Below are 109,823 nucleotides of genomic sequence, written 5' to 3'. Positions count from 1 at the left end.
CATCGAACACGTCCAGGTCCTGGTTCAGGCGTGCGCTGAACGCCTTCGGGTCCGCGCAGCTGTCCGCATAGCGCTGCTGGGCGGACCAGCCGCGCACCACCTCGGCAATGCGCGCGCCTTCGGCCACGTCCAGGTACTGCGCCTGTATCGCCTTGGCCGCCGCCTGCAGCACCGCGTCCTGGGCCGGGCAGGACGCCGCCAGCAGCGCGCCCAGCATCCACGAAACCACCATGACCGCACTCCACGTTGATGATATGTAAGTGCTTATATATCATCGCGACCATGGATCTCCAACATGCCTCCTTGGGAACGCTGCTGCGGGCCCTGCTCGACCAGCTCGACCCGGCCGTCGAGCAGGCCTACCGCGACCTGAAGCTGGACTACCGGCCGCGCTACACCCCGGTGCTGCGCACGCTGATGGCGCAGGGCCCCTGCCGCATCAAGGACCTCGCACTGGCCTGCGGGCTCAGCCATTCGGCACTCAGCCAGACGGTTTCAGCAATGGTGCGCGACGGCTGGCTGCACGCTGCGGTCGGTGAAGACAGCCGTGAGCGCATCCTGCAGTTGAGCCCGCGCGCACTGCAGGCGCTGCCGGCGCTGCAGGCGCAGTGGCAGGCCACGGCTCGCGCGGCGCGCAGCCTCGATGCCGATCTTGGACAGTCGTTGGAGCAGGTGCTGCGCGACGCACTGCAGGCGCTTGAGCAGCGGCCGTTCGCGCAGCGACTGCGCGACACACCCCAGCGCTGAGGCACCTACTGTTCGGCTGCCATCTCGATTTCACTGAGGAAGGTCCAGCTGCCATTGGCCAACCGCAGCTCGAGCGTGCGGCACTGCGCGGCCAGCGGCGCGGCATTGCCCAGCACGTATTCCTCTTCGGTCGAACCGCTCAGCCCGGCCTGGGTGAATGGCGCCGACAGCACGCCGATGCGGGTTGCGGCAGAGCCCGGCTCAGCGGACATCACCTCCACCGACGTCGGCGTGACGATGCCCCAGGCCGGGCGGGTCATCGTGTGCAGGCCGATCCAGTCCACCCGCCGGCGCTGGCCGAGGTCGATGGTGATGCTGACATTGCCGTGCACACCCACCCAGCCGGCATCCATCGGGTTGCGCGGATCCCCCACCCGGCGATCGAACAGTTCATGCCCGGTGCTGTCGGGATAGTTTGCGTCCGGCGCCGTGCTGTAGCTGTAGGTGGTCTGCACCGGATCGACACTGTAGGACGCACCGAGGCCATACAATCCGCGATAGGTGTTCATCATCCGCGGCGATTCGCCATAGCCCTGGCCGGGGCCGACCACCTCGGACATGTGGTACTGGTTGAGCCAGGCAACGCGCTTGCCGGCCGAACGCGCACTCCACAACTGCTGGTTGATGCGCTGCACCGACGCGGAGCGATAGGCACCGGACAGCCCGTTGCCGGTCTCCAGGAACAAGGGGCTGCCATGGTTGAACAGTTCGATGTCGGCCCACAGGCCGCTGGCACCCAGCGCCGCCGACAGCGCCTCGTAGTACGCCTCGTTGGAATGACCCGCGCGATCCCACTGGAACAATCGGGCATGCGAGGCAGCACCGATGCCGTCCTGCCAGATCTGCACGTCCACGCCGGTGGCTGTACGGAACTGTGCAGCAGCCCGGCCCACGCTGGCCGGATCCACGCTGGATGACGCCTGGTAGGGTGCCACCATCACCGGCCGCGAGGGTGTACTGCCTTTGAGCGCCGTCACGATCGCGCGATAGAACGGCGCGCGATCAATCGGCACCTGTGCCGGCTCGTCGGTGATGTACCAGCCGGCGAACGCCGGATGCGATCCGTACTGCTGGCCAAGCTGCGCCAGCGACTGCGCCGCATCCTGTGCCACGGCCGTTGCATTCTGGCCCTGCCAGAAGGTGGCGCACTGCCCCGAACTGTAGGTGGTGCCCACCACGACCTTCATGCCGCGCGCGGCTGCCGCATCGAGCACGGTGCCGAGCTTGCCGGGAAGCCGGCAATCCATTCGAAATCCTGCACACCGCTGGCGCATCCCACGCCGGCACGGGTGGCACGCACCTGACCGAGGATGATCGTGTCGTTGCCGAGGTCCTGCAGTTCATCCAGGAACAGCGGCAATTGCGCGGCTGGCAGCTGTTCGTCGGTGGCCGAATAGCCGACGTGAACAAAGCTGCCGGACAACAGGGGGCTGGCTGCATGGACGGGGGCGATACAGGCCAGCAATGCGATCACTCCAATCCTGTTCATGTTCTACGTCCCTGTGGTGGCCGGGCAAGTGGCGTTGTCGCGCATGCTATCAACAGCGGCGGTGGCCCCATCACCATCATCGGCAACGCTGCGCGACCGCCGACATCAGCTGCCGCTGCAGCAGCGCACATGCAAAGTCGATTCAAGCGGTTGATTCATTCATCTGCGTGATCGAGCCTGCGCGCTCCTTCCCCTGGAGTACCTCTCATGCGCACGCCGCCCGCACCGCTCAGCCTGATGGAACGCGACCGCCGCTGGGCGCTGGCCCGCGACATCATGGCCGGTGAGTGCCTCGATGCCCTGGTTGTACATGGCGACCGGGAAGCCGCCGCGCCCGCCGGCTTCTCGCCAGACTGCTACTTCACCAATGACCGGCCCGGCTCGATCGTGGTGTTCGTCGGCGACCAGCCCCCCCGGGTGTTCACCTTTGCCTCGCTGATGATTGCCGACCACCTGCAGGCCGGCCTGCGCGGCGATCTGCAATGGATCGCACCCGAACAGCTGTGGGTGGGCAAATCCGGGCAGGAGGTGGGCCGCTGGCTGCAGCAGTGTGGCCTGCACTCGGCACGTATCGGCGTGCTGGGGCTGGAGCCGTATCCGCCGTTCTACTTCGACGGCGCGATGCCTGCGCGCACCCTGCAGGGCATGCAGGCGGCAGTGCCGGGCGCGGAATTCGTACCGGTGTATCGTGCGTTCTTCCAGCGCGCCTCGGTCAAGAGTCAGGAGGAACTGGCGCTGATCGCGCATGCCGCCTGGATCGGTGAATCCATGAGCGAGGCGCTGCGTGCCACCGCTCGCCCCGGTGTTTCCGAAGCCGAACTGGTTGCCGCAGTGACCGCCACTTGTTTCTCGCTGGGAGGCTATACCGCCGAGGTGCTGCTCGGCTCGGGTCCCGAGTATGTAGGCTGGGGACCGCCCGCCTGGCAGTACCGTGCACAGCCGCCGCGCATTCTGCGCGATGGTGACCTGGTGTTGTCGGAGATCTTCGCACTGTACGGGCTGATGGAAACACAGCATCAGGCCGCGGTTGCCATCGGCGAGGTACACGACGACATCCATCGCGCCGCCGCTGTCGCCCGCAGCAGCTACGAAGCGGGCCTGTCTGCACTGCGCGTGGGCAATACCTTCGGCGACGTCGTCGACGCGATGGAAGCGCCCCTGCTGGAGGCGGGGGGTTGGCACGTGCATCCGTTGGTCCACAGCCTCAACCCCTATGGACCGGTTGGCTTTGGCCGTGCGCCGGGCATCGAAGCGCTGCCGGAGGCCGCGCGCTATGCGCACATCGCGCCGCTGCCGACTGTCGGGCGCGAACTGCCCCTGCAGGCCGGCATGTGCTTCGCCTTCGAACCGAACTGTGCATTCGGCCGGCACATGGCCAACATCGGCGGTACGGTCATCGTCGGCACGGATGCGGGTACCGCGCTGAATGAAAACTCGACACGGTTGATGCAGGCCGATGCCTGAGTTCATCGCCCACCTGCAGACACCGGCACGGCGGCGCGCGGCCGAGACGCGCAGCGGGCAGACCCGAGCCCGACTGCTGCACGCGGGGCTGCAGCTGTTCAGCGCGTTCGGCGTGGAGGGCGTGCGTACCCGCCAGCTGGTGGACATGGCTGGCTGCAGCCAATCGGCCATCCCATATCACTTCGGCGGCAAGCAGGAACTGTATGCCGCAGTGCTGCAGCGCTGTGCCCAATCCATTGCCGAACGACTGCCGCTGCCGGCAGCACCGCCGACTGGCGTGCGGCAGGCCGCGCAGCAGCTGCAGCAATTGATGCAGGTATTTGTCCATGCCTTGCTGTCGGCACCGGATGCGGGGCCACGCACGCTGCTGTTGGCGCGCGAACAGATCCAACCGACGGCCGCGTTCGCCAGCGCCCACCGTACGCTGTTCGAACCCCTGCACACCACGTTGGCCGCGTGCGTGGCGTGCCTGCGTGGCAGCGAACCAACCAGCGTCGAGACGCTGCTGCGTACCCACGCCCTGCTCGGGCAGGCGATCGTCTTCGCCGTCTCCCATGGGGCTCTGCAGGCCAGATTGAACCAGGGAGCACCCTTGGCAGACGTGGAGACGATCGCGGCGGTGGTCAGTGGCATGGCATTGGCTGCAGCGAAGGCAGCGCCCACCTGAATGGCTACGTGATCGGTCCCGTGCGCAGGGCGCGTGAAAACCGTGGCGAAGATGGCGACCTGGACTTAGCGTGCGATGGCCAAGCATGGAGGCCGTCGTCTACGAAGGCGACGCCCACACCGCAGGAGATTTCACATGACTGAGCAGAACCCGCGCAGCTCCAACCGGGGCTTCGCATCAATGGACCAGGCCAAGCAGCGCGCGATCGCTGCCAAGGGCGGGCGTGCAGCACATGCGTCCGGCAATGCGCATGAGTTCAGTCCGGCCGAAGCACGTGTCGCAGGCCGCAAGGGCGGCGAGGCGATCAGCCGCAACCGCCAGCACATGGCCGCGATCGGTCGTGAAGGTGGGCACGCTCGCCACGCCAATGCGCGCCAGCAGCAACAGCAGCAACAGCAGCCACACGAGATCGAACGCACGGCAGAGGGCCCGCAACGCCAGCAGGGCTGAACGCTGCGCGTCAGGCCGGTGCGCGCTGGCGATACAGACCCAGCGCAGCAAGCAGGACCAGCGCACCGGCCACAGCCATCGCCCAGCCGAAACCACTGGTCATCGCACTGCGATACCACGCCAGTGTCTGCGGCGTGGCGTGCATCGAGCTTGGTTGCAGGATGAGTTCGCGCGCCTGTGCCACCAGCCCCCGCTGCCCGGCCGCCTGCGCGGAAACGGCGAAGTGCTGCACGGCGCGCTGGCCCATCAAGCTGCCCAGCAGCGCGATGCCCAGGCTCATGCCTGCCTGGCGTAACGCGTTCATCGTGGCTGAGGCGATACCCGCGCGCTCGACCGGCGCGCTGGCCATGACCGCCATGCCGGTCGCCGGCACTGCCAGCCCCATGCCAATGCCAAGCAGCACCAGCACAGCGCTGGCAAAAGCACGCGACGTAGCCGGTTCGAACGTGGCCATCGCGCACAGCGCTATCCCGGCCAGGGCGTAGCCCAGCACCAGCGCGGCATGCAGCCCGAGGTGGGCGACCAGACGACCGAACAACAGCGAGACGACCCCCATCAACAGGAACTGCGGAGCCAGCTGGGAGCCGGCCTGCGCAGCGCTGTAGCCCTGCGCCTGCTGGAAGAACAGCGACAGGAAGAACAGGCTGGCATAGGCAGTGAAGCCCAGCACGAACGATGCCAGGTTGAACATGCCGAAGCGGCGGTCGGCAAACAGGTCCAGCGGCAGCAATGGGCGTACAACCCGGCGTTCAACGATGCCGAACAGGATCAGTCCGGCGGCTGCGACGCCCAGCGCCAGCAGGGTCACCGGCGCCAGCAGGCCGTGCTCGCCGATCGCGATCAGGCCATAGCTCAGCGCACCCAGCGCGACGATGCTGAGCAGCTGCCCGGCGGGGTCCAGTGCGGCGTGCTGCGGATGCCGCCGCTCCGGAATTCCCCAGACGCCCAGCGCCAGCGCGAGCAGGCCCAACGGCAGGTTGATCAGGAAGATGCTGGGCCATCCGGCGCGCTGCACCAGCACGCCGCCCAGCAGCGGGCCCAGCACCAGGGCCAGCGCACTGAACGCGGACCAGCCACCGATCGCACGTGCACGTTGGCGCGCATCGGGGAAGGCGTGGCTGAGGATCGGCATGGCGCTGGGAATCAACAATGCGCCCGCGATGCCCTGCACTGCGCGTCCAGCCACCAGGGTCGCAAGAGTGTTGGCACAGGCGCACAGCAGGGACCCCAGCGTGAAGGTGGCGACGCTGAGCAGCCACATCCGCCGATGACCGTAACGATCCCCAAGCGGCCCCGCCGACAGCATCAACGCCGACAACGCGATCGCGTAGGCGTTGATCACCCATTGCAGGCCGGCCATGTCGGTGTGCAACGCCTGCTGCAGGGCCGGCAGGGCGACGTTGACGATGCTGATGTCCAGCGAGGCGAGGAATGTGCCGAGGTAGGCGGCCAACACCAGGGCCGGACGTTGGAAACGCTGCATGTGTGGATCCCGGGGGAGGACGTGCTCGCATCGTAGCCACTGACTGACCGTCGGTCAATGACCGACGGTCAGTCAATGCCGAAGGACAGCTAGAATGGCCACCGTCGCACCCGGACCTTGCCCACCATGCAGACCCCAGCTGTCGCCAGGCCTCGCACCAAGCCTGCGGAAACCCGCCAGGAAGAACTGATGGACGCCGCGCAGGCACTGTTCCTGTCAAAGGGAGTGGACGCCACCACCATCAGCGACATCGTCGCCGCGGCTGATGTGGCCAAGGGCACCTTCTATACCTACTTCGCCTCGCGCACCGAGATCCTGCAGGCGCTGGCGCAGCGCTACACGCGGCAGTTCATGGAAGCGGTTGACCAGGCCGTGCAGCAGCACCCCGTCGGCGATGGCGTAGCACGCTTGCGCGCCTGGATCCGCGCCAACATCGAACTTTACGTGCGCACCCATGTACTGCACGACGTGGTCTACGCCAACCATCATCACCACCAGCGCGGCAACGCCGAACGCAATGCAATCCAGCAGCAGCTGCTGGGCATCCTCGAAGCGGGCAACGCCGCCGGTCTGTGGCAGCTTTCGGCGCCGCAGGTTACCGCCTCGTTGATCTACGCCGGCGTGCACGGCGCTACCGACGACCTGATCGCCACACCGGCACAGGATGCCGATGCGTTCAACGAAGCCGTGCAGGCCGATTGCCTGCGCATGGTCGGCGTGCCACCGGCCGGTGCCAAGCGGCGCTGACGAACCGTCTGTCGCTCAGGTATGGGCGAGGATGTTCAACAACCGCCCGAACGGGTCACGGACGAAGAAGCGACGCACGCCCCAGGGCTCATCGGCCGGGCCATATTCCAGCGGGATGCCGGCCGCGCGCATGCGCTCCAGTACCTGCTGCAGATTGTCCACTTCGATCGACAGATCCGGCACTGCGGTGCCGGCCCCCCCTTCACTGGCAAAGCTGACCTGCGCCAGCGCGCTGCCCTCGCCGCCGTGGGTGACGATCCAGCCGTGGTCCATCACCACCGGCATGCCCAGCAGCTCGCCATAGAACACTGCGGCACGCGCAGGATCAGGCGTGGCGATGTTGGCGACGACACGTTTGACGGCCATGTGCAGCGGCTCCGATGCGATTCCCCATCCTCGCCGCTGCGTGCATGGCCTGCAAGCGGGCTGCGCTGAAACAGAAGAGCCCCGTCGGTGACGGGGCTCGTCATCAGTCCTGCATTGCCACTGCTTACACAGCGCCGCAGCGATCCATGACGCAACGATCGTATTCGTACTGGCATTCCATCGCATCACCGCCACCGGACAAACAGGCCTGGTAAGCCTTCCAACAGGGAAGATCGCATGGCGGAATCGGCCCGGCCACAGCAACCGAACCGCTGCAAGCCAAGGCGAACACGGCACCTACGATCATTTTCCTGAAAGTACGCATCGACATCACTCCTTGATAAGCCTGGTGAGCCCAGGCCGGGCCACGGTAGCGGGGTTTCCCGGAGATGGAGTGAACACGCGCGTCACGAAACATTAACCTGTTCATTAAATTTTCTTCACACCACTGGGGGTGATCGGCGCGCTGCGGGGTTAACGGCCTTGTTGTCCGTCAATCAAGGAAGTTGTCCGATGAATCACCCGCTGCACGGCCGTTCGTCCCGCTCCCGTTCTCCGATGCACAGCCGCCTCGCACTGGCGGTCACCAGCACATTGCTGCTTGCCAGCACGTTGCCCGCCATGGCCAACGACTCATTCGAGGTCTGGCAACAACAGCGCCAGTTGCAGGCGGCGTGGGCGCAACCAGGCGTCGGCGCGTCCGCAGCACCGACGGCCACCACGCCAGCGGCGGCCAACACGTCCGTTCTCGGCAACCCCGGCGATGCAGCCAGTTGGCGCAGCGATGAATTCAACGCTGACTGGGGGCTGGGTGCGATGGGGGCCGATTACGCCTATGCACGTGGACTGACCGGCCAGGGCGTACGTCTTGCCCTGTTCGATTCGGGCTCGGCACTGGCCCATCAGGAATTTGCGGGGCGCAATACGTCCAGCATCACCATCGGCGCGGACTGCGCCACGCCAGGCGTGGTGGCCGGTACCGGTGCCTGCGAACAAACCCGTGGCGAGCAGCCAGGCTACAACTACTACGGCCTTGGCCCCGGCGTTCCCGCCGCACTGGCCGCACGCCTGATCGCGGCAGGCCAGCCCTATGGCTTCAGCTACGCCGACCACGGCACCCACGTGCTGGGTACCATCGGTGCCAACCGCGATGGCAAAGGCATGCATGGCGTAGCATTCGGTTCGAACCTGACCGCAGCCCGTGTGTTTGGTGATACCTACTATGAGTGGCGCCTGGATCCGGACAACTTCTATCGTCCGCGCGCGCTATATCGCACCGATCCCGATGACACCGCTACCTTGGATATGTATGCGCAGATCCAGGCGCAGGGCGTGCGCGCCATCAACCACAGCTGGGGTATCTCTACCCGCAACATGACTGCTGCCGCGCTGGATGCACAGTATGCAGCGATCGGTGACGGCTACGGCGTGTATGGCAGCATCTACGCCAACGATGGCGATGCCCCCTCCTCCACCCTCATCCAGGTGTGGTCGGCTGGTAACGGCAGTGGCGCCGTCGCCGGAATCACGGCCGCCATGCCGCGCTGGAAGCCGGAACTTGAACCGTACTGGCTGGCCGTGGCCAACGTCCGCCGGCCCAACGCTGCTGCGGGCGAAACCGACTACGTGATCGATGGCAGTTCCAGCATCTGCGGCGTTGCCGCCAACTGGTGCATCTCGGCACCCGGCACCGACATCCTGAGCACCATTGTGTCCGGTGATATCCAGGGTCGCGTCGAGAACACTTCCGCCTATGTCCGCCTGATCATCGACAGCGAGAACACCCAGTACGTCTATGGCACCAAGACGGGCACGTCGATGGCGGCGCCACACATCACCGGCGCGCTCGGCCTGCTGATGGAGCGCTTCCCCTATCTGGACAACGCCCAGGTCCGCGACGTGTTGCTGACCACCGCACGCGACCTGGGTGCAGCAGGCATCGATCCGATCTACGGCTGGGGCATGGTCGACCTGCGCAAGGCCATCGAAGGCTACGGCTCGCTGCGCGTGGATACCAACGTGGTGATGAACCAGAAGGCCGGTGGCCTGAAGGTCTGGGAAGGCGATGCCTGGGACGACTGGACCAACGACATCGGTGGCCCCGGCAAGCTGACCAAGTCCGGCATTGGCTGGCTGCGCCTGAGCGGTGACAACACTTTCAACGGCGCGGTACTGCAGGACGGTACGCTGGAATTGAATGGCGCCAACACGCTCACGTCTGCGGTCGAGGTCCAGGGTGGCCAGTTCCTGCTCAATGGCAGCCTGGTCTCCACCGCGCTGAACACCACCGGGGGCGTGAGCACGGTCAGCAGCAGCGGCCTGCTGAAGGACAGCAACCTGACCGTCAACGGTGGCGTGGTGTCCTTCAACGGCACGCAGACCGGCGGCACCACCACGGTCGGTGCCAACGGCCTGCTGAAGGGTGTCGGTGCGCTCGGCAGCACCCACGTCGACGGCATCATCGCGCCCGGCAATTCGATCGGCACGCTGACCATCAACGGCAACTACGTACAGGGTGCAACCGGCGTCTATGCTGCCGAACTTGCTCCGGGCGGGCGCAGTGACCAGCTGCACGTGACCGGCACCGCCACCCTCGGCGGCACCCTGATCGCACTGCCGGAGCCGGGTACCTACTACCTCGGCGAGCAGTTCAATTTCATCCGCGCCGACGGCGGTGTCAGCGGCCAGTTCGCGAAAACCGACTTCAGCGCGTTCTCGCCGTTCCTGCAGTTCAGCCTGGCTTACGGTGCCAATGGCACCCGCATCGACGTGGCCCGTGGTGCGTCGCTCGCCAGTGCCGCCGCCACGCCGAACCAGCGTGCGGCCGCGGCGGCGGCCGATGGACTGGCAATCAACCAGGGCCTGCCCAAGCCGCTGACCCAACTGTTCCCGCAACAGGTCGGTGGCGTGCTCGATGGCCTCAGCGGCGAGCTGCATCCGGCCACGGCACTGGCCCTGGTCGAGGGCAGCCGCCATGTGCGCGATGCCGCACTGTCACGCCGTGCCGGTGCAGGCGCACCGGGATCCGATACGGGTGATGCCACCGGTGCCTGGGTGCAGGCGCTGGGCGGCAACAGCAAGCTGGACGGCAACAGCAACACCGCGCGCACTGACGCCAACAGCAATGGCCTGCTGGTCGGCATCGACCGCGAGTTCGGTGGCTGGCAGATCGGCGTGCTGGCCGGTACCGGCCGCACCGACGTGAAGCAGCAGGAGCGTCGTGCCAAGTCGAAGATCGACAACACGCACTTCGGCGCCTACGCCAGCCACACCTGGGGCGGGTTCGGCCTGCGCGGTGGCGTGGCATGGAGCCGCAATGAAGTGAAGAGCACGCGTGATGTTGCCTTCGCAGGCTTCAGCGACAGCCTGAGCGCGCGCTACAACGCACATACACGCCAGGCCTTCATCGAAGCGGGCTACCGTTTCGGCAATGCGGAAGGTGGGCTGGAGCCGTACCTGCAGGTCGCCCGCGTGGAAGTGGACCTGAAGCAGATCAACGAGCGTGGCGGCGCGGCGGCACTGCACGGCAAGGTGGACGACACCGGCACCACCATCGCCACCGCTGGTCTCCGCTTCGACAAGGGTCTGAAGGCATCGTTCCAGCAGGACAGCTGGTTGCACCTGCGTGGCGGTGTCGGCTACCGCCGTGCCTCCGGCGACCGCAGCCAGGTGGCCAACCTCGCCTTCGCCAACAGCAGCACCACGTTCGCGGTCGAGGGTGCTCCGATTGCCGACAACGCCGTCGTGGCCGAGCTGGGCCTGGCGGCGTGGCTGACCCCGCGGCAGCAGCTGGAGCTGGGCTACAGCGGTCAGTTCGGCAGTGAAAGCCGCGACCATGGCGCCACTGCACGCTGGTCCGTCCGCTTCTAAACACGTGTTCTCTTGACGGGTTGGGGCGGCCTCGCGGCCGCCCCTTTTTTGCCCGCCATCCAGCGCTATGTGCGGTGCCGCAGCGCGGCGGTACCTGCCAGGCTGGCAAGTGGCAGCAGCAACCCGTAGGCCACCAGCGGCCACACGGTATCGCCGGGCAGCACCAGGGTAACCAGCGTGCCGATGCCTGCCACGATCAGGCTCTGCACCGCGTAGTACAGAGCCACCGCCGTACCCGACGCATCGGCGAAATCACGCAGCGCGCCGCTTGCGGCCACCGAAACCACCATCACCAGCCCCACCGCGATGCCCCACATGGGCAGCACCACCGCGATGAACGAGGGAGGCCACGCTGCGGCCAACGCCATCAGCAGCACCCCGGCCACCATCACCCACAGGCCGCGCAGGAAGGTACCGCGCACGTTCCAGCGGGCAATGCACACGTGCGCCATCCGCGCCGTGACGATCATCACCAGCGCCACCGTGGCGAAGGCAAGGCTGAACGACAGGGGCGAGTACTGCATGCGCCCGACCAGCAGCCGGGGCGCGACCGAGAAGAACACGAAGAACGTGCCCATGCCCGCACTGAAGCCCAGCGTGTAGACCCAGAACGCGCCGCTGCCGAGGATGCGTCGTACCGCCGGTCGCGACGCGTCATGGCACCGCGGGCGGGTTTCCTGCCAATGCCGTACCGCGCGCATGCCGGCGATCATGCCCAGTGCGCCGAGCAGAACGAAGATCGCGCGCCAGCCAACCGCGCCTGCCAGCAGTGCGCCGAGGATCGGTCCCAGTGCCGGCACGAAGGCCAGCATCGAGGCGAACAGCCCATACAGCGACGCACCTTCGGGTGTATCGGCATACACGTCACGGACCGTGGCAAAGGTCGCCACCAATGCCGCCGACGCCCCCACCGCCTGTACGGTTCGCCAGGCCAGGAATGCTGCGCCGCTGCTGGACATGGCCAGCGCAAACGACGAAAGCGCGAACAGCAACGCCCCCAGCAACAGGACCGGCCGCCGCCCGATGCGGTCGGACAACGGGCCGAACAGCAACTGGCCCAGGCCGAGCACCAGCAGGTAGATGCTCAACGTCAGCTGCACCACCGTCGGTGATGTCTGCAGTGCCCGCGGCATCACCGGCACCACAGGAAGATAGATATCCATGGCCAGCGAGGCCAGGAGGTCGAACGGCGCCATCAGCACAATGGCCGATGGCAGCGGGTCGGCCCAACGCGGGGCCTGTCGATTGAACATGGGGAGTCTCCGCCCAGAGTGAATCCGGCGGTGATCCATCCACTTCGCGTGCATCGCAGGGATGATCACCGCAACAACGTCTGCATCGTTGTTGCGGCTCAGCGAACTGTCTGCGGACCGTTCCCGTTGTTCATGATGTCCATCGAATGCGAATGCAGGTGGCGCAAGTGTAGCAATCGTCCACCTGCCGCGCGGCGCTCAGGCCAGGGGCAACATGTCGATGCGCCGGCACGGCGTCTCCTTCACCTGCTCGATCAGCCGTCGCACCACAGGCGAGGTCTCCGCCCGCCGGTACTGCACAGCGATGGTCGAGACGATGGTGGGGCCGGCCAGTGGCAGATAGATCATTCCGGGCAGCACCAGCGTGCGTTGCAGTACCGATGGCACGATCGCCACTGAACCAACGCCGACCGACACCTCGGCCAACACCGCCGCCAGATGCCCGGGCTGGGAACGGATACGTGGAATGAACCCGCCGCGGCGCCCGACTTCCATTGCGCCCACCGGCTGCTCCGGCATGACGAAGCTTTCCCGGGCCAATGACGCCGGCTGTACCGGCGCGCGGGCCTGCGCCAGCGGATGGGTTTCCGGCAGGGCCACGCAGAACTGGTCTTCGACCAGGGTGTGTTCGCCGAAACTGTCGGGTACATCCATCGGAGGCCGGCAGAACACCACATCCACCCGGCCTTCCTGCAGCAGCTGCGGGAGCTCGCCCATCGGCCATTCGCTCACCTGCAGTTCCACGCCCGGGTAGCGGCTGCGGAACCGGCTGAGCTGATCCTGCAACGCACCGGCATACAGCGCCGAGCCGACGTAGCCGATCTCGATCTTGCCGATCTCACCCCGCCCGGCGCGCCGGCCCAGGGTTTCGGCCTGTTCGAACCGGCGCAGCACATCGCGGGCTTCCGCCAGGAACACCTCGCCTGCGGAGGTCAGCAGCACTTCGCGCCGGCCGCGGTCGAACAGGCGCGTGCCGAGGCGACGCTCGATGTCCTGGATCTGCACGCTCAGCGTGGGAGTGGCGATCCCCAGCCGCAGGGCCGCGCGACCGAAGTGCAGTTCCTCGGCCAAGGTGACGAAGTACTCCAGGTGACGGCGTTCCATGGGCGGCATTTCGTTAGGTTCAAGCTAACGTAACCAGAAAACACCGAGAATGAAACAAACACCGATCATTGCTGGAATGGCGGTCCTCCCTTCGTGCGAGTGACCGGTGTCGCCCTCCCCTCCCTCTTCGCCTGCACGGCACACGCTGCCTGACGCGACCCTGCTGGTGGCCTCGCTGGGCTGCACGATGACCGTGCTGGAGACCAATGCCGTCGCGGTCGCACTGCCCAGCATCGCGCGTGACCTTCACGCCGGATTCGCCGATATCGAGTGGGTGATCAGTGCCTACATCCTGTCCTTCACCTCACTGCTGCTGCCCGCCGGTGTTGTCGCCGACCGCTACGGCCGCCGCCGGGTGCTGCTGATCGGCATCAGCCTGTTCGCCCTCACTTCTCTGCTCTGTGCACTGGCGCCCGGTGCCACCCTGCTCTACCTCGCGCGGGCACTGCAGGGCATCGGTGCTGCTTTCCTGCTGGCGCCCTCGCTGTCGATCATCGGCCACACCTACCACCAGGGGGCCGCCAAAGACACCGCATGGGCGTTCTGGGGCACAGCCATGGGCGTGATGATGGTGCTCTCGCCACTGATCGGCGGCCTGCTGTCCGCGCTCTGGGGCTGGCGCGCGGTGTTCATTGCGATCCTGCCGTTCCTGGGCCTGCTCGGCTACGGCACGCTGCGCTGGATACCCGAGTCGTCCGACAGCGCGGTCCGCCCGCTCGACCCGCCCGGCATCATCACCTTCAGCGTTGCCATCTTCGGCATCGTGTTCTTCCTGGTCGAAGGACTGGCAATAGGATGGTCATCGGCGCCGGCGCTGGGCGGGCTGCGCCTGGCCATCATCATGGCCGCCGCCTTCGTCCTCGTTGAACGGGCACGGTCACATCCCATGGTCGATCCCGGGCTGCTGGCCAGTCCACGTTTCGTCGGCGCACTCATTGCCATGGTCGGCTATTCGGTCAGCGCACAGGTGATGGCGTCGATGCTGCCGCAGTACCTGCAGAACGGCATCGGCCTGGGCGTACTGGCTGCGGGTGCCGGCATGCTCCCGTTCGCTGCGGCGATGCTGCTGTTTCCCAGCGTGGGCCGCCGGCTCGGTCGCCATCTGAACAGTCCGGCGGTGCTGGCGATCGGGCTGTCGACCACGGCCGCGGGCAATGCCGTGGCCGGACTGGCTGCGTGGCAGCATCTGCCGTGGCTGGCATTCGTCACAATGGTGGTGATCGGTGCCGGCGGCGGCATCCTCAATGGCGAGACATCCAAAGCCATCATCGGCGCGGCACCGCGCGAGCGGGCCGGCATGGCCTCCGGCATCAGCGCGACCACGCGCTTTGTCGGCATCCTGCTCGGATTCACCGTGCTGTCCAGCGCCTTGACCTTGGGCGTCCGCAACGCACTGTCAGCTGTGGTTCCCGCGCGCGATGTACTGTCGATGGCCGATGCGATCGCTACCGGCACCTTCACCGGTGCGCGCAACATGGCCTTCGCACAGGCGATCTACAGCCACGGATTTGCCAGTGCACTGTGGACATCGGCCATTGCCGCGCTGCTGGCCAGCCTTGCGGTGTTGCTGCTGGGCCGTAGTCCCGCACAGCGATGACGCTGGAGCGCGGATTACGAAGTTGGCCGGGGCAGCCACGCTGCCCCGACCGTGGCGGCCCCGGGGAGAAGGCCGCCGATGATCGTCAGGCCGCCTTCATGGCGTGCTTGCGCGCCCGCATCACGTTGTGGCATTCCTGCACTTCGGGCAGCAGCTAGGTGACTTCCTGGCGCACGGCCGGCGGCAGTTCGTTGTCCTTCAGCACGTCCTTGAACGCGCCAAGCAGCCGGTCTTCCGACTCTTCCAGCTCGGCCACGTAACCATAGTTGGTGTCGCCGAATGCAGCGCGCACCTTGCCGTAGAACTGCTGCATCGACCCGACCATGGTGCCGTGCTCGGCGGGCTTGCCGCCGCTGGCGGCGACCGAACTGCTCAACGCGGCGACGATGCGGCCCTTGACGCCGGCAATGCGGGTGAACAGGGCCGACAGTTCGGCATCCTTCACCTTGGTCGCAGCTTCTTCGTAGAACGACTTTCCGTCCCGGGCAATCTCGATCAGGTCGTTGAGGCGATGTTCGATGGTGGACTGGGTGCTCATGGAATCGCTCCTGTGTGCTCGATGGTCTATGGGGAATGACAGCGCGAGTGCGTTGCCTTCGGGATCACTGTGGAGGTTTGAATGTGCCGGTTGGGTGAGTACGAATTGATGCATGCATCACCACCCTCAACGCGTCCTGACTCCTTCATCCCATCGCATTTCCGCGTTCACGGCGTCTGAGCAGAACGCCCACGATTCACCAGGGCGCAATGACGATGATCAGCGCCACCAGCAGTGCGATGGCAAGCACCAGCAACAGCACATGCCACTGCTTCCACGTGGGTTTTGGTTTACCGGGGGTATTCATCGGATGTCTCCTGGAGTCTGTCATCGGCCCGCAGCCAGACTGAAGCAGGGCACCCCCGGTGCGCGTCGCGGTTTCGTGCATGGCTTGTGCATGAACGCTGTATCCAGCGCGCGACGATAACGCGTCCATAACGTAATCGAGTTGTAAACGGAATGTTAGGTTCCTTCCGATTCCGCACAGCGGAGTTTCAGATCGGTTTCCACGCAGCTATGCGGAAACCCATTCAACTGGATTTGGAGAGAGCCAAATGCATTACAAGTACACCCTGCTTTCCCTGGCAGTGGGCACGGCCCTGGCCGCCGCCTGGTCACCGGCCGCGCATGCGCAGGACGACGGCGACAAGACGCCGAAGAACCTCGATCGCATCCAGGTTACCGGCTCTGCCATCCGCAGCGTGGATATCGAAACGCAGCAGCCGATCATCGCCATCACCCGCACGATGATCGAGCAGCAGGGCTTCACCACGATCGCCGACCTGCTGCAGAACCTGACGTCTACGGGCGCGCCGGCGATCTCCCGCGCACGCGCATTGTCGTCCGGTGAAAATGTCGGCGGTTACTACGTCGACATCCGTAATCTGGGCGCCACGCGCACGCTGGTGCTGGTCAATGGCAAGCGCCTCGGTGCGACCACCAGCGGCCTGCAGGATCTCAGCCAGATTCCGATGAGCGCGGTGGAACGCATCGATGTCCTGAAGGACGGCGCCTCCTCGCTGTACGGTTCGGATGCGATCGCTGGCGTGGTCAACATCATCACCCGCAAGAACTACGAAGGGCTGGAAGTGTCCATGCAGCACGGGCAGTTCAGCCAGGGCGATGGCAAGGACAGCACGTTCTCGCTGGTGACCGGCGCCCGTGGAGAACGTGGCGGATACACCCTCGCACTGGAATACCAGAAGTCGGATCCGGTATTTGCCCGCGACCGCGAGTTCTCCCGGTACGGCGGCGCCGGCCCCAATTACCCGGGCGCGGACTGGAGCAACATCAGCCAGAACGGTTCGTGGTGCGACCCGGCGCTCTACAAGTGCAACACCGGTGACGCGGTGTTCAAGACGCTCAACCGTGGCGGCGACCCGAAGAATCCGAACGACTACCACCCGATCACGCCGGCCGAGTTCGCCAACGGCAACGACCAGATGCACCTGCAGACCGGCATCGAGCGTCGCTCGCTGTTCCTCAGCACGGACTACGCGCTGAGCGACCAGATCAAGTTCGCCGCCGACATCGGCTACAACGAGCGCACCACCGACCAGCAGATCGCGGGCTACCCGTACCAGTCGACCAAGTTCGGCACGCCCCTGGACGCAGCCAGCGTATTCAATCCGCTCGACCACGGCATCGCGTTCAATCGCCGCCTGTGGGAAGTGCCGCGCACGACCGAAAGCAAGCTGAAGTCGCTGCGCATTGCACCAAGCCTGTCCGGCTACTTCGAACTGGGCGCCAAGACGTACGACTGGGAAGTCGGTGCGCTGTTCAACCGCAATGAAGTCACAAAAACAGGCCGTGGCGACATGAGCCTGATCGCTTCCCGGCAGGCATTGGGGCCCTCCTACCTCGATGCCAACGGTGTGGCCCGGTGTGGCACGGCGGCATCGCCGGTCACGGGCTGCCTGGCCTGGAATCCTTTGCTGCCATACGGTGTCGCGGGGGCTGGCTCTCTCTCCGATCCCGAACTGCAGCGCTTCTTGTTCCCGACGTTCAACGATACCGGCATCACCAAGACCCGCAGCTATTTCGCCAATATCTCCGGGCCAGTGATCGAACTGCCTGCCGGTGACCTGTCCGTCGCTCTGGGTTACCAATACCGCAAGGAAGAAGGCCGCTTCGTGCCCGACGCCTTTGCCCAGTCGCGCCAGAGCACGGCGCTGGGCGCGTCCACCACCTCGGGTGAGTACAGCCTCAATGAGTTCTTCGCCGAAGTGAACGTGCCGGTGCTGCGTGACCTGCCGTTCGCCAAGGAACTGACCGTGAACCTGGCCACGCGCTATTCCGACTACAGCAATTTCGGCAATACCACCAATTCCAAGGCCAGCTTCGCCTGGCGCCCGATCGAGGAATTGATGATCCGCGGCACCTTCGCCGAAGGCTTCCGCGCGCCGAGCATCTCCGACCTGTATGGTGGAATGGGGACCAGCTTCGAAACCTATGTCGATCCCTGCGGCACCGGCGCCACCAACAGCGTCAACGGCAACGCTGCCTGCAACGCTGCCGGCGTCCCGCTGGGCTACCAGCAGCTGAACCAGAGCCTGAAGCCCTGTGCCAGCTATCCGTGTGCCACGCCCGACGAATTCACCACCGGCTCCAACGCGAAGCTGCGACCGGAAGAGTCCAAGAGCAAGACCGTGGGCGTGGTCTGGAGCCCGCGCTGGGTCGATGGCCTGGACATCAACCTCGACTGGTACAGCTACAAGATCACCAACATGATCATCGAGGACAGCGTCGACCGCATCCTGCGTGACTGCTACGTGCTGGGCAATTCCTCGCGCTGTGGCAGCATCAAGCGCGCTGGCGATGGCCACATCACCAGCATGTTCTACGGCCTGGCCAACCTGGGCTCGATGGAAACCGAAGGCTGGGACCTGGGCATCCACTACCGCCTGCCCGAGTTCTCGTTCGGCCGCTTCACCATCGACCTGCAGAACAGCTATGTCTCCAAGTACGACGAGGAGAACCAGAACTCGGCCGGCGACACCATCATGATGGGCCGGATCGGCCGGCCGGGCATCTTCCGCCTGCGCTCGAACCTGGGTGTGAACTGGCAGCTTGGCAACTTCAGCACGCAGTACACGGTGCGCTACTACTCCGGCATGGCCGAAAGCTGCGTGCCGAACCGACCGTGCTCGCTGCCCGATCGCTACGCCTACGGAGAACCGGATGCCCTGCGCAAGGTGGGCTCCAATGCCTTCCATGACATCCAGGTCAGCTACAAGCTGCCGTGGGACGGTACCGTGGCGCTGGGTTCGAACAACGTGTTCAACCACCAGGGCCCGATCATGTTCTCCAAGCCGTCCAGCTCCTTCCCCTACTACGGCGGCTTCGATATCGGCCGCACCGTGTACGTGAAGTACTCCCAGCGCTTCTGACGGGCATGTCCGTGCTCGTGGCCGGCGGAAGGGGAGTCCGCCGGCCACGATGCACACCACCTCCACCCAATCTCCATCGTTTTTCGACGGAATCTCCAAGGTTCCCGGCAACACTTGATGTCATGACGGCTAAGGAGCAGGACCGCATGGATCGCCACGCGCCCCGACGCTGCACACCCGTCTCCAGGTTCACCACTGAATGTGGCGATGTGGCCGGGTTCCGACCCTCCGGACGTGCCGCCGCAAGGGAAGTACGAGATGACGACGGCAGTTCGCACCGGCCTGACCGACCTGGTCGCTGACGCGCAGCGGTACCTGCGCAGGATTCTCCCCGGGCTGGCCTCGGCAGTGCATCCACTTGCTTCATTGCACGCCATTCCCCACGCAATGGCATCGCGCTACCACCTCGCCGGACTGATGCTGTACGGGGAAACCCCCGCCATGCTCGCCGTGGCCCGCGAGCCCGGCGAATCCAGCACCCGTGTGATCCAGGATGTACGCTGCCTGCGCTCTGCTGCGAATGCACTGGTGCTGTACGTCTCGCCCTATCTCACGCCGACCCAGCGCCGCTTCCTGGTCGAGAACCACATCGACTTCGTCGTCCCACACACCCAGTTGTTCGCGCCCAGCCTGGCCATTGAGTTCCGCGACGACCCTGATCATGAGAAGAAGGCCATCTCGCTGCTGCCTTCGGCGCAGGCCGTGCTGATCCACGTGCTGCTGAGCGGCCAGTCGCGCTGGTGGTCGCCGCGCGAGATCAGTGCTGCCGCCGGCTACACCTCGATGACGGCGTCGCGCCTGTCTGCCGAACTGGTTGGTCGCGGCCTGGTTGAACGCTCCACCGGTGGCCGCGAGCGCTTCCTGAAGCTGGCCGGCAACCGCGACGAGGTCTGGGCCAGGGCGCAGCCGTTCCTGCGTTCCCCCATCCTGAAGGAAGTGGATGTCTGCTGGGGCCCGACCGCCGAGGCGCTCCGCGATGCCGGGCACCCGGCGCCGACGGCGGGCCTCGATGCGCTTGCTGACACGTCACCGCCCGCGATCGGCGGCACCCGCGCGCTGCACATCGATGCGTGGCGGTTGCTGGGTGCACTTCCCATGCCCGGCCCGGACTGCGTCCAGAGCGCACGGCTGCAGATCTGGGCCTATCCGCCGGCATTCACCAGCATCGGCGATGTGGTTGACCCGCTTTCGCTGTATCTCAGCCTGCAGGGCAAACGCGGCCATGATGCAGACGCGCTGGAACAGCGGGTGGAACAGGCGCTGAGCGGGAACACATACCCCGCATGACCGAAGCCCTAGGCGGGCTGCTCGCTCGGCACCGCAGCAGCGCGCCTGGCGCTGTACTCGGCGAATACCACGCCGGACACCGCCAGCAGGCCACCGCCCAGTACCCAGCCACTGAGCGATTCGCCCAACAGCAGCACGGCCAGCGCGGCGGTCACGATCGGCACCAGGTTGAAGAAGCCAGAGACGCGCGCAGCGCCCAGACGTGAAAGTCCGGTCATCCAGGTCAGCGGCGCCAGGATCGAGGCACAGACCGCCGCGAAGCCGATGCAACCGACGGCGGTCAGATTGCTCACCCCGGTACCGACCAGCAACTGCAGTGGCAGCAGGATCAGCGAGGCCGCCGTGGCCTGCAGGAACAGCGACTCCAGCACCGACAGCGGAATCTTCCAGCGCTGCATCAGCACGTTGTAGGCGGCGAAGGCCAATGCGCCGATCAGCATGATCGCGTCTCCGCGGTTCAGGCCCTGCGCCGCCAACCGTGCCAGGTCGCCCTGCGATACCACCGCCACTACGCCGGCGGTGGAGATCACCGCGCCAAGAATGGAAGTACCACGCACCGGATGGCCCATGAACACGCGTGACAGCGCCAGCGCGATCAACGGAATCAGCGCCTGGATCACCCCCATGTTGATGGCCGAGGTGAAGTGCGCCGCATGGTAGGCCAGGCACTGGTACATCACCCCACCCAGGCAGCCCAGCACCAGGAAGCGCCCGAGGTTGGCGCGCACGGTCGGCAGATTGCCGCGCAGCCGCGGCAGCGCGAATGGCAGCAGGACCACCGCCGCGACCAGCCAGCGGAAGAAGCCGATATCGATGGGACCGACCGAGCCCGAAGCAAGCTTGGTCACGACGGTGTTCGCGCCCCACAGCAGGCAGGCGAGGATCGGAAAGAGATAGTTCACGCGTGCAGGTGTACGTGGGGGAATGGCCAGCGTACGCTTGGCGTATATTGAGGACATCCCGAAAATGCGCCACCCCGACCCCGGCTTGCGGCAATCGATGGAGCCGATCCCCACCTTCCGCCAGCTGCCCGGCCCGATCTACTTCCGGCAGGGCGCGATGGAGCCCACGGACTGGGGCACGCACAGCCATCCGTGGGGTCAGTTCAACTTCGTCGCGCAGGGGGTGATGGAGATGAAGATCGACGGCGAGTGGATGGTGTCGCCGCCGCACTACGCGATCTGGATTCCACCAGGAATGGCGCACTATTCACGCAACCGCTCGCAGCTGGCCTACCGCTCGGCCTATCTGTCGGCGGCGCTTTCACGCCGGCTGCCCACGCGTTGCAGTGCGCTGGAAGTCAGCCCGCTGCTGCGCGAACTGCTGCATGAACTGGCACGACAGGGCGTGACCGATCCGCAGACACCGGTCCAGCGGCGCATGGCCGCCGTGGTGATCGACCAGATCGTCAATGCCGCTGTGCTGCCCAGTTTCCTTCCGATCGCCAGCAGCGATGCCTTGAAGCAGGTGATGGCGTACATGGAGGAACACCTGTCGGCGGCCGAATCGGTTGCCGAGATCGCGCGGCGGCACCACATGAGCGTGCGCAAGCTGGAGCGCCTGGCACGCAGCGAACTGGGCATGTCGCTGGGCGACTGGCGTGGGCGGGTGAAGTTCGTGCGCGCCACCGAGGCGCTGTGTACACGCCGGCCGATCAGCCGGATCGCCGAAGAGCTGGGCTATTCCGGCGTCAGCGCCTTCGCCGAAATGTTCAAGCGGCACGCGCAGTGCACGCCGGATCAGTACAGGAAGCTGCATCGGGCGGGGTGAGCGCGGCCTAGAGAGCGACCAGCAGGTCCACAAGCAGCCCCGGCAGGAACAAGGCGGCCAGAACGCTGGCCAACAGGATCAGCAGGACCTTCGCCGTCAAGGGGCGACGGCGCGGATTGCTGAAGTACAGGTGCAGATCGCGCAGTTCATCTTCCAGCTCCTTCCGCACGCCTGCGCTCTGTGCACCGGGTTCGAGCAGCTGTCGCTCAAGCGCCTTCAGGCGCTTCATCAGTTCACGCGGCGGTGTAGCCCGCAGGATCAGCTGATTGAGCTCCTGGAGCCGGTGCGCCTGCGGCATCAGCGCTGCCACGAGATCATCCGGCGGAAGCCGTGAGACCCGTCGCTGGGCGTCCGCATCCATCTCAGCCTGCAGCACATCGCGTTGCCGCTGCAGTTCGGCCAGGGAGGTGCGGCGCTGCCACATGAGGAGGCACAGGATTGATGGGTGGCGGGCAGTGTATCGCCCGGCGCCCCGGGAAGGTTGTCGATTTCCCGCCCCATCGTTCGTCGGAGAAGGAAAGGCGGGTCTTTCAGCCTGCAGGAGTGCCCCGATGTGCCCGATCCTCACCGCCTTCGCCACCTCTCCCGACCGCGGCCAGGGCCTGGCCCGTGACATGCGCGTACGCTGGGCGCTGGAGGAACTGGCCGTGCCCTATGACGTGCAGCTGCTCAGCTTTGCCGAGCTGAAGCAGCCCGTCCACCTGGCGCGCAACCCCTTCGGGCAGATCCCCACCTGGCAGAACGGCGACCAGGTCCTGTTCGAATCCGGCGCAATCGTCCTGCACCTGGCCGAACAGCATGCCGGCCTGCTCCCCGCTGATCCGGACGCACGCATGCGCGCGATCATGTGGGTTTTCGCTGCGTTGAACACGGTGGAACCGCCCATCGTCGAACGCTCGATGGCCTGGGTGCTGGAACGCGAACTGCCTTGGTATTCACAGCGGCTGGTGATGCTGGACGAGCGCGTGCGGATGCGTCTCTCGCAGCTGTCTGCGTGGTTGGGCACGGCGGCGTGGCTGGATGGCGACTTCAGCGTGGGCGACCTGATGATGGTCTCGGTGCTGCTGCGCCTGAAGAGCAGCGGCCTCCTCGACGAATACCCGAAGGTGGCTGCCTATGTGGGCCGTGCAACGCAACGCCCCGCCTACCAGCGTGCGTTTGCCGCGCAGCTGCAGGTGTTCCGGCAAAGCACAGACGCACCATCACCAAAGGATGACTGAGGCAGCCTCCTTCGGCATTCGAAGGTCCCCCGGCCGCGCGGGAAACCGGAAGGCAGCCGTGTCGTGTATACACGGGCTTCACTGCCTGTGGGCTCCGATCGCGGGGGTCGGACACCCTCAAGGACTTCACTGTGAGCACTTCCTCGCACTCGCTTGCTTTCCTGCTTGCGCGCATCCTGCTGATGGCACTGTTCCTCGTCTCCGGCCTGGGCAAGCTTGGCGACCTCAGTGGTACCCAGGGCTACATGGAAGCAATGGGAGTGCCCGGCATCCTGCTGTGGCCGACCATCGCCTTCGAGATCGGCAGCGGCCTGTGCATCCTGCTCGGCTTCCAGACCCGGCTGGTATCGATCGTCCTGGTGGGCTTCAGCCTGGTCACCGCCTTCATCTTCCACCACAACTTCGGCGACCAGACCCAGCAGATCATGTTCCTGAAGAATCTGGGCCTGGCCGGTGGCTTCCTGTTGCTGGCCTGCACTGGAGCCGGGCGCTACAGCATCGACGGCCGGGGACGCGGCGCATAGGTACCGGCCAGCAGGCTCGCCACGCTAGCGACGGAGCTCCGCCTCCGGCGCCAGCGTGTGGACCACCTTGCCCTGCGCATCGAGGAACTCGATTGCCCCGTAGCCCTCCGGCGTGACGGTCAACCGCAGTCGCGGCCGATCCGCCTTGTCATTCAGTGCAATGGCCGGCGTTCCATCGGCGCCGACCACCAGGCCGATGCGGGTCGGCGCCTGCACACCGGGAATCAACGCATTCCCGAGCGCGGGTTCGCGTATCAGCTTCGGTGCCTGGTTGATCGAGAAGCTCACTTGGCCATCGGGAGACACCCGCCATCCGATCGCATCCATCGCCGGATGATCCAGCGCCAGCACCGCCATGCCGCCGTCGACATCAGCGGTGCCGAAACCACCGCGCTCGCTGCCCTTGTCGTCGTACAGCACCATGCCGGCCACGTTGAAGGCGCGCTTGTACTGGATGCCATCGATGATCGGCGCCGGCGTCTTCCCGGACAGCGTCATGCGGATCACGCCCTGGTCATCGACGATATCGATGCGACGCGCGGTGATGCGCTCGTTGTCGGGCGTCCCGATCCGCGTCTGCGGAGCCTTGTCCACGATCAGGCGCTGCAGGGTTTCCACCGAAGGCCGCTTGGGCGCTCCGGCATCTTCGGCCGCACGCGCCGGAATGCTGTGGAATGCAATCAGCAGGACCAGCGCGCAGGCAGGGCGCATCATGCGGCCTCCAGAGCGGCGTGCACCGGGCGCCGGCAGGCGGCCTGCACCAGCATCAGCTGTGCCACCAGGATCAGCATCGCGCAGCCGGACAGCAGCCATGGGTCGATGTACCACTGGGCATTGAAGCTGAATTCGCCGGCGGAGATTCGCTTCCAGCCGTTGAAGTGCTGCATCGCCGCGACCACGAACGCGAAACCACCCATCGCGTTCGAAAGCCACGGCACGACGACGCCACCCGGCCGTGCAGACATCATCAGTAGACCCAGCACGCCGATGACGGTGCGCTGCACGCGGCAGTAAGGGCAGACATAGGCCAGCCCACTCCATTCCACCGACCAGGCCAACAGGCTGATCAGCACCGCTGCCGCCCCCGCGACGTACAGGACCCTCGGCGCGATCGCCGTGCTGCCGTTATGTGCCATTGCGTGCCTCCCTCCAGTGCGGACCCCTGCAGGGTAGCGTGAAGCGGACACGGGCGCGGCAGGCGTCGCCCTGCGGGCCTCAGTCCTTCTTGAACACGGTGCGCTGGCCGATCGGGCTTCCCTTGCGCGCGGTTGGACGGGCCAGGCCGGGAATCAGGAAATCCGTCACCTTGTGGCCCTTCTGGACCTTGGCGGCCAGCCAGCGCGGCATGCGCCCGCGGCCGGACCAGGTCAGGCGCTTGTATTCCGGGTCGCGGTATTTGGCAGCGACCTTGCCGGCTTTGCGGCGGCTGGATTTCCGCGGCGTCGCGGGTTCTTCGACGGACGCATCGCCAAAGAGTTCTTCGAGCGTATAGCCCGCTTCGGCGGCCGCCGCCTTCAGCATGCGGCGCACCGCACTGGCCGGACGACGGCTGGAAATGAGCTGCCTGCGCTGTTCAGCGGCAACCACCAAGGCGCCCAGCTCCCGCAGGCTGAGCGATTCGATATCGATAGTCATGCCGGGAAAGGTCCACTCCGGCAGGGTGGTCTGTCAAGAGCAATGAGCGCGCGGGTGGCGAGCCGCCATTATCGTGTCAGGTCCTTCAGCAGCTGATTCATGTGTGTTGACCAGTGCGTTGCAGACGTAACTTCATCGAGCAGTTTGTTGCGCAACTCAATCAGGTGCATTGGAAGATCCATTACTGGAATCCTGAGATCCTCCTGTAGGAGTTCTTCCGAAAATGCGCCAGCCTGTTCATTCCACAACAGGATGGTCTCGCGCGCCTGCTCGATTTTCTCATCATACGTGTGAGATGCCTTCATCCAGATTCGCGCTATCAGCACACCCTCTGGCCCATGTTCCCGAAAGAAATCTGAAAATGCTTCCATCTCGTCGCGAGCAGCCTTGTTCGCACGCTTGGCTTCATCAATCCAGCTCGCAATATCTTTTTCCAGACACTTTCCAAGTGCGAAACGTGTAGTGGCAGTTGAAATGCCAAGCGCCACCTCCTGAAAGTGCCGGGAACTGACAAGAGACACATTGCATCAACACTGGCGTGACTCAGCGTTGCCCGCCCCGCCTGATCCGGAAGTGATCGCGATACGCGGACGGTGACATGCCGACAACGCTCTGGAATGCCTTGCGGAATGAAGCTGCGTCGTCATAACCCAGGCGCGAGGCCACCTGTGCGATGGGAAGATCGCCGAGCTGCAGCGCATCCTTGGCCTTGGCCATCCTGGCCTGACGGATGTAGTCGGCGGGATTGCGTTCCGTGGCCTTCTGGAAGCGCCGGATGAATGTTCGTTCGGTCAAATGGGCACGTTGGGCAAGCCCGGCCACGGTGTGGCGCAGCCCAGGTTCTGCAAGGATCAGATGCTGGGTCGCCAGGATGGCGGCATCATCGTGATCGAGCCGGGGCTGGAATCCCTGCAAGGGACGCTGGTCCTGCCGGATGCCGTCACTGAGCATGAAGCGGGCCGTGGCCAGCATGACACTGGGGCCCATGACGCGATCGACGATCAGCAGGCCGAGATCATTCCACGCGAGGATCGCCCCGGAGGTAATGACGTCACCGTCATCGATGACGACATTCTCGGTCGTCACCTGGACATCGGGATGCGCGCTGGCGAGCAGCCCTGCAAAGGCCCAGTGGGTGGTAACCCGCCGTCGCGCAAGCAGGCCGGTCTGGGCGAGCACGAACGCCCCTGCGCAGACCGAGCACATGATTGCGCCACCGGCATGGAGTTCCTTGAGCCACTGCGCCTCACGCGGCATCGCCGACATCCGCTCGGGCATCGCGACGCTGGGCGGCGAGATCACGAACGCGGGGGCGTTCACCTCGCCTGGATCGCTGTCCCAGCAACATTCCATTTGCGCCGACACCGGGTCCAGCTGCCAATGCGTTACCCGCAGGGAACACCGCCGATCATCTTCGTGGGGATACGCCGCCCACTCATTTGCAATCCGGAACAGATCCGTCAGGCCATGGATCGCCGCCATCTGGCAATCCGGATAGATCAGCAGGGCCACTTCGATCCGCTTGTCAGTTTCGATACCCATGAATGTCACCTCCGCCAATTTCAATTGATGCAGCGCTTCCTAGAATGGATTCGGACGGAGTGATGGCCGCCTCAGGATAGAAGGAAATGCCGCCCTGGGGCCACTTCTGCAACACGCACTGACAGCGTCCTTGCTCCTGCACCGATGCAAGGTTGCCGGTAGGCAGGACGCCCCCAACCCCAACTGCGAGGAACCCGGAAATGGCTACGGTTACTACGAAAGACGGCGTCGAAATCTTCTACAAGGATTGGGGCCCGCGCGACGCCAAGGTCATTCATTTCCATCATGGCTGGCCCCTCAGCGCCGACGACTGGGACGCGCAGATGCTGTTCTTCGTCAACAAGGGATATCGCGTGGTTGCCCACGACCGCCGCGGGCATGGCCGCTCCAGCCAGGTGTGGGACGGCCACGACATGGACCACTACGCGGACGATGTTGCGGCGGTAGTCGAGCAGCTGGGTACCCACGGCGCGATGCATGTGGGCCATTCCACCGGCGGTGGACAGGTGGTCCGCTACATCGCTCGCCACGGCGAGAAGAACGTGTCCAAAGCGGTGCTGATCAGCTCGGTGCCGCCGCTGATGGTCAAGACCGCGGCAAACCCGCAGGGCACGCCCAAGGAGGTCTTCGACGATTTCCAGGCGCAGCTGGCGGCCAACCGCGCGCAGTTCTACCACAACGTGCCCGCAGGTCCCTTCTACGGTTACAACCGGCCCGGCGCGCAGCCTTCAGATGCGGTCATCTGGAACTGGTGGCGGCAGGGCATGCAGGGTTCGGCCAAGGCGCACTACGATGGCATCGTGGCGTTCTCCCAGACCGACTTCACCGAAGACCTGAAGGGCATTTCCATTCCTGTGCTGGTGATCCATGGCGATGACGACCAGGTGGTCCCGTATGCCGACTCGGGCGTCCTTTCCGCGAAGCTGGTAAAGAACGGCACGCTGATCACCTACGAAGGTGCGCCGCACGGCATTCCGACCACGCATGCCGACCGGATCAACGCCGACCTTCTGGCGTTCCTGGAAAGCTGATCGTGAAGGATCCGGGAAGTGCCTCAGGCACTTCCCGGACCACCCGGCAGGCGAATTCCATTTGCGGCAACGAATGCACGCGACGCATGCCAATAGGCCTGTGGTGGCGTATGCAGCTCCGGCTGCGACCAGTAGTCATCGAGGTGCAGCGCACCCATCACGCCGCCCCATGCAGCACGCGCATCGTGGACGCGCATCCGCCAACGATGATGCGGCGGAAAGTAGGCGTAGTGTTCGAGCGCCTGCTGCTGCGCCTGCTCTTCAGCAATGCCTGCCTGATGGATCAGCGTCCACGCATGCATATGGCGGGCGTGGGCAAGCGCACCGAGATACTCATTCTCATCCAGCAAGGGAACCGACTCACCGCGAGCCAGGCACAACGCATCCGACTCGGTGTCGTATGCCAGCGACGGCTGCGCCAGTTCCGGGTTCTGGTGCCAGTACCCTTCACCCAACACGTGCAGCATCGCCCAGTGCCAAGGCTCGTCGTGGAAGATCAGTGCATGCTCGTACTCGCAGCCGGGGGCCTGGTCGGGATAGCGTTGGCGTGCCTGTTCGATTGCCAGCGCTTCAGGAACCTGGCCGTAGCGCACCAGGCACCAGGCGAACAGATGCCGGCTGTCTTCGATTTCAGGGGCGTGGGTGCCGGGCATGTTTGATCCTTGCGTTCGGACCAGATGTTGCCCTAAAGGGCAAACGCGCGGGGAGGAGGAGACCGGCAGTCGATCATGCGAACTGGGTTGGCCCACCATCAACAACATACCCAACCCATCTCGTTGTTTTAAATCACATTATTGATGCGAAGGCCACTCATATACCGCCAAAGTTACCGTCAAGAGCATCTTGCTCAGAGGGGCTTATGACAGTGGGTGCAAGCGGCAGCATCAAGTTTGGCTGGGCCAAAGACGCAAAGAGTGAGCACGTTGCGCTTAGCCCCCATACAAGCAAGCCGCCGACGACAATGAGAGACGTAAGCAACACGCAGACAAGAATGAGGATGATCACGACGACTCGAACCTCTATCGGTGATGTGGGAGATGGCTTTGCAAGCAGGGCTCGGGTGCCCCTTCAGCACCAGCGGTAGGCCACTCGACGTGGTAAAGCTATCGCAACGCCCGTCCGGATACCACATGAAGATTCCTAACCACCTGATAAGTGCACTCAAGGCCCCTTCCGCGAACCTAGCGAAAGACGTGATCTCAGCAGTATGGGAAGCCGCGCTAGACGAACACATCTTGGGGAAAGTACCTGTGGTTTCCGTCGTGCTGGCCGTGAGGGACGGGGCTGCGGCGATCAGTGACCGCTTACTAGCCGCGAAGGTCGCCCGCTTCTTAAACGGAGTCGACGACCTGTCGGCCAGCGAACGCGCTCGTACTGTCGACGAGCTCGCGGGAACAGAAGCGAAGCGGGAGCGGCTAGGAGAATTGCTGCTAGACAAGCTTGATCGGGCGGACCCTCTCCACAAGCCACAGATGCTTGCGAAGCTGTTCGTGGCGGTTTGTAGACGGCAGATCGCGGCTTCAGACTTTGATCGGCTCTCAGACATGGTGATCAATGTCTTCCTGGGTGACCTACGAGACCTCGCGTACAGGGGGGACATTGAGGATGTGGGTGAAAGTAGACGCTTTGCCCTTCAGGCTTCCGGCTTCCTGGCGTGGGAGGTCGACGAGGTGTATGCCGGTAGCGGAGCAACACTGAAGTGGTCCATCACCAAAGATGGCAACACCATTCTCTCTCACTGCCCGCCAGGCGACGGTTAGGCCTCCGAACGCCCGCACGCGGGTGAACCGCCCAGCGCCCGCGCCCCCCCCGCCGCGCGCACTCGTCTCCCCACCACGCCTGCGCACTTCATAGGGTGCTTTTCTGCACTACCTGCACACGGGCCAGAAACAGGCCCAGCAAGACTATCAGGACCATTGAAAGGTCATGCCAATACCTGCGAATCCCTGCGCCAAAGGGGGTTTCTGGCAGGGCATTGAGCGGTCAGATAGACGCTAAATGTGCAGTGACCAGGGAAGGGGGAAAAGAGGGCATCCGATAGCGTCCAAGAAGAAAAAACCCACTACTTACAGTGTTTCAGGAAGGCTATGAATTAAGGGTCTGGAACGCTTTTTTGGTTACACGCCCTGTGCAGGCACTACTGTCCCTCTCCCCCTACCGCTTCCATTGCCTCCCAAGGGTTTCGCCGGTTTACCTGCTGTCTTGCCGCCTGCCATTTCCTGTTTGAGATTTCTGACTCACTATTTTTACTGGTTACATTGGTACAATGGTTACAGACTCGGCGGATCCTATACATATCAATGGCTTGCAGATAACTTGAGCGCGTACCAATGCTTGGGTACTACTGGTTACATTGGTTACACCGAGTGCCGCCAGGGCGGCATGATTGATGACCGGTTGAGGGAGGTGCGTAGCTCGATCCCTGAAGGGATTGCTCGCGTCATGTTCACCCCAGTGGAGCAGGACACGGTACTGCACGGGTTCATGAAGAAGTCGGAGAAGATGCCCAAGACCGATCTGGCACTCGCGAAGAAGCGCAGAAATGGGCTGATCAAACGAGCAGGAACCAGCACATCGGGTCGAGCTTTGACGACTTTCTGGAGCCGGAAGGACTGTCCGCGTCTATCGCCCTCAAGCACGTGATCGCCTGTCAGGTCGCCAAGCGATAAAGGTGGCCAATGTCATCAAATCTGCCTTGGCCAAGTGTATGAACGCCAGCCGTTCGCAGTTGGTTCGTGTGCTGGTTGAGGCGGATACCGGCTCACCCTCGATACGCTCAGCCGTATAGCAACCGCCTTGGCTATGGGGTTCACGTTGACCTGGTGCCACCGAAGCAAAAAAGAGGTTTTGGGTCAGTAGTGAGTTTACTAACCCAAAACCATGTTTTGCCAATTTTGTTAACTAGTTGATGCTACTTTTGTTCAGAAAGGCACTGCTTTATTAGATCGGAATCGGTATTGAGAACACGAAAAAGGCTGACACCAAAGACGCAGTCACTGCACACATCAGGTATCGGTATGTCTGCTTTGCGCGCAACTGCAGTACCGCACCCAAAAGGAGGGCAGCAAAGCCAACGTACCAGTATGAATACTTGGACTGATCATTGAGGTTAAACATCGAGATCACATAAAGCGCGATGCTCAAAATGAATGCAAGCCTGGCTGTGCCGCGCCAGAGGGTCAGTTGGTGTTGCTGCATAGGACCTGCTCCCGATGCTCCTGTCCATCGACTTCTTTCATTACGGACGTGCATACAACGCCACTCTGAGTACTGTTGTTTCCTGTGAAGGTTGCTCCCAGCCGAGTTGCCTGCTGAACGAACTTGATGTAGTCATTATAATTTGCAAACTGATATTCGCGGTACGTACCGGGGCCTCCGGAAAGATCACCGGCACTTGCGGGAATGAGGTTATTCCCTGAATCCCTCGTTTCAGACTTTACTCGAACCCAGCGCTTTATAACGGGGTCGAAGTTAAGGGTCGCCTTGGAGCCATCGGCAGCGATAACTTCTATTGTCACGGTCACCTTGCTAAAGTCGATAGGGATGAATTTAACCGAGGAAAGAAAGTTCAGAAGCATGTTTTTATTCGCTGGATCGGTCTCCCCTGCATAATCTGAAAGTGCTTTATCAAGTGCAGGATTATTGACTACGTCATACATCGAGTTCGGCACGTTGCCGGTGGCCACGATAGTTCCGTTGATGGCAATCGCTGCACGCAGATAGCCTGCCACTTCTGTCGGAACGGTGACCTCACTCGCGTTGCCGTAGCTTGTTGAACCATCGGGAATCTGATCCGGTATGTCCTGTCCCCAGTTGTCGATCGATACAGAGTACCTTTTGACAAATCCATCAGTCTGATTGATCACAAAAACATCAGAATACGAATAGCCACCTTGGGCCGTTTCCAATATTGCCCATTCCTTCATCTCCTGCGATGAGCACCCGTCGCAACGAAGAGTGATTGCTTCAGCGGAACTGGCAAAGCCACCAGCAACGCACATTGCAGTTGCAATAACCCAAATCGAATTCAACTTCATGTTCAATCCTCCTTGTTTTGAAGCGCCTAGCAATCCTTGGGCGCTTTGTGAATGTTTCATGAATTTCGAGGCATGTAAAGCGCAGCAGAACTGAAGGCAGCGCCTTTGCGGAACTGTCCGAGCACATCTACCGCGAAAGGTAGCCGTCGCTGAGCAACCACTGGGGTCATACAAGAACCCAACGATGCCCGCGTCATAGCTGCGAGCCGGGGCGTTGTTGTAGCCATTGGAGACTCACAAATGGCACATGCCGGGCCGTCAGTCAGTCGCAGTTGGATCGCACGCCGGATAAGGCAAATGCCAGGCTCAGGCCCGAGACGTTTAGCCGTGCAGCCACCGCTCTGGGCTATGGGATTCACGTTGACTTAGTGCCGTCCAAGCAACATGGCAGCAAGCGGCGAAAGAACGTGGCCGAGCCCACCATCTGCGCGGCATGAAACGAGAATGGGCCGCGCAAAGGCGGCCCATGGATTCAGTGCGAGCCGTAGCCACCGCACGTTCTGCGGCCAGGATCGGCGCAACGATAAGGCGTCAGGTTGCTACAGGCGCCAGGTCAAACGGGGCGAAGGTAATGACCTCCTCGCCGATCCATTCGTTAACCATGGCCATCCGCGATTGCAGGGGTGCCAGTTCCATCGACGCCCACACCGTTGCCGCATCCCGTATCGAGCCGAATCCGCCCGCATTCTGCGGGACGATACCCAGCAGCTGCGGGGGGATACGTAGCGCGGCCAGAATGTCATCACGAGTCACACGCTTGATGGCGGTGAACTCATCCTTGGCCGCCACTTCGCTGATCGGGATCAGCTGCAATCCATCCTTCTTGCCATTGGGCGAATGCACGAACAGGTTGCGGAAATTGCCCGGCCCACGCGAGTCCCGCAGCGCTTCACGCAAGGCGTCCACGTCCATGCCCTCCGGCTGCGGATCGGTCATGTAGAGGATAAACCCGGCATGCGAGCCGTTGGTGTAGTACCTGCGGCGGAACAACGTGGCCGATTCGTTGAGCAGCGCCGACTGCACAACGGCCAACCACTCCGGCAAGCCGTAGATTTCCTGATCGGTATCGGCCTCCCGCAACTGGTGCACCGAGCCAGGTACAAATTCATGCTCGGCCCGCCCGGCTCGCACCTGGAAGAACTCACCGGGTAGCACACCACGACGCATGTACTGCGCCATCAGCGGGCGCAGCTGCAACAGCCGCCCGGAGTGCGAGGTTTGCCGCCCAAGGTAAGACATGCCGAACACCATGTAATCCAACGCCAGCTGCGAAAACGCCGTGCGGTCCAGCAATCGATGCGGGACGAAGGTACGCACCAGCATGTTGCGCTTGAAGATCAGGCCACTGTGCAGGAACGGATTGGAGCGCGTGGTGCGCGACAGACCGCTGAGGGTAATCGGCGGTTCGTAATAGCGACCGTTGCGCCAGCATTCCAGGTAGTCGAACAACCCGCGCGAGTCCAGCACGGGCGTTGGATCGCCAAAGGAGAATGCGGTGACGGCTCCAGCAGTGCCCGCGCTTTGCGCGGACACGACTTCATCGACAGCGGCATCAGCGTACGGGTCCATCACGCCGCGTCCGCGGCACTGATCTGCGCCCTCAACTTAAGACGAAGTATCGTGCTATGCACCAGCTGCATGTCCACCTCACTAAGTTCCATCGTCGGCAGCGCCAACACGCCTTCTATCTGAGCCGTGACTGCGGCATCGTCCAGGCGACGGCGTACCGCATCGCCAAGGCGACCAAAGAATCGGCTGGCCATTTCATCGGCATCGGCGGAGTTTGTCGCTCTCGAGAACAACGCGAATGCGAAGGCCAGGCTGTCCCCAGCCTGTGCCAGCAACTGCTCGTAGGCCTGATCGGCCACTTCCCAGGTAACCGTGTTCCTAGCGCCGAGGCAACGCTCCGCCACCTCGGCCAATTCCAGCTCCAGGCGCGGCAGCTCGACCGCAATCTCACCCTCCATCGCCTCGTATTCCTCAGCCAGCGACAGCGCCGAGCGCTCATTCGCGCGAAGCTTCTGAATGTCGCGGGTCAGCGTGCCATCGCTCTCGCGCAGCTTGGCACCCCACTGCTGGCGGGCAGCAGCGGCATCGCCCTGTGCAGCCTGCTTGGCGCGCCGCATCGTATCGACCTTACCCACCAAGGCGCGCTTGCGCTGCACCGCGCTGGCCAGCTGCTGCGCCAGCTCGTTCAGCCGTTGCCTGTTCTCCGATACCGGCGCAGCCTCGCTCCCTTCGCAGGATTGAATAGCCAGGTCGGCGGTGTTGGTGTTGATGCTCTGGTTGTCGCTCATGTTGAATCTCCATTGAAAATAATTGGCGGGGGTAGGCTCACCCGACACTGTGTCGGCGAGCTGTATGAAAGGCAGCGCTGCTCACAGGCCGCTGTCGTGAACCTTGCGGGGGTCAAAAACGAAGACGCGGATAGCGCCCAAGCCTGGGACACGCACGGTTTGGGAGGGCCTGCCGTCAGCGCTGCGCTTAAGCCAACCGGCCTCAGCCAGCGTGCGTGCGGCCAAGCGCACATCGAAGCCCGCACATAGCTCCCGTCTGAACGCTTCCTGCAGCACCAGGTATTCCGTCAATCCAACTTCATCGAAGCGCCGGAAACCTACGCGATCGCGCACCGGCACAGTGCCTTCAGGGCTGCGCAGCGGCTCAAGACGGCTTTCGCCGTGGGCCTCAAAGAACGCACGCACTCGCGAGAGCAGTTCGTCGGTGTCGGCGCTACCCGAGCCGCCTCGGCGATGCAGCCATGCCTGGAAGCACGCCGCCACGCCCCGTGTCGCCTCGCCCTTGGGCCAGCCGGTGATGCGGTGGCGGCAGCTGCTGGCCAACTCCCCGGCAAAGGCGACAACAGCGAAGCGCTCGGCCACGCGGCGCACCTCACCGGAGGCATCCTCAGGTACATAGGTGGCCAGGAATCGGTCGGTCGATTCGCGCAGTTGGGCGGTCAGGGTGGGGCTGTCCTGCTGGGTCAGGTAACCCATCCACAGCGGCCACGGTGCACCGTACGTGCGTGCGGCCGCGTCCTTAAGCAGGGCCGACAGTGCCGCGCCGTCGCTGGCATCGTGCAGGCGCTCAAACACACCGTGCCCACCCTCCGCCTCGGCCGGTACGTCAGCCAGGCGCACCGACTGACCCGCCCGTGCCTGCTTGCCCACCTCGGCCATGTGCTGGGCCAACCCGACCTCACCGGCTGACAGGATCAGCACCCGCCAGCGTGCCGCCGCACGTGCCTCACCGGCGCGGTTGGCGCGGCTCTTGCCGTTGCCGTTGCCGTTGGCCAGCAGGTAGGCGGCATCACCGGCCTGCTTGGGATCGATCTGAGCCAGTTCATCCAGAATAAGCGTGGCATCGTTGTGCAACACCGCCACGCCCTCCAGACCGTTGGCCGTGCTGCGCCACTCGCGGGCATATTCCGGGGGACCGACCACGCTGGCCGCCACGCGTAGCGCGGTGCTCTTGCCGCTGCTGCTGCCGCCGACCAGGTGGAACCCACCGCCCGTAGCACCGGTAAAGTGCAGCAGCGGCCCGGCGAACATGGCTGACACCGCAAGCACCAGACGCGAATTGTCCTGGCAACGTCGGGCCACGTCGCGTCGCCAGTCATCCAGCGAGCCAACGGCCGCATAGTGATGCTGCAATCCACCGCTGTGCTGATAGACCAGCCGCTCCGCGCCATTGCCGTAGCTTTCGCCATTGGGCAGTACGTAGCGGCCCTCATGCCAGCCCGGCACGGCGACGTTCCGCGCGCGGGTGTCGATGCGCTCCTGAATGATGTAGGCCAGCAGCCGCTGCATCGTGTTGCGGTGGGCTGACATTTCCACACCGCCTGCGGCCAGCTGGCGCACGAACTCGCGCGGATCGCCCACCAACATTTCCGCAGGTGCCGCCCACTGGTGAGGATGGCCATCGGCATCGGTCCAGGTCAGCAACCTCCCCCATTCCTCGCTCTGGCTGTTGCGAGTCTTGGCCTCGACCTTCAACGGCGAGCAGACAAACATCGGCTCGGCCAGGTCACCGTCCTCGGTGACACCGACGTAGTACACGCCGCTCTCGTTGAGCTGGTAGTGCGCTCGCGCCGCACCGCCACTCGCGCAGTCAGCGGCGTCCTTGTTGCTCTTGGTCTTGCCCTTGGCGCCCTTGCGCACGGCGCGCTGAATCGAGCCGCGTATGGCACCGGTACCGGCGTCCTTCGCGGCATCATTGAAATCGACAGACGTGACGTTGTTCATGCACGGGGCTCCAGTGCCGCGTCGGCGCGCTGCGCCTTCGGGTTAAAGAGAGGGATCATCAGGAAGTAGCCTCATGGCGTTGCCGCGGCGGCATGGCCACGACCCCGCCCACGGCATCGGCGGCGCGCTGGGCGTTGGCTACGCCCGGATTGATGCCCAGCCGCGCGGCGGTGGCCGCGTCGTCATCGGCGCACATCACGATTACTGCCGTGGGGAATTTGGCGCGTAGCGCACAGGCCACCGGCTCCAGATTCCCTGCATCGAAGGCCACGGCGGTGGGATGGCCAGTGGCCTCATGGATGCTGGCGGCAGTGGCATAGCCTTCGGCGATACACACCACGTCGCTGATCGTGCGGCCCACGGCGTAGTACAAGCCACGCTTACGGCCACCGGCCAGGAAGCGCTTGCTGCCATCGGCGGCGATGGTTTGCAGGCTCCACAGCCGTCCCTGTGCATCGCGCAAGGGCACCAAGAGCAGGCCATCCAGCTGCCGCAGTCCGTGAACGCCCACGCCCTTGGCCATCAGGTAGGGATGATCGGAGGAAGCGGCGCTGGCGCGCTGCCAGCGCTCTCGCGCCTGCTGCCGGACCAAAGCCTGGCGCTGGGCACGCTCGGCCTGCTGCTGCCGCTGTGCGCGCATTGCGGCCTCGCGCAGCATCGCGCGATCTGCCTCGCTTAGCGACTCGCTTCCAACTTCGCACCAGGACTCATTGAGTCCGGTCTTCCAGTTGCCGTAAGCACCGGCCTGCGGCGGGCCTGCGTGCAACACATACCAGCCGCTGCGCTGACCGCTTCCATCGCCCTCGGCGCGTACGCGCCGCAGACGGCCATCTGCCACCGCCGTATCTAGCATCAGCCCTGCCGCGCGCAGGGTCGCCAGGAAGCCATCAGGCCGCATCATCGTCGGCCTCCAGCTGGCTGCGGTGCTTGGCGCTGGCCACCACAGTGGCCAGATCCTCATGCACATAGGCGGCGCTGAACGCTACAGCGTCAAACGGCACCGCCATGCGCTCATCAACGCTTGCCAGCAGCAGCGCGGCCGAACATGCGCGCTCTAGGCGATTGAAACTGTCCTCGCTGATCCAGTAGCCAAAGGGCATGCGTGCGGACCTGGGCGCGGGCGCTCGCGGCGGCTCGGCAGCAGCCGGCTTTGCTTGCAGATCTTCCAGCTGCAAGGCCATGCCTCGATCAAACTGCACCTGCGACTGCGCAGGTGCAAACAACGAGAGGCGCACGCGCACCCGCGCCGCAACGGTGGCCAGCTCCACGCAATCGCGCTCCAGCGGCCTCAGCAGACGCTCGCGCAGGCGGTCCTCCAACGGATGGCCTTCTAGCGCTTGATCCAATTCGTCACTGAGAGCGACAAGACGACGCGACGCCTTGCTGTGGAGCCGCTCAATGCGACGGGCTGCCTCCACAATAGTGGCGGTACGCTCGGCATCGAACCAGGTATCGGTGATGGTGGCGCTGAGCACCCCATCGGCCAAACCCGGCACGCCGGACACACTCACGGTATCGAGGTTCATGCAGCCACCTCCGCATCACGGACCATGGCCAACAGCTGACCTACGGACAGGGATTCCAGTGCACCAGGGCGGCACTCAAGTGCGCCTACCAGCTGCGACAACGCGGCCATCGGCATCGTATGGATGCGCTGCAACTGGCGCGCGGCGCTGAACAGGTCATGCGTGGCCGCATCGTCATTGACGGCGGCGATGTTCAGGGAGAGAGCGCTCATCGCGCAGCCTCCTGAACGGTTGCCGCAATGGCGTGCTGCACCTCGCCCAGCGTTAGCGCATCAGGCGCTTTGCCGGTGGCCTCCAAGCGCGCTGTCAGCGTCAGCCAGCGGCAATGGTCCCAATCGAGGGTGTCGGCGATTTCGCCGAGGTGGTGAGCAATACGGGCGGCAAAGCGCGACGGCGCGGCCAGGGTGTCATGAGACATGGCAGGGTCCTCAGGTAAGTTGAGGTCCACCACCGCGCTGCTAAACGAGGTGACGGACGGTACGCGGTTAGCAGACCGGCCTGAGGACCGGCAGACCTTTCGGTCTCCGCGCACCGCCCGCCATAGAACTGGCAAGCAATCGCCCGCGACGACACAGCAGGCAATAAAAAAGCGCCGTGCATCGGTCGATGGGCGCTGGTGCGCCTCAGGGTTCGGGCTGCTAAACCCGGTCGCCGATTGTGCGGCGACGGGGCAATGCTGCATCGGATGAGCCGGTGCTGTCAACACGCGCGTCATCGCCGCGTGCTGCGCTTGGAGCGCGGTGCTTCAGTGGCGTTCTCACTGAGCGCGCGGCGTTCTGCCGAATCGCTGAGGGGCAGGCAAATCTCGGCACTCGGGCAGACGCTTGGCACATGCGTGCGCACGATCTCGGTGTAGGCCGAGAACGTGTGACCGCACAGCGCATTGCGGCACTGGAGCACGGATTCGCGCAGCAGTTTGGAATGCAGCACGCTGGTGCGCACGATGGCAGGCGTATCGCAATGCGGGCAGCGCAGGAAGGCTCTTGAACTGGTCATCGCAATGCCTCAGCAGTCAGTGGTGGAACGGCTACCCGCGACACCGCGCGAGAGTGCAATGCGGCCGCCTTGCGCAGTCCGGCTCTGGGAGAAGTTCAGCGCGAGATTCGGCTGTGCCACAGCCGTTCGCAGATGCTCAGCCAGGAACTTGGCTTCTGCCGGGCTCAGGGTGAACTTCTGATCGGAGATGGTCAGGACGATGGTGTCTTTCATGGCTGCGCTCGCAGGTGGGTATCGGGAATGTGGGTGGCAATCCACGCGTCCACGTCCGACTCCAACCAGACAGTTACGCGCGGGGAAAGGGGGATCGATGCGGGGAACCGGCCGCGCTTCATCAGCCAGTACAGGTGCGAGCGGGAAATGCCGGTACGACTGAGCACCTCGCGCTTGCGCAGGAAGCGTTCACCGCGTGCGGCATCGGGCCGAGAATGATCGGCAGGCTGACCGGGTGCGGTCGCCTGAGGGGCTGGGGAACCAAGCATGTGAGAGGTCGCGGGGCTGACGTTTAGTCAACCGCCGCCCTGTGTTGTGGGCTTGGTTAGAAGGCTAGAGACAGCTGCCGCTCAACTCACGCAGCACGATGTGTAGGGAAAATTTTTACAGTATTTTGTAAAATTACACATGACGAATTCCCCTTGACGGCGCACGTTTTCGATGCGCCGGCCAACTGGCGGGAGATGACAATCGAGCGCAGCAGTCAAGCCGCCCGACTGGTTGCGCAGGACAAACGGACGCGCCTGGCAACCTGCTGCTCCAAGCCGACGGCGCAAAATGTGCGGCGAGCGAACTATCGATTACCCGCGGGTTCGGTCTGGTCATCGGCCGTCATGACGACAACTCGGCGGCCTACAAAGCCACCCGCTGGCCGGAAAGAGGCTGCGGCAGAGCGATTCAATCGGCGCGCGCCATCGATCCGGATACGTCCAATGTGGGTTGATAGGGCGCAGCTGTAACCAGCGTAACCAGCTGTAACCAGTGAATGCGGCGCTCCGAAAATGGACGCAACCGACTGATTTTTAATACGTTTCTCAGCGGTGTAACCAGTGTTACCACTGTAACCAGCAAAAACAGTAAGTTAGAAATGAAAGATGGAAGAACGGGAGGTCAGCTGGAGGCTCTCAAGCCGTCCAGATAGTCCGCCCACGCCTGCATCATTTTTACCCGCTCAACCAGGTGAGCCGTACGGTTGTATGCCCTTCCGTTGGGGTCACGCACAGCGTGTGCAAGCTGGTGCTCGATGTAGTCCGGACGGAAGCCCAGCACCTCATCCAGCACAGTGCGCGCCATCGCGCGGAAGCCATGCCCGGTCATTGTGTCGGAGTCGTAGCCGAGGCGACGTAGCGCCGCGTTGATCGTGTTCTCGCTCATCGGCCGCCCCTTGCCACGCACACTGGGGAACACGAACTCTTTCCGCCCAGTCAGCGGGTGCACAGACCTAAGAATCGCCACAGACTGCGAAGCCAATGGAACAACGTGCGATTGGCCGGTCTTGCTTGCCGTGAACCGCCATTCGCCATTGTCCAGGTCGATGTCCGACCATCGTGCACGACGAAGCTCACCAGGGCGAACGAATACCAGCGGCGCTAGGCACAGGGCCGCCATGACAATCGGTGATCCTGGATAGCCGTGTATTGAGCGCAGCAGTTCTGCGATCTGCTTGGGCTCAGTCATGCTGGCGAAGTGACGCCCTTCGGGCGAAGTGAGCGCTCCTTTCAGATCCTCTGCCACGTTCCTGTCTGCACGTCCTGTCGCTATCGCGTATCGAAGAACCTGGCTGACCAGCATCCGCGCCCGATGTGCAGTTTCGACCGCGCCGCGCCCCTCGATCTTGCGCAGCGTCTCCAACAGTTCACGTGCTGTGATCGCTGCAATGGGTCGTTGCCCGATGTACGGCGTCAGATCTTTCTCGATCAAGCGCGTCTCTCGTTTCACCGACCCGGCAGACAGCTTCTTGGCTCTCATCGCCAAGTGTTCGCGCGCCAGCGCCCCGAATGTGTTGGTGGCCAGTTCCAAGCTGGCCACTTTCTGCGCCTTGCGCTGCTCGCCCGGATCAACACCTTCGGCCAACAGCTTTCGCGCAGCAGCATGGCGCTCGCGCACGGACGCCAGGCTCACCTCTGGATAGGTGCCAAGCGACAGCGTGTTGCGCTTGCCGGTCACAGGACGCCGATAGTCCCAGCGCCACCATCTGGCGCCATCAGGTTTCAGCAGCAGGTACAGGCCTCCGCCGTCTCGCAGCTTCTGCACGGCAGCGGTGGGCTTGGTCCTGCGAATGGCGGTATCGGTCAATGACATGGTGGCGGCAACTGATTTGGCGGTAACAGGTGTAGAGCGGGTGGAGGTTACCGCCAAAGATACCGCCAGAGAAGTCTGGATTCTGCTGGATCACATAGGACGCAATCAGATGCAAAAAAGGCTGAAATCCCTGTTTTTTCAGGATATTTCAGCCTTCATAGGACGACATAGGATCATCAATTGGTGGGCCCACCAGGATTCGAACCTGGAACCAAGGGATTATGAGGCCTCTATAGGGCTTCCACGCGCTTCCACAGGTGTCCCAGCTTTAAGCTAAGTCATTGATTTTCTCAGGCTGTGCGACCACCTGCGCCCATCATCGTCCACCTCTTTCCACGGACAAACGGTCACCGAGCGGTCACCAATGGGCGCATCAAAGGGAATGCTTACAGCGAAGGGACTGGCCGCACTGCCGGCCGGCGAATGGGCCTCAGATCCGGCGCCGCGCGGCGCGGGCTGCCTGGACGTGCGCAAGTTGGCCGGCGGGCAACTGCGGTTCTACTACAGGTACACGAAGTCCAACGGGCAGCGCGACCGTCTGCTTATCGGCACCGGCCTGGCACTGACCGCAGCGCGCGAAGCGGCGGCGGCGTTGTCACGGCGGTATCAAGCCGGCGAACGTGATTTGCGCGACGCGATCGCGGCCGAGGCAGCGGCGGTGGACCGTGCGAAAGCCGAGGCCCTGGCCGAATCGACGCGGCGATCAGGCGCCACGTTGGGTGCTCTGATGACAGCCTATGCCCAAAGCTTGGAGGACGGCGGCAAGGTCTCTGCCGCTGCGACGCGCGCTTCCATCACGCGCCACATCGAGGATCCGTGGCCTGCCCTCTGGGGGCGCCCGGCATCCGAGCTTGAGCTGGATGACCTGCTTCCGATCCTGTCGCGGCTTGTGCGCGCCAAGAAGCTCCGCGAAGGCGGCAAGATCCGGTCATACCTGCGTGCAGCGTATGCGGCGGCGATCGCAGCCAAGCAGGACGCGGCCGCCCCCGACGCTCTGCGCGTGCTCAACGTATCCAGAAACCCGGCGCGCGACCTGGCCACGCTCGACAGCGGTCAGCCGCGAGACCGGGTTCTTACGGTGGCCGAGCTTCGTGCCTACTGGCGCAGGATCGAGAAGCTGCCAGGACGACAGGGCGCCCTGCTGCGCTTCCACCTGCTGACCGGCGGGCAGCGCATTGCACAGCTGATGCGGCTGAAATGGTCAGATCACGATCACGACACGGATACCGGCACCGGATCCGTCCGCTTGCTCGACATCAAGGGGCGTCGCCGCGTGCCCCGCGTGCACTTGGTGCCGCTGCTCCCGCTGATGGCTGCGGATCTCGCCGTCTTGCGCGGCGATGATGACAGTGACGGCGACGGCGCCAGGCCGCACCTGTTCTCGCTCACCGGCGGAAAGGCGCCGGCGACCTATGACGAGTTCCGGGGAATCATGGATCCGGTGGTGGCCAACATGGTGGCCGCCGGCGAGCTGACATCGCCGTTCACGCCTGGCGATCTAAGACGCACGGTGGAGACTCGGCTCGCTGCGCTGGGCCTGTCGGAAGAAGTCCGTGGTCACCTGCAATCCCACGGCCTGAGTGGCGTTCAGAAGCGGCATTACAACTTCTTCGAGTACGACGCGGAGAAACGCGCTGCGGTGGAGGCCCTGTACGAACTGCTTACCGGCGCCGGTGCGACGGTGGTTCCGATGCGCAAGGGCCTGAACCGCTAGAACGGCAGGTCCTCCGGCAGATCTAGACCTACCAGGCGGCCTGCGGCGCGTTGATGACTACTGGCGGTAGCGCGCAGACGTTGCGCGCTCTGCCGGCGGCGCGCGCGGCAGCGCCAACTTCCAGAGGTATCTCGTTCGAGGTCCAACGCCTGCTGCAGCTTGGCCGCAGCCTTGGCCTCCAATGAGGCCGGGTCCTTTTGCCAGTTCGCCATTGCTGCAGGATGCGCTACCGCAGTCGCAAGGGAAGCGACCTCCAATTCATCAAAGCCATCGCGTCAGAGCGACATTTATGAACATGTCGTAAACTTAAGGTTCACAACCGGCTACTGACGACGACATGACCACGGACTGGAATACTGCTCTCCCTAAGTCTGGCTTGGGCTATACGGACAACAAAAAAATTCCAATTACGCGTATCGCCGGGCTAAAGATTGATACCTTCAGAACTTTGGCGGACCAGATGGTCGTACTAGGTGATCACCTAACGATTATTTCTGGACGCAATGGAACGATGAAGACTTCGATCCTGGGACTGATCGCCCATCCATTCGACAGCAATGCCAAGGACGCGTTCGGCGCAGCTCTTAAGACACCACTTTCAAATGTATTTAAGCTTTCGACTACCCACGACACCAAAGACTACGGATACACGGTCTATCTCGATACGCCTAAAGGCCTGCTCGCCGAAAAAGTAAGTATCTATTGGGTAGCAAAGACGACCAACCGTCACCGGATCGTCGTTTCTGGTGCAGAAAAAGGCGACGGCAATTTCTCATACAACACCACCTTCCTTAACCTAAAGCGACTGTATCCACTGGTGGACACCAAAGCTAAGCCATCCACTAGCGCGGTCCTTGGTGCCAGCGAAGCGGCAGATCTGATCGATTTCTACGAATCAGTATTTCCAAGCACTGAATATAGTTCTTTTACCCCGGTGCAAGAGCGTGCATTGAAGACGACCTTCGGTCCGTCTGGTGCTGCTGCCACGTATGACTGGAGTTCGATATCCTCAGGTGAGGACAACCTAGGCGCGATTTTCAACAGACTTCTAGGATTTTCCCGACAAAAGAAGACTGCCGGACTGGGCAACGGAATTCTTTGCATTGACGAGATGGAGTGCAGCCTTCATCCCGTCGCTCAAACCCGCCTCATGGATTACCTTTATAGATGGTCTAAGCGCAATTCCGTCCAGGTTGTCATTACCACCCACTCCCTCCATCTAATCCAGCACGCCTACGCCACTCACGCCAAAGATCTAGCAGCCAATCGCATCTGCATAAACTTCATCAGCAAATCCAAAGCAACGGCAAAGAATACCCCAATCCTACACAATCCACCGCAAGAAATTGCATTCAAGGAACTGACATTTACGGATCCGGAAGACGCCGCCAAGGCCAGGAAGGTTGACATCTTCTGTGAGGATGATCACGCAATTCACTTCGCCAAAAGGCTTATAAAGAAGCGCAAACTTCTTGACTTGGTTCAATTCCATAGCTCTCTGGCGCCGGAAAGCAATCGGCCCGGAACTTCGTACTCCGATCTAGCGGCACTCTGCATAAGATTCCCGCTACTAATAAAGGACTCGTTAGTCCTGTTTGATGCCGACGTTCCAGCAACGCAAACAGATGCCATTGCGGATAAGTCCATGTACTTCCAGCTCCCCGACAAGGATGCCCTTGCAATCGAAAGAAGGATAATAATATTCATTATCTCTCTTTTGGACGATGACGAGTTCTTTTCCAAATTTAAGAAGGAAAAGGAAGTCTTCCTTGCAGAATTCAAGGATGTAGGAATTAGGGCCCTCGCAGTCGACAAGGTCGCTGACGAGAAGCAGGTCGACATAAAGACTTGCAAAAAATGGGCTGACTCAGACCCAGCGAAGTTCAGAATGTATGTTACGCATTATGCCAACACACTGGACGGAACCCAATTCAGGAAGACTTTTATTGATCGCGTAAATAATATAAACTTGCGACTCGGCCTTCCCCCTGTATCGGAGTGACCCATGTACTCCAATAAACTTTTTACTCCCTTGCGCTATCCGGGCGGGAAGGCAGCTTTTGCGCCATTTATCGCAGCTGTTCTTAGTGAGAACGGGCTTCTCGGCGGCTCATACTTGGAACCCTATGCAGGCGGTGCTGGCGTTGCGCTTGATCTGCTTTTCAGCGGCGCCGCTCGGCATATCCATATCAATGACGCCGATCCAGCCGTCTACCACTTCTGGCTGGCCGTCAAGGAAGATCCTGAGGGCATGCTACGGCTTGTGAGAGACACACCAATCACCATCGAAGCTTGGCTGCAGTGGCGGGACGTCCTACGCGGCAATGTCGACGCCTCTCCTTTGGAGCTCGGCTTTGCGACCCTGTTCATGAATCGAACCAATAGATCTGGAATTCTGAAGGGCGGAGTAATTGGTGGTTTAAAGCAGGATGGCACATACAAGCTTGATGCACGATTCAAAAAGGATGTGATTTCAGGCCGGATCAGTCGAATCGCCTCGCACGCCGAAGCTATCACCGTCTCTTGTGAAGACGCTCTGGCAATCCTCGCCAGAGCAGAGGAAATTGTAGGCCCGAAGGGCTTTATATATTTGGACCCCCCCTACTACATTAAGGGCAAAGGGCTATACCGAAACTACTATTCCGACCAGGACCATCGGGGCATTGCTGAGTATATTCAGTCGGATACCTTCAGGATTCCATGGGTAGTCTCTTACGATAACGTAGAACCTATCCATCGCATGTACAGCAGGTCCGCGGGCCTGGTGTATGACCTCAATTACACCGCTCATCGGAAGTATCGAGCAAGCGAGTGCGTGTTTCTCTCCAAAGGTCTTAAGCCTCCTACCGCCAAAACGAAGGCGGCATAGAACCGTGGACGTACACCTTCGGTAGACGGGCACCGTCGAGCCTTCGCTCAGAGGGCTGGGGCCAGCCGCTCCTGGCGGAAGATCTTCAACTGATTCATGGTCGCCATTAGTAATTGTACTAAGATGCGCTCCGTCTCGGCCCGTGAGACATGCCGCTACCAGAGTACGCCCATGCAGTCCCTTCCCCACTCCCATACGCTGGCCCGCCCAATCGGCCCGGCCATGATCGATGGCCCGGCGCAGTTCGTGCCCCTTGCCGCAGCGCGCGCGCGGCTTGGCTTCCCTTCGCCGGCCGACGACTTCATGGACGATGCGATCGACCTGCATCGCTTGCTGGTTCGCAACCCCGCCGCCACGTTCCTGTACCGCGCCGATGGCTGGTCCATGAGCGGCGCCGGCGTCAGCGACGGGGACATCCTGGTGGTCGACCGGTCGGTAACCCCCCAGGCGGGGGACCTGGTCATTGCCATCTGGGACGGGAACCAGCCCACCTGCAAGGTGCTGCAGCTCTTTGAAAGCCACATGGAGCTGCACTCGGCCAATCCGGACTTCCCCCCCATCGTGCTGGAGCAATCCACTGAGGTGGAAGTGTTCGCTGTCGTTGGAGTCGTCCGCCAGATCAAACGCCGGAGCGGCCGTGTTCGGGCTCGTTGACGGCAACGACTTCTACGCCAGCTGCGAGCGCGTGTTCCAGCCGGGCCTTCGCGGCGTTCCGCTGGTGGTGCTGAGCAACAACGACGGGTGCGCGATCGCGCGCTCGGCTGAGGCCAAGGCGCTCGGCATCAAGATGGGCCAGCCCGCTCACGAACTGAAGCACCTGGTACGCCGGCATGGCCTGCAGATGCGCTCGGCAAACTTCGGGCTCTATGGAGACATGAGTGCCCGGGTCGTGAGCGTTCTACGGGATGCCGCGCCGCGGGTGGAGGTCTACAGCATCGATGAGAGCTTCATCGACCTGGACGGAATTCGGGATCGCGAGCGGTTCGCGCGGGATCTGCGCCAACGTGTGCACCGGTGGACCGGCATACCGAATTGCATCGGCATCGGCCCCACGAAGACCCTGGCCAAGTTGGCCAACAAGGCGGCCAAGGGTGCTGACGGCGTGATCGACCTCGGCAATGCGGCTTACCGGGACACGGTGCTGCGGACATTCCCCGTCGGTGATCTGTGGGGCGTTGGCCGCCGGCTGGCGCCGCGGCTGGAAGCCATGGGCATCAGCACCGCAGCTGCGCTGCGCGACGCGCCGGCGGACGATATCCTGGCCACCTTCGGTGTCACGTTGGCACGCACCCAACGTGAGCTGCAGGGACATCCGTGCATGGAGCTGGAGGAAGTTGAGCCGGATCGGCAGCAGATCATGGTGAGCCGGTCCTTTGCGGATCGGGTGGAAGACCATGAAGCGGTTACCCAAGCGCTCGCTACGTTCGCCGTCAGGGCCTGCGAGAAGCTACGCGCACGCGGCCTTGTCACCGCGGGGGTATGGGTGTTCGCACATTCCGACACGTTCCGTCCGGAGCTGCGGCAGCACAACGCCACCAGATCGGTAACCCTGCCGACGGCCACCGCCGACACCATGGTTGTGCTGGGCGTGGTGCGCCGGCTGCTGCGCGGCTTGCTGCGCGATGGCATAGGGTACAAGAAGGCAGGCGTAGCGCTTCTAGACCTGGCCCGGCCAGATGAGCTGCAGGCGGACCTGTTCGCTCCCACAGTGGTCGGCAATGAAAAGCTGATGGAGACTATGGACCGGATCAACCAGAAGTTCGGACGCGGCACAGCCGGCCTCGGCGCATCTGGTTGGCAAGCGCGGCCAGCGTGGGGCATGCGGCAACAGATGCTCTCGCCGAATTACACGACCTCTGTGCACGAGATCCCGCCGGCGCGATGCTGATGCACCAACTATAGGCCGCCTCGTGGGGTGAAGGCTGCGGCCGCCGGGTGGCGGCCGCAGGTGTGCACATCAGGTCAGATGGTCAAGCTGAGACAGAACGCTCTCCTTCCACTTCAGCTGCTGCACGTCGGTGCCGGACAGCTGCTTCTTGTGGACCTGCAGCAGAACGCCGAAGGCTTCGCCAGCCGGAGTCAGGCACCACTGGCCATCACGCTTCGTCTGCAGACCACGTCCTTCCAGCAGCTTGTTGAACTTCTGGGCAGAGATGCCACGCCGGCGGCCAAGTTCGGTCGGCGTGAAGCAACGGACACCGTCAACGACAATCGCAACCGGGGCCGCATTGCGCCATGCTTCGGGGAACGATGCGTCAGGCAAATTCGCTGCATCAAGCAGCTTAGCGCCGGGGAATACAAAGGAAATGCCGTCTACATTCAGCATCTTGCCGAGTGCGGGGCGGGGGAGATCGGGTACAACGTGCTTACCATGTTTCATGGTTGTGATTACTCGCTCAAGGCAGAGCATGAACCACAGCAAGTTGACGTTCGCTAGCAAGACGCTATGATCGCCGACAGCCGTTAGGGAATCCTAACTGCCTTGCATACACCGCTAGTAACGGTGAATGTAAGTTGCCGTAGTACACGTACTGCGGTTAGTGACGTAGGTGGCCTGAGGATCTCTTCGCCGGGACCTCGGGCCATCTTTTTTTGCCGGATCAGTACCTTGTAAACCGCGCCAAGGCGTGCTGGCTTCCGACAGCCCGCAAGATAGTGGGGGTAATGGGGTCCGTCAACGCCAAATGTAGTGAAATTCGGCAATCCCTTGTGCCGCAAGGGTTTTGCGATCGGCCCCCGGTACCCCTCCGATAGGACGCTTCAGACCTGCCGGAACGGCTTGCGCAGTCAAGACCAAATCATGTATGGGCGGTGGTACAACGCTCCGCGAAAACGGAACGATGACAGCTTCGGCTGACAGTGGCTTCGCGTCTTCGGATACCTGGAACCTAGGCCAGATCAGGCAGCGATTCTGTGCTCGTAGAACGGGTGCCGCTTGTCGTCAAAGATCCGGTACAGCGCGGCCAGGTCGGCGGGATCCGGGTTCAGCCAGGCCTCGACGTGCTCAGGCTTGATGTTGATGATGGTCCGGTCGTGGCCGGCGGCCGCCACCTCGGGTTCCGGGTCGTCGGTGATGGCCGCGAACGACAGTAGATCCGGTTCCTTGCCGGCCGGGTCCACCCAATGCGACCACAGGCAGGCGACCAGCTTCGGCTCGCCCGTGCGCGGGGTGAACTGCACCACCTGGTTCTTGCCGTCCGGCCCCTCCACGTTCTCGTAGAACGTGTCGACTACCATCAGGCCATGGGTATGGCCGAAGGCGGGCGCCCAGAACTTCTCCAGGCTGTCGCGGCGGGCGTTGTAGGTGCCGGGGAAGCGCTGGTCGTAATTGACCGGCTTCCCGGCCAGACGGCACTGATAGCGCATCGGCTTGATCGTAAGCTTGCCGCCCTCGGAGACGATCACCGGGGCATACACGCCGGGGAAGATCCGGCTATCTCGGTCCTTCGGCTCGGTGCGCTTCAGATCGGCCAGCTTGGCCAGGGCGCGATCGATCTTGTTGCCGGCGATCCGCACATCTTCCCGGGCCTTCTTGGTTTCCTTCACCTGCAGCGCGCGCTCGGCATCGGCCAGGCGCTGGCGGTTGGCGAACAGCTCCTGCTCCAGTACCGCGGCCTCGGCTCGGTTCCACTGCTTCACCTCAGCCCACACCGCCAGCTCCGCCGGGCTCGTCCCGGCCCGGAAGGCGTCGTCCATGGCCTTCGGGGTCTTGGGCCGCTTCTTGCCGGGGTCATGGGCGTACAGCGCTGCGAACTCCTGCAGCGACAGGGTGGCGCCGGTCATCCGGACCAGCTTCTGATAGGCGGCGGTGATCTGGGCGGAATAGCACATGGCTGCCATCTCGCCCGAGCCAGCGTTGCGGCGGCGTGACGGCCCGCGATTACCCGAACCCCAGCGGCACTTCGGTCAGGTCCACGATAAAGATCGTGGCGTTCTGCGGCCCCATCGTCACCCCACCTACTGGGAAGGTGTTGGTGATCAGGGTCTGCGAGAACGTCTCATGCTTCGACATGAAGATCCTATTGTCGCTGGTCATGTGGAAAGCGTCCGCGTAGGCGGTACACCGGTCTTGGGACACCGATGCGTAGTAGAACCTGGGAGACGGGATAGCGATGCCGATCTTCGTGCCCGGGAAAAACTGGCCGACCTCAACGACCGGTGTATTCACCGGCGGCGGTGGGAGCGGCACAACCTGCAGAACCCGCACCCCCTTCCGCCTCGAGTCATAGAAGACAGATCCGTCCTCTCCGCGCATGCGCAGCCCAACCGGTCCGGAAGCAGCGCGCTCGGTGGCGTCGAAAGTGTAGTACTCCAACGTCTTGTTCGGGGCATTATTCGCTGCAAACACGTAGCAGCTAACACCCGACTGGACAATAGAGAACCCGGTCGTGAACGCGACACTGTCGTTGATGTACCTGATTACGTGCAGTTTCGTTGTTCCGGCAGTGCTCGCCAGCAACCCATAGTTGGACGAAGATGCAAACGGTGGTGAGCCCCCGGTTGAACTGCCCTGAAAGGAACCCGTATCGAGCGTTCCCGACTTGGCCAGCTGCAGATTCCGATAGCCGGCCCCGATCTGGATCTGCCCGGTCCCTTGGTTCCGCACGCGCAGTCCGACGGCCATCAGCTGTAGATCCCATAGTGAAGGGTGATGCCGCCGACGGTTCCCGATGTGGGTTTGCTTGGGAACATTTCCATCCTGACGTGGTAGTTCACCACGTCTGGATCCCACGTCCAGGTGATGCCGTTTCCCGAGATGGTCACCGATGGCACCAGCATGCCGTACACAGATCGCTGGTCCTCGCATGTGAAGTAGTAGAAGGGCTCGCCGCCAGAAAAATCGTTGACGACAAGCCCTCCGTTCGCTTCAGGCGGCGCCACCCATTTGTTGTTGGAGTTCACCGGGTTGTAGAGAGGAAACCTGTATGACCCGATCATCTTCGACAGCTTGGTGGTGATCGAGGTCTCCACGTAACCGTTCTCGTTCCTCACGCGAAGGCCGACGTCCGTCATTACAGCAACACTCCAAGTTCGACCGCAGGGACCCCGTTCGGGTAGTACACGTAAACGCCCTGGTTGGTGATGTTCAGGCGGTAGCCGCCGGCCACGGTCCCGTTGAATTCGAACCCACCACCTGCTGCCTTGTTGATGCGCCAGCCGGTTTGTCCCTGCACGTAGTCATCCGACTGGATCACCCCGCTGATCTTCGCGTTGGTGATCGCGGCATCTTCGATGTTGGCGCTCTTGATCCACGCCGTGCCGATCAGCGCCTGGCTGATGAAAGTCTGCCCACCTTGGATCACGAATGGCGTTGTCACCAGGCCGTTCACCAGGTTGATCAGGGCCAAGCGATCGGCCTGGAACAGGATCTGGCTCTGGTAGCTGCCGTCGGACTGGTTCTCGATACCGATACCCATACCGGCCACGTAGTACTGGCCATTGGCCGCGATCTGCAGCTTGAGGCTCCAGGACGCACTGATCCGGCCGTCCATGTCCACCACGGCCTGCGAGGCCTGCTGCACCATTGCCTGCGTTTCGCCCACCGATGCCTCGGTGTTCTCCACCCGCTCCGACAACGCGTAGTCGCCGGTGGCTATGACCGACAGCGTGGTGATGGTGCCGGCGTAAGAGGTCTCATCACCGGCGTTCCAGTCCTGATCGCCAGCATGCTCCGCGCTGTACTGCGCCACCAGGCCGTTGACCTGCTGGCCCACCGCAGTCACTTTGCCGTCCACCTCCTGCACGTCCAACTGCAGCTGGTTCACCTGACCGACCAGCGCACCCGCCTCGGCCACGGCCTTGCCGACATCCATCCACTTCGTGCCCGGCGGCGTTTCGTTGCCGTTGCCCGGCCCCTTCCATTGCCAGATCCGGCCGTTGTGGACAACTGTCTGCCCGGGCTCGTAGGTAGCACCGGCCTTCCAGATCAGCGGCACCAGCCCGCTGGTGCTCTCGATCTTCGCCAGCAGGTCCTGGCCCAGCGAGCTCTCCACGATCTTGCCGCGGAAGTACTCCTCGTACTTGCTGACGTCGGTGCTGGCCTGCCCCATGACGCCGGCACCGGCCGGATACCACGGGCCGATATTGCCGCTCTTGTCCACCAGCCGGCCCCAGAAGTAGAACTTGGCACCGGCGGCCAGGCCGTCGAGCTGGTAGCGGTTCTGCGGGTAGGCGAAGTCGGCGAACTTCGTGGCGCTGGCACGGTCCGGCCCGGTGCTGCGCCAGATCTCGGTCCGTTCGGTGTCGGTGGCACCGGGCGGGAAGCCCCACGCCAGCTGGATGCCGAACACCACCGGGGTGGCCGTCAGCGAGGTCAGCGCCGGCGGCGGCTCCGTCTTGCCCTTGATGTCGGTCAGCATGCTCAGCGTCGGCTGCGAGACCGCGTTGAGCGCGTTGACCGCGCGCACTCTGGCCAGGTACTTGCCGGCGTAGATGCCCCGGACCTCACAGCTGGTGGTCCCTACCCGGCCCGCACGCACCCAGTTCAGATCGTCCCGGCGCCATTCCACGTCGTAGGCAATCGCATTGTCGGCAGCATCCCACTCGATGGTCAGCACCGGCGTCGCGATGCCTTGGTCGATCACCACATGGGATGACATGCGCACGTTGGCCGGCGGCGGCTGCACGCTGGGCGGAATGACGCTGATCGGCGGCGGCTCCAGGCGGGTGCCGTCATCGATGGCAGCGAACTTGTCCGGGCGGTGCTGCAGCGCCGTGATGCGGTAGGTGAGCCCCTCCTCCTCGGCGATGCTCAGTACGCGGAACTGCTGCAGCACCAGGTCGGTCGACTCGGTCGCCCAGATCGACTGCGCCACCGGCACCGCGCTCCAGGGCGCCGAGACGGTCACCACGCGCGTGGCGGGGTTGACCCCGTTGATGGTCCGCGCCTCGGTCTTGCCGCTCGGCAGCGTGGCGCGCAGGCGGTCACCCACGGCCATTGTCGGCGGCACCACGTCCAGGGTCAGGCTGTTGGCGGTTGCCGCGCTGATGCGGCCGGAATTCCGACGGCCGGCGCGGTTGGCGTCGGCCACCTGGATCACGTCGCCCGGCATGCAGTTCAGCGCATCCAGACCGACCGCGAAGGTGACCGTTTCCGTCTCCAGGTTCTCGCTGTACAGGATGTGGTTGCCCACCCGCTGCGCCTGCGACTTCGAATGACAGCCCAGCGCGGTGACCTCGATCTGGTTCACGCCATAGCGGGCGATGCCGTCGTGCAGCTGCACCGGCTCAACCTTCTGCCGGCCGAAGTCGTCAGGGTCCGTCCAGGACACCAATGCGACGGTGTGGCGCGCCTTCCGGCTGCTGCCCTCGTAGCTGAAGCGCCCCTCGACCACATTGGCCTGGCTGTAGGTGTAGACCGGGTCCTTGGGCATGTCCGCCGAGGCCATGACCTGACCGGCGGCATAGAAACTGATGCCCCGGAACATGCTGGCCATGTCCTGCAGAACCTTGTATGCATCGGCCCGGGTCTGCAGGTACAGGCTGCAGGTGAAGCGCGGTTCCATCCCGCCCACGCCATCGCTGACCAGCTGATCGCAGTACTGCGCGATCTCGTACAGCCGCCACTTGTCGACCCAATCCAGCGGCAGGCGATTGCCCAGGCCGAACCGGTCGTTGGTGACAATGTCGAAGAACACCCAGGCCGGGTTGTTGGTCCATGCCGACTTGAAGGTGCCGTCCCAGATACCGCTGTAGGCGCGCGTGCGCGGGTCGTAGTTGCTCGGCACCCGGATGATGCGGCCCCAGATCTGGTAGGCGCGCGACGGGACGTTCTGGAACGCGCTCGCATCGACCTGCACCGCAGCGAGCGCGCAGTTGGGATAGCGCAGCTTGGCGTCGATGATCTCCGTCAGCGAGAGGATGTTCACCGTATCGGCAACGGTCGAGCTGTTCGCGTTCGGCGTCAGACGGCGCACGCGTGCCTGCCACTGAGAACCGGCCGGCAGATCGATGCGGTGGCTTCGCTGGTACTCGCTGGTGGTCTTCCCCCGGAACGCGTTGGTCAGCACGGTGCTGAAGGCACCCCCGTTCACGGACAGATCGATCGCATACTCGATGGCATAGCCTTCGGTGTCCGCGTTTTCCGTGTTCTGCCGTTGCAGGGCGGGCAAGCCAAAGCGAATGCGCGCGGCCGACAGATCGGCACCTGAGATAGTGCGGACGACGGGCGCATTGCTGCGCAGCTCGACCCCGACCGTGACCTCGTTCTCGACCGAGGGGAACCCGGCGATGTACTCCTGGTCCTGCGTGCCCGCGCGGGTTTCCACCCGCACGCCCGCGAAGTTCAGGGTGCCGTCGCTGTTCTGGATCGGCACCTCGTTGAGGTAGACCGACTGGTTGCCTGCCACCAGCCCCCGGATCTCGCCCTCGCTGATCAGGTCCAAGATCTTCGCGCAGGAGATCGAGTGCAGGCTGTCGGGGGTCTCGACCGGCGTGCGGGCATTGCCGCCACCCTTTCCGCCAGCACCAGCGATGGCCGCCGGCGAGCAGGCGCGCGCCAGCTGCGTCGGCTGATACTTGATGGCTACGTTCACTGCTGATCCTCTGCGTAGATGCCGCCGCTGATCACCGCTGAGCCCACGAACATGCCCTTGGTGTCGTGGCCGCCGTAGGCGACGGGCACGGGGTTGCCTTGGGCCTGCGTGTTCACGGCGCCGTTCATGCTGTAGTTCGGGGTGTTCTCGGGGCTGTCCTTGGCGCCAAGCCCGGTAGGCTGGGGGGAGAGCATCTGCACGATGCCCCCTGCGGCCATTGCCACGCCCAGCTTCATGAGGGGCACGCCCACTGGGGTATAGGAGAAGATCGCGCCCACCACGATCAGCACGGCGCCGACGATGGTCTGTAGCGCGCCTGCGCGCTTGGCCCCCATCAGCACGGGAGCGATGCGAATGTCATCGCCCCCAGGAGGATCGCGCAGCTGCTCCTTGGACAGGTTCTGGCGCCCGACGAACACGGCAAACTCCATGCCCCTAGCCTTGGCGCCCATCAGGTACTGCTGGAAGCCCGGCAACAGCACACACAGCGCGCGGACAGCCTCGGCGGGATTGCTGACGGCCAGGCGGAACTTGCGCCCGAAGCGGGCGCCCAGGAGGCCGTACAGGCGGATGGTGCGCAGCCGGTCAACCATGAGTCGCCCCCAGGTGACGGACGATGTAGCGCGTCCGCTCTGCCCACATGCCGCCGTAGACCACCCTCTCCGACAGGCGGCCGTGCATGTGGTGCAGCATCTGGCCGTCGCCCAGATAGACACCTGCGTGGTTCGGCACAGGCGAGCGGATCTGCATCAGCACCATGTCGCCGCGCTGCGGCTCGCCGTCGATCAGCTCGAACCCCTCTGCGCGCAGGCGGTCCAGGCTGTAGAGGTCCTGGCCCTTCTCCCACCAGTCGTCCTCACGTTCGTACTGGCTGAGCCGGATGCCCAGCTCCCGGGCGTAGAAGTCGCGCACCAGGCTGTAGCAGTCCAGCACCCCGTGGGCGAACTGGCGACCAACCAGCGGCGCCTCGTAGCCGCAAGGCTCGATGGTCTGAAGGTCACCGCACTCCGGGTCGGAACCGGTGCACTGCCCCACGCTCACGATGTGCCACGGCAGGCCGCTGGCCTCGCACATGACGCGGTCGGCATCCGATGGCGTCGCCGGGGCGTTGGGGTGGCTGTGCACGACGGCCAGCACCTGGCCCTGGTCTTCCGCATCGGCATAGTCCTCGGCAGGCAGGCGGAAGTGCTCGCTGGGCGTGGTGGCCACGTTGCGGCAGGCAACGAAGACCTCACCGTCGGCCGTGGCCACAATCAGTCCGCAGCACTCGCGCGGATACTCGGCCACGGCGTGCGCCTGGATGGCCTGCAGGGTGCTCTGTTGCATGGTCTCGCCCATGAAAAAGCCCGCACATGGCGGGCTTGGTGGTTACTCGACGGTGGCGTAAATCAGGTGCGCAGCAGGCCTGCGGCCGGGAACCCGCCATAGGGCAGAGGCTTGTCGGCGCCGAAGCGCAGCTTGCAGCTCCTCACCCTGCCCCCGCACTGGTCGCGCGACGGGTCGGTGGTCGGCACGTCGTTGGCGTCGGCCACAGCCGGTCCGGTGTAGCCACAGAACGGGCCGCGGTAGCCGCCCCGGATCAGCCAGCCGCACACGCCCGCGATGACCTGCCTCCCCGGCAGCTGCTCGCCGTTGAGGTCGATGGCCGTCGTCAGCTCGAACTCGACCACCTCCTTCGTCTCGGAGACCTTGCGCTCGATGAACCAGATCTCGTCCAGGAAGTGCTCGTTGGGGTCGGCGGTGGGGTTGAATCCACCGATCACTGGCTGCGCGCCTGTCGGGATGAAAAAGCCTTGTGGCGTGTCTGCCAGTTCGATCTGCGTTCCGTAGGCGACAACGTTCCCGCCAACTGTGTTCGTGTCCGGGCCTATGCTGGACGTGGTGCTGCTACTCGCGGCATTCAGCACCACCTTGAACACCAGCTTCAGCACGCCGCCGCCCACGTCGGTTTGCTCCAGCAGCGTGGTCGGCCCGGCGGTGGAAGTGTTGACGGTGAACCTGCTGGTGGGTGTACCCGCAAGAATCGAATAGGTCGTGCCGGCGGCGGTGTTGTGGTTGATACCGATGCGTGCCCTGCCGGAGCTGCCGAACTTCAGGTACGAGGTAACGATCAGGGTGTCACCTGCCGCATAGCCGCCAGTGCCGGATGCATTCGTCGTCGTCACCCGATGCCAGCTAACGCCATTGCTCGCGTAGCGCACCGGGTAGAAGGTCACCCCCTCGACCGTTTCCGGCGGCAGATTGGTGCCGGCGCCATTGCCCTCATAGTTCCAGCGCGCACCACCGTTCACTCCCCCGGGGTTGTTGCTCCAGCGCACCCGGTTCTGCCCGGGGAAGTTCTTTGCATCCAGGTACTTCACCAGCGTCTGCCGGCGGATCACCTTGGCCCCGACCATGTCGCCGTAGAGCATGCACATGGCGGCGATCCGGCCGTCCAGGTTGCCAACCTTCAACCGCGGGTTCGGCGGCTGGTCGCTGGTGCGCTCGAACCCGGTCGCCTCAATCGGCCAGGCGCCGTACTCCTGCCCCTGCCACCAGATCACGCCCGACTGCAGGTGCGCGTGGAAGAACAGCTGGTCGGCGCCGAAGCTGCTGGCGTCCAGCTCGTAGACCGTGACGCGGCCACCCGGCTCGAGCTGCTGGGCATCGGCCGTGATCATTCCAGCACCGCCGATTCACCGGCGCCCAGCGGCAGCGATACCTCACCAGGCCAGTTGAAGGCCTCCGGCTGCGGCAGCAGTGCCCGGACCTGCTCCCAAGTCTCAATGCCCGCAGGTGGTGCCAGCACCAGTTGCTCCAGAACTTGGCTGACCGAGTCGCGCCAGGCAACCATTGCGCGCGCCTCATCGCGATAGCGGGTGATCCTGCTGTTGAAGTAGCTGCAGCAGGTTTCGATGCTGTCGTAGCGGCGCTCAACTACCCAGCTGGTCATCCATGCCCAAGCGCTGGCGCGGATAGCTGCAAAATGCTCCGGACTGTAGAGCTTGTAGGGCAGTGGCTCAGGATCCGGGACGTTGCCTGCGTCCAGCCATTCCCTGTACTGCCGGGCTTGCCAGGTGTCAGCGTCCACCGGAATCGTTGCGCCGGTGTCCAGGCATTTCACCGCACCAGTGTCCTTCGTCAGCTCGTACATGATCAGATCTCCGAATCCGCGGTCCAATGCCACCAGCCACCCCACTGGCCATTCGTGTTGCTCCAAGCGGCGTTGAACCCGGTTTCACCGATAGCTTCAGGTGAAGCCGCGACGTTCGTGCCATCGGCTTGGGAAATGACCCCCGTGGTTCCCGAGGGAGCACCACGAAGCACAATCGCTGGAGGCGCGCGCATCACGCACTTGAAAGTCACGTAGGCTCGATTCAGTGAATTCGTAAGGTTTCCGGAGCCCCAGGTCACTCGTCCTTCGTTCGTTACCGTCCCTGGCGTTGTGGCAAGGTTGTAGCTCTTCTGGTAGTACCGCTGGCAGAGAGCCACCTCCAGCGCCTGCGGGCGCACCACGAACGGACTGGCCGCGCTGCCACGTTCGAGCTTGGGCCGGGCGTAGGTCACACCCGATGCAGTGAGCTGAACCGTCAAGTTGCCGCTACCGGACGGCGTGAGCGTCACGCCTCGACGCCCACTGCCGGCGGTGATCGTCCCTGTTGCCCCGCCAACACTCACGCTGATGCTGCCGCTCGGATTCTCGACGCTGATCGTCAACGGCTGCCCCCAGGCAAGCTGCGGCGCCTCTACGATCTGCTGCAGTGGGCCGCTGGTATGGGTGAAAACACCCGTGGTCGCATTGATGGTGACGTTGCAGCCACCTGTGCCAGCCTTCCAACGGTCATAGCCATACGCTCCGGCCGCCAGCGCGCCACCAGCGAAACCGCGCTGGTTGATCGGAACGCCGCAGTTGATCAGCATGTTGTCGCCGCCGACAGCGGCAAGGCCTGAAACCGAACCGTACAACTCCTCGAAGTTGCCGTTGATTTTCTGCGACATCAGTCGCGCAGGGTCGCCCTTCTTCCCGTTCGGCTGGACAGTGTCGATATCGATAATTTGGCGTGCCATGGCCTCTCCTACGGCTGGAACGTTTGTTCGAAGGTGCAACTGATGCGGATGTATCCTTCGCGCTCATCAGTTGCTGACAGCTTGGTGCAGCGAAATCGCGCCATTGGCTCGTTCGGTGGAGTCCAGAAGAAGCTCTCTCCCCGGGTCTTGCGTAGGCGAAGAAACGCTCGCACCCCAGCCATGTCATCCGCTTGCAAATGGCCCCACAGCTCGATGGTCCAGGTCTGCCGCTCGCTGTTGATCCCGTCAGTGGCAACCTGCTCATAGCCGTCGCCGAAGCGCGCGGTTTTCTCCGCGTAGGCGTACTCCACCTGCGGCTCTTGGCTGTAGACCAGCCAACCGAATGTTTCGGTCATAGTCGATGACCCTTGAAATGAAGGCGAAGACCGCGCAACGCATCCAGCAGCCGCTTTGCTACCATCGGGCTTCCTCCGGTTGCTGAGCGAGCGGTCTGAAATGAAACTGAAACTTGAGTCGTTCTCCGCCCAAGAGCCTGTCGGCGAAGACGGTCAATCTGTGGGCGCTGTGTTGCGCGTTGTGTTTCGCGATGGCCTGCCCGGAACGCTGGGTGTCTCTGGCACCATCGGCATTTCGTTCGAGCACCCCAACCCGGCCGGCCTGACATTCGCCGAGGTCGAGCGCCTGGCGATCGATCGAGTACTCGACGCGATGTGACCACGGAAGGGCTCGCTGCTTGCGAGCCCTTCCCGTATCCGCGTCAATCCCTGACTACCTGCTGTTCTTCAATGCCCACAGAACGCCATTGGGCTTCATCTGCTGGATAGCCCACTGCCCCGCCATTGCGTTGAAGCTCCGTTGGATTGCGCTCTCTGAGCTACGGCTGGCAGCGCCATCGCCAGCCCCATCGCCGCCGTTCTGCACGTTGATCGTGCTGTCGATGCTGACTGACGGCCCGCCGGCGAGCGCACGAGCCGGCGATCCGGCACCAACAATGCCGCCGTCAACATAGCCACGAAGGCCGCGACGCATAGCCTCGACAACGCCCAAGCCACCAGCCCGGGCAATGTCCGTTTGCGACCAAACCACCTCGCCCTTGTGCACCACGCCGGCGGGCTCGTACTTTCCACCGTCACCGGTGTAGCCCCCGGCAGAGAAACCCCACGAGCCGGAGAACAGAGACCCCAGGGTGCCGGTGTAACCACTGCCTCCGCCGAAGCTGTTCGCGATGCCCATTGCGGCTTGCCGAAATGCGATCTTGGCCAGGTCGGCCAAGACCGAGCGGGTCATATCGGAGAAGCTGATCTTGCCGGTCTCAGTGAACTTCACCCAGACGTCCTCGAGGCCGCCGAACACGTTGGAAACCAGACCCCCCATCTGCTGCGCCGCGTTGCCGGCCTGCTGCTTATAGTTTTCCCAGGCACTCGCTGCTCCCAACAGCCAATTGCCCTCGGCCTGCTGTAGCTCCCGATAGCCATCGCGCACAGCCTGCACTCGGTCCAGCGTCTTGGCCAACAGGATTGCCTTCTCTTCCTCGAAGGTCGAATCGTCGATCTGGTCGGCATTGCGCTGCAGCGTCAGTTGGCGCAGCTTCTCCGCCTGGTCGTCGTAGGCATCGTTGATGCGCTGCTGGATCTCGAACTCACGATCACCCATGCCAACCTGGGCAACTCGCGTCTCCAGGTGACGCCGCAAGGCGTCGTTGCTGGCCTCCAGCGCGTCCGAGTACGCGGCGATCGCGTTCCTGCGGGTCTTGACCGCGCGCTCTTCCTCGGTCGCCAGCACCTGCAGCTTCGCGGCCCCGTCGGTGCGCACCTTGGCCAGCCGCGCCTCCAATTCGCCCAACTGGCGCTTGACCGTGATTCCTTCCTTGCCCGCGACGTTCTGCCGCTGAAGGAAGTCGATCTGTGCCTGCAGCGATCGCGCATCCGCGTCCGTGCTGGCCTGCGTCAGTTCCTTCATGCGGCTGTAGTAGGCCTCAGCCGTGATCTGACGGGCTGCATACTCCGCGCGCAGGGTCTGGGTGCTCGCCGATATGGTCGCCTGTTCCTGCACCAGGTCGTCCTTGTAGCCTTGGAGGCCTGCCGCCCTCGAAGCCGACCCGCTGGACGACTTCGGCTTCTCTGCATACTTTTTGTCGATGGCGGCGACGGCTGCGGCACGGCGTTCTTCAATGGCACGTACCTCTTCCACGAGCCCGGCCGCTTCAGCTTTACGTCGGACGACCTCAGCCTGCCCGTTGATTTGGGCGATTTCCCTCTTCTTCTTCTGCTCCTTCGTGGCTTGGGCCTCGATGATCGCGTCTTGCTGCTGCACGTACTCCGCGCTTGCGTCTTGGGCAGCCTTTACTTCTGCATCCTTTCGCTCTTTGATCAGGTCGCCAGCCAATGCCTTGATCTTCTCCGACCGCTCCTTGATCGACTTCTCCATTGCAGCGAGGGCAAAGGGATTCCGGGCCAACGGCAGGCCCCGCTGGGTGCCGCTAGCCAGATCGTTCAGCTTTTCCAGTTCCCGCTGGTTCTCAGCCAACAGCTGCTGCATTTGCGCTGCCGCTGGCCCGAGGCCCACACTCGCCTGCATCGCCGACCACGCCTTCGTGGCCTCGACCCACAGGTCCTTGAATCCCCGAATCACCGGGTTCTGGCTGGCGCGGACCCGAGCGAGCGCCATGACCGTTTCGTCCGCTGCTGCACGGGTTATCACGGTCACGGAGTCTTGGTTCCGACCTTGCTCCTGCAACGCCTTCACCTGCTCGTAGAGCGCCAGGGTCATGAAGTTGACCTGCTCGTTGAGCTTCTGCATTCCCTTGACCGGGTCTTCCGCCACCTTCGCGTACAGGGCGATAGTTTCATCAAGCGCCTGTCCGCTGATTTCCTTCATCGCCACGGCCGCGTTGGCCACGTCCTGAAGGTTCTGCGCGGCAATCTTCCCGTTCGAGCCGACGGCCTGAGCCGCCTCGGCGCCAACGCCCGCGGCAACCTGCAGCGCATCGCTGGTATTCTGAGCCATGGTGACGAGCGTCAGGGTCGTCGCGGCCGCCTCATTGCGCGACAGGACCAGCGCCTTCGTGTAGGCCTGGGCCTGCTGCTCGGCGTCATACCAGGCGTAGACCACCAAACCGACAGCCGCCGCGGCCACGGTGTACGGATTCACCATTCCCAGCAGCGCCGACGAGACCCCCTTCAATGCCGGCTCCACGCCGCCAAAGCTGTCCTTGATCTGTCCACCCTGCTGCACCAGCACGGTGAAGAACGGCATGCCGCCCTGCAAGCTGGTGAAGATGTCGGTGAACTGAGCGGGCAGCTGGCGCATGGCCTGTGCGGTCTGGCCAGCGGAGATTCCGAGGTCGCTAATCTGGTTCTTCACTGGCAGCGGCCGTCCGGCCTCGCTGCGCAGTTCGCGCAGCTGCCGAGTCAGCACACCCAGCCCCTGACGAATGTCGGCCAGGTCCGCGCTGATGCGGACCCGCAAGTTGGCAGATGGCTCAGCCATTGGTAGGTAGCTCCTTCGGGGGATGAACAGGGTCACCGCCCGTCATCAAGGTCTGGTACTTCTGCCAGCCGGCGGCATCTGCACCGAATGCAACACGCATGGCAAGCGCGAAGTCGACCAGCCGCAGCCGATCATCCCTAGCGGCAGCTGCGGTGAAAGCCCGCAACTGCGCCAGGGTGTAGCTGAGCACTTCGCGCCGGCCGTGTCCGCGAGCGATCAGGAACTGGACAAGGTCGGCGGTTGCGGGAGGCTGACCGCTTCCCTGATCGCCACCACCATTCGCCTCAGCCGTAGGGCAAAAAAATCCCGATTGAGGCCCGCCACCGCCTCGAGAAGCTGGGCCACCTCGTCCAGGTTGCCTCCCGCAACCCACTTCGGATCGCGGTCGACTGCCACGGCCAGAGCCGCGGCAATCTCGGTGCTGTCCTGTTCGAGCAGGTCCAGCACCAAGGCTCCGACGTCAACCGCCGCGGAGCCGTCGGGCAGGCCGGCGATCATGGCGATGCGCCCGATCGTCGAGCGACAAGCCGCAATGAACGGCCCCAGCTGCTCGAGCCGCAATGGCCCCACGACGAGCACCTCACCGCGAAAGGGAACCGAGCGAGTGGGCGGCGTGATGGCGTCCATGTCCTGCACAGTCACTTCTCCTGCTGCCAGTAGAAGTAGGCCGACTTGTCAGGGCCCGTCGCCTTGGCCACGTCCTTCACCAGCTTGCCCGGCACACTGCCCGAGCCAAACTCGGTACCGATCAGGCCCATGCTCTCGATGACGCCGCCGGTGACCTTGTGGCACACCAAGCGCACCATCTTGCCGCCGCGCGCTTCATTGGCGCCAATGAACTGCATCTCGTAGTACTTCTGGCTGGTAATGGCCGCCTCGACCTGCCCCAGCGCGGCATGCTTGAAGGTCACCTTGACGTTGGGCGCACCCGCCACCGGTGCCGGGATGGTCGAGCCCGCGGGGATGAAGAGCATTCCACGCTCGAGCCGGTAGTCCTTCCCGGCCTGGTAGGCCGTGGACCCGGTCGAGGGCTTCACATCGGTGATTTCACTGGCAATTCGCGACAGCGGCACATACGCGCCAACCACGGCAGTGGCCACCTCATCGGTCACGGTGGCCGCTGCCACATCAGTCGACTTGCCACGCGTCACGCGTGCGAAGTTGGCTGCGTTGAAGTCGTGGAACGTGTAGCTCAGGTTGTAGCCGGTGACGCGGTCCACGCTGTTGGCGACGCCACCGCCTGGGTTCTGATAGTCGGCCAGCTCGACCGTGGTGGACTGCGGCGCGACCGCGAATGCGGACACGTTTCCGACCTCCTCGAACGGCAGGCCGCTATTCCACTCGCGGATGAGGACGATGCCGCTGCCCAGGTAGCTGTAATCTTCGGCCATGATGGCTCTCCAGTTGGGATGCCGCTGAGCGGCGGGTTATTTCTTCGGGATGTTGGTCTGGTAGGTGATCAGGACTCCCACCCAGCCCGCGCCAGCTTTCTCCGGCATCAGGGGCTCCATGCCGACATAGACCGGCACCTGGACGCCCACGGGGTAGTTGCGGGCCGTCTCCCGGCTCTCCAGCGCGGCCTCGACGTCGCTGACCAGGTCATCGAGGCCGGCTTGGTAGTTCTCGATCTGCGACGGCACTCGGGCGATCACGCTGACAGTCGTCAGCCGGTGCGTACTGACCTTCGCCGGGTCCGTCGCCCGCTGCTGCTTCTCGATGACAGCAGTGAGCACAGCCGTCGTGTCCTGGTCACCGGGCGTTGGCTCCAGCGTCCAGCCAGTGCCAGCGTCGGTGAGGTAGCCGTTCGCCTTGCTGATCTGCTGCAGGGTGACGCCCATTGCTTCCAACAGTTGCCGGCGGGGGCTAGGCATTGGCCACCTCCCACTGGGCAGTGGAAGCGTCAGCACGGAGCGGCTGCACCAGCTTCAACATTCGACCGCTGCCGTCGATACGGACCACAGCGCCTTTGCGGGGCGTGACCTCGCTCAGTTGCAAGGTGATGCGATCGAACGTGACCGGTACCGGGCCGGCGTCGACTTCGCCGAATTGCTGCACGCTTTCGTCCAACAGCACGGTGCAAGGCGTCTCCGTTCCGTCGTCGGCGATGAAATGAGCGGCATCGGCAACGCCTGCGGCTCCAAACGCCTTGAACGCCAGGGCGTCGAAACGCTGCATGAATTCCTTCTGATTCAAGGCAATGGCCTCGCTGTTTCCATCGCCTTCTCCAATTCGCGCTTCAGGTAGAACGGCATCAGCCGCTTCCACGTGTCTTCGGCCATGCCGAAAATGTCGTAGCGCTGTTGGTAGGCGGCGGTGTTAGTGAAGATGAAGATCGAGCGCACGGCCGAACCCCAGCCAGTGCTGATCCGCTCGTAGACGCCAGGCCGGAGGCGACCACGACGCTTGATGATCACGAAGTACTCGCCACCGGTGGGCGCGCGCGTCCTGCGCCGTTTGGCGCTCGTCTCGGTCTGGTTCTGGTGCTTGTCCCGCTGGGCACCCAGCTGCGACAGGATCTTGGTGACCTGGCCGGCGGGCACGTTGCCGTACTGGTTTGGCCGGGCGCCGCGGCCCATCACCGCGAACTGGCTCGGCGACAGCAGTCCCCTTCCCTGCAGCAACCGTTCGAATCCCTTGCGCCGACGCTGGCCACCCTCGACCTCCGCCAGCAGATACTTCGCCGGCGGCGTGCCCTTGAAGGCCTCGTCCCTGATGTAGATCTCGGCGTACGGCTTGTCCTTTGTGGCCTTGCGATAGAGCGCCGCGTTGGTGGTCAACGGGGTCGGCCGATCGAACACCCGCCCCGCCTGCACCTTCCACCGCTCCCGGATCTCGTAGGCAACTTTGTTGGCCGCCTGTGAGGCTGCGTAGGGCAGCTGCGACTTCTCCAGGTCGCTCAGCTGACGCCCGAGCGCGTTGTCGGGGTCGACCCCGATCCTGATCTGGGCCATACAACCTCCTGCCCGGCCCGCCGAAGCGGGCCAGGCACTGCTGGCTTACTTCGCGCCCGCCTTCAGGCGGATCACTGCATCCGGTCGGGTGTTGATGTTCAACGGGTTGGACTGGCTTTCCAGCTGGATGCCCTTGTTCATGCGCATCGGGGCGGTCTTGGTGTAATACGGCAGGCCGATACCGCGCACCGTTTCCAGGTAGTCCGCCGGCGCGAAACGGGTCAGGAACATATCCGGCACGCCCAGCGGGAATGCGATGGCTTCGCCATCGGCCAGGGCGAGATCGCCGCCGGTGTTGCCCTGCAGCTCTTCGAAGGTAATATCGCCGAACACGAAGCCCTTGCGGACGTCATCGCGCAGCGCAGCACCGTCCTGCCAGCGCTCGTAGGCCTTCTGCACTTCCGGGTGGTCGGTCAGGGCGTCGAAGAAGCCGGCGCTGCAGAACACGTGGATGCCGGTGTACGGGATGCCGCCGAGCTTTTCCTCGATCGCGCGCTTGATGGCCATGCACTTGGCGCGGACCTTGGTGGCATCCTTGTTCAGCTCCATGCCGATGACGGACTGAGCGACACCGAATTCTTCATAGAAGTCGATGATGACCGAACCGTCCGCATCCAGCAGCTTGCCCTGCAGGGCGCCCATGCGGTGGTATTCGATGGTGAAGTCCAGGTCGCGCTTGTGCACCGCCTGCAGCGCGTTGACCACGGCGGCAACGTTGGCGCCTTCCGGGTCGGCCGGGTCATAAACGCCCAGCAGCTGGTCAGCCATGACCGTCGAGTTCTGCGGCAGGTGGGTGGTTTCCAGCAGCTTCACCTTGCCACGCTCCAGCCCCTTGGGCTGGCCGGGCGCACCGCGCGGAACGTTCGGGACCAGCACCAGCTTGGTGCCCTTGATACCCACCTTGACGATGGTGGTACCGACCAGGCCATCTTCCTGGAACAGGCGCATGTCGGCCAGCCGCGTGGAGATGCGCGGCAGGTTGTTGATGTAGGCGTTCAGGGCGTCGAAGCTCAGCACGCCCAGAGCCAGAAGGGTCTGCAGATCCATGGTGATTTCTCTCTTGGAATGGGATACGAAAAGGCCCCGCGAAAGCGGGGCCAGGGGTCGGCGGGTGAAGAGGGAGCTGCTCGGCGGTCAGCCGCCGGCAGCGGCTGCGATGGTGATGGTGTCGCTGATGGCTTCGCCCAGGTCGGCGGCCGTCACCTTGAGGGTGTAGTCGCCCGCTGCGCTCAGCGACGCCGCATCCCAGGTGATGACGCCGCCCACGGCTGCCTTCGCACCGCCGCCGGCCAGGTTTCCGGTGCCGCTGGCCTTGGCCAGAGTGGCGCTGACGGTGCTGCCGGTGGCCAGGGCACCAAAGACGTCCTTGACGTGTACCACGATCGGGCCCAGCGCAACCCCGGCGGTGCCGGTCAGCGGTTCGGACACGAACACCAGGTGATCAGCTGCGTTCGACGCGATCGGCTGCTGGGTCCAGCGGGTGATGATTCCCGACTCGGCCAGGCTCAGCGCGGCCAGCAACTTCTGATCGTCGGTAACGCCGTCAGCCCAGACCAGCTTTTCGCCAAAGACCTCTGCATCGCGTGCGATCGCTGCACCCTTCACCGGCAGCTCGCCAGCGTTCGCACCGGTATCCACCGGGCCGTAGAGCACCTTCACTGCATCGGCACCGTTGGCGGCCACGGTATTGTCGGCCTTGAGCAGGGTGCCGGCGGCCAGCATGCCCTGCCCGGCCGGCAGACGGATCAGTTCGCGGCTGCGCTCGCCGCCCGCTTCGGACAGCAGGAATTCGCCGGTACGGGTGCCGGCCAGGGAGATTTCCATCGTCAGTTACCTCGTTGCTTGTAGATGTGGTTGGGATTCAGCTTCGCCTTGTTGTCGGCGGCGCGTTGGTCGGCCATGGAAGCCGGGTGTGCGGTGACGACCTGGGTACTGCGGCCTTCCTCCGCCTTCATCGACAGCAGCTGTGCACGCACCGTGTCGAGGTCGGTGTTCTTCTCGATGAAGCTGGCAGCGAGGGTGTCATCGCCACGCAGCGCCGCTGCACAGGCGTCCTGCACTGCGGTCGCGTACTCGATGGCGCTGGCCGCCGGTTCGCCCTCCTGCAGTGGGCGGCGCAGCAGGGCCACCGCGAGTGCCGGCGGCAGCTCACTGGTTGCAACCGCAGCTGCCAACGCAGCGGCCGGGTTCTCCACGACTGCTGCAGGCGGTGCGGGTGCGGCCTCGGGTACCAACGGCGTTGCAGCTGCCTCCGGCTCGTCGTCCGGATCCGGGCCGCCCGGCGCGGGCGGCTGTGCCGCTTCGGCCGCGCCGAGGTGCGCGATCAGGTCGTGCCAGGTGCCGAGCCGGGTAGCAAAACCAACCGCCACAGCCGCCTGGCCGCGGTAGCAGGCCGCCTCGGTGGCGCGCACCGCTTCGGCTTGCATGTCGAGGTTGCGCGCCACGGTATCGACGAACAGCGTGTACATGTCCTCCAGATCCGCCATTGCCTCTGCGTGCGCTTCCTCGCTGAGGGGGAAGTTGGGGTTGAAGTCGACCTTGCGGGCACCTGCGAAAAGCGGGGTGACCTTCAGGCCGATCTGTGCGTTGTTGCCACTCCAGTCATGGTGGAAGCGGACCACGCCCACCGACCCGACGCCGCCGGTGCGGCTGACCCAGATCTCGTCGCACGCCGAAGCGAGGGCGAATCCGGCGGAGTACGCGTGGTCATCGACCAGTGCATACATCGGCTTCCTGCCACGCGCCTCGAAGATGTGGTCGACCAGGTCAAAGCAGCCAGACGCCATGCCGCCCGGCGTGTCCAGCCGCAGGATGATGGAGGTCACCGCATCATCGTTGAGCAGTTCATCGAAGAAGTCGCGCACCGCGGCGTAGCTCACCGGACCTGGGCCGCTGGCGCCGGGCATCGGCCGGTTGACCATTGCACCGGATAGGTTGATCACACCGATCAGTTTCTGGGCGACGCCCACCGGCTGCCCGTCGGCGCCGGACACGTCGAAGCGGTCGGCCTTCAGCACGCTGTCGTCGCTGGTGACCTTCCCTTCCAGATAGCCGCCCACCAGTGCCTCGCCGATGGTCGGCTGCACCAACAACGGCTGATTGAGGACCGCGGCCGCGAGCGAGGCCACCACAGGCGCACGGCTGCCGCGACCCAGCATTCGGGCCAAGAGGCCAGGCTTACTCGTCATCGTCATTCCCTTCATCGTTGTTGGCGCCAGGGGCGCCGGGTTTGTCGTCCTGCCGGGCACCGGAGGCGTTCGTACGCCTCGGGTCGCTGTCGTAGCGAAGCCCGGCCGCGTCTGCGCGCTCGTTGTCCAGCGCCTGCTCAGCGTCGACCTGTTCGGGATCCTCGCCAGCGCCCAGCACCACCTTGCTGCGTGATTTGAAGCCCGCCCGCACAGCCTTGAGTTCGGACGTCACGTCCTGCACCGGGTGGCTCCACGGCCAACCCTCGGGCACCCACAGGGTTTCGGTCACGTCGTCGCGAAGGGCCACATACCGTGGCACCTTCAGCAGGCCGGCCAGCACCGCTTGATCAATGAAGGCGTCGCGAACCTTCTGGCAGAACATGGGGATCATGTAGAGCCACTGGTCCTGCTCGATGACACGGCGGAACTCGTTGAGGATCAGGCGCAGCGCGCGGTCGGAGACGTTGCGCAAGTCGCCGGTGAGCACCTCGTAGGGCACGTCCTGGCTGGCGCAGATCGCCAGCAGGTGACCGCGCAGGAACTCCGCATAGTCAGAGCCGGCACTGGGCGGATCGGCGAAGTCGATTTTCCGACCCGGTGGCAGCTCCTGCAGCGTGCCGGGTTCCAGGCCACCGATGGCCGTTCCATCGGCGTCCTCACCGGTGATCAGATCTCCGACGGCATCGCCCTCGTCGCCATCAGCGCTGGCATCTGATGTGATGAAGCCGGCGAACAGGTTGGCCAGCGCCTGCCGTTCCAGCACCGCGTCATCGAGGCGGTCCAGGTTGAACATGCGCAGCAGAGCCGGAGCGGAGCGTGGTACGCCCCGCATCGCACCGGCGCGGCTGGGCCGGAAGAGGTGCAGCACCTGCTCCGCAGGCACACGCACCAACTCGTTGCCGTTGACTGTCTGCTGCAGATCCCCGGGATGTTCCCGGTACATCCAGTAGGCCACGCGGCGCCCGATGCGATCGACCTCAATGCCTTGTCGAATCGCGTTTCCGTTGCTGGCCACGCCGTTGTAGTGCTGCGGGCACTGCTCCGATTCGATCAGCTGCACCTGCAGCGGCACCGGCAAACCGTCCTCGGGCCGCCGGTAGCGGAGCCGGGCGAACACCTCGCCGGCTTCGTTCCACTCGCGCCAGGACAGCGCCTGCAGGCCCTCCCAGCCCAGCACGCCGTCTGCATCAGCGTACTTGCCCCAACGGGTCCACAGCTTGGTGAGCTTCTTCTTGTGCTCCTTCGACCCCCAAACTGGCTTTGCCTGGATGCCCGTGGCGATGCCGTTGGATACGCTCTTGTTGAGCGCACTTACCATCCACGGGTCATTGCGGGCCAGATGCCGTGCCCGGGCCAGCAATGTGGACAGGCCCATCAATGCGGCATTGGGCCCGAGCGAGGTCGGCCGGAAAGTGCGCAGACGTCGGCCACTGCCGGCGGCGCGGTAAGGGCCTTCGGCGATATCAGACATTTCCGGTCCCCGACTGGTAGAGACGCACGATGCGGCGACGCCGTGTCGCGCCTGATGCTTGGCCAATCTCGTCCCGCATCTGCTTCAGCAGCCGCCGCATCGAGTCCAGGCTTTGGTAGGTCACAGTTCGGTCGGCGTAGCGGACGCTCAGGACGCCCGCCGAGATAGCTGCCTCCAGCTTCGCGACCTGTTCTTTGGTAAATGCCATATCAGCGTCCCAGGTACTTGCTTCGGATGACGCGGCGGGTTCGCGTGCGCGGCGTTGGCGCCGGCGCGACGTCGTCTGCCCTCACGTCTGGGTTGTCGTCCCACGGCGCGGCCCATGCCGGCGGCGCGGTCCAGTTGATGGCCGGAACCTTCAGCCACAACGCCATGCCTTCGGCATAGCCGCACAGGTCGAAGGCTTCGTTGCGGCGCTTGGCCAAGTTTTCCCAGCCTCTTGCCGTCCTCGATTCGGCCGTCAGCTCCGCGTAGAACGCCTCGGGCAGCCAGTCGGGAAAGTGGTAGTAGCCCGGCCCGGGCTCGGCCCGCTTGATGTTGGCGTCCACCGTGTCCTTCAGTCGGTCCACGTTGAGCAGCAACTGCGGCACATCGCCCTTCGACCCTGATTTGCGGTCCCGGCGCTTGCTGCTGTCCGGGAAGGTCTCCCGGAACAGCCCACCCTCGCGTCGCGCGTCGCCCTTGATCAGCCTGACCCTGGCGTACAGCTTCCTGGCCTTGAGCGAACGCCAGAACTCCAGCGCGCGCACCGAAGTGCCCGACTTGCCGCCCCAGTCGATACCCACTGCATGCACCGGCATGCTGCGGCCGGTGGCATCGTCCAGCGGGTAGCGCCGGCTGATGACCTTTTCGACCAGGCGTTCCCAGTCTTCCAGGTACTTCGGAGGGTCCAGTGGCAGGAAGCCGCCCGAACCGTCCTCCCGCTTGGAGGTGCGCAGGGTGAAGGAATCGACCACCCAGCGCTCCAGTTGCCCGGATTCCCCGATGCCGAAGCCCAGCACCAGCACGACGAACCGGTTGGCCTGGACGTCGACCTCACCGAGCAGGAAACGCACGCCCGCCGGCACAGCACCCGCAGGCCAGACCTCGGCCCGCTCCTGCATCTCGTTCGGATCACTGGCAGAGCGCGCTGCCATCGGCACGTAGTTGATCGCGCCGTCGACGTTATGCGTCGTCTTCAGCGGCCGCTCTTCACCGGTGGTGGCGAACGTCCGCAGCGCCTGGAAGTAGCGCTCGATCAGCGATTCCCAAGACTGGTAGGCGGCTGCAACACCACCCAGCCAGTAGCTGGCGATGCGCGCTTCCGGCCTTTCACCGGTGACCGTTCCGTCGGCGTGCACGACCTGGCCCTCCGCAGCCCACACGCCGCTGCGGTTCATCCCGTCCTTCCACCGGTGCTGCAGGCCCACACCGCAGTGCGGACAGTGCAGCAGCGAGTAGTGCCGCGCCATCTTCTGCACGTCGTCCAGCACGACCCGTTCGAGCAGTTCCTCCATCGGCGGTAACGCGAAGCCGTCATAGCCTGGCGCTGCCTGAAACCGCTCGCCGCACTCCGGGCATGGCCAGTACCAGCGTCGGCGGTCGCCGCGCGCGTACAGTGCCGCGATGCCGGCCGCCGGCGGGCCTTGGTGTGGGTGCAGAGGCTTCCACGCACCGTCGGCGTAGTCGGTTGCCGGGCTCGATTCGGCCACCACCATGCCGGCTGACATGTAGGTCTGCGTGCGCTTCAGGCCAAGGCCGAAGCATTCGTCGATGGTCAGGTCGCCGGTGTAGTTGTCCACGTCCGTCATCAGAACGTCGTGGATGTCCTTGCCCGACAGCACCGACACCGAGGGCCAGCCCATGCGCAGCGACATTCCCGACCGGAAGAACTTCAGCAGGATGTTGTCGTCGTGGGCACGTGGGCTCAGTCGGGAGCGTAGCTCCGGACTGGCGGCAATGCTGCGGGCGATACGGGTCTTGCTGTAGTCCTCGGCCGCATCCTTGGACATCTGCACAACCATGGCGTCGGCCGGGTTGCAGGTGATCAAGTAGGCCAGGCGCGCATCGATCAGCGAGATGGTCTTGCCCGATCGCGCCGGCCCGACGAACACCACTGCCTCGTATTGGCGGCTGCCGGTCGTATCCAGCGGCTCGACCATGTAGGGCGTCGTGTGCGGATCCCAGGAACCGGCGGCGCCGGCGGCATTGGCCACCTGCAGCACCCGCGCACCCTCGCTCACCCTGATTCGGCGCGGTGGCCGGATCATCTCGGCAACGCCTTGGCGCACGCTACGCGCTGTTGCGTACGTCGTCATCGGTGATGCCCTCGTACATGGATTGCCGGACGCGATCGCATTCGTCCTGGACCTTAACTACCTGCTCTGGTGTGAGCCCTGCCTTGCGCTCGAGCACGTCAGGCAGCGTGTCGAAGAACTGCACGACCTTCTTCACCAGCTCTGCGTAGTCGGCCTCGACCTCTGCCGCCGGCACCAGCTGCCCGATGGTCGACTCGACCTTCAGGCGCTCGTTCTCCGACTGGTAGTAGGCGCGGCGCTCCATCGGCGGCAGGTCACGCGGATCCACCACGCCCTCTGCGCCGAACACCGCGGCGCCCGGATTCACCAGCGCCGGTGCTGCATCGGCCAAGCGATAGACGTCGTGCCCGGCGCGCTTTGCCAGCGGTGGTACACCGGCCTCCTTCAGCCGCTTGCTGGCGGTTCGGCGGTCCATCCCGAACTCATCCGCCAGCCTGGCCACGGACCAGCCTTTGGTGAATTCGTGGATGTCAGCCATGTCCTACCCGATGTACAGCCTATTCAGGCCAGAAAGTGCGGTTTCTCCCGGCAAAAACCGCCAAAAGTGCGGCCTGTGGTGGAGCACCCTAGAGGCCGAAATACTGTCTTTGACCGGGGTCCGAATTCCCCCCGGTGGCTCTGGCTGAGCCCAGGGGCCCCGCCCGTTCAGCTTTTTGTGGATAACCTGTGGACATTCAGCCTTCCCGTTCAGTTTCGCATTCACATTCTCTTCCGTGAATCCATCCCGTGAAACATTACAGGTCAGTCGAATGCGACGCCGTTGCATCCGCCGCAGGCTTCCCCTGCACCTGGTCGATGGCGTCGAACTGCGCCTCGTACTGCAACAGGCATCGCTTCCTGCCATTGCTGACGTCGAACACAGCGGACGGCGGCGCCTCGCGCACCCACTGGCAGCGCTTGCGCAGCTTGGCGTCGATGGGCACATAGGTGGCCACCGGAACCTTGATGACGGCTGCCGGCGGCGGGTTCGGCTTCGCAGGCGCGGCTTGGCACGCGGCCAGAAGCGCAGCGGTAGCAACCACGATGACGCGCATGTCAGTACCCCTTCAGCGCCGGGCAGGCGGAATCAAGCAGCTCCAGGGCTGCCTTGCAGGTGTCTGGCCGTTGTTCGTAGCGACCGCGCCAGGTGGAGGCCTCCTTCTCAGATGCCTCAATCTTTCCGGCCAAGTCCTGCAACGCTGCGGCACTCTCCGCCTTGAGGGCTTCCAGCTTCTCCGCTTCAGACCTCAACGCGGTGGCGACTTCGGCCAGGCGCTGATCCCGGGTGTCCACGTCTGCCTGCAGTCGGGCGGCATCAGCCTGCCAGTCGGCCCGGACCTTGATCACTTGGGCGCTCAGGTCGCGGATCTTCTGCTCCTTCTCCCAAGCGGTCAGCCCGGATACCATGCAGCCAAAGGCCAGCACGGCGCACACCAGCTTCACCTTGCTGCCGGGCCTACTCAGCCACTGCAGTGCGTCGGCAGCGGCACCTACGATCAGCGTCCACAGCGCGCGAAAGAACCGAATCAGGACGTTCATGGTTTGTCGCCTCCGATGGCGCCGGTGGCTCGCTCCACCATGCGCACGTAGCCGGGCAGCAGCCGGCGGATCAGGACGCCGGACAGGCCGGCCAAGGGCAGCTGCGGTGCACCCGCCAGTGCTGGCCAGATGGATGCCGCAACGGCAATGACCCAGGCGGCCACGATGGCGTAAGCCACGACCGCCACAGCCAGGGCAGCCCAGCGCGCGGCTGTCTGCAGGAGGCGGTGCCCCCGGCGGCGACTGGCATCGGCGGCAACCCGCTCTGCGTCCTTCTCCGGCAGCAGAAGCACGCCAATCAAGGCGCCAGCCATTGCCACCATCAGCACGGACTGCGGAACGCCGAGGATCACCCGCTCCGCCTCACGCAGCGCATCGGCTGTCGCAGGCGCCACAACGGCCGCGGTGAACGTCCCAACGATGGTTTTCAGGGTGCTCACGGGCTCGGTCACGGCGCCACCGTTCCACCAGCCCTGCGATATACCCCAAGCAGGTCAGCCAGCCTGTGCTCGGGCTGGCCGTAGCCTGCACCAGGGAGACTCGCCCAGATGTTCCGGACACGACCGATGGCCTCCTCGATCTTCCCAGCCTGGATCAGCGGCAGCGCGCGCCGCTCGCGGATCAGCTGGATTGCCCACATGTCCTGCGATAGAGGGCCAAAGTCCGGAAGCTTCAGCAGCGACCGGTAATGGGCGTAGTCCTTCAGCATGAACTGGTAGCGGCCAGACGCGTTCGAGGTCAGGCCTTTGCTGTTGATGCTCTTGGACCTCCGGCCATGCGAGAAGGGATGCACTGAGTAGTCGGCAAACACCTCCGGCACGCGATCGGCGCCAGTAACGATAACGTCATAGCCACCGTCCTTGGTCGCCGGGCTGGTGCTGGTGCCTTCAGACCAGGCCAGCATGTCCAGGAAGGCCACGACGTTGGTGCCGCCGGCCTGTTGAGCGGTGATCTTGGCCATCACTGGTTCCTGCAGAAAGGTGCCCGCCCCGCTGCCGGCTAGGCGCGAGGGTTGATCCGGACGGGGGATGCGGGCGTAAATTAAGGCGCTGGAAAGCACCTGGTTACTCCCGACAGCAAGGTCAGGAAGAAATGCTGAAAATTTTTGTTGATACGTGCGTATGGCGCCATTGGCTTTCGTGGATAGAAGGCCTATTCAGCGACACATCGACTCACTCTGTAGATGCCATCGCATTCGACGACGTGCTAACGGCCATCAGCAATGGCAACGTCCAAGCCCAACTTCTGTACGACGAGCGAGTAGTACTTGAGCTGGGGGAGAGGCGTGCTGCAGAGATCAAAACGCGAACCGAAGGCCACTCAGCCCGAGTCCCTATTCCGCTCACGCGAGCTGATGGCTCGTTCAAGGCTGATGAAAGCGTTCTTTGCGGAGGCATCTACGGCGGGAGCTTGGACGTTTTGCTCACAGCGGATGGCGTTGATCATGAACGCTTGCTCCATGAAGCCGCCGTACGTGCACAGTCAGCTGGCTCGTTTCTCTACGAGGAGAAGATACGGAAAAAGGAATTTGATGTGGAGCATCTAGAGGCGTCGCTGGAAGCACATGCAGACTACTTCGTAACCACTGATGTAAAAACGATCATCCTTGCGATTCAGCGACTGTCCGACAGGCTTCCAAACAATCAGGCTCTTCAGTCGGTCAGAAGAACTCTGCGCCTACCAACGCAACTGAGAGAGGAACTCGTCTCGTCTGCATCTGGTTTGAAGTCCTCCTGAAACAACGAACCGCAGGTAACTGGACCTCCCGAGTCCAGGCCTGCGGCCGTTGTTCCGTGAGCTGCTTACTACCTCGCCCACGGTACATACTTTGCACAACTTCTGGTTCCCGATGCAACTGCGGTAAGGTTCCTTACCGCAGTCGGTCGAATGCGGTAAGTTTCGCGGCGACTGCGGTAATCTTTGTGAATCCAGCCAGCTACTGTTGCTCGCCGCCTTCCCGGCCCGTTGTCCGCTTTCCAGTACCAGGCGACTTCCCTGCATTGGATTCGCCACCCTCCGAAGTTTCAGGTGATTCTTCAGGTATCGGAGATGTCAGTCCGTCAGCACCCGAGACAGTCTTTCGCTTTCGAGACGCGGCCCGATCTCGCAACACGTCGAGCGACTTGATCACCGCATCGACGAGCTCAACCGTCCTCTGAATGGCTAGGCCACTGACCATTCCATGCGATGCCGTATTTATGAGTTTGGACGCAGTGATCACTGCGTCTGCCTGTTTCTCGTCAAGCGCCCCTTCGCGCACCAGATTATCAACTGTAGCCTCGGTCGATGTAGCGAATACTCCGAACTCCGTAGCGAGCCGCGCCAATGCTCTATAAAGAAGCCGCCGAGCCGACTCAAGAGGGACTTTAGAATCGGCTTCTGGGTAGAGCGAAAAGTAGTCATGCAATGGATTTCGCAATTCGAATCCACGTCTATACATCTTGGGTGGGGACGGCGGCCACTCCGATGAGTCAAAAACAATTGGTGCAAAAACTGAGGGCTCCGTTCTCGGCGCCGGCTGGTGCCCGCCCTCTGCTGCGTTCCTTTGTGATGCCTCTTTCCTCTCCTCATCAGCCGTGACAACCGGAATCACCTCTTCGGTATCGATATCCGAAGGAGTTTCCTCACCGACTTCAGGAAGTTCCGGATCATCAACGCCGCTTTCTTCAGGCTTCGGAAGACCTGCGTCCTCCACCTTCTTGGCGGCTCGCTCGACGTCCTGAAGCTCTAACTTTCCTAGTCCTGCAACTTCAACCGACTTCACGATTGATCGTAGCCAAGGAAGAACAGCCAGTACGATTAGCGCGAGCGAAATCGCGTCAATTTTGAATGCGTCTGGAAACAGCGCCCTGAGAACGACAGTCGCCAATGCTCCAACTGTGATGGCGATAGCTGCCCACTGTAGATCGCGAAGCCATAGCCCGAACTTCCTGAATTTCCACTTGTCCATCGCGACCGCTTCCTGTGTTCCCCAACTGTAGATGGTCCCACACATTCAGGCGGCCTAGAACCGCCCAGCTATCGTGAGAACAATCTCCGACTAAAATCCCTTCTTCCAGCGTCGACAGCGTGGTCGAGAGTGGATTTGGCAAGGCGGTACACCCGCAGATAGTCCGCCTTCCGCATCTTCGCAGCTCTCGCTGCCGCGTGCGACGGAGCTTTCCGTTCGGGCCATACCAGATCGTTCACGGCGTCCTGCAGCACCAGGCGTAGCCGCCAACGGTCGGCAGGATCATCCAAGCGCAGTGGCCCTGCGTCGCCGAATGCGCGGCACATGCGGAACACCCGACGAGCTGCGCTCCGCCCCAACAGCACGAGCGCCTGCCCTTCAGATCGCAGAGCCACAGCGGTTGCCGCCTGTTTTGCAACAGGATCTCGCATCATCCCCACAGCGCCCGCCACATCTGCCGCAGAGAGCATCGCGGCCGTGCTGCGGCCCTGCGTCGGTATCCGGAAGCTGCCACCAACAACCATGCGGGCGATCAGCTCGAGCGGGTCGCGCTCCTCGACCTTTTTGGCGCGCGCTGTCGCTACCGGCGGGACCGGCCGTACCTCTGCCGGGAGTCCACGAACGGCCAAGGACGCTGGCCGGCGCAACCAGTCTTCAGCAGCCAGCCGCTGCGCGTCGGCACCGACGAACAGCGCGCCATAGGCACCACAGCGCTGGCAGACCACCTGAGCGCTACATACCCCACCACGGGAATGCCGCACGCGATTGCGGACGCCCCCGCTGCCACAGTTGCCGCAGCCGGCCATGCTGCTGTCCAGTTCCAGCCCCATGTTCAAGCCACCTCACCGTCTTGCACGAAGACAGAGCGCCCATCGCGCCAGACGTCCCAGACACTGCCATCCACGCGGCAGCGGACCGGGCCGGGCTTCTCGGCCAGGTACAGGTAGTGGGCGGCCTCATCCAGGCTGGCAAAGTCGCGGATCATCGGGAGTGCTCCATGTTCGTCACGTTGTTGGGTTGCAGGGGCGCGCCCTGCTGCTGAAGGAACTGCAGCGCCAGCGCGCGCAGCTGGTTCTCGCCGACGTCCAGCCGCTCCACCAGGTGCTCACCGGGGCTGCGCACGCCCTCGATCTGCTCCCGTTTGACGCCGAGAACGTCAGAAACGACCGGGTCGCTCCCGCTGTCGGAGAGCAGGAAGTACGCCATGACCGGCTCCGTCTGGCCGTCGCGGTGCACGCGGCCAATGCACTGCTCGTGGACGCCCGGTGACCAGTCCAGCTCGCCGAACACCGCGGTGCTGCACACATGCTGCAGCCCGTCGATGCCAGCACCAGAGCGGAGGCTGATCAGCATCACCTGGCTGTCGCCCGTGATGAATGCCTCCTTCGCCGCCTGTTTCTGAGTGGGCGATTCGCTGCCGGTGTACATGACCGGGTTGTAGGCGGCCAGCTTCTCCTGCCAGATGCTGTAGACCTCCCGGTGCCAGCCGAACAGCAACACCTTCTGGCCGCTCTCCAGCAGCAGCCTGACGAACTCGGCCACGTAGGGCGCCTTGGCCACGCCCGTCGCCTGGCGCAGCAGACGGTCGAACTCGCCGGCGGCCTGCATCTTCTCGCCGCGGTACTGTTCGTTGGCCCGCAGGATGATCCGTGCCAGCGCCGCTGCGTCGCCGGTGATGGCGTCCAGGGCCTTGGCGTCGGCCTCCACCTCGTGCGGGATCTTCGACAGCGCCGGCAGCTCCCGCCCCACTTCCTTGCGGGTGCGGCGCAGCATGATCCCCTGGCGCCTCAGGTACTGGCCGAACTGCTCAGCGTCCTGCAGCTTGGCCTTCTCCCCGGGCGCGGAGATGCACCACTCCCGGAGGAACTCGTCATAGGTGCCCAGGCAGCCGGGCAGCAGCGGGTCGACCACATGGAAGAACTCGCACCCGTAGTTGTAGATCGGAGTGGCGGTCAGGCCCATGCGCAGCCGTGCCCGGCTGGCCAGGTGGCGGCAGGCGCTGTGGATGCTGCTGTCTGGGCTGCGCAGCTGCTGGCATTCCTCGAACACCACGTACTGTGCGATCTCCCCGAGCGTCTCGGCCCAGCCCCGGAGCTTGTGGTAGCTGACCAGGATCACGTCCGGCAGCGAGTCCCATAGATCCTTGATCCGCTGCTTCGGCTGCCGCACGAGTGGGTACGGCGTGCTCTTCCTGATGTGGTGCACGCGCAGCTGCGGCGCGAACTCGGCCAGCTTCTCCGGCCAGTGGTTCGGCAGCGCCGCCGGGTACACCACCACCGCCGGTAGGTTACCCGGTACCGCCATCGGGCAGATGCCGGTGACCGTTTTGCCAAGGCCCAGATCGTCAGCCAGCAGTAGCCCGCCGCGGATTGCCAACTGCGCTCCCGCCACGCGCTGATACTCGCGCGGGGGCCTCGCCAATGCGAACTCCGGAACCTGGACGCGCCCAGCCACCAGCTCGGCCAGGCTGCGCTCCATTTCCACGTGCTGGTCGGCCAGCTGCTGAAGCGTGCGCCCCGTGGCGTCGTCCATCGAGAGCGGGTAGCGCTGCGTGAACCACTGCAGCTCCCGGCTGTTCTCTGGCGTCGCCGACAGGTCGATATGTTCTGCGGCGTGCTGGCGCACCCGGGGAAACACGCGCTTCATGCGCGCACGCACCTGCGGCTCGCAGACCACCCGCCAGGTACTGCGGTCGGCGCTGTACAGGAGGGTTCCATAAGTCGTCTGCATCACAGTGCCTGCCTCTTCAGGCGAATAATGTTGAAGGGCTTGCCCTGCCAAGCCGGCCGGGCCACCAGCGGGCGGTCCCCCCAGCGTTCGGTGGTGGCCAGCAGCACCCCGCGCACCTGTGGCAGGTTGATGTAGCGCCCGACCTGCCGCAGCGCATCGGCGAGCGAGCCGGCCACCTTCACCTCGATCACAAGGCCATCCAGCCAGAAGTCAGCGCGGTTACTGGCGTCCAGCCGGTGCTCGCGCACGTGCGCATGGCCAGCCTGGTCCAGAACGGTGGCCATCACCTCGTGCAGCTGGACTTCAGACCCGTAGCGATACCCGAACCCGGCCAGCAGCCGGCCAATGCCCTTGAGCTGCAGCTGTTCTTCCATCGCAGTACCCGGCTTCATCGGTGCCACTTCCCGCCGCGTGACGATTGCGCCGCCCATCACGGCACCTCCGGGCGAGCGGCGAGCATGGCCGTCCATATCTCCCCAAAGGATCCGTCGTCGGCCAAAGTCGCCCAGGCGGCTTTCGCCATCGAACTCGACAGACCCACCGGCACCAGCACGTAGCCCTCGGGCGGAGTGCTGGCGGCAGAAATGGCGTTGATCGCGGCCTGATCGTTCCTGTCGAGGTCAGCACCGCAACCAACGTGATGGGCGTCCTCATGCAACCCGAGCTTTCGCAGCTCGGCGTCCAGCAGCGCCCGCGACCGCTTCTCGATGGCGTCCATCAGGCCACCTCCGCAGCCAGCTGCAGCCCGGTCGCCGCGTCGGCCTGCGCCCAGGTCATCTGGTCCCGGTCGATGCTCTCGGCCAGTCGCGACAGCCCCTTCGCGGTCACCAGCACCTGCTCGTGCACGCGATCCGGCTCCCCCTCCCGCCGCTGCACGCTGGCTTTGTGCGTCAGCACGCCCTGCTGCAGGCGGGTCTGGTACGCCAGCCAGTTCTTGCTGCCGGCGCGGCGGTAGATCCAGCCGTGCTCGGCCAGCCAGGCGAACAGCTGGCGCGGCTGCACCTGCAGCATCTTGGCCGCGGTGCTGATGTTGAAGGCGCCGTCGGCCTGGGTCAGGCGCAGCAACGCGCGGACCTGCGGCTCCTGGTACTGCACGCGCGCCTCGAGGATCTCGGCCTTCTCGCTGTAGGACAGCAGCAGCGCGCGCAGCGTCGCCGGGTCGGTCAACGCCTGCATCGGGTCAGGTGCAGGCGACCCGGCCACCAGCGCGTCATAGGCGCGAATCACCTGCAGGCTGAAGCTGGGGCTGATCCACATGGCGTAGGCATAGACCAGCTCGCGCACCACGTAACTGCCGCCGTAGCGGCCGGCTACCGAGTGCACCGGGTAAACCCGGGATTCCCCGGAGTTGACCAGTTCGGCCACCAGTTCCTCGGTCTGCTTCAGGCGCTGCCAGTCGCTGGGCTGGTGCCGCTTGGCGCCGCCGGCGGCCTGGTGCAGATCGTTCAGGCAGAACCTGCCCACATCGTCGCGGCGCACGCTGGCGCCGCCAATCATCATCGCGTTCAAGAGAACACCTCCGTTTTCCAGCCGCCGCCGGGGGCGCGCTGGACTGCCAGGAATCGGAACGGGTACATCTCGGCGGCCACCTTCACCTTCACGCGGGCGTCTTCCTCCCAGAATCCCTTCACCTCGTGGGCCTCCAGGTCGCCGGCGGCCGTCATCACGAAGAAGTCGATGGTGAGGTGGGTCTTCTCGGCCAACTTCAGCTTCACGGACTCGAACCGGAACCAAGCAATCTCGCCGGCGGCCAGCTGCAGCGCCAGGTGCGCGGCGTAGGCCTCTTCGGTCTTGTTCATCTCGCCGGGAACATGGCGGGGCCGGCCACGCGCGACCTTGCCGGCGGCGTTGCCGCTTCCGGCAGGCTGGCCCGCCGTCGGCGGCCGATACGCGCGTGGCGCGGTCGGCGCCAGTGCAGCGGCGGCTGTACTTGCCTGCACCAGGCGACGCATGCCCTCCGGCATGTCCTGCGTGGTGGCGTAGCGCAGTGAGCGGCTGGATGTCTTCTTCGGCGGCATCAGGTAGATGCCTCCGCAGCGCCCCACACGCGCATCGCGCGCTGCCGGAATGCATCGAACTCGTGCCGGGCGCGCTGTTGCGCGGCCTGGTGCTCCCGGTCCATCTGCTCGAGCATGCAGTCGAACTCGACGTTGAGCAGGCCCATCAGCTGCTCCATCGACAGGCCGCCACGGGTGCGGTGGGTCGGTGCCGGTGCCAGCTGCGGCATGGCCAGCTGCTGCTGCCCCGAGGGCGGGAGCGGCATGCAGTCCACCCGGCCGGCGTCGGTTACCGCCCAGGTGGCTTCCGGCCGACCGTGCCGGGCGCTGTCGCGGTTTTCGCAGCGGCGTACCAGGCCATCGCGGTCCAGCTCTCGCAGCAGGCCGGCGGCGGCGGCCGTGGTCAGCAACATGGCCTCGCGTGGTGCCCCCACCTCCAGTGCAGCGTTCCCCATCAGCTCCAGCGCTTCAGCTGCGGTGCTGTCACCGTGGATCCCGAGGCAGAACAGCATCAGGTGCCGCTGGTAGATGCGGATTTCAGCCGGCTCCATGCGCGCCTCCAAACCCCAGCTCGGCAGCAGCGAGCGCCATAGCGCTGCGCGCGGCATCGCGATCGCGCACCACCTGCGGCTCGTGCTTGGGAGCAGGCAGCGCTGCCGCCGGTGCAGGTACGGCGCCGCCGTCCATGACGTGCTTCACCGCCCGCTCGTAGGCGTTGGCCAACATGCGCTGCTGCAGCGCTCCGCTCTCGGCAGTGCGGTAGGCGTGCAGGTCCAGCATGGACCGCACCAGCACGGTGAAACCGCTGTGGGCCTGCCCCGGCCGCATCTGACCGTCGACCTCCGCCAGCGCCGGCACGCCTAGGCACATGGCACGGAACTGGCCGGGGTTCGGCGGCCACTGCAGCGCGCTGCGCAGGCAGTTGGCCAACCCCTCAGCCACCTGCCGCGGGGTGATTCCGGACATCACCTGGAACCACAGTTCACCGGCGGTGGTTAGGTTGCCAGCGTTGTTCACCGGCGCTGCGCCGTTCTCCCGCACCCACTTGCCTGGGAACATGCCGGCCATGCGCTCCCACACGGTCCACAGGGCGCTCACCGCGCGCTGGTCCGGGTCAGTGCTGGACGCATTGGAATTCGCCTTCGATGACGTCGCCGCCTGATCCGCCAAAGCCGCCAGCTGCCGCGCGCTGTTCGTGGAGTCGCCGCTGCTCGGCAACGTGCTCGGCAGAACCGAGTTGAGGGTTTGCATTGGGGCCTCCGGTGTTGGTGGTGTTCGTCGGCGTTGCGCCGGCGGCTTTTCGGCTTCGAGCGGTCTGGATTGCCCAGGGGAATGGCTTGGCGACAGGCGGTGAACGGCTCAGTCCCTCGGCGGCGGTGTCGGCCAGCTCCTGCGGGGTCACGCCTTCGGCCAGCGCCGCCAGGAGATCGGGATGGCTGGGGTTGGTCGAATGGCACCCGGCCTGCCGCATCAGCAGGCACGCATGCCCTGCGTCGGTCACACCGCTCAGAGATCCTTGAGCGTGCTGTGATGTATCTGGAGTAGAAGAAGTGGGGTCTGGGGTCTGGTTACCCGTGTTCACACCTGTGTTCACACCCCCTGTCACGCGTGACGCACCGTGACTTGTCACGCGTGACAACTTATCCAGTGTCACGTCCTCGTCGCCGGTGACGTGCGTGACGTGCAATGCCTTCAGCTCCGCCATGGTGGCCATGCCGCTCGGCACGACACCGACGTTACGGAGGTCCTCAAAGAGCATCGTGCGGCGTGCGCGGGTCCGCGCCTGCCGCTCAGCCTCGGCGTTCTTCCTCTCCTCCCTACGACCCTGCCCTTCCGCAATTCGCCCTTGGGCGGTGGCAATCTGTTCGTCGCAACGTTTGCTATGCCGCAGCCCGTCCTCGGCCACAGGGAAGTAGCGCTCGGCGACCTTCTTGACCGCTGCCTTGTCGGCCGCACTGATGGCACCGGCGATGACATACAGCTCCGCCAGGCTCTCTGGCAATGCTTCCTCTTCCGAGTAGTAAGCCAACATCAGCTTGAAGTAGACACCGTGGTCCGTCAGGCACAGCCGCGTGGTGTCCTTGAGGTAGTCGCCGGGGTACATCTCAAAGTAGATCACGCACCTACCCCCGCACCGCGCAGCAGCGGCGCCATCGCTACCGGCTCTGAGTCAACACCTGGACACGGATTGCGGGGCACGTCAGGCATGCACAGTGCGTCGGCCAGCATGCGTCGCCAGCGAAAGGCCGTGGCACGGCTGACGTTGAATCGATTCTGCACCTGCTGGACTGTCGGGAAGAACGCACAGCAGGTGCTCGCCCAGAGCACAAAGCCCATGATGATCTGCGTCTGGCACTGACCGTCCTGGGCCGCCTTGCGGCGGTGATCCGGTGCGCGCGATGGCGTCTCAGTGAAACCAGTCACGCGCTGGGGACCGCAAACAGTCCCGAGGCTCGCGATGGGGCTCATACAGCACCATCCGGGGCATCAGCCTGCCGTGCTGCGTCCTGCAGCGCGCGGAACATCGATCCGCGCAGGACCTGTGCTGTGGGAATGCGGCGGCACGCGGCTGCGGGGTCGTGAAGGTCAAGGAGTGCGCTGTACCAACGGTAGGCGGTGGCGCGGGAAAGGTTGAAGCGCTGCTGCAGCACTTCGATTTTTAGCGGCGCGGGCTGCTCCTTCGCCCATAGCACCACCTCTACCATCGGCAGCAGCGGCACTACCGCGGCGGGGATACGGCGGCCGGCACCTTCGAATTCGCTGACGACCGTAATGGCCCAGCTCACCATCGCTGACGTGCTCATGCAGCGCCCCCTACGACAGCGCGCGGCGCAAGCTCGTGCAGGTGGCAGGTGACATACCGCTTGGCGGTGATCAGCTCCGCTTCCAACTGCCCAATCTCGTCCAGCGCGCGCCGCAGCTCGGGGATGTCCTTCGGGCAGATGCGGCCGTCGGCCAGGATGTTGGTCAGCGCCTCAAGCGTGTGGCCAAACTCAACCGACAGGCGGGCAACGGCCAAGACGCCGGCGTGCGGCTCCATCATGGGGATCCGGGCGCCGAGGAAGCCGTAGCGCCGGGCCAGCTCGCGCGCGCAGGCATCGCGCCACTGCGGCGGAAGCGCGCGGACCCACGACTCTTCCAGGTCGACCGGCATTTTGACTGTGCCATTGCGGATACGGGCGATGATCTGGCCGTTGGCCTTCAACGCCTTCTCGGTGCTGTCGGCGTCGACGCCGACATGGAACTGCAGGATGCGCTCGCCCGGAGCCACGTCCGCCATGTACTGCTCGGCGATCGACTGGGCCAGGCTGGAGTCGGTGTGGGCGCTGTTGCGAATGGCATCCGTCGTGTGGCGGAACACCACCGCTGAGCGGGGCTCGTGGAACTGAGGATCAGGCTTCATTTACGCACCTCGGGAGGCGATGCAAAGTGATCGCCATGGACAGGACGACCAACACTTCGATTTGGGGCGCCGCACTCCCCGCGCTAAGCTCTATGTGCCAACAACACAGCACGCAGGGAGTGCGACATGAAAAGCGATCAGGTGTACAAGATTCCGCTGGAGCCAAATGCCGGCAAAAAGAACACCATCAACAACCTCAACGGCCGGGACGTAGACGTCACGGTCCACTTCAACTCAGGCTCGTCGGTAACCTTCCCTCTCTTGGCCAATGCCTCGTTCTCGTTTGTGACCGAGGGAGACGTCACAGAGATCGATATGGTCGTTCGGCCGCCGTTGACCGGGCCCGCCGCCATCGGCTGACTCAAGTGCGTAACGGCCTTCGGCAAGCTTTTTGATCCGCCAACCAGGTGGCGCCGAACGCGATGGGCGAGGATGTTGAGGGGGCATGATCAAGCCCCCTCCACTGGGACGATGCGGCCGGCGTCGGGGTCAGTGGACGCAGCTTCGGGTGGATCGAAAATGTCGGGGCGCAACTCGCTTCGGGAAACTTGTCCCCCGCTCTGCTCATCGAGCCGCCGCGCAAGCGCGCCATCGAACCGCGTCCGCTTACTCAGAGCCTTTCGCAGATAGCCAATCGTCGTCCCAGCCTTGACGGCGAACGCCGCCTGATCGTCTGGCGCCAAGGTGCCGAGGTAGGTGCGAAGTGTGTCCATACCAAAACAATACCTCCGGGTAAGCATCGATTCAATACCCGCAGGGAATTTACTTGCAGGTAATCAATCCTTGGAATAGCGGCATGGACAAGTACGAAGCGCGCCGAACGGCGCTGAAAAGGCTGGTAGATGCCCTGGGTAGAGGCGGAATAGCCAAGATCTCCGCGAAGGTCGGCAAGGACGCGAGCTATGTGTCGCGGATGCTTTACGAGCCGGGGAAGGCTGGCGGAAAGCGCATCGGAGAGGATGTGTGGGCCGAATTGACCCTCGCCTACCCCGACTATTTCGATCAGAACGCCTCTCCTCCAATCTTCTCAGTGCCTGAGACGCCTCCGGGATACGTTCGCTTCCAGCTTTTGGAGGGAGCAGCAGGCATGGGTATTGGGGTGGTCAACCAGGACTATCCAGAAGTCATGCGGGTCATGGAAGTCGCTGAGTGGGAAGTGCGCCGGAAGCTCGGCTTTCTGCCCCGGGCAGGTCGGATCCAGATCATCACAGGACGAGGGCCGTCGATGCGGCCCAAGATCGAAGACGGCGACATTGTGTGGATAGACACCGCCTGTGACTACTTCGATGGCGATGACTACTACTTGATCAGCTACAACGGGGAGACCCAAATCAAGATGCTTCAGAAGCGTGTGGACGGCATGTACGTCGTAAGCGCCAATCCTGAATTTAAAGAATGGCGTTGCGATGTGGACGACCTGAACATCCGTGGAAAGGCGCTGGTACATGCAGGCTTCCGACGCTTCTAGCTGCCACTTGGCGGCACCATCTGCGTACATGATTGACAAGGAAACACCAAAATGAAGCTGCCAATCTCCCTCATCGCCATGCTAGCCATTGCCCCGGTCGTGCAAGCCAAGCCTCTAAAGGACGATGCGTTCTTTCAGGCTGCACGCAGGGCAAGCTTCTACTGTGAGCTTGCGTCAAGCGATCTTGCATTCGCGAAGCAGTACAGCGGTCGATCCCTAGATGCAGACCGGCAAAAGATCGTTGATTGTTTGACTGAGGCGCGAGAGAACCTGCTTTCCTCGCTTAAGGCCATCCCTGCGACAAATGGTTCCAACGAGCTAAGGGAGGCTGCCAAACGGGTGTACTCAACTTGGGATCCGTACAGCACTTTCCTCGTGCGTGGCGTGACCTCGCGAGAAGTTGAGCGCTCCCCCGCAGTCCAGGAGTACCGCCAGGCCCTGGCTTCCTATCAGACCGAAGTCGAACTCGCTGATTGATCCACCAAAAAGTTACCTCCAGGTATTGACGTAAAGAATACCTACAGGTAATACTCTCTCCGTGCCCGACTTCTCGGGCAACGGAGAGAGTTCATGCCCCTGACCAAAAGCACCAAGCGAACGGCCCGCATCGGGCTCGCCGTGATCGCCTGTTTCGCCCTCCTGGCCTTGGTTGGCTGGGCCGCTCCCTCGGACGCACCCGCCAACGAGCGCGCCACCGACACCCCGCGCGACCTGGTGATCACCAGCCCCCGCATCTGCGCTGCACTGGCGGTGTACGAATTGGCCACGGCCGACGATTGGGGCCTGCGCGCCACCATCGCCCACACGACCCTCAATGCCTTCAGCGAGGCGCAGCGCGTCCCGGACTGCGCCGCCGGTGTCACCACGGCCCTGAGCAACGATTTCCAGCCTGCACGCTGGCAGCTGGCCCTCGATGCCGTTGACGCAGTGCAATCCGGCTCCTACCAGGTGTCCATCGAGGGATGCGTCCGGGCCAATGCGGTTGTCCCCCTGTCGACCGCAGACGGCAAAGAGCCGAGCACCTCCCCCGTGCTGGCCCGGGCGCAGTGCGTGATGAGCGGCCTGGCATTTGTCGAGGTGGCACCGTGATCACCGGCATTCAGATCGAGCCGCGCGCGGCAATGATCGGCAGCCAGCGCCTGCCGCTCAGCCCTACTGAGGCAAAAGTCCTGGAGCTGATCTTGGCCGCAGGCGATACACCGATCAGTCGCTTGCAGATCGAGCAGCAGATCTACGGTGCCTCCGGGCGGAAGTCGAACACCATCGAGGTGGCGATCTGCCGCCTGCGCGGCAAGATCGCAGCGCACGGTTACAGAATCCTCGCCACTCGCGGACGCGGCTACACGGTCTCCAAGGGTGGTGCGGCATGAGAGCTCCGGCCATCAAGCTGCCCGCACCGGAACTCACGCCGGACCAGCGCGCGGCCTTGGAGCGCGCGAAGCGCCCCCGCCGACATCCCTACCGCGTGTATTGCACGCACCAGGCGAGCGCGCAGCGTCAGCGCGAGGCGGAAGAACAGCGACAGCGCGTCGCGCCGAACCTGCACAGGTTGGTGCGCTGATGGACGGCCTGCATCCAATCGGCGGCGGCCTAGACGCGGTGATCGTCAGCACGGCCACACCGACGCCCGAAGAGAGGCTGCAGAGGTACGCGGCGGCAGTTGCTACCCACCCGTGCCGCTGGTTCTCGCTCCGCGTCCAGTTTGGCCAGATCCTGCAGCGCTCGCTCAAGAAGGGCATCCGGGTGGGCTACGCGGCGTGGCAACGGCAGATGCCGGCTCTCTGGCCACGCACACAACTCCGCTGACGCTTCGCCGGCGGCATCCATGGACCTCCGCAACCAGCTCGACATCTTCGACCACGACCCAGCCCGCCTGGCCAAGGCCAACCGCGTTGCGGCCGAGAACGCCCTGACCGATCCGTTCTTCTCCCAGAAGGTCCGACAGGACCGTCACGACTACTACATCGCCGAAGCCGAACGCCTTGAGCGCTTGGCAGCCATGGCCGAGGAGCCGGCCACCACCGCAGCCTGAGATCTCCCGAATGAAACAGCCTCAGCCCAGCGACGCCAAACCTCCAACACCGATTCCCGATAGCGCGATTGAAGCGTGCTGCGCCTCCGATGACCCGCTAGGCTTTGGAAACCCTCTTGTAGTCGGAGGCAAGGTTAAGAAAGAGCTGTGTTGCCCTACGGGCATCCTTCGCCCACTCGTCACGAAGCGTAGCGTCACTGTGTGCGGCAGCATCGCCGTTGACCAGCCTTTTGGACTGACGAACAACGTACTCAGCGAGCGACGTGGCGTTGGCGAGCAGCAGCGCGTCATCATCTTCCAGCTGGTGCCCTGTTCCTTTGATGGCCTCCATGGCAGCCGTGACCCTTTGGATCTCGTACTCGATGTTCGGAAGGATGAGTTGAGTGTCGGGACGAATCACCGATCCGAGGGATGTGACCGCGGCTTGAGCTTCATGGACGTGGGGGTAAAGCGCGATCTTCGATCGCAATGCGTCGTGCTTGGCTTTGCGCCGGCGCGCTTGGGTCTCTTTGAGTGCAAGAGCAAGGGCAAGCCCACTTGCTGCCGCGGTGGCGATGGCAGCCCAAGCATCCCAGTCGATTACACAAGATCGGCTGAGCAACCAGCACTGGCTCACTCCATCAATGATGCTCATCCCGCACTCCATCGGTGGTGTGGCCGGCATTCTGCCACGGCTCGAATGCGCCTGGTGACTACCAATGGCTAGCCAGCCGCTCACCGCTGCACCGACGCGCGCCGTCTCCAGCGCGCGGTTCATCACTTCACGCGGCAACAGCATCCTAGCGGCTCGATTTCAGTGCCTGCTGGACTGCGGTCACATCGTCATCCGACCAGGTGAGCACGTCCGCGGCACGAGGTTCTCCCTGCGTGCCCCATTCACCGCCCCATGCAACCAATGCCCGAAGGAACCCATCCATGGCTGACGGCTCCCGTGCTTTCAACTTCCCCATGCCGCAGCGCTCCCGGCTGCGCCCCGGCGAGATCGTTGTGGATCTGTTCGCCGGCGGCGGGGGCGCCTCGGAAGGTCTCAAGCAGGCCCTGGGCATCGATCCCGCTCTGGCCTACAACCACGACGAGCTGGCCATCGGCATGCACGCCGCGAACCACCCGCTCACCCAGCACCACCGCGAGGATATTTGGCACGCAGACCCACGCGTGGACGTGGCCGGCCGGCCCATCGGCTGGTTCCATGCCTCACCGGACTGCACGCACTTCAGCCAGGCCAAGGGCGGCCAGCCGCGCAGCCGCAAGACCCGCGCATTGTCGTGGGTGGTGCTGAAGTGGGTTGGCCAGCTGCTGCGTGCTGATCGGCTGCACGGTACCAACACCGCGCCGCGCATCATCTCCATGGAGAACGTGTGGCAGATCCTGACCTGGGGTCCGCTGGTGGCAAAGCGCTGCTCCAAGACCGGCCGGGTGATCACCCTGGACTTGGTCCAAGCCGTGCATCCGGAGTCGGGAAAGCCGCTGTTCCGGCGAGGCAAGCCGGTCATGGTCAACCGAGTCGCCGACAAGGGCGAGCGGGTGCCCGTCGAGCGCCAGGCGCTTGTCCCCCACAAGCGTTACAGCGGTCGCACTTGGCGGCAGTTCGTCGCAGCACTGCGGGCGCTGGGCTACGCGGTGGAGTGGCGGAAGCTGGTGGCCAGCGACTACGGCGCCGGCACCAGCCGCGAACGTCTGTTCCTGCTCGGCCGCCGCGATGGCCAGCCCATCGTGTGGCCTGAGCCGACCCATGGCACAGCACCGGGACAGAAGCCGCGCGTGACTGCTGCTGACTGCCTGGACTTCTCGATTCCCTGTCCGTCCATCTTTACTCGAGACCGGCCGCTGGCCGACGCCACCATGCGCCGCATCGCCAAGGGCGTCATGCGGCACGTCATCAACTCGGCCGATCCCTTCATCGTCCCTGCAACGCACCAGGGCGGCGATCGCGTGCATAGCGTGCGCGACCCAATGCGCACCATCACCGCCGCCAATCGCGGCGAGCTGATGCTGGTGGCGCCCGAGCTGGCGCCGTTCCTCACCGAGCATGCCAACGCAAGCCGTCAGCGGACGATGGCAGCAGACGGGCCACTTCCTACCGTGTGCGCCGGGGTGAAGGGTGGGCACTTCTCGGTGGTATCCCCGACACTTGTCCAGACCGGCTATGGCGAGCGCGAGGGCCAGGCCCCTCGTGCGCTGGATCTGCAGCAGCCGCTGGGCACGATTGTCGCGGGCGGTGTAAAGCACGCTGTAGCCGCGCCGCATCTAGTGAAGTTCCGCGGCGACAGCATCGGCACGGCGGCCACCGAGCCCGTGCCGACGATCACTTCTGGTGCTGGTGCAGCCAGGCCGGCCGGCGCAGCGCACGCTCTCGGTGTGGCCGCCGCCTCGCTGGTCACTCTGCGACGGAACATGGTCGGCGCCGATGCGCGCACGCCGCTCACCACAGTAGCCGCTCAGGCGGAACACCACGCGATATCCAGTGCCTTCATGGTCCAGGCGGCACACGGCGAAGGTCGAACTGGCGGCGTCCAACGCTGGGGAACTGGCAGCAAGGATGCTCGCTCGCCGGTCGGCACGGTCACTGCCAGTGGCAACGGTGGGCATGCCGTTGCGGAGGCGGAGCTGGCGCGACTTTCCCCTGAGCAAGAGGCAGGCGCCCTGCGCGTGGCAGCATTCTTGGTGAAGTACTACGGCAGCGGCATCGCCGTGGATCTGCACGACCCAGTGGACACGGTGACTACCAAGGATCGGCTTGCGCTGGTCACCGTGGTCATCAAGGGCACGCCCTACGTCATCGTGGATATCGGCCTGCGCATGCTCAAGCCGCATGAGCTTTTCCGCGCGCAGGGCTTCCCGGTGACCTACATCATCGACCGCACCGCCGACGGCACCGTGCTGAAGACCACGGCTCAGGTGCGCATGTGCGGGAACAGCGTCAGTCCGCCACCGATGTTCGCGATCGCAGAGGCCAACCTGGACCCGGTGCCGGCCGACATGGCGGTGGCGGCATGACCGGTGCTGCTCTGGACAAGCACGTCGCCCGCGTGCTGCTGACCGAATGCCGGGCGCGCCGACAGGGCCTCGGCTTCTGGTTCGCCTTCAATGCTGCACAGCGCGCGCGCATGCGCGCGACCGCTCCCGCACCACTACCGGCGTCGCCGCGCGCACCGGCACTGCCGGCCCAACTGGAGCTGTTCGCATGAGCCCCGGCCGCAATGCTGCATCAATCCGCGCTGCTCTGCGCGGCGCCGTTCCCGCCCACGTCACCGCGCGGGACATGATCCGCCGCCACTGCCGGGAGCACGGCAAGCAGCTTGCCTGCCTTGCGCCTGCCTGGGGCTGCCAGGTGTTCAGCGTTTGGCGCGCGTTCGGCCGGACGTCCCGCCCCCTGCAGCCGCATCAGGTTGAGGGCGCGATCACAACGCTGCAGCTGGACGAGTTCGATGCGAACGAGCTACGGCTGCGTGCTGCTCGCGAAGCAGGGTGGCACATCGATCCCAAGATGCTGCTCGAGGGCGGAGCATGAGCGGCGATGTCTCGACCATCAGCACAGCACCGCCGCCGACTGCGAGTGACGCCGTGCGTGAGATGCGAGCAGCAGGCCGCGCCGGTCATGCGGTGCCGGCCGATCAGGTGAATCGATGGGCCACCACGCTGATGCGTCTGTTCGGCCAGCAGCGGGCCGTCAGGCTCGAGCAATGGGGCGGATCGTTCTGGTATCAGATCGATGAAAGGCAGTGGTACCGAGCCCTTGCAGCTGGCGAACAGGTCCGGGCTCTTTACACCCAGCCGCTTCTCCACGAGGTCCGCAGGGCCGGCAAAGATCGGGATCACATCTGGTCGGCGGATCGAACGCACTGCACCGTCTGTAACGACCCCTTCGATTGGGCCGATCCGTACTGCAACCCACCCAAGCCGCCGGCGCCGATCGCGCTGAAACCCCAGCCGTTCAATCCGTCCTGGGTTCTCCCGCTGCTCGACCGACTGGAGCGAGCTTTGAAGCGTGAAGGCAAGCGGGAAAGGGACGAGTGGGGTTTCCGGATTTCGCAGATGCGTAAGTCAATCGAAGAGCATACGAAGGAGAAATCACATTGACCGTTGAGCACATCAAGGCCGCCGCGGGCGGGCGGTCACCACTGGTCCACCAGCAGCGCGCGGCCATAGCGGTTGCAGCAGCGCTCGAAACCGCCCTGACCAGCACGCGCCCCGCCAGCGGCGGCGGCCGCGCATTGACCTTCACATTTGCCGGTGAGCCGCAGCTGCAGGCCGCGTGCGACGCCTGGCGCGCATATGCCCTCGCCACCATCGACACGCAGGCGCCACTGGCGGCGACGGCGACCCAGCGGCTGACGGCCCAGATCGGCCTCGCCCTTTTCGATGACCCCACAATGGACCTGACACAGATCGCAAACCTTGTGACCACGGCGCGGTCGGATTCGCACACTGCGCTCCTGTTGGCGCCCACCACTGAAGTAACGGAGGCCTGAGATGGGCGCAGCTGAGAACTTCCCCGAAGTCCTGCTGAAGCTCGAGCAGGTCGAAGCCCAGACCGGGATGAAGAAGAGCTACATCTATCGCGAGATGAGCAAAGGCAACTTCCCTAGCGCTTTGAAAATCGGGGCAAGGACTAGATGGTGTCAAAGTGAAGTACAGAAGTGGATCGCCGTAAAGAAAACAGGAACTCGGCAATTACTCTGACAGCTACTAGTCCTCAATTCTTACGTCCGAGATTCACGCTCGAGCTCTTGGGTCAATTCTTGGAACTTCACCCAAATCTTCGGATTGGACGAACTTGTTCTAAGTGCGTCAATTAGCGCGCGGGAGTGCCGGAAGCTGTCAATCATGATCTTTCGCCAAGCGTCTACGATCATGTCCCGGCAATAGATATCTCGCTCAACACAGATCGCCACGTTCTCAAAGTGGTTGAGCAAGTAGAAGATGTCAGTTCTATCTGCTGAGGTTGCAGCGCAACGCTTTTCGTGATCTTCATCACTTTCATCCGCGATTTTCGGCGGTTTGTAGTCGATACTGACGAGATCTCTGATGTTGACGCCCGAACTGCTGTAGTAGCGCTCTACAGTTCGGCATCCTCGTTGGAGCTTCTCATCTCCGCGGCTCTCAAGCAGTAAACGCGCTGTCTCTTTGCGCTTGGCGATCAACCGTGATTCGCGAAGGGCATCGTCTTGTCCTGTCTTCGAAGCATCAATTTGCTGCTGGACGGCCGACAGTTGGGACTTGATCCCCGCCTCGGCAATCTTGAGTTGGCGCAATGCCACGAGCACGCCGAAAAGCAAGACAACACTATTGAATCCTGGAGAGTTCAGCACTCCCGCCAAAAACGTCAACATCCCCTGTTACCCCCTGTAAATCCCTTAAATAATTCCGCCCGCTATCAGCGGGCGGAAGTTGTCGCGTGGAAAGCTAGTTAGAAACCGCCAACAACTTCACGCATGGCACACTCCTGTGTTGGGTGGTAATTCATTACCAATGTGTAGTTGATGGAACAACTAGATCCAAGAGGATCAGAAACCGCCGACAACTTCACGCATGGCACACTCCTAAGTGGGGTGGGTGGGGTCTTTCGGTACCACTCTCTCGCAACTTAAGAAAGCCTGCAAGTGCCGCGGGACACTTTCCGCAAGCAAGACGCGGGATTGTTCCAATTTGCTTCAGATTGCGCAAGTGCCCTCATCGTCTCATTGACCCATGACACGCGACTGCCTGCTCTACCGGAATCATGTGTCCGCAGGGTCAACGGTCACCGAGCGGTCACCGAGCGGTACTGGCTTGACGAAGAAGGCACTGCGGATGATCCTAAGTGCCTGATTCGATGGTGGGCCCATCAGGATTCGAACCTGAAACCAAGGGATTATGAGTCCCCTGCTCTAACCGTTGAGCTATAGGCCCGGCGCAGCGTCACAGTGTAGTAGAGCCTGTGCTTGATCGGCTACCCGGTAATCGCAAACGGCAGCCGAGCATGGCTCGGCTCTACAGAAAGCACACACACCCCAAAAAGAAAAACCCCGCCGAAGCGGGGTTTCTCTCAACGCTTCAACAGCCGCTGGAAATCAATCGATATCCAGGAAGCTGCGCAGCTGCTCCGAGCGGCTCGGGTGACGCAGCTTGCGCAGGGCCTTCGCTTCGATCTGGCGGATGCGCTCGCGGGTCACGTCGAACTGCTTGCCGACTTCCTCAAGGGTGTGGTCGGTGTTCATGTCGATGCCGAAGCGCATGCGCAGCACCTTGGCTTCCCTCGGGGTGAGGCCGGCCAGCACGTCGCGCACGGTTTCAGACAAGTTGATGTTGGTGGTGTTCTCGATCGGGGACTCCACGTTGGTGTCCTCGATGAAGTCGCCCAGATGGGAATCCTCGTCGTCGCCGATCGGGGTTTCCATCGAGATCGGCTCCTTGGCGATCTTCATCACCTTGCGGATCTTGTCTTCCGGCATGTCCATTTCCTTGGCCAGCTCCTCCGGCGTAGCCTCGCGGCCGTACTGCTGGAGCATCTGGCGGGAAATGCGGTTCAACTTGTTGATCGTCTCGATCATGTGCACCGGAATACGGATGGTGCGTGCCTGGTCGGCGATCGAGCGGGTGATCGCCTGGCGGATCCACCAGGTGGCGTAGGTCGAGAACTTGTAACCGCGGCGGTACTCGAACTTGTCCACGGCCTTCATCAGGCCGATGTTGCCTTCCTGGATCAGGTCCAGGAACTGCAGGCCGCGGTTGGTGTACTTCTTGGCGATCGAGATCACCAGGCGCAGGTTGGCCTCGACCATTTCCTTCTTGGCCTTGCGCGCCTTGGCTTCACCGTAGGCCATGGCACGGCTGATTTCCTTCAGCTCTTCCAGGTCCAGCTGGGTCAGCTTCTCGATGTCGATCGTCGCCTGCTGTTCGGCGATGATCTGGTCCTTCACTTCGCGCAGGGCCGACGACCACTTCTGCTTGCGCTTCAGTGCGTCTTCCACCCACTCCAGGTTGGTCTGGTTGCCTTCCCAGGAACGGATGAAGTCCTTGCGCGGCATGCGTGCAGTGACGGTGGCCAGGTTCAGCACGCGGCGCTCATGGGCCTTGATCGACGCCATGGTGTCGCGCAGCTGCTTGGTCAGCACATCGGTCAGCGGCAGCGGCAGCTTCAGGGTGACGAACACCGCCGACATTTCTTCGCGCAGGCGCGGCAGGTTCTTCTTGTCGCCCTTGGTCGCGGCCTTCTTGAAGGCGTTGAAGGCATCGCTCAGCGCCTGCATGCGCGCGGCGACTTCCTCCGGATCCGGACCGGTCGGTGCGGCTTCTTCATCGCCACCGTCGACATCGTCGTCCTCGTCCTCGTCGCCTTCGGCGTCGGCATCGGCGCTGTCATCGGCAGCGGCCGCCGGCGGTGCCGGCTCTTCATCGGTCAGATCGTTGAAGCCGACGATCACTTCGGCCAGGCGCTTCTTGCCTTCCTTGTGGGCTTCGTAGTCGGTCAGCAGCGACTCGACCGAGACCGGGAACTGGCCCAGGGCCGCCTGGACCTGCGAAAGGCCTTCCTCGATGCGCTTGGCGATGGCGATTTCGCCTTCGCGGGTCAGCAGCTCGACGGTGCCCATTTCGCGCATGTACATGCGCACCGGGTCGGTGGTACGGCCACCTTCGGTGTCGAGCGCGCTCAGTGCGGCGGCGGCTTCTTCGGCCGCGGTGTCATCGACTTCGCGGTTACCGGTGTTGCCGTCGTTGAGAAGCAGGGTTTCCACATCCGGCGCAACTTCATGGACATCGATGCCCATGCCGTTGATCATGCCGATGATGTCTTCGATCTGTTCCGGGTCGACCATGTCGTCCGGCAGATGGTCATTGACTTCGGCGTAGGTCAGGTAGCCCTGTTCCAGGCCCTTGCTGATCAGTTGCTTGATTTCGGATTGGGCAGGACGTTCGTTGGCCATGTAGTGCTCGCGCCACCGGCTAGGGAGAAATAGGGAACGTAGCATTATACCAGCCCGGGGCCCGGCCTGCCGGGCGGTGGTCCCGGCGGCTTAGGGCCTGAGAAGGAAGGTCACGGGACCGTCATTGACCAGGCTGACGACCATATGGGCACCAAATCGGCCCGTTTCCACCCCTGGCGCGTGATTTTCACGACAGATCTCGACAAATCGATTGAACCCGCGTTCAGCCTCGGCCGGCGGCGCGGCGCTGGTGAAGCTGGGCCGCATGCCCGACCGGGTGTCGGCGGCCAGGGTGAACTGGCTGACCAGCAGCAGGCCGCCGCCGGTGTCGCGCAGCGAACGGTTCATCTTCCCGGCCTCGTCGGCGAACACCCGGTAGCCCAGCAGGCGCTCGGCCATTCGCTGCAGCTGGGCCTCGCTGTCGCCCGGCTCCATGCCGACCAGCGCCAGCAGGCCGGGGCCGATCTGCCCCACCGCTTCGCCCTCGACGTGGACGGCGGCCTGGCTAACGCGCTGGATCAGGACGAGCATGCGGGGGCTTCCAATGAACACGGCCGGCCACGATAGCAGCGCCCTTGGCTAAACTGGCGCCGATGAATCCGCAACGCAAAGCCCGGCTGGTCTACCGCGCCACCACCCTGTTCGCCCGCCTGCCCTGGCCGCTGCTGCGGGGAGTCGCCCGTGCCCTGTCCTGGACCTGGATCAGTCTCAACGCCCGTGAGAGCCGCGTCACCCGGCGCAACCTGGAGCTGGCCTACCCGGACCTGGAGGGCGCCGCGCGCGACCGCCTGCACCGGGAGCTGCTGCGCTCCACCGCCCTGCAGGCCATCGAAACCCTGCGACTGTGGAGCCAGGCGCCGGCCGACAACCTGCGCCTGCACCTGAAGCAGCGCCACGGCGAGGCCCTGTACGACGCGGCGCTGGCCAGCGGCAAGGGCGTGATCGTGGCGGCGCCGCACTTCGGCAACTGGGAGCTGCTGAACCAGTGGCTGGCCTCGCGCGGGCAGATCGCCATCGTCTACAAGCCACCGGAGGACGAGGCCAGCGATGCCTTCCTGCAGCTGGTGCGGGGCGGCCAGAACGTACAGCAGGTGCGTGCCGAAGGCCCGGCCGTGCGCCAGCTGTTCAAGGTGCTCAAGGACGGCGGTGCCACCGGCATCCTGCCCGACCAGCAGCCCAAGGCCGGCGATGGGGTGTTCGTGCCGTTCTTCGGCGTGCAGGCGCTGACCATGACCCTGGTCAACCGGCTGGCCGAGCGTACCGGCGCCACCGTGCTGTATGGCTGGTGCGAGCGCATCGGGCCGGACATGGAGTTCGCCCTGCACATCGAACCGACCGACCCCGCCGTGGCCGACCCGGACCCGCTGGTGGCCGCTACCGCGCTCAATGCAGGCATCGAGCGCATCGCCCGCCGCGACCCTGCGCAGTACCAGTGGACCTACAAGCGCTATACGCTGCGACCATCGAGCAGTGGCGAGGAAGACCCCTACGCGACCGAGGAACACCCGCACTGACGGCCGCTCCACTCAGGCCACCGCCCCCTGCGACCGGCGGCCGCACCACGTTGAATACGACGCCGGCGCCCCCATAGAGACTGCGATGTCCGCCTCCCCCGGTCCTGCCATGCCTGCTGCTTCTTCCCTGTTCGGCGATCCGGCCGCGATCCGCTGCGAGCGCGCGGTTTCCGAACTGCGTGCCGGTCGCCCGGTGCTGCTCCACGATGGCCAGGGCCAGCGCCTGGCGGTGATCGCGCTGGACAGCGCCACGGCCAGCAGCTTCGCTGCCTTCGCCAATGCCGCCCACGAGCGGCATTACCTGTTCCTGACCGCCACCCGCGCCCGCGTGCTTGGCGTGGAGGCCCCGCAAGGTGCGCGCCTGCCGCTGGCCGGTGTTGCCTTCGACGCCCTGCCCTCGCTGGGCTATCTGCGCGAACCGGGCCCGATGCCGCACGGCTGGAGTGCCGGTGACGCATTCGATGCAGGCGCCGTGGAACTGGCCCGCCTTGGCCTGTTGCTGCCGGCCATGGTGGCGGTGCGCTTGGACGCCGAAGACCGCACCTTCGATGGCGCTTCCGAGGTGGCGCTGTGCGACCTCGCCGAAGGCGCAGCACATGCGGCCCACGACTACGAACTGGTGGCGCGTTCACCGGTGCCGTTGCGCGACGTCGGCATGACCACGTTCGCGGTGTTCCGCGGCGGCGTCGCCCAGCGTGACCAGGTCGCGATCATCGTCGGCGAACCCGACCTGTCGGCGGTGGTGCCGGTGCGCGTGCACTCCTCGTGCCTGACCGGTGACCTGTTCGGCTCGCTCAAGTGCGACTGCGGCGACCAGCTGCGGCGCGGCCTGCGCAAGCTGAAGGAACTGGGGGGCGGCGTGCTGCTGTACCTGGACCAGGAAGGCCGTGGCACCGGCATCGCGGCCAAGATGCGCGCCTACGGCTACCAGCACGACGGCCTGGACACCATCGACGCCGACGCACAGCTGGGCTTCGGTGCCGACGAGCGCCGCTACGGCAGCGCGGTGGCCATGCTGCGTGGCCTGGGCATTTCGCGCGTGGCCCTGCTCAGCAACAACCCGACCAAGGCGCAGCGCCTGCGCAATGCCGGCATCGAAGTGCTGGACTGCATTCCGGTCACCGGCGAAATCACCGCCGAGAACGAACACTACCTGCGCACCAAGGCCGATCGTGCCGGCCACCTGCTGGATGTGGACGCGCTGATCCAGGCTGCCCAGTAACGCAGCCGACCTGCTACCGTCTGCGCGGTGCGGCCACGGCGGCCACGGCCGCCACCGCCCGCCCTGCCACCTGACGGAGCCCGCGTGACCGACGTTCCCCTTACTGCTCCGCCCACCGATGCCTGGCAGTCGCTGCCGCGCCGCGCCTCGCGGCTGGCCGCACTGGAAGGTGCCTTCGGTGGCCTGTTTGTGCCAGGCCTGCCGCTGGCCGCTGCATGGTGGTTCTTCGATCTGCCCGGTGGCGTATGGGTCGCAGCCCTCGGGCTGCTGGTGGGGGCTGCATGTGGTGCGTGGCTCGGCCACCGCCGCCTGGTCCGCACCCGTTGGCGGCTGGACGCACAGGGCCTGGGCCTGCGACGAGACCTGATGTGGCAGCCGGAAACGCGCATTCCCCTGTCGCGCGTGCAGCACCTGGACCTGCGCCGCGGGCCACTGGAACGCCGCGCCGGTCTGGCCACGCTGATCGTGCACACCGCCGGCACCCGCATGAGCGCGGTGACCGTGAGCGGCCTGGACGAGGCGGATGCCGAGCGCCTGCGCGACACCCTGTCCCATCAGCTCGACCAGGACGCCGACGCCCTGTGAGCCTGCCACCGCCTCTGCCTGCAGCACTGCCCGCCGGTGGCGAGGACCACCGCCTGCATCCGTGGTCATGGTTGTTCGTACTGTTGATGCAGCTGCGCCATTACTTCCTGCCGCTGGTCGCGCTGCTGGTGTTCGGCCAGCGGGGTGACCGCGACCCGATGTGGGCGCAGCTGATTCCGCTGACGGCAATTGCCGCACTGGTACTGGTGTCGGTGCTGCAGTACCTCAGCTACCGCTACCGTATCGGCGGTGATGCGATTACCGTGCGCAGCGGTCTGCTGGCGCGCAACCGGCGCGAGATTCCGTTTGCGCGCATCCACAACGTGGAGGTCCGGCAGAACCCGCTGCACCGCCTGTTCGGTGTGGCCGAGCTGCGCCTGGAATCGGCCGGCGGCGTGCGTCCAGAAGCCGAAATGCGGGTGCTGCAGCTGGACCAGGCGCTGGCGCTGGAACGACTGGTGCGCCAGCGCGGGCAGGCGCCGCAGGCCGCCGACGTTGTCGCCGCCGCCTCGATCACCGAGGCCGACACCGAACAGGTACTGCTGCGCCTGTCGAGCTGGGACGTGGTGCGCATGGGGCTGCTCTCCAACCGTGGCTGGGCGCTGGCGATCGCCGCGTTCGGTGTCCTGTTCCAGACCGTGCCGCGGCCGGTGATGGACGATGCCCTCCAGCGCGGTGGCCGCGAGGCATTCGGCTACGCCAGCCACCTGCACCCCGGCGTGGCCGGCGCGTTCCTGCTGCTGGCTGCGGCTCTGTTGCTGGGCTGGCTGGCGCTGCGCGTGTTGTCGGTGGTGCTGACCCTGCTGCGCTACCACGGCTTCACCCTCAGCGAGCAGGATCGCCGCCTGACCGTTTCGGCTGGCCTGCTCAGCCGCACCCGCAGCAGCGTGGCGCGCCGGCGCATCCAGGCCTGGACGCTGCGCGAAGGTACGTTGCAGCGCTGGTTCGGACTGCGCCAGCTGCGCATCGACAGCGCCGCCGGTGGCCCTGCGCGCGATGAGGACCGCGCCCTGCGCGAACTGGCACCGCTGGCGTCAAGTACGCGCTGCGAGCAGCTGGTGCAGCACCTGCTGCCACAGTTGCAGTGGCCACCCGCGCAGTGGCAGTCCATTCCGCAGCGCGGCTGGTGGCGGCTGTGCCTGGGCGCGCTGCTGCTGGTGCCGCTGCTGGCTGCGGCCGCGTACTGGCGCTGGGGCCCATGGGGCCTGCTGGTGCTTGCGTGGCTGCCGGTGGCGCTGCTGGTCGCGCACCGGCAGATGGCGCGCATGGGCTGGTACCTGGACGAGCACTATGTGGCGGTGCGCGGCGGCTGGTGGAAGCGCTGGTGGCGCTGGGCCGAGCTGGACAAGGTGCAGGGCCTGCGCCTGCAGCGCTCGCCGCTGGACAGGCTGCTGGGCACCAGCAGCCTGCAGCTGGATACCGCCGGCGCGCATGGCGATGTGGCGCTGACCCTGCACCATCTGCCGCAGGCACAGGCGCAACAGGTGATGGAGCAGCTGGCCGCAGCACTCGCGCGGCGCAAGCTGCGCTGGTGACGGCGGGGCCGGATCCCGGCCGCGCATCCACGCATGGCGTGGATCTACTGTAGCGCCGAGCCCACGCTCGGCTTGACGCAGCCGAGCATGGGCTCGGCGCTACATCACCCCCGTTACCGCTGCGAGGGGCCCCAATAGCCCAGGTCCTTGCGGATCTGCAGATCGCGCACCCAGCTGCCGAACGGCTTGCGCCGCAGCGCGCCCATTTCACCCGACAGGAAATCCTCGGTGGCCGCGATCACGCGCTCGCTGGACAGGCCATCGCGGTACGGGTGGATGGCATCGGCGTAGCGCACGATTTCCGCCTGCAGCGCCGCGTCCGGGTGCAGCGCGCGCTGCAGCATCGCCTGCAGCTGCGCAGGATCATCGAAGTCGATCATGTGCGGCTTGGGCACGCGGTTGCGGAAAGTCACCACTGGCTTGTGCTGGACAATGAACTCCGAAACGATCGACGAGGTATCCGATACCAGCACATCGGCGGCGCGCTGTGCGGCCATCACCTGCTCGGGCTCGATGAAGCGGGCATTGGCACCGGCCAGCGCGCGGTAGCGTTCGAACAGTTCCGGCGGGCACTTCGGGTGCAGGGTCAGCAGCCAGTAGTGATCACCAGCAGCGATATTGGCGGCGATCTGTGCGTGCAGGTGCGGGGCCGCGCTCAACCGTTCAGTGAAGGTCGAGCCGAACAGGATCACCGGGCGCTCGCCGGCCGGAGCACGCAACGCGGCGCTCTCGCCACCGTCATCGCGGAACAGCGGGTCCAGCTTCGGCCAGCCGGTCTCTGCCACCGCGAAATGGCCCTGCAGGGCAGCGATCTCGCGGAACGGCGCAGTGGTGGCCGGCCCCTGCGTGCAGTACAGGTCGAACATGCCGCGCACCCGGAAGTGGCCGCGCGCACTGTCGCGCTTTTCCACGTTGAAGCCATGGAACAGCTGCACCTTGGCCCCCGAAAGGAACGTCGGCACCCAGTTGGCCGCGCTGAATACCGCCCGCGGACGCATTGCCAGGGCCTGCTTCAGGCCCAGGTTGGGCACCCCCGGCAGGCTGCTGCCGGCCGCGCCATCCTCGAACCAGGCTGCTACCTCCTGCCCGGACGCGTGCAAGGCCTGCGCCAACGGGGCGAGAATAGGCAGCGCATAGCGCTCCGTCGCAAACAACAGGTACCCGGCCATCATGTCCTCCACGACCGCTCCCATCGAACGGCCTCGCATCTCGGCGTGCATTATCGCGTTCAACGAGGCCGGGCGCATCGGCGACTGCCTGGCCTCGCTGGCCTTCTGCGATGAGATTGTGGTGGTGGACTCGCAGTCCACTGACGCCACCGTAGCCATCGCCGAGGCCGCCGGTGCCCGCGTGCTGCAGCGCCGGTTCGAGGGTTTCCGCAGCCAGAAGGCGTTCTGCGTCGAGCAGGCCAGCCATGACTGGGTGCTGTGCCTGGATGCCGATGAACGGATCAGCCCGGAACTGCGCGCGGCCATCGAACAGGCCCGCGACGGCGGCTTCAGCGGCCACGCCGGCTACCGATTCGCCCGCCTCTCGGAGTATTTCGGCAGGTTCCTGCGCCACGGCAACGCCTATCCGGACCGGGTGATGCGGCTGTTCGACCGCCGCCAGGGCGGCTGGCGCGGCAAGCGCGAGATCCACGAGGCGGCCAGCGTCGACGGCAGCGTCGGTACGCTGCGCGGCGACCTGATCCACTACCCGTACCGGTCATTGCAGCAGCAGCTGGCCAAGACCGAGAAGTATGCGCGGATGATGGCCGAGCACGAGTTCGCACGGGGCAAGCGGGCCACCCTGGGCAAGCTGGTACTGGCGCCGGCCTGGCGGTTCTGGCGCGGCTTCCTGTTCCGTGGCGGCTTCCGCGATGGCTGGCATGGCCTGGTCTACGCCTACGTACGCGCCAACTACGTGCGGCAGAAGACCATCATGCTGTGGATGCTGGGCAATGGACAGGCGGTGGCCGATCCGGCGCCTTCCGCGGACCGGCCGTGACCACGCTGTGTCACACTTCGCGGGCGTTGCCTGAAGATCCCCCATGAAAATCCTGTACACCAACTTCCACTATGGCGACGGTGGTGGCCACACCACGTACATCGTCTCGTTGGCGCGTGCGTTGCACGGCCAGCACACGCTCCATGTCGCCGCGCCGGCCGACAGCCGGCTGCTGCGGACCATGGCCGATGAAGGCCTTGCCCGCACACTGCCGATTGCGTTCGGCAGCGGCCTGCCAACGCTGCCCCGGCAGCTGGCCGAACAGCGTGCGCTGCGCAGGCTGGTGCGCGATGAAGGCATCGACCTGATCCACGTCAACGGTGCGCGCGACCACCGCTTCGTGATGCAGGGGCTGCTTGGCATGCGCCGCCCGCCGATCGTGCTGACCAAGCACAACAGCAAACCCACCGATACCTTCGGCAATGTGCTGCGCGCGCGCTGGGCCACCGATCGGCTGATCGCAGTCTCGGCCGACACCAAGCGCCTGCTGGAACAGGGCCCATACCGTCGCTGCCCGATCGACGTGGTCCGCAACGGCGTGGACCTGGAGCGCTACTCGCCACAGCCGGCCGGCACCGGCAGCGCGCTGCGCCAGCAATGGACGCAGGATCCACAGGCGCTGGTGCTGGTCAGCAATGCCGGCACCGACGATTACAAGGGCTGGATCGACCTGGCCCAGGCCATCGCGCGGCTGCCCGATGCGGTACGCCCGCACGTGCACATGGCCGTGGCCGGCCACCTGCCCACCGCGCAGCAGCGCGAACAGGTGCAGGCGCTGGGCGAGGTGGCCGCGCAGGTGCACTTCACCGGCCTGCTGGCCGATACCCGCGTACTGATCGCGGCCGGCGATGCTGGCTTCGTGCTGTCCCATGACGTCGAGACGATCTCCTTCGCCTGCCGCGAGATGATGGCCAGCGCCAAGCCGATGCTGGTCAGCGATTACGCGGGCCTGCCGGAAAACATCGAACAAGGCGTCGATGGCTGGGTCGTTGCCACCCGCGACATCGACGCCATCGCCGCACAGGTGCAGGCGCTGTACGCACAGCGCGATGCGCTGCCGGAACATGGCCGGGCAGCACGCCGCCATGCACAGCGGGAGTTCGGCCTGCAGACATTCGCCGACGCCACGCTGGCCAGCTACCACGCCGCCCTGGCCAGCCCCTGAGCCAGGTTGCCCGAACGCTCAATCGGTGATGCCGGGCCCCTGCAGGCGGCGCTCGTGCTCGAGTTCCGCCGCCGACGGCCGGCAGGTGCCGGCGACCGCGTCGGCAGGCACCAGCCACCAGCGGCGACGATTGGAAATGCCCGCCATTTCGGCCTGCGCACGATCAATGCAGGCCTGCATCGCATCTTCGTTCACCAGCAGCCAGCGGTGCTGCGGAACCAGCCGCTGCCAGCGCACGGCTGCCTGCAGCTGTTGATGCCAACGCGCTTCGAATCCAAAGGTGGCCGCAGGGCGATCGGCCATCAGCAGGTTCTGCTCTTTCCATGCCACCAGTCCCAGCTCGGCCTGCGGGCCGATGCGTGCGCTGACCTCGCGCATCAGGCCACGGGCCGAGCTGGAATCGTTCAACACCGGATAACCGACCAGGCTGTACAGCACCCAGACCCCGGCCAGAGTAGCGACCAGGGCAACGTGCCTGCGCCGGCGCCCACACACCCACAGGCTCAAGGCCGACCAGGCCGCCATCGCCAGCGCCGCCCAGGCCAGCGCATCGGTGGCACCGGGAAGCAACCCGCGGCCATGGGTAAGGCGCACTTCGAAATCCGGATCACCCAGCAGCGCCAGCGCACCGACCAGGCCCAGCGCCAGTGCCAGCAACGCGGTGAATGCGCCCAGCACACGCTGCACATCGCGCCGCCTCAGCAGCCCCGGCAGCAACGGCGCCAACGCCAGGCAGAACATCGGCAATGCCGGCAGGATGTAGACGTCGCGCTTGCCGTGCGGAATGGAGAAGAACAGCACGACCAGCAGCCACCAGGCCAACGGCAGCAGGTAGCGCGCATCGCGCCGGCGCAGCCGCCGGAACCAGGCCGGAAGCGCCCACGGCAGCAGCAGGAACGCGGGGATCCACATCGACGGCATGATCGCCAGGAAGTACCACCACGGCTGGTGATGGTCCCAGGACTGCGTATAGCGCCGTGCCGTCTGCCGGAACAGGATGTCGTCGATGTAGGCGCGGTACGGCTCCGAGCCGGTGGCCAGGCCGGCCAGCAGCATCGGCACCAGCCACAACGACACCGCCAGCAGGAAGGCCAGCGGTGTCAGCCAGAACCGCAGGTCACGCACGTGCAGGCTCACCCGCGGCCAATGCAGCATGGATGCGACTGCGGCCGGCACGATCATCATCAGCGCCAGCACGCCTACGCCCTTGGTGATCACCCCGATGCCGGCGAAGAACCAGCCCATCCACCACCAGCGCCAGGCCGGGCCCAGCAGCAGATGGCGCAGCAGGCCGTAGTTGGCCAGGGTGATGAACAGCACCACCAGCGGATCGATCTGCGCCTTCTTCGCCTGGAAGGTGAAGTGCAGCGCGAACAGCAGTGCCCAACCCGCGTACAGCCCCACCTGCCGCGTCCACAGGCGGCGGCCGAGATCGACCACGCACCACAGCGTGCCCAGCGCGGCCAGCAGCGAGGGCAGCAGGAAAGCCACCCGCCAGTGGCCGACCAGGCTGTACAGCGCGGCCTGCCACCACATCAGCATCGGTGGCTTGTCCGAATACAGTTCGGGGCCGCGATGCGGGAACAACCAGTAACCGCTGTCGACCATCTGCTTGGCCACCAGCGCGAAACGTGGCTCATCCGATGGCCACGGATCTCGGAGGCCCAGGCCGGCCCCCAGCACCAGCAGGGCCATCACCACCAACAACCACGTCTGGCGCGACGCGTGGGTTTTCAGCATGGGACTCGAAACGGCAGCGGGGGTCAGGCTGCTTTTAACAGACGCGCGTAGAAGAAACCGTCAGCATCGTTTTCACCCGGCAGCCGCTGGCGTGCCACCCCTTCGCAATCGACGCCGAACGCGTCGCCCAGTGGCTGCGCAACGGCATCCGGATGCCACTTCAGGAACGCGCGCACCTGATCGATGTTCTCGGCGCGCAGGATCGAACAGGTGGCATACAGCAGCACGCCACCCGGGCGCAGCATCGACCAGCAGGCTTCCAGCAGGCGCGCCTGCACGCCAACCAGTGCATCGATATCTTCAGCGCGACGGTGGAACATCACATCCGGCTGGCGGCGGATCACACCAGTCGCCGAGCACGGCGCATCCAGCAGGATCGCGTCGAACGGCACGCCATCCCACCAGGCACCGGGATCACTGGCATCGGCAGCCAGGGTCTGCGCATGTTCGCCCACGCCGGTGCGGGTGTAGGTATCGCGTGCGCGGGCCAGACGGCGCGCGTCGATATCCAGCGCCAGCAGGCGCAGGCTGGGGTCGCGCTCCAGCAGGTGCGCCGACTTGCCGCCGGGTGCCGCGCAGGCGTCCAGCACGCGGGCACCGGCCACCGGGGCCAGCGCATCGGCCGCACACTGCGCCGACAGGTCCTGCACCGAGATCGCGCCCTCGGCGAATCCGGGCAGCTGATTCACGGCAACCGGAGAGGCCAGGCGCAACGCGTCGGCGCTGAGCGGACTGGCTTCCGCGGCGATGCCGGCTTCGGCCAGCGCTGCCAGTGCCTTGTCACGGCCACCCTGCTGGCGGTTGGCGCGCAACCACAGTGGCGCCGGTTGCAGGCTGGCGCTGAAGATCGCGTCGGCCTGCGCCGGCCAATCGCGTTCCACCGCATCGGCCAGCCATTCCGGGAAGGCATCGCGCGCGGGCTGTTCCGGGAAACCTTCGCGCTGCGCGCGGCGCAGGATCGCATTGACCAGGCCTGCCTGGCGCTCACGGCCCAGTGCACGCGCGGCATCGACCGTGGCCGACAGCGCCGCGTGCGCCGGCAGCTCGAGCACGTCCAGCTGGGCGAACCCGACCATCAGCAGCGTGCGCAGGTCGGCATCACGCGCCGACAGCGGCTTCTGCATCCACGACTGCAGCGCCGCGTCATAGGTGCTGCGACGACGCAGGACGGCAAAACACAGGGCTTCCAGCAGCGCGCGGTCGCGGCTGTCGGCCAGCTTCGGCAGCGCCCAGGCCAGCTCGGCCTTCAGCGAACGGCCACGGGTGAACACCTGTGCCAGCACACGTGCGGCCAGCATGCGCGTGGCCGCGCCCGGCGCCGCCTTGGCGACGGAGAAATCGTTCTGCTTCGACACCGCTTATGCCCCCACGCGCAGATCGCGGCGGGCGTTGAGGTAGTCGGCCGCAGTAATCGCCTTGCCACCTTCCCGCTGCAGCACGCGCAGGCGCAGCGCGCCCTGGCCACAGGCGATGTCGATGCCATCGCGGCTGGCGGCCAGTACGGTGCCCGGTGCCTGGCCGTGGTCCGCCTCCAGCGCCACCGCACCATGGATGCGCACGCGTTCACCGGCCAGCGTCGCCTCGGCGATCGGCCACGGATTGAACGCGCGCACGGTACGCGCCAGCGCGCCGGCGTCCTGCGCCCAATCCAGCTTCGCTTCGGCCTTGTCCAGCTTGTGCGCGTAGGTCACGCCCTGCTCCGGCTGCGGCCGCGCGATCGGCTTGATGCCGGCACGCAGCAGGCCCAGGCCATCGGACAGCACCTGTGCGCCCAGCTCGGCCAGCTTGTCATGCAGCTGGCCACCGGTATCGGTGGCCGCGATCGGCAGTTCCTGGTGCAGCAGCACCGGGCCGGTATCCAGGCCGGCCTCCATCTGCATCAGGCAGACGCCGGTCTTGGCGTCGCCGGCCTGGATCGCGCGCTGGATCGGCGCGGCACCGCGCCAGCGCGGCAGCAGCGAGGCATGCACGTTCCAGCAGCCGTGGGTCGGAATGGCCAGCACCGCCTTGGGCAGGATCAGGCCATAGGCCACTACCACCATCAGATCCGGCTGCAGGTCGCGCAGCTGCTGCTGGGCGGCCGCGTCCTTCAGCGACTCCGGCTGGTAGACCGGAATGCCACGGGCCACGGCTTCCAGCTTGACCGGCGACGGCGCCAGGCCACGGCCACGGCCGGCCGGACGATCAGGCTGGGTGTAGACGGCCACGACCTCATGATGGCGCGCAGCCGCGCGCAGCGATGACACCGCGAATTCCGGCGTACCGGCAAAGACAATCCTCATGGCTACCCCACTTGCAGGATGGATTCGTGCAGGAAAGAAAACGGCGCCGTCGGCCGGCGCCGTACAGCCCGCGCGTGCCGCGCAGGCGCGGGCCACCCGAAGGGTGGCCCGGATTGGCGATCACGCCACGTGCTTGCGCTGCTTGGCCAGCTTCTTGCGCACCATCTCGCGCTTGAGCGGCGACAGATAGTCGATGAACAGCTTGCCGTCCAGGTGATCCATCTCATGCTGGATGCAGGTGGCCAGCACTTCGCCGGCTTCCATCTGCTGTTCCTGGCCGTTGCGGTCCAGGTACTTCACGGTGATGGTATCGGCACGGGTGACGTCAGCGAAGATGCCCGGAACCGACAGGCAGCCTTCCTGGTACACCCGGCCCCCGTCCTTGGCGACGATTTCCGGGTTGATGAACACATGCGGTTCATTCTTTTCTTCGCTGACGTCGATGACCATGAAGCGCTTGTGCACGTCCACCTGGGTGGCGGCCAGGCCGATGCCCGGGGCGTCGTACATGGTCAGGAACATGTTGTCGATCAGTTCCTGGAAGGCCGGCGTGGTGACTTCGGCGGCTTCGATCAACGCAGCCTTGGTACGCAGGCGCGGATCGGGGAACTCGAGAATGGGGAGAAGGGCCATGGCTGTTTCCGGATAGGGGGCCGGCACGCCGGCATACGTCGCAGATTCTAGCTCCAACGCTTGCCTTGCGCCCCGGTTTCTGGACTATAGTGCGCGAACCTGTTGGGGAATCAGGGCTTCACACCTATGTTGCTTCGTTTTCGTACGGTCGTCGCCGCGGCGATGCTGACCGTGGCTGCCTATGCTACCGCCGTGGAAGTGAATGGCGGGCACCCGGACACCTATGTGGTCCGAAAAGGGGATACGTTGTGGGATATCGCCGCACGTTTCCTGCAGAAGCCGTGGCTGTGGCCGGAGATCTGGCAGGCCAATCCGCAGATCGCCAATCCGCACCTGATCTATCCCGGTGACGTGCTCAGCCTGGCCTATCTGGACCGGGTGACCGTCGCTGCCAAGCCCGGCCCGCGCCAGGAAGCCCCGATCGATGCCATTCCGCTGGCCCAGGTCGAGCCGTTCCTGAAGCAGCTGAGCGTGGTCGACAGCATCGAGCAGCTGCCCTACGTGGCCGGCCTGGAGGAAGAACGCCTGCGCGTCACCAGCGGCAGCGCGGTGTACGTACGCCTGGCCGACGCCCAGCTGGGCCAGCGCTGGGCCGTGGTCCGCCCGACCGTGCGCTACGCCCAGCCCAAGCCGACCGAGGACCTGACCGCCAACGGCGACGTCACCCCGGGCAGCGGCAACCTGTGGCGGGCCTACAACGCCCCCAACCACCGCCGCGGCGTGCTCGGCTATGAGCTGGCCCAGGTCGCCACCGGCACCATCACCCATGTCGCCGGCGGCAAGGTCGAGGCGTCCACCCTGGTGCTGGACAAGAACGAGGGCGGCCGCGAGGTGCGTGCTGGCGACCGCCTGGTCCCGGTCGAGGCCAAGCCGTACGACCTGCAGTTCATTCCCCATGTCCCGGCCGCCGGTGTGGAGGGCGTCGACGTGCGCGTGCTGGCCGTCACCGACATGTTCACCGCCGCCGGCCCGCGCGATGTGATCGCGATCTCGGCAGGCCGCGCGCAGGGCGTGGACAACGGCACCGTGTTCTCGTTGTGGCGCCCAGGCCGCCACGTGGCGCACCGCATGAAGTACCCGACCTCGTCGCGCATGGACGATTCGCTCAGCACCGGCGCAGGCCGGGTCTCGCTGCCGGACGAATACGCCGCGCACGCCATGGTGTTCCGTACCTTCGACAACGTCAGCTACGCGCTGGTGATGCAGGGCGTGAAGCCGGTGCGCGTGGGGTTCAACGCACTGCACCCGGACGCGAAGTAGCCATCGCCAGGCGGCCCGGCCACTGCGTGTAGTGCCGGCCTCTGGCGGGCAGGCACCTCCGGCAAAGTCTGACAGCCACATGCGAAGGCGCCCTAGGGCGCCTT

The 109,823-nt window shown here is 64.5% G+C and carries 123 protein-coding genes, 1 tRNA gene and 1 pseudogene (1 of these 125 running past the window's edge); 43 read left to right on the top strand and 82 right to left on the bottom strand.

Annotated features, from left to right (window positions below; genetic code table 11):
• Positions 1-232: the 5' portion of a S41 family peptidase gene (locus tag ARC63_RS10405; protein WP_057503220.1), read on the bottom strand. The gene continues 680 nt to the left of window position 1, outside the view; only the first 232 of its 912 coding nucleotides appear in the window; the start codon lies at positions 230-232; its stop codon lies off the left edge, out of view.
• Between the two features lie 50 nt (positions 233-282).
• Here ARC63_RS10405 and ARC63_RS10400 point away from each other — a divergent pair, with 50 nt between their 5' ends.
• Positions 283-747: a MarR family winged helix-turn-helix transcriptional regulator gene (locus tag ARC63_RS10400; RefSeq protein ID WP_049480187.1), complete on the top strand. Its 465-nt coding sequence runs from the start codon at positions 283-285 to the stop codon at positions 745-747.
• A gap of 5 nt (positions 748-752) precedes the next feature.
• Here the strand turns inward: ARC63_RS10400 and ARC63_RS10395 are convergent, their stop codons facing one another.
• Both ARC63_RS10395 and ARC63_RS23670 read right to left on the bottom strand, forming a co-directional pair.
• Entirely contained in the window at positions 753-1,994 is a 1,242-nt protein-coding gene (locus tag ARC63_RS10395) for a DUF4434 domain-containing protein (RefSeq protein ID WP_231298624.1), read from the bottom strand.
• Entirely contained in the window at positions 1,931-2,236 is a 306-nt protein-coding gene (locus ARC63_RS23670; protein WP_231298623.1) for a hypothetical protein, read from the bottom strand. The genes ARC63_RS10395 and ARC63_RS23670 overlap by 64 nt, the downstream gene beginning before the upstream one ends.
• Positions 2,237-2,443: 207 nt before the next feature.
• Between ARC63_RS23670 and ARC63_RS10390 the strand changes: the two genes are divergently transcribed.
• From ARC63_RS10390 to ARC63_RS10380, 3 genes are all read left to right on the top strand, one after another.
• Entirely contained in the window at positions 2,444-3,700 is a 1,257-nt protein-coding gene (locus ARC63_RS10390) for a M24 family metallopeptidase (RefSeq protein WP_010481275.1), read from the top strand.
• Positions 3,693-4,367: a CerR family C-terminal domain-containing protein gene (locus ARC63_RS10385; protein ID WP_057503219.1), complete on the top strand. Its 675-nt coding sequence runs from the start codon at positions 3,693-3,695 to the stop codon at positions 4,365-4,367. Before ARC63_RS10390 ends, ARC63_RS10385 begins: the two co-directional genes overlap by 8 nt.
• A 135-nt stretch (positions 4,368-4,502) precedes the next feature.
• Entirely contained in the window at positions 4,503-4,817 is a 315-nt protein-coding gene (locus ARC63_RS10380) for a KGG domain-containing protein (protein WP_010481271.1), read from the top strand.
• A 10-nt stretch (positions 4,818-4,827) separates the two neighbouring features.
• Here ARC63_RS10380 and ARC63_RS10375 read toward each other — a convergent pair whose 3' ends face one another.
• Positions 4,828-6,300, bottom strand: coding sequence for an MFS transporter (locus tag ARC63_RS10375; RefSeq protein ID WP_057503218.1), 1,473 nt, complete (start codon positions 6,298-6,300; stop codon positions 4,828-4,830).
• A 126-nt stretch (positions 6,301-6,426) separates the two neighbouring features.
• Here ARC63_RS10375 and ARC63_RS10370 point away from each other — a divergent pair, with 126 nt between their 5' ends.
• Positions 6,427-7,047, top strand: coding sequence for a TetR/AcrR family transcriptional regulator (locus tag ARC63_RS10370; protein ID WP_057503217.1), 621 nt, complete (start codon positions 6,427-6,429; stop codon positions 7,045-7,047).
• A 15-nt stretch (positions 7,048-7,062) separates the two neighbouring features.
• Here the strand turns inward: ARC63_RS10370 and ARC63_RS10365 are convergent, their stop codons facing one another.
• Together ARC63_RS10365 and ARC63_RS23930 are read right to left on the bottom strand one after the other, a co-directional pair.
• Positions 7,063-7,413 carry a VOC family protein gene (locus ARC63_RS10365; RefSeq protein ID WP_057503216.1) on the bottom strand — a complete coding sequence of 117 codons (351 nt, stop codon included), beginning with the start codon at positions 7,411-7,413 and terminating at the stop codon, positions 7,063-7,065.
• Between the two features lie 124 nt (positions 7,414-7,537).
• Positions 7,538-7,738, bottom strand: coding sequence for a hypothetical protein (locus ARC63_RS23930; protein ID WP_029550896.1), 201 nt, complete (start codon positions 7,736-7,738; stop codon positions 7,538-7,540).
• A gap of 188 nt (positions 7,739-7,926) precedes the next feature.
• Between ARC63_RS23930 and ARC63_RS10360 the strand changes: the two genes are divergently transcribed.
• On the top strand, positions 7,927-11,283 hold the full coding sequence (locus ARC63_RS10360; RefSeq protein ID WP_057503215.1) for an autotransporter domain-containing protein: 3,357 nt from the start codon (positions 7,927-7,929) through the stop codon (positions 11,281-11,283).
• A 65-nt stretch (positions 11,284-11,348) separates the two neighbouring features.
• Here ARC63_RS10360 and cml read toward each other — a convergent pair whose 3' ends face one another.
• Together cml and ARC63_RS10350 are read right to left on the bottom strand one after the other, a co-directional pair.
• Positions 11,349-12,536 carry a CmlA/FloR family chloramphenicol efflux MFS transporter gene (cml, locus tag ARC63_RS10355; protein WP_057503214.1) on the bottom strand — a complete coding sequence of 396 codons (1,188 nt, stop codon included), beginning with the start codon at positions 12,534-12,536 and terminating at the stop codon, positions 11,349-11,351.
• Between the two features lie 198 nt (positions 12,537-12,734).
• Positions 12,735-13,640 carry a LysR family transcriptional regulator gene (locus tag ARC63_RS10350; RefSeq protein WP_049413095.1) on the bottom strand — a complete coding sequence of 302 codons (906 nt, stop codon included), beginning with the start codon at positions 13,638-13,640 and terminating at the stop codon, positions 12,735-12,737.
• A 106-nt stretch (positions 13,641-13,746) separates the two neighbouring features.
• Here ARC63_RS10350 and ARC63_RS10345 point away from each other — a divergent pair, with 106 nt between their 5' ends.
• On the top strand, positions 13,747-15,237 hold the full coding sequence (locus tag ARC63_RS10345) for an MFS transporter (RefSeq protein WP_057503213.1): 1,491 nt from the start codon (positions 13,747-13,749) through the stop codon (positions 15,235-15,237).
• Between the two features lie 85 nt (positions 15,238-15,322).
• Here ARC63_RS10345 and ARC63_RS10340 read toward each other — a convergent pair.
• Positions 15,323-15,775 (bottom strand): annotated as a pseudogene (locus ARC63_RS10340) (PA2169 family four-helix-bundle protein).
• A 554-nt stretch (positions 15,776-16,329) separates the two neighbouring features.
• On the opposite strand from ARC63_RS10340, the gene ARC63_RS10335 reads away from it, so the two are divergent.
• Together ARC63_RS10335 and ARC63_RS10330 are read left to right on the top strand one after the other, a co-directional pair.
• Positions 16,330-19,164: a TonB-dependent receptor domain-containing protein gene (locus ARC63_RS10335; protein ID WP_049480196.1), complete on the top strand. Its 2,835-nt coding sequence runs from the start codon at positions 16,330-16,332 to the stop codon at positions 19,162-19,164.
• Positions 19,165-19,422: 258 nt separating this feature from the next.
• Positions 19,423-20,451, top strand: a complete 1,029-nt coding sequence (locus tag ARC63_RS10330) for an IclR family transcriptional regulator (RefSeq protein WP_049453022.1) — start codon at positions 19,423-19,425, stop codon at positions 20,449-20,451.
• Positions 20,452-20,459: 8 nt separating this feature from the next.
• Here the strand turns inward: ARC63_RS10330 and ARC63_RS10325 are convergent, their stop codons facing one another.
• Positions 20,460-21,410, bottom strand: a complete 951-nt coding sequence (locus ARC63_RS10325) for a DMT family transporter (protein WP_338141132.1) — start codon at positions 21,408-21,410, stop codon at positions 20,460-20,462.
• Between the two features lie 7 nt (positions 21,411-21,417).
• On the opposite strand from ARC63_RS10325, the gene ARC63_RS10320 reads away from it, so the two are divergent.
• A complete protein-coding gene (locus ARC63_RS10320) occupies positions 21,418-22,221 on the top strand; it encodes an AraC family transcriptional regulator (RefSeq protein WP_057503211.1) in 804 nt (267 codons plus the stop codon).
• Positions 22,222-22,228: 7 nt separating this feature from the next.
• Here the strand turns inward: ARC63_RS10320 and ARC63_RS10315 are convergent, their stop codons facing one another.
• A complete protein-coding gene (locus ARC63_RS10315) occupies positions 22,229-22,582 on the bottom strand; it encodes a hypothetical protein (protein ID WP_230080633.1) in 354 nt (117 codons plus the stop codon).
• 190 nt (positions 22,583-22,772) lie between these two features.
• Between ARC63_RS10315 and ARC63_RS10310 the strand changes: the two genes are divergently transcribed.
• Both ARC63_RS10310 and ARC63_RS10305 read left to right on the top strand, forming a co-directional pair.
• Positions 22,773-23,441 carry a glutathione S-transferase family protein gene (locus ARC63_RS10310; RefSeq protein WP_057503210.1) on the top strand — a complete coding sequence of 223 codons (669 nt, stop codon included), beginning with the start codon at positions 22,773-22,775 and terminating at the stop codon, positions 23,439-23,441.
• 131 nt (positions 23,442-23,572) lie between these two features.
• The gene (locus ARC63_RS10305) at positions 23,573-23,965 is read left to right on the top strand and encodes a DoxX family protein (RefSeq protein ID WP_019336340.1); all 393 of its coding nucleotides are present in this window, start codon (positions 23,573-23,575) and stop codon (positions 23,963-23,965) included.
• Between the two features lie 24 nt (positions 23,966-23,989).
• Here the strand turns inward: ARC63_RS10305 and ARC63_RS10300 are convergent, their stop codons facing one another.
• From ARC63_RS10300 to ARC63_RS10280, 5 genes are all read right to left on the bottom strand, one after another.
• On the bottom strand, positions 23,990-24,676 hold the full coding sequence (locus tag ARC63_RS10300) for a hypothetical protein (RefSeq protein ID WP_019336339.1): 687 nt from the start codon (positions 24,674-24,676) through the stop codon (positions 23,990-23,992).
• A complete protein-coding gene (locus ARC63_RS10295; RefSeq protein ID WP_057503209.1) occupies positions 24,676-25,101 on the bottom strand; it encodes a hypothetical protein in 426 nt (141 codons plus the stop codon). The genes ARC63_RS10300 and ARC63_RS10295 overlap by 1 nt, the downstream gene beginning before the upstream one ends.
• Before the next feature lie 79 nt (positions 25,102-25,180).
• On the bottom strand, positions 25,181-25,600 hold the full coding sequence (locus ARC63_RS10290) for an H-NS histone family protein (RefSeq protein WP_010481241.1): 420 nt from the start codon (positions 25,598-25,600) through the stop codon (positions 25,181-25,183).
• Between the two features lie 68 nt (positions 25,601-25,668).
• Positions 25,669-26,088 (bottom strand): hypothetical protein, encoded by a 420-nt coding sequence (locus ARC63_RS10285; RefSeq protein ID WP_158003729.1) that lies wholly within the window; start codon positions 26,086-26,088, stop codon positions 25,669-25,671.
• Between the two features lie 55 nt (positions 26,089-26,143).
• Positions 26,144-27,142: a GlxA family transcriptional regulator gene (locus ARC63_RS10280; protein ID WP_231298622.1), complete on the bottom strand. Its 999-nt coding sequence runs from the start codon at positions 27,140-27,142 to the stop codon at positions 26,144-26,146.
• A 200-nt stretch (positions 27,143-27,342) separates the two neighbouring features.
• Here ARC63_RS10280 and ARC63_RS10275 point away from each other — a divergent pair, with 200 nt between their 5' ends.
• Entirely contained in the window at positions 27,343-28,173 is an 831-nt protein-coding gene (locus ARC63_RS10275) for an alpha/beta fold hydrolase (RefSeq protein ID WP_057503206.1), read from the top strand.
• Positions 28,174-28,196: 23 nt separating this feature from the next.
• Here ARC63_RS10275 and ARC63_RS10270 read toward each other — a convergent pair whose 3' ends face one another.
• Positions 28,197-28,826 carry a hypothetical protein gene (locus ARC63_RS10270; protein ID WP_057503205.1) on the bottom strand — a complete coding sequence of 210 codons (630 nt, stop codon included), beginning with the start codon at positions 28,824-28,826 and terminating at the stop codon, positions 28,197-28,199.
• Between the two features lie 477 nt (positions 28,827-29,303).
• Between ARC63_RS10270 and ARC63_RS10265 the strand changes: the two genes are divergently transcribed.
• Both ARC63_RS10265 and ARC63_RS10260 read left to right on the top strand, forming a co-directional pair.
• The gene (locus ARC63_RS10265) at positions 29,304-29,933 is read left to right on the top strand and encodes a hypothetical protein (protein ID WP_139042406.1); all 630 of its coding nucleotides are present in this window, start codon (positions 29,304-29,306) and stop codon (positions 29,931-29,933) included.
• 622 nt (positions 29,934-30,555) lie between these two features.
• Positions 30,556-30,816, top strand: a complete 261-nt coding sequence (locus ARC63_RS10260; protein WP_082587848.1) for a type II toxin-antitoxin system RelE/ParE family toxin — start codon at positions 30,556-30,558, stop codon at positions 30,814-30,816.
• A 536-nt stretch (positions 30,817-31,352) separates the two neighbouring features.
• Here ARC63_RS10260 and ARC63_RS23205 read toward each other — a convergent pair.
• From ARC63_RS23205 to ARC63_RS10205, 12 genes are all read right to left on the bottom strand, one after another.
• Positions 31,353-32,210: a hypothetical protein gene (locus ARC63_RS23205; RefSeq protein WP_139042405.1), complete on the bottom strand. Its 858-nt coding sequence runs from the start codon at positions 32,208-32,210 to the stop codon at positions 31,353-31,355.
• Positions 32,211-32,741: 531 nt separating this feature from the next.
• Entirely contained in the window at positions 32,742-33,779 is a 1,038-nt protein-coding gene (locus tag ARC63_RS10250) for a phage portal protein (RefSeq protein WP_231298620.1), read from the bottom strand.
• Positions 33,779-34,507, bottom strand: a complete 729-nt coding sequence (locus tag ARC63_RS10245) for a hypothetical protein (protein WP_057503201.1) — start codon at positions 34,505-34,507, stop codon at positions 33,779-33,781. Before ARC63_RS10245 ends, ARC63_RS10250 begins: the two co-directional genes overlap by 1 nt.
• An 81-nt stretch (positions 34,508-34,588) precedes the next feature.
• Positions 34,589-36,451, bottom strand: a complete 1,863-nt coding sequence (locus ARC63_RS10240; protein ID WP_057503200.1) for a DUF927 domain-containing protein — start codon at positions 36,449-36,451, stop codon at positions 34,589-34,591.
• Positions 36,452-36,509: 58 nt separating this feature from the next.
• Positions 36,510-37,352 (bottom strand): toprim domain-containing protein, encoded by an 843-nt coding sequence (locus ARC63_RS10235; RefSeq protein WP_057503199.1) that lies wholly within the window; start codon positions 37,350-37,352, stop codon positions 36,510-36,512.
• Entirely contained in the window at positions 37,339-37,977 is a 639-nt protein-coding gene (locus ARC63_RS10230) for a hypothetical protein (RefSeq protein WP_057503198.1), read from the bottom strand. The genes ARC63_RS10235 and ARC63_RS10230 overlap by 14 nt, the downstream gene beginning before the upstream one ends.
• On the bottom strand, positions 37,974-38,189 hold the full coding sequence (locus ARC63_RS10225; RefSeq protein ID WP_057503197.1) for a hypothetical protein: 216 nt from the start codon (positions 38,187-38,189) through the stop codon (positions 37,974-37,976). The genes ARC63_RS10230 and ARC63_RS10225 overlap by 4 nt, the downstream gene beginning before the upstream one ends.
• Positions 38,186-38,395, bottom strand: a complete 210-nt coding sequence (locus ARC63_RS10220; RefSeq protein ID WP_057503196.1) for a hypothetical protein — start codon at positions 38,393-38,395, stop codon at positions 38,186-38,188. Before ARC63_RS10220 ends, ARC63_RS10225 begins: the two co-directional genes overlap by 4 nt.
• Positions 38,396-38,688: 293 nt before the next feature.
• Complete coding sequence (locus tag ARC63_RS10215; protein WP_082587842.1) at positions 38,689-38,973, bottom strand: Ogr/Delta-like zinc finger protein; 285 nt, start codon at positions 38,971-38,973, stop codon at positions 38,689-38,691.
• A gap of 9 nt (positions 38,974-38,982) precedes the next feature.
• Positions 38,983-39,186, bottom strand: coding sequence for a hypothetical protein (locus tag ARC63_RS10210; RefSeq protein WP_049453498.1), 204 nt, complete (start codon positions 39,184-39,186; stop codon positions 38,983-38,985).
• Complete coding sequence (locus tag ARC63_RS22790; protein WP_082587841.1) at positions 39,183-39,455, bottom strand: helix-turn-helix transcriptional regulator; 273 nt, start codon at positions 39,453-39,455, stop codon at positions 39,183-39,185. The genes ARC63_RS10210 and ARC63_RS22790 overlap by 4 nt, the downstream gene beginning before the upstream one ends.
• A gap of 622 nt (positions 39,456-40,077) precedes the next feature.
• Positions 40,078-41,268 (bottom strand): tyrosine-type recombinase/integrase, encoded by a 1,191-nt coding sequence (locus ARC63_RS10205; RefSeq protein ID WP_057503195.1) that lies wholly within the window; start codon positions 41,266-41,268, stop codon positions 40,078-40,080.
• Positions 41,269-41,632: 364 nt separating this feature from the next.
• Between ARC63_RS10205 and ARC63_RS10200 the strand changes: the two genes are divergently transcribed.
• The 5 genes from ARC63_RS10200 (at position 41,633) to ARC63_RS10180 (ending at position 47,739) form a co-directional block, all read left to right on the top strand.
• On the top strand, positions 41,633-42,982 hold the full coding sequence (locus ARC63_RS10200) for a tyrosine-type recombinase/integrase (protein WP_158003728.1): 1,350 nt from the start codon (positions 41,633-41,635) through the stop codon (positions 42,980-42,982).
• Between the two features lie 337 nt (positions 42,983-43,319).
• Entirely contained in the window at positions 43,320-44,984 is a 1,665-nt protein-coding gene (locus ARC63_RS22785) for an AAA family ATPase (protein WP_082587840.1), read from the top strand.
• 3 nt (positions 44,985-44,987) lie between these two features.
• Positions 44,988-45,851, top strand: coding sequence for a DNA adenine methylase (locus tag ARC63_RS10190; protein WP_057503192.1), 864 nt, complete (start codon positions 44,988-44,990; stop codon positions 45,849-45,851).
• A gap of 171 nt (positions 45,852-46,022) precedes the next feature.
• Positions 46,023-46,505: a LexA family protein gene (locus tag ARC63_RS10185; RefSeq protein WP_057503234.1), complete on the top strand. Its 483-nt coding sequence runs from the start codon at positions 46,023-46,025 to the stop codon at positions 46,503-46,505.
• A complete protein-coding gene (locus tag ARC63_RS10180) occupies positions 46,489-47,739 on the top strand; it encodes a Y-family DNA polymerase (RefSeq protein WP_057503191.1) in 1,251 nt (416 codons plus the stop codon). Before ARC63_RS10185 ends, ARC63_RS10180 begins: the two co-directional genes overlap by 17 nt.
• A gap of 69 nt (positions 47,740-47,808) precedes the next feature.
• Here the strand turns inward: ARC63_RS10180 and ARC63_RS10175 are convergent, their stop codons facing one another.
• The 11 genes from ARC63_RS10175 to ARC63_RS10120 form a co-directional block, all read right to left on the bottom strand.
• Complete coding sequence (locus tag ARC63_RS10175) at positions 47,809-48,231, bottom strand: hypothetical protein (RefSeq protein WP_139042404.1); 423 nt, start codon at positions 48,229-48,231, stop codon at positions 47,809-47,811.
• A 518-nt stretch (positions 48,232-48,749) separates the two neighbouring features.
• Positions 48,750-49,682, bottom strand: coding sequence for an SOS response-associated peptidase family protein (locus ARC63_RS10170; RefSeq protein ID WP_057503233.1), 933 nt, complete (start codon positions 49,680-49,682; stop codon positions 48,750-48,752).
• 49 nt (positions 49,683-49,731) lie between these two features.
• Positions 49,732-50,475 carry a hypothetical protein gene (locus tag ARC63_RS10165; RefSeq protein WP_057503189.1) on the bottom strand — a complete coding sequence of 248 codons (744 nt, stop codon included), beginning with the start codon at positions 50,473-50,475 and terminating at the stop codon, positions 49,732-49,734.
• Positions 50,475-50,864 (bottom strand): hypothetical protein, encoded by a 390-nt coding sequence (locus tag ARC63_RS10160; protein ID WP_057503188.1) that lies wholly within the window; start codon positions 50,862-50,864, stop codon positions 50,475-50,477. Before ARC63_RS10160 ends, ARC63_RS10165 begins: the two co-directional genes overlap by 1 nt.
• A complete protein-coding gene (locus tag ARC63_RS10155) occupies positions 50,864-54,385 on the bottom strand; it encodes a TipJ family phage tail tip protein (RefSeq protein WP_082587839.1) in 3,522 nt (1,173 codons plus the stop codon). The genes ARC63_RS10160 and ARC63_RS10155 overlap by 1 nt, the downstream gene beginning before the upstream one ends.
• Positions 54,382-54,978 carry a tail assembly protein gene (locus ARC63_RS10150; protein WP_057503187.1) on the bottom strand — a complete coding sequence of 199 codons (597 nt, stop codon included), beginning with the start codon at positions 54,976-54,978 and terminating at the stop codon, positions 54,382-54,384. The genes ARC63_RS10155 and ARC63_RS10150 overlap by 4 nt, the downstream gene beginning before the upstream one ends.
• Entirely contained in the window at positions 54,971-55,711 is a 741-nt protein-coding gene (locus ARC63_RS10145; RefSeq protein ID WP_057503231.1) for a C40 family peptidase, read from the bottom strand. The genes ARC63_RS10150 and ARC63_RS10145 overlap by 8 nt, the downstream gene beginning before the upstream one ends.
• A gap of 62 nt (positions 55,712-55,773) precedes the next feature.
• Complete coding sequence (locus ARC63_RS23665; RefSeq protein ID WP_231298619.1) at positions 55,774-57,045, bottom strand: phage minor tail protein L; 1,272 nt, start codon at positions 57,043-57,045, stop codon at positions 55,774-55,776.
• Complete coding sequence (locus tag ARC63_RS10130; RefSeq protein ID WP_139042403.1) at positions 57,042-57,551, bottom strand: hypothetical protein; 510 nt, start codon at positions 57,549-57,551, stop codon at positions 57,042-57,044. Before ARC63_RS10130 ends, ARC63_RS23665 begins: the two co-directional genes overlap by 4 nt.
• Entirely contained in the window at positions 57,521-58,432 is a 912-nt protein-coding gene (locus tag ARC63_RS10125; RefSeq protein ID WP_057503185.1) for a hypothetical protein, read from the bottom strand. The genes ARC63_RS10130 and ARC63_RS10125 overlap by 31 nt, the downstream gene beginning before the upstream one ends.
• Before the next feature lie 8 nt (positions 58,433-58,440).
• Positions 58,441-58,788 (bottom strand): phage tail protein, encoded by a 348-nt coding sequence (locus ARC63_RS10120; RefSeq protein WP_057503184.1) that lies wholly within the window; start codon positions 58,786-58,788, stop codon positions 58,441-58,443.
• A gap of 100 nt (positions 58,789-58,888) precedes the next feature.
• Here ARC63_RS10120 and ARC63_RS10115 point away from each other — a divergent pair, with 100 nt between their 5' ends.
• Positions 58,889-59,107, top strand: coding sequence for a hypothetical protein (locus tag ARC63_RS10115; protein WP_139042402.1), 219 nt, complete (start codon positions 58,889-58,891; stop codon positions 59,105-59,107).
• A gap of 54 nt (positions 59,108-59,161) precedes the next feature.
• On the opposite strand, the gene ARC63_RS10110 is transcribed toward ARC63_RS10115, so the two are convergent.
• The 18 genes from ARC63_RS10110 to ARC63_RS10025 form a co-directional block, all read right to left on the bottom strand.
• Complete coding sequence (locus ARC63_RS10110) at positions 59,162-61,882, bottom strand: phage tail tape measure protein (protein ID WP_082587838.1); 2,721 nt, start codon at positions 61,880-61,882, stop codon at positions 59,162-59,164.
• Positions 61,875-62,072 (bottom strand): hypothetical protein, encoded by a 198-nt coding sequence (locus ARC63_RS10105; protein WP_057503182.1) that lies wholly within the window; start codon positions 62,070-62,072, stop codon positions 61,875-61,877. Before ARC63_RS10105 ends, ARC63_RS10110 begins: the two co-directional genes overlap by 8 nt.
• Positions 62,073-62,098: 26 nt before the next feature.
• On the bottom strand, positions 62,099-62,509 hold the full coding sequence (locus ARC63_RS23435; protein ID WP_082587846.1) for a hypothetical protein: 411 nt from the start codon (positions 62,507-62,509) through the stop codon (positions 62,099-62,101).
• Positions 62,510-62,520: 11 nt separating this feature from the next.
• Positions 62,521-63,273: a phage tail tube protein gene (locus tag ARC63_RS10095; RefSeq protein WP_057503180.1), complete on the bottom strand. Its 753-nt coding sequence runs from the start codon at positions 63,271-63,273 to the stop codon at positions 62,521-62,523.
• Between the two features lie 36 nt (positions 63,274-63,309).
• Positions 63,310-63,720, bottom strand: coding sequence for a hypothetical protein (locus ARC63_RS10090; RefSeq protein WP_082587837.1), 411 nt, complete (start codon positions 63,718-63,720; stop codon positions 63,310-63,312).
• Between the two features lie 25 nt (positions 63,721-63,745).
• On the bottom strand, positions 63,746-64,057 hold the full coding sequence (locus ARC63_RS10085) for a hypothetical protein (protein WP_057503230.1): 312 nt from the start codon (positions 64,055-64,057) through the stop codon (positions 63,746-63,748).
• Positions 64,058-64,071: 14 nt separating this feature from the next.
• Positions 64,072-64,833 carry a hypothetical protein gene (locus tag ARC63_RS10080; RefSeq protein ID WP_057503178.1) on the bottom strand — a complete coding sequence of 254 codons (762 nt, stop codon included), beginning with the start codon at positions 64,831-64,833 and terminating at the stop codon, positions 64,072-64,074.
• Between the two features lie 45 nt (positions 64,834-64,878).
• Complete coding sequence (locus ARC63_RS10075) at positions 64,879-65,880, bottom strand: major capsid protein (RefSeq protein ID WP_057503177.1); 1,002 nt, start codon at positions 65,878-65,880, stop codon at positions 64,879-64,881.
• A gap of 87 nt (positions 65,881-65,967) precedes the next feature.
• Positions 65,968-66,657, bottom strand: a complete 690-nt coding sequence (locus tag ARC63_RS10070) for a head decoration protein (protein WP_057503176.1) — start codon at positions 66,655-66,657, stop codon at positions 65,968-65,970.
• 2 nt (positions 66,658-66,659) lie between these two features.
• Complete coding sequence (locus ARC63_RS10065) at positions 66,660-68,021, bottom strand: S49 family peptidase (protein WP_057503175.1); 1,362 nt, start codon at positions 68,019-68,021, stop codon at positions 66,660-66,662.
• Positions 68,011-69,492, bottom strand: coding sequence for a phage portal protein (locus ARC63_RS10060; RefSeq protein ID WP_057503174.1), 1,482 nt, complete (start codon positions 69,490-69,492; stop codon positions 68,011-68,013). The genes ARC63_RS10065 and ARC63_RS10060 overlap by 11 nt, the downstream gene beginning before the upstream one ends.
• Positions 69,485-69,700 carry a phage head-tail joining protein gene (locus tag ARC63_RS10055; RefSeq protein WP_057503173.1) on the bottom strand — a complete coding sequence of 72 codons (216 nt, stop codon included), beginning with the start codon at positions 69,698-69,700 and terminating at the stop codon, positions 69,485-69,487. Before ARC63_RS10055 ends, ARC63_RS10060 begins: the two co-directional genes overlap by 8 nt.
• A gap of 1 nt (position 69,701) precedes the next feature.
• Positions 69,702-71,714, bottom strand: coding sequence for a terminase gpA endonuclease subunit (locus tag ARC63_RS10050; protein ID WP_231298618.1), 2,013 nt, complete (start codon positions 71,712-71,714; stop codon positions 69,702-69,704).
• Positions 71,715-71,763: 49 nt separating this feature from the next.
• Positions 71,764-72,267, bottom strand: a complete 504-nt coding sequence (locus ARC63_RS10045; RefSeq protein ID WP_057503171.1) for a DUF1441 family protein — start codon at positions 72,265-72,267, stop codon at positions 71,764-71,766.
• A 256-nt stretch (positions 72,268-72,523) separates the two neighbouring features.
• Positions 72,524-72,823: a hypothetical protein gene (locus ARC63_RS10040; protein WP_057503170.1), complete on the bottom strand. Its 300-nt coding sequence runs from the start codon at positions 72,821-72,823 to the stop codon at positions 72,524-72,526.
• 1 nt (position 72,824) lies between these two features.
• Entirely contained in the window at positions 72,825-73,307 is a 483-nt protein-coding gene (locus tag ARC63_RS10035) for a hypothetical protein (RefSeq protein WP_057503169.1), read from the bottom strand.
• Complete coding sequence (locus ARC63_RS10030) at positions 73,304-73,747, bottom strand: hypothetical protein (protein WP_231298616.1); 444 nt, start codon at positions 73,745-73,747, stop codon at positions 73,304-73,306. The genes ARC63_RS10035 and ARC63_RS10030 overlap by 4 nt, the downstream gene beginning before the upstream one ends.
• An 8-nt stretch (positions 73,748-73,755) precedes the next feature.
• Positions 73,756-74,268: a glycoside hydrolase family 24 protein gene (locus ARC63_RS10025; protein WP_057503167.1), complete on the bottom strand. Its 513-nt coding sequence runs from the start codon at positions 74,266-74,268 to the stop codon at positions 73,756-73,758.
• A 131-nt stretch (positions 74,269-74,399) separates the two neighbouring features.
• Between ARC63_RS10025 and ARC63_RS10020 the strand changes: the two genes are divergently transcribed.
• Entirely contained in the window at positions 74,400-75,044 is a 645-nt protein-coding gene (locus ARC63_RS10020) for a hypothetical protein (RefSeq protein ID WP_057503166.1), read from the top strand.
• Between the two features lie 199 nt (positions 75,045-75,243).
• On the opposite strand, the gene ARC63_RS23195 is transcribed toward ARC63_RS10020, so the two are convergent.
• The 14 genes from ARC63_RS23195 to ARC63_RS09960 form a co-directional block, all read right to left on the bottom strand.
• The gene (locus ARC63_RS23195; protein ID WP_139042401.1) at positions 75,244-76,257 is read right to left on the bottom strand and encodes a hypothetical protein; all 1,014 of its coding nucleotides are present in this window, start codon (positions 76,255-76,257) and stop codon (positions 75,244-75,246) included.
• Positions 76,258-76,325: 68 nt separating this feature from the next.
• Positions 76,326-77,087, bottom strand: a complete 762-nt coding sequence (locus ARC63_RS10015) for a hypothetical protein (protein ID WP_057503165.1) — start codon at positions 77,085-77,087, stop codon at positions 76,326-76,328.
• A 2-nt stretch (positions 77,088-77,089) separates the two neighbouring features.
• A complete protein-coding gene (locus ARC63_RS23430) occupies positions 77,090-77,242 on the bottom strand; it encodes a hypothetical protein (RefSeq protein ID WP_158003727.1) in 153 nt (50 codons plus the stop codon).
• On the bottom strand, positions 77,239-78,903 hold the full coding sequence (locus tag ARC63_RS10010) for an SNF2-related protein (protein WP_231298615.1): 1,665 nt from the start codon (positions 78,901-78,903) through the stop codon (positions 77,239-77,241). The genes ARC63_RS23430 and ARC63_RS10010 overlap by 4 nt, the downstream gene beginning before the upstream one ends.
• A gap of 83 nt (positions 78,904-78,986) precedes the next feature.
• The gene (locus ARC63_RS10005) at positions 78,987-79,418 is read right to left on the bottom strand and encodes a hypothetical protein (protein ID WP_231298614.1); all 432 of its coding nucleotides are present in this window, start codon (positions 79,416-79,418) and stop codon (positions 78,987-78,989) included.
• Positions 79,418-79,705: a hypothetical protein gene (locus ARC63_RS10000; RefSeq protein ID WP_057503163.1), complete on the bottom strand. Its 288-nt coding sequence runs from the start codon at positions 79,703-79,705 to the stop codon at positions 79,418-79,420. The genes ARC63_RS10005 and ARC63_RS10000 overlap by 1 nt, the downstream gene beginning before the upstream one ends.
• Positions 79,705-80,487: a phage antirepressor KilAC domain-containing protein gene (locus tag ARC63_RS09995; RefSeq protein ID WP_057503162.1), complete on the bottom strand. Its 783-nt coding sequence runs from the start codon at positions 80,485-80,487 to the stop codon at positions 79,705-79,707. Before ARC63_RS09995 ends, ARC63_RS10000 begins: the two co-directional genes overlap by 1 nt.
• 5 nt (positions 80,488-80,492) lie before the next feature.
• Positions 80,493-81,005, bottom strand: coding sequence for a hypothetical protein (locus tag ARC63_RS23660; RefSeq protein WP_231298613.1), 513 nt, complete (start codon positions 81,003-81,005; stop codon positions 80,493-80,495).
• Positions 81,005-81,535: a hypothetical protein gene (locus ARC63_RS09985; protein WP_057503161.1), complete on the bottom strand. Its 531-nt coding sequence runs from the start codon at positions 81,533-81,535 to the stop codon at positions 81,005-81,007. The genes ARC63_RS23660 and ARC63_RS09985 overlap by 1 nt, the downstream gene beginning before the upstream one ends.
• Positions 81,522-82,082: a hypothetical protein gene (locus ARC63_RS09980; RefSeq protein WP_231298612.1), complete on the bottom strand. Its 561-nt coding sequence runs from the start codon at positions 82,080-82,082 to the stop codon at positions 81,522-81,524. The genes ARC63_RS09985 and ARC63_RS09980 overlap by 14 nt, the downstream gene beginning before the upstream one ends.
• 16 nt (positions 82,083-82,098) lie before the next feature.
• Positions 82,099-83,103, bottom strand: coding sequence for a YdaU family protein (locus tag ARC63_RS09975; RefSeq protein ID WP_057503160.1), 1,005 nt, complete (start codon positions 83,101-83,103; stop codon positions 82,099-82,101).
• The gene (locus tag ARC63_RS09970) at positions 83,100-83,453 is read right to left on the bottom strand and encodes a hypothetical protein (protein ID WP_057503159.1); all 354 of its coding nucleotides are present in this window, start codon (positions 83,451-83,453) and stop codon (positions 83,100-83,102) included. The genes ARC63_RS09975 and ARC63_RS09970 overlap by 4 nt, the downstream gene beginning before the upstream one ends.
• A complete protein-coding gene (locus ARC63_RS09965) occupies positions 83,450-83,788 on the bottom strand; it encodes a hypothetical protein (RefSeq protein WP_139042400.1) in 339 nt (112 codons plus the stop codon). Before ARC63_RS09965 ends, ARC63_RS09970 begins: the two co-directional genes overlap by 4 nt.
• Positions 83,785-84,348 (bottom strand): hypothetical protein, encoded by a 564-nt coding sequence (locus ARC63_RS09960; protein WP_082587835.1) that lies wholly within the window; start codon positions 84,346-84,348, stop codon positions 83,785-83,787. The genes ARC63_RS09965 and ARC63_RS09960 overlap by 4 nt, the downstream gene beginning before the upstream one ends.
• A gap of 165 nt (positions 84,349-84,513) precedes the next feature.
• Between ARC63_RS09960 and ARC63_RS09955 the strand changes: the two genes are divergently transcribed.
• From ARC63_RS09955 to ARC63_RS09920, 8 genes are all read left to right on the top strand, one after another.
• Positions 84,514-84,747 carry a hypothetical protein gene (locus tag ARC63_RS09955; RefSeq protein ID WP_057503156.1) on the top strand — a complete coding sequence of 78 codons (234 nt, stop codon included), beginning with the start codon at positions 84,514-84,516 and terminating at the stop codon, positions 84,745-84,747.
• Positions 84,748-85,183: 436 nt separating this feature from the next.
• On the top strand, positions 85,184-85,855 hold the full coding sequence (locus ARC63_RS09945) for a S24 family peptidase (protein ID WP_057503154.1): 672 nt from the start codon (positions 85,184-85,186) through the stop codon (positions 85,853-85,855).
• Positions 85,856-85,906: 51 nt separating this feature from the next.
• Complete coding sequence (locus ARC63_RS09940) at positions 85,907-86,332, top strand: hypothetical protein (protein ID WP_057503153.1); 426 nt, start codon at positions 85,907-85,909, stop codon at positions 86,330-86,332.
• Between the two features lie 93 nt (positions 86,333-86,425).
• On the top strand, positions 86,426-86,944 hold the full coding sequence (locus ARC63_RS09935) for a hypothetical protein (protein WP_231298611.1): 519 nt from the start codon (positions 86,426-86,428) through the stop codon (positions 86,942-86,944).
• On the top strand, positions 86,941-87,225 hold the full coding sequence (locus tag ARC63_RS09930) for a winged helix-turn-helix domain-containing protein (RefSeq protein ID WP_057503152.1): 285 nt from the start codon (positions 86,941-86,943) through the stop codon (positions 87,223-87,225). The genes ARC63_RS09935 and ARC63_RS09930 overlap by 4 nt, the downstream gene beginning before the upstream one ends.
• Entirely contained in the window at positions 87,222-87,416 is a 195-nt protein-coding gene (locus tag ARC63_RS23425; RefSeq protein ID WP_158003726.1) for a hypothetical protein, read from the top strand. The genes ARC63_RS09930 and ARC63_RS23425 overlap by 4 nt, the downstream gene beginning before the upstream one ends.
• Positions 87,416-87,661, top strand: coding sequence for a hypothetical protein (locus ARC63_RS09925; RefSeq protein ID WP_057503151.1), 246 nt, complete (start codon positions 87,416-87,418; stop codon positions 87,659-87,661). The genes ARC63_RS23425 and ARC63_RS09925 overlap by 1 nt, the downstream gene beginning before the upstream one ends.
• 19 nt (positions 87,662-87,680) lie before the next feature.
• Positions 87,681-87,887 (top strand): hypothetical protein, encoded by a 207-nt coding sequence (locus tag ARC63_RS09920; protein WP_057503150.1) that lies wholly within the window; start codon positions 87,681-87,683, stop codon positions 87,885-87,887.
• Between the two features lie 97 nt (positions 87,888-87,984).
• Here ARC63_RS09920 and ARC63_RS09915 read toward each other — a convergent pair whose 3' ends face one another.
• On the bottom strand, positions 87,985-88,665 hold the full coding sequence (locus ARC63_RS09915) for a hypothetical protein (protein ID WP_139042399.1): 681 nt from the start codon (positions 88,663-88,665) through the stop codon (positions 87,985-87,987).
• A gap of 137 nt (positions 88,666-88,802) precedes the next feature.
• On the opposite strand from ARC63_RS09915, the gene ARC63_RS09910 reads away from it, so the two are divergent.
• Genes ARC63_RS09910 through ARC63_RS09885 form a run of 6 tightly spaced genes read left to right on the top strand, consistent with a single transcriptional unit; the run spans position 88,803 to position 92,570 of the window.
• Entirely contained in the window at positions 88,803-90,884 is a 2,082-nt protein-coding gene (locus ARC63_RS09910; protein ID WP_057503148.1) for a DNA cytosine methyltransferase, read from the top strand.
• Entirely contained in the window at positions 90,881-91,075 is a 195-nt protein-coding gene (locus ARC63_RS09905) for a hypothetical protein (RefSeq protein ID WP_057503147.1), read from the top strand. The genes ARC63_RS09910 and ARC63_RS09905 overlap by 4 nt, the downstream gene beginning before the upstream one ends.
• Positions 91,072-91,398, top strand: a complete 327-nt coding sequence (locus ARC63_RS09900; protein WP_231298610.1) for a hypothetical protein — start codon at positions 91,072-91,074, stop codon at positions 91,396-91,398. Before ARC63_RS09905 ends, ARC63_RS09900 begins: the two co-directional genes overlap by 4 nt.
• Positions 91,395-91,967 carry a hypothetical protein gene (locus ARC63_RS09895; protein ID WP_057503146.1) on the top strand — a complete coding sequence of 191 codons (573 nt, stop codon included), beginning with the start codon at positions 91,395-91,397 and terminating at the stop codon, positions 91,965-91,967. Before ARC63_RS09900 ends, ARC63_RS09895 begins: the two co-directional genes overlap by 4 nt.
• Positions 91,964-92,359: a hypothetical protein gene (locus ARC63_RS09890; protein ID WP_057503145.1), complete on the top strand. Its 396-nt coding sequence runs from the start codon at positions 91,964-91,966 to the stop codon at positions 92,357-92,359. The genes ARC63_RS09895 and ARC63_RS09890 overlap by 4 nt, the downstream gene beginning before the upstream one ends.
• Position 92,360: 1 nt before the next feature.
• The gene (locus ARC63_RS09885; protein ID WP_057503144.1) at positions 92,361-92,570 is read left to right on the top strand and encodes a helix-turn-helix transcriptional regulator; all 210 of its coding nucleotides are present in this window, start codon (positions 92,361-92,363) and stop codon (positions 92,568-92,570) included.
• A gap of 20 nt (positions 92,571-92,590) precedes the next feature.
• On the opposite strand, the gene ARC63_RS09880 is transcribed toward ARC63_RS09885, so the two are convergent.
• The 4 genes from ARC63_RS09880 to dtd all read right to left on the bottom strand — a co-directional run bounded on the left by ARC63_RS09880 (position 92,591) and on the right by dtd (position 96,325).
• Complete coding sequence (locus ARC63_RS09880; RefSeq protein WP_057503143.1) at positions 92,591-93,220, bottom strand: DUF4760 domain-containing protein; 630 nt, start codon at positions 93,218-93,220, stop codon at positions 92,591-92,593.
• A gap of 483 nt (positions 93,221-93,703) precedes the next feature.
• Positions 93,704-93,779 (bottom strand) — tRNA-Ile (locus ARC63_RS09875).
• A gap of 161 nt (positions 93,780-93,940) precedes the next feature.
• Positions 93,941-95,794, bottom strand: coding sequence for an RNA polymerase sigma factor RpoD (rpoD, locus tag ARC63_RS09870; protein WP_010481200.1), 1,854 nt, complete (start codon positions 95,792-95,794; stop codon positions 93,941-93,943).
• 90 nt (positions 95,795-95,884) lie between these two features.
• Positions 95,885-96,325 carry a D-aminoacyl-tRNA deacylase gene (gene dtd, locus ARC63_RS09865; RefSeq protein ID WP_049436896.1) on the bottom strand — a complete coding sequence of 147 codons (441 nt, stop codon included), beginning with the start codon at positions 96,323-96,325 and terminating at the stop codon, positions 95,885-95,887.
• A gap of 62 nt (positions 96,326-96,387) precedes the next feature.
• Between dtd and ARC63_RS09860 the strand changes: the two genes are divergently transcribed.
• The 4 genes from ARC63_RS09860 to ARC63_RS09845 all read left to right on the top strand — a co-directional run bounded on the left by ARC63_RS09860 (position 96,388) and on the right by ARC63_RS09845 (position 100,650).
• Positions 96,388-97,308, top strand: coding sequence for a lauroyl acyltransferase (locus ARC63_RS09860; RefSeq protein WP_057503142.1), 921 nt, complete (start codon positions 96,388-96,390; stop codon positions 97,306-97,308).
• Between the two features lie 85 nt (positions 97,309-97,393).
• The gene (gene ribA, locus ARC63_RS09855; protein WP_057503141.1) at positions 97,394-98,530 is read left to right on the top strand and encodes a GTP cyclohydrolase II RibA; all 1,137 of its coding nucleotides are present in this window, start codon (positions 97,394-97,396) and stop codon (positions 98,528-98,530) included.
• A gap of 84 nt (positions 98,531-98,614) precedes the next feature.
• On the top strand, positions 98,615-99,115 hold the full coding sequence (locus ARC63_RS09850) for a PH domain-containing protein (protein ID WP_057503140.1): 501 nt from the start codon (positions 98,615-98,617) through the stop codon (positions 99,113-99,115).
• Positions 99,112-100,650 (top strand): PH domain-containing protein, encoded by a 1,539-nt coding sequence (locus tag ARC63_RS09845; protein ID WP_057503139.1) that lies wholly within the window; start codon positions 99,112-99,114, stop codon positions 100,648-100,650. Before ARC63_RS09850 ends, ARC63_RS09845 begins: the two co-directional genes overlap by 4 nt.
• A 113-nt stretch (positions 100,651-100,763) precedes the next feature.
• Here ARC63_RS09845 and ARC63_RS09840 read toward each other — a convergent pair whose 3' ends face one another.
• On the bottom strand, positions 100,764-101,822 hold the full coding sequence (locus ARC63_RS09840) for a CDP-glycerol glycerophosphotransferase family protein (protein ID WP_057503138.1): 1,059 nt from the start codon (positions 101,820-101,822) through the stop codon (positions 100,764-100,766).
• Between ARC63_RS09840 and ARC63_RS09835 the strand changes: the two genes are divergently transcribed.
• On the top strand, positions 101,821-102,639 hold the full coding sequence (locus ARC63_RS09835; RefSeq protein WP_010481187.1) for a glycosyltransferase family 2 protein: 819 nt from the start codon (positions 101,821-101,823) through the stop codon (positions 102,637-102,639). The genes ARC63_RS09840 and ARC63_RS09835 overlap by 2 nt on opposite strands.
• 43 nt (positions 102,640-102,682) lie before the next feature.
• Positions 102,683-103,804 (top strand): glycosyltransferase family 4 protein, encoded by a 1,122-nt coding sequence (locus tag ARC63_RS09830; RefSeq protein ID WP_043397511.1) that lies wholly within the window; start codon positions 102,683-102,685, stop codon positions 103,802-103,804.
• An 18-nt stretch (positions 103,805-103,822) separates the two neighbouring features.
• Here the strand turns inward: ARC63_RS09830 and ARC63_RS09825 are convergent, their stop codons facing one another.
• The 4 genes from ARC63_RS09825 to def all read right to left on the bottom strand — a co-directional run bounded on the left by ARC63_RS09825 (position 103,823) and on the right by def (position 108,459).
• Positions 103,823-105,544: an ArnT family glycosyltransferase gene (locus ARC63_RS09825; protein WP_057503137.1), complete on the bottom strand. Its 1,722-nt coding sequence runs from the start codon at positions 105,542-105,544 to the stop codon at positions 103,823-103,825.
• A 23-nt stretch (positions 105,545-105,567) separates the two neighbouring features.
• Positions 105,568-106,899, bottom strand: a complete 1,332-nt coding sequence (gene rsmB / locus ARC63_RS09820) for a 16S rRNA (cytosine(967)-C(5))-methyltransferase RsmB (protein ID WP_010481181.1) — start codon at positions 106,897-106,899, stop codon at positions 105,568-105,570.
• 3 nt (positions 106,900-106,902) lie between these two features.
• The gene (fmt, locus tag ARC63_RS09815) at positions 106,903-107,826 is read right to left on the bottom strand and encodes a methionyl-tRNA formyltransferase (protein ID WP_010481179.1); all 924 of its coding nucleotides are present in this window, start codon (positions 107,824-107,826) and stop codon (positions 106,903-106,905) included.
• A 120-nt stretch (positions 107,827-107,946) separates the two neighbouring features.
• Positions 107,947-108,459, bottom strand: coding sequence for a peptide deformylase (gene def / locus ARC63_RS09810; protein ID WP_010481177.1), 513 nt, complete (start codon positions 108,457-108,459; stop codon positions 107,947-107,949).
• A gap of 126 nt (positions 108,460-108,585) precedes the next feature.
• On the opposite strand from def, the gene ARC63_RS09805 reads away from it, so the two are divergent.
• Positions 108,586-109,719 (top strand): LysM peptidoglycan-binding domain-containing protein, encoded by a 1,134-nt coding sequence (locus ARC63_RS09805; protein WP_010481176.1) that lies wholly within the window; start codon positions 108,586-108,588, stop codon positions 109,717-109,719.
• Positions 109,720-109,823 lie beyond the last annotated feature (104 nt).

This window comes from Stenotrophomonas geniculata ATCC 19374 = JCM 13324, assembly GCF_001431625.1.
GTDB classification, from domain to species: Bacteria; Pseudomonadota; Gammaproteobacteria; order Xanthomonadales; family Xanthomonadaceae; genus Stenotrophomonas; species Stenotrophomonas geniculata.
The sequence above is the reverse complement of the archived record's forward strand: the minus strand, read 5'-3'. Positions and strand labels throughout refer to the sequence as shown.

Excerpts from the sequence above, each read along its gene's own strand:
- ARC63_RS10400 (WP_049480187.1), top strand. The coding sequence starts at position 283 with ATGGATCTCCAACATGCCTCCTTGGGAACGCTGCTGCGGGCCCTGCTC.
- ARC63_RS10395 (WP_231298624.1), bottom strand. The coding sequence starts at position 1,994 with ATGGATTGCCGGCTTCCCGGCAAGCTCGGCACCGTGCTCGATGCGGCA.
- ARC63_RS23670 (WP_231298623.1), bottom strand. The coding sequence starts at position 2,236 with ATGAACAGGATTGGAGTGATCGCATTGCTGGCCTGTATCGCCCCCGTC.
- ARC63_RS10390 (WP_010481275.1), top strand. The coding sequence starts at position 2,444 with ATGCGCACGCCGCCCGCACCGCTCAGCCTGATGGAACGCGACCGCCGC.
- ARC63_RS10385 (WP_057503219.1), top strand. The coding sequence starts at position 3,693 with ATGCCTGAGTTCATCGCCCACCTGCAGACACCGGCACGGCGGCGCGCG.
- ARC63_RS10380 (WP_010481271.1), top strand. The coding sequence starts at position 4,503 with ATGACTGAGCAGAACCCGCGCAGCTCCAACCGGGGCTTCGCATCAATG.
- ARC63_RS10375 (WP_057503218.1), bottom strand. The coding sequence starts at position 6,300 with ATGCAGCGTTTCCAACGTCCGGCCCTGGTGTTGGCCGCCTACCTCGGC.
- ARC63_RS10370 (WP_057503217.1), top strand. The coding sequence starts at position 6,427 with ATGCAGACCCCAGCTGTCGCCAGGCCTCGCACCAAGCCTGCGGAAACC.
- ARC63_RS10365 (WP_057503216.1), bottom strand. The coding sequence starts at position 7,413 with ATGGCCGTCAAACGTGTCGTCGCCAACATCGCCACGCCTGATCCTGCG.
- ARC63_RS23930 (WP_029550896.1), bottom strand. The coding sequence starts at position 7,738 with ATGCGTACTTTCAGGAAAATGATCGTAGGTGCCGTGTTCGCCTTGGCT.
- ARC63_RS10360 (WP_057503215.1), top strand. The coding sequence starts at position 7,927 with ATGAATCACCCGCTGCACGGCCGTTCGTCCCGCTCCCGTTCTCCGATG.
- cml (WP_057503214.1), bottom strand. The coding sequence starts at position 12,536 with ATGTTCAATCGACAGGCCCCGCGTTGGGCCGACCCGCTGCCATCGGCC.
- ARC63_RS10350 (WP_049413095.1), bottom strand. The coding sequence starts at position 13,640 with ATGGAACGCCGTCACCTGGAGTACTTCGTCACCTTGGCCGAGGAACTG.
- ARC63_RS10335 (WP_049480196.1), top strand. The coding sequence starts at position 16,330 with ATGCATTACAAGTACACCCTGCTTTCCCTGGCAGTGGGCACGGCCCTG.
- ARC63_RS10330 (WP_049453022.1), top strand. The coding sequence starts at position 19,423 with ATGACGACGGCAGTTCGCACCGGCCTGACCGACCTGGTCGCTGACGCG.
- ARC63_RS10325 (WP_338141132.1), bottom strand. The coding sequence starts at position 21,410 with ATGTCCTCAATATACGCCAAGCGTACGCTGGCCATTCCCCCACGTACA.
- ARC63_RS10320 (WP_057503211.1), top strand. The coding sequence starts at position 21,418 with ATGCGCCACCCCGACCCCGGCTTGCGGCAATCGATGGAGCCGATCCCC.
- ARC63_RS10315 (WP_230080633.1), bottom strand. The coding sequence starts at position 22,582 with ATGGATGCGGACGCCCAGCGACGGGTCTCACGGCTTCCGCCGGATGAT.
- ARC63_RS10310 (WP_057503210.1), top strand. The coding sequence starts at position 22,773 with ATGTGCCCGATCCTCACCGCCTTCGCCACCTCTCCCGACCGCGGCCAG.
- ARC63_RS10300 (WP_019336339.1), bottom strand. The coding sequence starts at position 24,676 with ATGCGCCCTGCCTGCGCGCTGGTCCTGCTGATTGCATTCCACAGCATT.
- ARC63_RS10295 (WP_057503209.1), bottom strand. The coding sequence starts at position 25,101 with ATGGCACATAACGGCAGCACGGCGATCGCGCCGAGGGTCCTGTACGTC.
- ARC63_RS10290 (WP_010481241.1), bottom strand. The coding sequence starts at position 25,600 with ATGACTATCGATATCGAATCGCTCAGCCTGCGGGAGCTGGGCGCCTTG.
- ARC63_RS10280 (WP_231298622.1), bottom strand. The coding sequence starts at position 27,142 with ATGGGTATCGAAACTGACAAGCGGATCGAAGTGGCCCTGCTGATCTAT.
- ARC63_RS10275 (WP_057503206.1), top strand. The coding sequence starts at position 27,343 with ATGGCTACGGTTACTACGAAAGACGGCGTCGAAATCTTCTACAAGGAT.
- ARC63_RS10270 (WP_057503205.1), bottom strand. The coding sequence starts at position 28,826 with ATGCCCGGCACCCACGCCCCTGAAATCGAAGACAGCCGGCATCTGTTC.
- ARC63_RS10265 (WP_139042406.1), top strand. The coding sequence starts at position 29,304 with ATGAAGATTCCTAACCACCTGATAAGTGCACTCAAGGCCCCTTCCGCG.
- ARC63_RS10260 (WP_082587848.1), top strand. The coding sequence starts at position 30,556 with ATGATTGATGACCGGTTGAGGGAGGTGCGTAGCTCGATCCCTGAAGGG.
- ARC63_RS23205 (WP_139042405.1), bottom strand. The coding sequence starts at position 32,210 with ATGAAGTTGAATTCGATTTGGGTTATTGCAACTGCAATGTGCGTTGCT.
- ARC63_RS10250 (WP_231298620.1), bottom strand. The coding sequence starts at position 33,779 with ATGGACCCGTACGCTGATGCCGCTGTCGATGAAGTCGTGTCCGCGCAA.
- ARC63_RS10245 (WP_057503201.1), bottom strand. The coding sequence starts at position 34,507 with ATGAGCGACAACCAGAGCATCAACACCAACACCGCCGACCTGGCTATT.
- ARC63_RS10240 (WP_057503200.1), bottom strand. The coding sequence starts at position 36,451 with ATGAACAACGTCACGTCTGTCGATTTCAATGATGCCGCGAAGGACGCC.
- ARC63_RS10235 (WP_057503199.1), bottom strand. The coding sequence starts at position 37,352 with ATGATGCGGCCTGATGGCTTCCTGGCGACCCTGCGCGCGGCAGGGCTG.
- ARC63_RS10230 (WP_057503198.1), bottom strand. The coding sequence starts at position 37,977 with ATGAACCTCGATACCGTGAGTGTGTCCGGCGTGCCGGGTTTGGCCGAT.
- ARC63_RS10225 (WP_057503197.1), bottom strand. The coding sequence starts at position 38,189 with ATGAGCGCTCTCTCCCTGAACATCGCCGCCGTCAATGACGATGCGGCC.
- ARC63_RS10220 (WP_057503196.1), bottom strand. The coding sequence starts at position 38,395 with ATGTCTCATGACACCCTGGCCGCGCCGTCGCGCTTTGCCGCCCGTATT.
- ARC63_RS10215 (WP_082587842.1), bottom strand. The coding sequence starts at position 38,973 with ATGACCAGTTCAAGAGCCTTCCTGCGCTGCCCGCATTGCGATACGCCT.
- ARC63_RS10210 (WP_049453498.1), bottom strand. The coding sequence starts at position 39,186 with ATGAAAGACACCATCGTCCTGACCATCTCCGATCAGAAGTTCACCCTG.
- ARC63_RS22790 (WP_082587841.1), bottom strand. The coding sequence starts at position 39,455 with ATGCTTGGTTCCCCAGCCCCTCAGGCGACCGCACCCGGTCAGCCTGCC.
- ARC63_RS10205 (WP_057503195.1), bottom strand. The coding sequence starts at position 41,268 with ATGTCATTGACCGATACCGCCATTCGCAGGACCAAGCCCACCGCTGCC.
- ARC63_RS10200 (WP_158003728.1), top strand. The coding sequence starts at position 41,633 with ATGGGCGCATCAAAGGGAATGCTTACAGCGAAGGGACTGGCCGCACTG.
- ARC63_RS22785 (WP_082587840.1), top strand. The coding sequence starts at position 43,320 with ATGACCACGGACTGGAATACTGCTCTCCCTAAGTCTGGCTTGGGCTAT.
- ARC63_RS10190 (WP_057503192.1), top strand. The coding sequence starts at position 44,988 with ATGTACTCCAATAAACTTTTTACTCCCTTGCGCTATCCGGGCGGGAAG.
- ARC63_RS10185 (WP_057503234.1), top strand. The coding sequence starts at position 46,023 with ATGCAGTCCCTTCCCCACTCCCATACGCTGGCCCGCCCAATCGGCCCG.
- ARC63_RS10175 (WP_139042404.1), bottom strand. The coding sequence starts at position 48,231 with ATGAAACATGGTAAGCACGTTGTACCCGATCTCCCCCGCCCCGCACTC.
- ARC63_RS10170 (WP_057503233.1), bottom strand. The coding sequence starts at position 49,682 with ATGTGCTATTCCGCCCAGATCACCGCCGCCTATCAGAAGCTGGTCCGG.
- ARC63_RS10165 (WP_057503189.1), bottom strand. The coding sequence starts at position 50,475 with ATGGCCGTCGGACTGCGCGTGCGGAACCAAGGGACCGGGCAGATCCAG.
- ARC63_RS10160 (WP_057503188.1), bottom strand. The coding sequence starts at position 50,864 with ATGACGGACGTCGGCCTTCGCGTGAGGAACGAGAACGGTTACGTGGAG.
- ARC63_RS10150 (WP_057503187.1), bottom strand. The coding sequence starts at position 54,978 with ATGGTTGACCGGCTGCGCACCATCCGCCTGTACGGCCTCCTGGGCGCC.
- ARC63_RS10145 (WP_057503231.1), bottom strand. The coding sequence starts at position 55,711 with ATGCAACAGAGCACCCTGCAGGCCATCCAGGCGCACGCCGTGGCCGAG.
- ARC63_RS23665 (WP_231298619.1), bottom strand. The coding sequence starts at position 57,045 with ATGATCACGGCCGATGCCCAGCAGCTCGAGCCGGGTGGCCGCGTCACG.
- ARC63_RS10125 (WP_057503185.1), bottom strand. The coding sequence starts at position 58,432 with ATGGCACGCCAAATTATCGATATCGACACTGTCCAGCCGAACGGGAAG.
- ARC63_RS10120 (WP_057503184.1), bottom strand. The coding sequence starts at position 58,788 with ATGACCGAAACATTCGGTTGGCTGGTCTACAGCCAAGAGCCGCAGGTG.
- ARC63_RS10115 (WP_139042402.1), top strand. The coding sequence starts at position 58,889 with ATGAAACTGAAACTTGAGTCGTTCTCCGCCCAAGAGCCTGTCGGCGAA.
- ARC63_RS10110 (WP_082587838.1), bottom strand. The coding sequence starts at position 61,882 with ATGGCTGAGCCATCTGCCAACTTGCGGGTCCGCATCAGCGCGGACCTG.
- ARC63_RS23435 (WP_082587846.1), bottom strand. The coding sequence starts at position 62,509 with ATGGACGCCATCACGCCGCCCACTCGCTCGGTTCCCTTTCGCGGTGAG.
- ARC63_RS10095 (WP_057503180.1), bottom strand. The coding sequence starts at position 63,273 with ATGGCCGAAGATTACAGCTACCTGGGCAGCGGCATCGTCCTCATCCGC.
- ARC63_RS10090 (WP_082587837.1), bottom strand. The coding sequence starts at position 63,720 with ATGGGCGTCACCCTGCAGCAGATCAGCAAGGCGAACGGCTACCTCACC.
- ARC63_RS10085 (WP_057503230.1), bottom strand. The coding sequence starts at position 64,057 with ATGCAGCGTTTCGACGCCCTGGCGTTCAAGGCGTTTGGAGCCGCAGGC.
- ARC63_RS10080 (WP_057503178.1), bottom strand. The coding sequence starts at position 64,833 with ATGGCCCAGATCAGGATCGGGGTCGACCCCGACAACGCGCTCGGGCGT.
- ARC63_RS10075 (WP_057503177.1), bottom strand. The coding sequence starts at position 65,880 with ATGGATCTGCAGACCCTTCTGGCTCTGGGCGTGCTGAGCTTCGACGCC.
- ARC63_RS10070 (WP_057503176.1), bottom strand. The coding sequence starts at position 66,657 with ATGGAAATCTCCCTGGCCGGCACCCGTACCGGCGAATTCCTGCTGTCC.
- ARC63_RS10065 (WP_057503175.1), bottom strand. The coding sequence starts at position 68,021 with ATGACGAGTAAGCCTGGCCTCTTGGCCCGAATGCTGGGTCGCGGCAGC.
- ARC63_RS10060 (WP_057503174.1), bottom strand. The coding sequence starts at position 69,492 with ATGTCTGATATCGCCGAAGGCCCTTACCGCGCCGCCGGCAGTGGCCGA.
- ARC63_RS10055 (WP_057503173.1), bottom strand. The coding sequence starts at position 69,700 with ATGGCATTTACCAAAGAACAGGTCGCGAAGCTGGAGGCAGCTATCTCG.
- ARC63_RS10045 (WP_057503171.1), bottom strand. The coding sequence starts at position 72,267 with ATGGCTGACATCCACGAATTCACCAAAGGCTGGTCCGTGGCCAGGCTG.
- ARC63_RS10040 (WP_057503170.1), bottom strand. The coding sequence starts at position 72,823 with ATGCGCGTCATCGTGGTTGCTACCGCTGCGCTTCTGGCCGCGTGCCAA.
- ARC63_RS10035 (WP_057503169.1), bottom strand. The coding sequence starts at position 73,307 with ATGAACGTCCTGATTCGGTTCTTTCGCGCGCTGTGGACGCTGATCGTA.
- ARC63_RS10025 (WP_057503167.1), bottom strand. The coding sequence starts at position 74,268 with ATGGCCAAGATCACCGCTCAACAGGCCGGCGGCACCAACGTCGTGGCC.
- ARC63_RS10020 (WP_057503166.1), top strand. The coding sequence starts at position 74,400 with ATGCTGAAAATTTTTGTTGATACGTGCGTATGGCGCCATTGGCTTTCG.
- ARC63_RS23195 (WP_139042401.1), bottom strand. The coding sequence starts at position 76,257 with ATGGACAAGTGGAAATTCAGGAAGTTCGGGCTATGGCTTCGCGATCTA.
- ARC63_RS10015 (WP_057503165.1), bottom strand. The coding sequence starts at position 77,087 with ATGGGGCTGGAACTGGACAGCAGCATGGCCGGCTGCGGCAACTGTGGC.
- ARC63_RS23430 (WP_158003727.1), bottom strand. The coding sequence starts at position 77,242 with ATGATCCGCGACTTTGCCAGCCTGGATGAGGCCGCCCACTACCTGTAC.
- ARC63_RS10010 (WP_231298615.1), bottom strand. The coding sequence starts at position 78,903 with ATGAAGCGCGTGTTTCCCCGGGTGCGCCAGCACGCCGCAGAACATATC.
- ARC63_RS10005 (WP_231298614.1), bottom strand. The coding sequence starts at position 79,418 with ATGGGCGGCGCAATCGTCACGCGGCGGGAAGTGGCACCGATGAAGCCG.
- ARC63_RS10000 (WP_057503163.1), bottom strand. The coding sequence starts at position 79,705 with ATGGACGCCATCGAGAAGCGGTCGCGGGCGCTGCTGGACGCCGAGCTG.
- ARC63_RS09995 (WP_057503162.1), bottom strand. The coding sequence starts at position 80,487 with ATGATGATTGGCGGCGCCAGCGTGCGCCGCGACGATGTGGGCAGGTTC.
- ARC63_RS23660 (WP_231298613.1), bottom strand. The coding sequence starts at position 81,005 with ATGCCGCCGAAGAAGACATCCAGCCGCTCACTGCGCTACGCCACCACG.
- ARC63_RS09985 (WP_057503161.1), bottom strand. The coding sequence starts at position 81,535 with ATGGAGCCGGCTGAAATCCGCATCTACCAGCGGCACCTGATGCTGTTC.
- ARC63_RS09970 (WP_057503159.1), bottom strand. The coding sequence starts at position 83,453 with ATGAGCCCCATCGCGAGCCTCGGGACTGTTTGCGGTCCCCAGCGCGTG.
- ARC63_RS09965 (WP_139042400.1), bottom strand. The coding sequence starts at position 83,788 with ATGAGCACGTCAGCGATGGTGAGCTGGGCCATTACGGTCGTCAGCGAA.
- ARC63_RS09955 (WP_057503156.1), top strand. The coding sequence starts at position 84,514 with ATGAAAAGCGATCAGGTGTACAAGATTCCGCTGGAGCCAAATGCCGGC.
- ARC63_RS09945 (WP_057503154.1), top strand. The coding sequence starts at position 85,184 with ATGGACAAGTACGAAGCGCGCCGAACGGCGCTGAAAAGGCTGGTAGAT.
- ARC63_RS09940 (WP_057503153.1), top strand. The coding sequence starts at position 85,907 with ATGAAGCTGCCAATCTCCCTCATCGCCATGCTAGCCATTGCCCCGGTC.
- ARC63_RS09935 (WP_231298611.1), top strand. The coding sequence starts at position 86,426 with ATGCCCCTGACCAAAAGCACCAAGCGAACGGCCCGCATCGGGCTCGCC.
- ARC63_RS23425 (WP_158003726.1), top strand. The coding sequence starts at position 87,222 with ATGAGAGCTCCGGCCATCAAGCTGCCCGCACCGGAACTCACGCCGGAC.
- ARC63_RS09925 (WP_057503151.1), top strand. The coding sequence starts at position 87,416 with ATGGACGGCCTGCATCCAATCGGCGGCGGCCTAGACGCGGTGATCGTC.
- ARC63_RS09920 (WP_057503150.1), top strand. The coding sequence starts at position 87,681 with ATGGACCTCCGCAACCAGCTCGACATCTTCGACCACGACCCAGCCCGC.
- ARC63_RS09915 (WP_139042399.1), bottom strand. The coding sequence starts at position 88,665 with ATGCTGTTGCCGCGTGAAGTGATGAACCGCGCGCTGGAGACGGCGCGC.
- ARC63_RS09910 (WP_057503148.1), top strand. The coding sequence starts at position 88,803 with ATGGCTGACGGCTCCCGTGCTTTCAACTTCCCCATGCCGCAGCGCTCC.
- ARC63_RS09905 (WP_057503147.1), top strand. The coding sequence starts at position 90,881 with ATGACCGGTGCTGCTCTGGACAAGCACGTCGCCCGCGTGCTGCTGACC.
- ARC63_RS09900 (WP_231298610.1), top strand. The coding sequence starts at position 91,072 with ATGAGCCCCGGCCGCAATGCTGCATCAATCCGCGCTGCTCTGCGCGGC.
- ARC63_RS09895 (WP_057503146.1), top strand. The coding sequence starts at position 91,395 with ATGAGCGGCGATGTCTCGACCATCAGCACAGCACCGCCGCCGACTGCG.
- ARC63_RS09885 (WP_057503144.1), top strand. The coding sequence starts at position 92,361 with ATGGGCGCAGCTGAGAACTTCCCCGAAGTCCTGCTGAAGCTCGAGCAG.
- ARC63_RS09880 (WP_057503143.1), bottom strand. The coding sequence starts at position 93,220 with ATGTTGACGTTTTTGGCGGGAGTGCTGAACTCTCCAGGATTCAATAGT.
- rpoD (WP_010481200.1), bottom strand. The coding sequence starts at position 95,794 with ATGGCCAACGAACGTCCTGCCCAATCCGAAATCAAGCAACTGATCAGC.
- dtd (WP_049436896.1), bottom strand. The coding sequence starts at position 96,325 with ATGCTCGTCCTGATCCAGCGCGTTAGCCAGGCCGCCGTCCACGTCGAG.
- ARC63_RS09860 (WP_057503142.1), top strand. The coding sequence starts at position 96,388 with ATGAATCCGCAACGCAAAGCCCGGCTGGTCTACCGCGCCACCACCCTG.
- ribA (WP_057503141.1), top strand. The coding sequence starts at position 97,394 with ATGTCCGCCTCCCCCGGTCCTGCCATGCCTGCTGCTTCTTCCCTGTTC.
- ARC63_RS09835 (WP_010481187.1), top strand. The coding sequence starts at position 101,821 with ATGTCCTCCACGACCGCTCCCATCGAACGGCCTCGCATCTCGGCGTGC.
- ARC63_RS09840 (WP_057503138.1), bottom strand. The coding sequence starts at position 101,822 with ATGATGGCCGGGTACCTGTTGTTTGCGACGGAGCGCTATGCGCTGCCT.
- ARC63_RS09830 (WP_043397511.1), top strand. The coding sequence starts at position 102,683 with ATGAAAATCCTGTACACCAACTTCCACTATGGCGACGGTGGTGGCCAC.
- ARC63_RS09825 (WP_057503137.1), bottom strand. The coding sequence starts at position 105,544 with ATGCTGAAAACCCACGCGTCGCGCCAGACGTGGTTGTTGGTGGTGATG.
- fmt (WP_010481179.1), bottom strand. The coding sequence starts at position 107,826 with ATGAGGATTGTCTTTGCCGGTACGCCGGAATTCGCGGTGTCATCGCTG.
- def (WP_010481177.1), bottom strand. The coding sequence starts at position 108,459 with ATGGCCCTTCTCCCCATTCTCGAGTTCCCCGATCCGCGCCTGCGTACC.
- ARC63_RS09805 (WP_010481176.1), top strand. The coding sequence starts at position 108,586 with ATGTTGCTTCGTTTTCGTACGGTCGTCGCCGCGGCGATGCTGACCGTG.